Below are 113,784 nucleotides of genomic sequence, written 5' to 3' on the forward strand. Positions count from 1 at the left end.
GAGCGAGGTCGGCGCCCCGTACGAGTGCGCGTCGGCCCGCCTGGTCCTCGCCGGAGCTCACCGCCTCGCCGGCCGGGTCGACCGTGCAGCTCTGGAGGAGGAGACCGCCTGGGCGACGCTCGACCGGATCGGTGCTCGGACTGCCGGCCTCCCGCCGCGGGAGCCGCTGCCCGACGGCGGCCGGTGCGTCTTCCGCTTGGACGGCGACACGAGGACCGTCGTCTTCGGCGGCCGGGCGGTGCTGCTGCAGGACCTCAAGGGCATGCACCACCTGGCCCGGCTCCTGGCGGCCCCGGATCGCGAGTTCCACGTCCTGGACCTCGTCGTGGGCGAGGACGGCGAGGCCGCGCGTGCGGACGGCAACGACGCCGGGCCGGTGCTCGACGGGCAGGCGCGCGCTGCCTACAAGCGGCGTCTCGCCGAGATCGACGACGACCTGGACGAGGCAGCCGCCCGCGGCGACGCCGAGCGCGTGGCGCTGGCCCGGGCCGACCGCGACTACCTGGTCCGGGAGCTGGCCGGAGCCTTCGGACTCGGTGGTCGGCACCGGGTGATGGGCTCCCCGTCGGAGCGCGCACGAGCGAGCGTCACGCGCTCGCTGCGCTACTCGATCGTCCGGATCGCCCGGCACCATCCCGAGCTCGCCGATCACCTCACCCGGACCGTGCGCACGGGCACGTACTGCTGCTACGCGCCTGACCCTCGGATGGAGCTCCGGTGGGAGCTGTGACCGGTGCCGCGGGGCTGCGGCTCAGGTGGGGTCCAGCACGCCCAGGTGGGCCAGCAGCTGAGGACCGACGCCGTCCTGGCCGGCGACCGCGAGTTCGACGAGCTCGGTCAGCTGGGGGTCGCGATCGGCCGGGACGTCCTTGACCACAGCCGAACCGTCCTGCGGCCGGACGCCGCTGATGTGCACCACGCCGTTCTCGATCCGGACCTGGCCGTCGAAGCCGGGTTCCTGCACGTCCCACGTCCCGGTACCTGCCTGTGCGCTCATAGGCAGGTGCCTACCCGCGGAACGGGTCGTCGAGACCGCCCGTCGGGCGCGAGCTGCCCGGACGAGGAGAAGCGCGCCCGGCAGGATTCGAACCTGCGACCGTCGGATTAGAAGTCCGGTGCTCTATCCGCTGAGCTACGGGCGCTCGGTCGCCGATCATCGCATCGCCGGGTCACGCCGGGTTCGAGAGCGTGGCCGGCGTCGTCCACAGGGGTGGGACGGGTCCACAGATGCTCCTGACAGGGACCCGCCGGGCTGCTCGCCCCGCAGGGTCGGAGGACGCCGGCACCGCGCCGGTCGCGCCCTCCGGCGCAGCACATCCGAGGAGCACCGTGAACGACACCACCGTCACAGTCGTCGGCAACGTCGTCGACTCACCCCGACGCGTCAGCCTGGAGAACGGCGCCGTCACCAACTTCCGCATGGCCTCGACCGCCCGCCGCTACGACAGCGCCACCCAGCAGTACGTCGACTCCGGCACCCTCTGGGTCGACGTCGAGTGCTGGGGGTCGCTGAGCGGCAACGTCGCGGCCAGCATCAGCAAGGGCGACCCGGTCATCGTGCAGGGGGCGCTCACCACGCACAGCTGGGAGTCCGAGAGCGGGCCGCGCAGCAAGCCGCGCATCCGTGCGTTCGCGGTGGGGCCGAACCTGTCGCGGGGCACCGCCGAGTTCAGGCGGGACCGGTCCCGCCTGCCCGCCGAGACCGTCGACCGGACGACGGGGGAGATCGCCCCCGAGGCCGGCGAGCCGCAGGACGAGCGCTTCACCGGCGCGTCGGCGGAACCGAGGGCCGGGCGGGACTACTCCGGGGACGACGCGGCGTTGGACCGGGCGGACGCCGACGACTCCTCCCTGGTGCCCGCGCACGCATAGCGGTTGCCCGGGCTGGGAGGATCGGGGGTGAGAACGCATGGGGGCCGGGCCGGGGACGCCGGCCCGCCCCCCGCACGCGACACGACGGAAGGCTCCGAAGCCCAGTGGCTCAGTACATCTACACGATGGTCCGCGCGCGCAAGGCGCACGGCGACAAGGTGATCCTCGACAACGTCACCCTGTCGTTCCTGCCCGGCGCGAAGATCGGCGTCGTCGGCCCGAACGGCGCCGGCAAGTCGACGGTCCTGCAGATCATGGCCGGCATGCAGCAGCCCTCCAACGGTGAGGCGACGCTCGCGCCGGACGCGACGGTCGGCATCCTGCTGCAGGAGCCGCCGCTCAACGAGAACCTCGACGTGCGCGGCAACGTCGAGGAGGCCGTCAAGCCACTGCGCGACGCCCTGACCCGCTTCGAGGAGGTCAGCGCGGCGATGGGCGAGCCCGACGCCGACTTCGACGCGCTGATGGCCGAGCAGGGCGAGCTCATGGAGGTCATCGAGCAGAACGACGGCTGGGAGCTCGACGCCCGCATCGAGCAGGCCATGGACGCGCTGCGCTGCCCGCCCGGCGACGCCGACGTCACCGTCCTCTCCGGTGGTGAGCGCCGCCGGGTCGCGCTGTGCAGGCTGCTGCTCGAGGCGCCGGACCTGCTGCTGCTCGACGAGCCCACCAACCACCTGGACGCCGAGAGCGTCGCGTGGTTGGAGCAGCACCTGGAGAAGTACGCCGGCACCGTCGTCGCCGTCACCCACGACCGGTACTTCCTCGACAACGTCGCCGAGTGGATCCTCGAGCTCGACCGCGGTCGGGCCTACCCCTACGAGGGCAACTACTCCACCTACCTCGAGACCAAGGCCGCCCGCCTGCAGGTCGAGGGGGCCAAGGACGCGAAGCGCGCCAAGCGGCTCAAGGACGAGCTGGAGTGGGTGCGCTCGGGCGCCAAGGCCCGTCAGGCCAAGAGCAAGGCCCGGCTGGCCCGCTACGAGGAGATGGCCGCGGAGGCCGACAAGTTCCGCAAGTTGGACTTCGAGGAGATCCAGATCCCGCCGGGCCCGCGGCTGGGCAGCGTCGTCGTCGAGACGAGCAAGTTGACCAAGGGCTTCGGCGACCGCGTCCTCATCGACGGGCTGTCGTTCACCCTGCCGCGCAACGGCATCGTCGGCGTCGTCGGCCCCAACGGCGCCGGCAAGACCACACTGTTCAAGATGCTGGTCGGCGAGGAGAAGCCCGACGAGGGCGAGATCAAGGTCGGCGAGACGGTCAAGCTCTCCTACGTCGAGCAGAGCCGCGGCGGCATCGACCCGAAGAAGACGCTGTGGGAGGTCGTGTCCGACGGCCTGGACCACATCAAGGTGGGCAACGTCGAGATGCCCTCGCGGGCCTACATCGCGGCCTTCGGCTTCAAGGGCCACGACCAGCAGAAGCTGGCCGGCGTGCTGTCCGGTGGCGAGCGCAACCGTCTCAACCTCGCCTTGACCCTCAAGCAGGGTGGCAATCTGCTGCTGCTCGACGAGCCGACCAACGACCTCGACGTCGAGACCCTCACCAGCCTGGAGAGCGCGCTGCTGGACTTCCCGGGCTGCGCCGTCGTGGTCAGCCACGACCGGTGGTTCCTGGACCGTGTGGCGACGCACATCCTGGCCTACGAGGGCGACTCGAAGTGGTTCTGGTTCGAGGGCAACTTCGACGACTACGAGAAGAACAAGGTCGAGCGGCTCGGCCAGGAGGCCACCCGGCCGCACCGGGCGACCTACCGCAAGCTCTCCCGCGACTGAAGAAGGACCCCCTCGCCCCCCACCGCTCGCGAGCTCGCGGTGGGCCCCTGCGAGGGGGCCGGTTCCAGTACGTCACCGACGGCCGGCCGGAGCACCCGCTCCGCGCCGGCCGTCGCCGTCCGAGGAACCGGGTGCCCGGCAGCGGCGTGTCTGGTGGGGCCCGCCGAGGTCTCCTACGCTTCGGCCACCTCGTCGCGCGCCGCGCGACCGCGACGGCCGACGGAGGACGCATGAGCCTGATGGGCCTGGCGCGGGCGGAGCGGGAAGACCTGCGCGACCTCCTCACCGGACTCAGCGAGGAGCAGTGGCGCACCCCGTCTCTGTGCGCCGGGTGGTCCGTCCACGACGTGGTGGCGCACATGCTCAGCTACGAGGAACTGGGCGCACGGCAGCTCGCGGAGCGCTTCCTCCGCGGGCGGTTGAGCGTCGACCGCGTCAACGACATCGGACTGCGCGAGTACGCGACGCGCACGCCGGCCCAGCTGATCGAGCTCCTGGACGACCACCTCGACCCGGCCGGCCTCACCGCCGGCATGGGCGGGGCGATCGCCCTGACCGACGGGATGATCCACCAGCAGGACATCCGCCGGCCCCTGGCGCTGCCTCGGACCATCCCCGCGGAGCGGCTGGTGCCCGCGCTGCGCACCGCCCTGTTCGCACCCACCCTGCTGGGCGTGCTCCGCGTGCGGGACGTCCGGCTCGTGGCCACCGACATCGACTGGACCTTCGGTCGCGGCCCCGAGGTCCGAGGGACGGGCGAGGCGATCCTCATGACGGTGGCCGGCCGGCGGGCCGCCGTCGTCGACCTGTCCGGCCCCGGACAGGCGCGCATCGCCCAGCGCGTGGGCGGCTGAGGCCGCCTCAGCCGGTTCCGAACCGGAGCACGAAGCGGCGCTGCCATCGGGTCTCGACCGCCCGCGGCCGGTAGCGGCGGCGCACGAACGCCACGGCGTCCTCGGCGGGGACGCCGTCCAGCACGGCCAGGCAGGCCAGCGCCGTGCCGGTGCGGCCCGTGCCGCCGCGGCAGGCGATCTCCACGCGTTCCCCGTCGGCCCGCTCCCAGGCCTCGGTCAGCGCCCGCCGCAGCTCCCGGTCGTCGGCCGGCAGGCCGAAGTCGCGCCAGCGGACCCACTGCTGCTCCCAGCCGGGGTCTGCGGGCCGGCGCCCCAGCAGGTACACGCCGAACTCCGGGGGCGGCTCCGGTGGCGCGCTGCGCAGCCCGCGGCCCAACACCCGCCGCCCCGAGGGCAGGGTGACCACGCCCGGCAGGTCGGGTGGCCAGGGATCGCCCATCGGGCCACGGTAGGACGGCCGGCGAGGTCCGTGCGAGAGGTCGCGGCGCCGTACGGCATGGTGGCGGTGTGAGGCACACCGCTGCGGTCCCGATGCGCTGGTCGGACATGGACGCCTATCAGCACATCAACAACGTGGCCTTCCTCGGCTACTTCGAGATGGCCCGCATCAGCCTGTTTCGCGAGCAGCCCACGCACGACCTGCGGACCGGGAGGCAGCGCGGGCTGATCGTCGCCGCGCACGAGATCGCCTACAAGCGCCAGGTCGTCTACTCGTCGACGCCGCTACAGGTCGACGTGTGGATCACCGACGTCCGCGCGGCCACCTTCCTGTGCCGCTACGAGCTCTTCGACCACGGGAACCTCGCGGTCACCGGCAGCACGAAGATCGTGCCGTTCGACTTCGCCATCGCCCGGCCGCGCCGCCTCACGCCCGAGGAGAAGGAGTTCCTCGCCCGCTGGACCGACGAGCCGGCGGGCTGAGCGGCTCCGCAGGCCAACTGCGGCGAAAGTGGCCACTGGGGAGCGGCCCGCAACGCCATGTTCCCCGCAGTTGGCGAGGGCGAGCACCGCGCCGGCCCCGAGAACGCGACGACCCCCGGACACCGAGGTGTCCGGGGGTCGTGTGCGGCGGGGATCAGGCCTGGCGGGTCGCCTTCCACGCGGTGCCCAGCACCGCGGCGGCGACGCCGGCCTTCACGAGTCCACCGAGGATGAACGGGTAGAAGCCCGCGTCCAGTGCCTGGCTCGCCGACATGTCGGCCGAGACGGCCAGCCACGGAACGCCGACGGCGAAGATGACGGCCTGGCCGGCGATGAACAGCGGCACGGCCATGAGCGGGTTGCGGTCGGCGCCGTGGCGGGCGGCCATGCCGATGAGGACGGCGGCGGGGATGAAGCCGACGACGTAGCCACCGGTCGCACCGAAGACGACGTCGACGCCGCCGCTGGCCTCCGAGTAGAACGGCAGCCCGACCAGGGCGCAGGCCATGTAGGCCACCTGGACGGCGACGCCCCGCACCGGGCCCAGCGCGGCGGCGGTGAGCACGACCGCCAGCGTCTGGCCAGTGATCGGCACCGGCGAACCGGGAACCGGCACCGAGACCTGCGCCAGGGCGGCCGTGAGCAGCACACCGAGCGCCACGAGGACGACGTTGCGCGCGCGCACGGCGGGCACCAGGTCGGCGAGAACGAGCGGGCGCAACGGCTGCGCGGGCATCGAAGCGGTGGCCACGAATCCTCCTGAACGGCGGGCGAGCGTCGGCCGCACGGCCGGCGCTCCGGATCACGGGAGAGTCTGCACTACGGCCCTCCCGCCCGCGTCACCCACCGGCTGCCCTCCGGTTCAGGCCACCAGCCACGCCGCGGCGTCCGAGGGCAGCTCCCCGCCCTCGACGTCCGTGCTCGCCAGCAGCACGGTGCCCTCCGGCAGCGGCACCGCGGTCCCCGAGAGGTTCAGCAGGCACACGAGGCCACCGGGACGGCGGAACGCCAGGCATCCGTCGGGTGCCGGTAACCAGGTCAGCTCCTCGCCCCCGAACGCCGGCGAGGACGCGCGGAAGGCCAGCGCCGCGCGGTACAGCGACTGCATCGATGCAGGTCGGGCAGCCTGTGCTTCCGCCGTGAGGTCCGCCCAGCCCTCCGGCATGGGGAGCCAGGTGTCGGCACGCGAGGAGAACCCGTACGGCGGCTCGCTGCCCGACCAGGGCACCGGGATGCGGCAGGCGTCGCGCCCCCGCTCGGTGCCGCCGGAGCGGAACCAAATGGGGTCCTGCAGCGCCTCGTCGGGCAGGTCGACGTCGGGCATGCCGAGCTCGTCGCCGTTGTAGAGGTAGGCCGCCCCCGGCAGGGCGAGCTGCAGCAGCGCGGCCGCCCGCGCCCGGCGGGTGCCGAGCTCCCCGCCGCCGTACCGGGTCACGTGCCGCGGGCGGTCGTGGTTGGACAGCACCCAGCACGCCGGGGCGGGCGTGCCCTCGACCGCGGCCAGCGAGTGCACGATCGCGTCACGCAGGGCGGTCGGCGTCCACTCCGCCGTCAGCAGCTTGAAGTTGAACGCCAATTGCAGCTCGTCCGGACGCAGGTACTGGGCCAGCCGCTCGTCGTCGGAGACCCACACCTCGCCCACGGCCATCCGGCCGGGGTACTCCTCGAGCACCGAGCGGATCCGCCGGTGAACGACGTGGACGCCGTCCTGGTCGAACCGGTGGTCGCCGGGGCCGTGGTCGTCGAGCAGCCCGGTGTCCTCCATCGGCACCATGTCCGGGAGCCCCTCGGGCTTGGCCATGCCGTGCGCGACGTCGATGCGGAAGCCGTCGACCCCGCGGTCCAGCCAGAAGCGCATCGTCTCCTCGAGGTCGGCGACCACCTCGGGGTCCGCGAAGTTCAGGTCGGGCTGCTCGGGGGCGAAGATGTGCAGGTACCACTGGCCGTCGGGCACCCGCGTCCACGCGGGGCCGCCGAAGACCGACGGCCAGTTGTTGGGTGGTTCGCTCCCGTCCGGCCCGCGCCCGTCGCGGAACAGGTAGCGCGCCCGCTCGGGCGAGCCGGGGCCCGCGGCCAGGGCCGCCTGGAACCACTCGTGGTCGTGGGAGCTGTGGTTGGGGACCAGGTCGATGGTCACGCGGATGCCGAGGGCGTGGGCCTCGGCGAGCAGCGCGTCGAACTCCGCCAGGTCGCCGAAGACGGGCTCGACGTCGCGCGGGTCGGCCACGTCGTAGCCGTGGTCGGCCATCGGGGAGGGGTAGAACGGCGTGATCCACAGCGCGTCGACGCCGAGGTCGCGCAGGTAGGTCAGCCGTCCGCGCAGCCCGGCCAGGTCGCCGACGCCGTCGCCGTTCCCGTCCGCGAAGCTGCGGATGTAGACCTGGTAGAAGACGGCCTCCCGCCACCAGTCGGCGGGCAGGGTTGTCGGTTCCGGGGACACCGGACTCCTCGAGGTCGTGGGGCGTGCGGGTCGGACCGGAGCCCGGACCTCAGGGCGTGAGGTCGCTGCCCGCGTCGGCGGGGAAGCGGTTCTGCATGCTGCGTGCGGCCATCGCCAGGTAGCCCCACAGCGTCGCGTCCTGCTCGGGCGGCAGGTCCAGCGAGTCGACGGCGTCGCGCATGTGCCGCAGCCAGGCGTTGCGCTCGGCCGGGCCGATGGCGAAGGGCGCGTGCCGCATGCGCAGCCGCGGGTGCCCGCGCTCGTCGGAGTAGGTCGTGGGGCCGCCCCAGTACTGCTCGAGGAACCGGCGCAGGCGCGTCTCGGCGCCCTCCCAGTCGTCCTGCGGGTACAGCGGCGCGAGCACCGGGTCGGTGCGGACGGCGGCGTAGAACCGGGCCACGAGCCGCTCGAAGGTGGCGTGCCCGCCGACCTCGTCGTAGAAAGCGGTCCGCTCCGACGGCGACCGCCTCGACTCGCTCATGCCCCCGGTGCTCCTTCGGTGTCGATTCCGGCGGACGTCCCCTGCGTCCGCCGATAGGCAAGCAGCGCCGGGGCGACGGCGATCATTCCGACCCCACCGCACAGGGCCAGCACGCTGCTGGGCGCCACCCCCTCCGCGGCGAGCCCGGCGGCCAGCGCACCCAGCCCTTGGACGCCGTAGAGACCGCTGACCGCGACGCCGAACGCGCGCCCGCGGAAGGCCGCCGGAGTCGCCTGCACGAAGGAGATGTTCAGCGGGATGAGCCAGGAGGAGCCCAGCCCCGACAGGAACAGCAGCGCGAGCAGCGTCGAGAACGACGACCAGCTCCCGCCCACCAGCGAGACCACCAGCCCGCCGGCCAGCAGCGGGACCAGGGAGAGGAGCACCAGCGGGGCGACGAGCCGCTCGCGGCGATCCCGTGGCACCAGCCGGCCCAGCAGCAGCCCGCCGACGACCACGCCGGCGGGGTTGGCCGCCAGCAGCACCCCGACCGCCATGCTGCCTCCGCCCAGCTGCGCGGCCAGCGGGACGGCGACGCCCTCCCAGGCGTTGCCGAAGAGGGCGGCCACCCAGAGGACGGCGATGATCGCCAGCATCCGGCGGGTGCCCCGGATGAAGCGCAGGCCCTCGGCCGTGTCCCGCCACAGCGAGCCGGTGGTCTGCCCCGGAGCGGGACGGCGCTCGAGGCGTGCCGACAGCCACAGCGCCGAGATGGCGAAGGTGGCCGCGTCGATGCCCAGCGCCAGCGAGGGGTCGACGGCGACCAGCGCCCCGCCGACGAGGAACCCCGCGACCTGGGCCACCTGCAGCGTGACCGTCGTCAGCGACGTGGCGAGGGCGTAGCGCTCGCCGTCGAGCACATCGGCCATGAGCGCCGAGCGGGCCGACTCGAACGGGGGCGCGCACAGCGAGACCAGCAGCAGCAGGCCCAGCAGCACCGGCAGGGGCATCCCCGGGACGGCCATGAGCGCCAGGAGCGCGGCGCGGGCCGTGTCGGTGGCGATGAGCACCCGGTGCCGGGGCAGCCGGTCGGCCAGCGTGGACAGCAGCGGACCGCCGATCAGCCACGGGAAGTGGCTGATGGCGAAGGTCAGCGCGGACAGCAGCGGGGAGTTGGTGCGCTGGTAGACGAGCACGGTCAGGGCGACGCGGGCCAGCTCGTCGCCCGCCGTCGACAGCAGGAACGTGCCGAACAGGGGCCGGAACTCCGGCACGGCGAAGACCTCGCGGTACGTGGCCGGGCGGGAGAAGCCGGTGGGGTCGGTGTCCGACGCGGTGGCGGTCACCGGCACCACGACCCGCGGGCCGACGGCCCGGACGGGGCAGCCGGGCGAGCGTCCATGCGCCCTCCGCATCCCTCGGCGCGAGCCGCCGAGCGTTCCTCGGCCACGGTTAGTGACCTGTCCATCACCGAAATACTCTCAGGCGTCGGCCGCGATGTCAGCGAGGGGCGCCGGACGCGTCCCCCCGGGGGAGCAGACCGGTGTGTCGAGCGAGGAACGCGAGCTGATCGGCGGCCAGCCCCACCGTCCGGCTGACCGCCCGGGCCCCGTGGCCCACCGAGACCTCGCGCCGCAGCACGATCGGGGCCTCGGCGCTGGTCGCGTGCTGCAGCGCGGCGGCCAGCTTGCGGCCGTGCAGGGGGTGGACGCGGGTGTCGGACTCGAACGTCGTGATGAGCACCGCCGGGTACGCCGTCCCCTCGCGGACCGCGTGGTACGGCGAGTAGCCCAGCAGCCAGCCCAGCTCCGTGGGGTCCTCGGCGGTGCCGTACTCGTCGTTCCAGGTGCGGCCGAGCCCGAACAGCTCGTACCGCACCATGTCCAGCAGGGGCGCGCTGCAGACGACGGCGGCGGCGAGGTCGGGCCGCTGGGTCAGGGTCGCCCCGACCAGCAGTCCGCCGTTCGAGCCGCCGAAGATCCCGAGCTGCTCGTGGGTCGTCCAGCCCTGGGCGACCAGGTGCTCACCCGCGGCGGCGAAGTCGTCGAAGACGTTCTGCTTGCGTTCCCGCATGCCGGCCCGGTGCCACTCCTCGCCGTGCTCGGACCCGCCGCGGAGGTTGGCGACGGCCCAGACGCCGCCGGCGGCGACCCAGGACAGCGCCTGCGCGCTGTAGGCGGGCGTGAGGGAGACGTTGAAGCCGCCGTACCCGTAGAGCACCGACGGCCGCGGGGTGTCCGGGGTGCCGGTGCCGGAGAGCACGAACATGTGCACCGGCGTCCCGTCGGCCGAGGTCGCGTGCGTCTCGACGACGGTCAGCTCCGGGACGGCGCCGGCCACGGCCGCCCGCTCCCAGTCCTCCAGCCCCGCCCCGGAAGCGGCGTCCCAGCGCAGCACCGACGGCGGAGTGGCGTAGTCGGTGTAGCCGATCCACGCCTCGGATCCGCCCTCGGGCCGGGAGACGACGCCGGAGATGCTGCCGCTGCCGGGGGCGGGCACCTCGCCGATCCGGCCCGAACCGTCCGCCGCCCAGACCGAGAGCCGGTCGGTGGCGTCCACCGCGTGCACGGCCAGCACCTGCAGCGCGCCGTCGGGGCCGTCCACCAGGGTGACGTCGGACAGCACCGCGCCGTCCTGCTGCGGGACGACGTCGCGCCACGCCTCGGGTGCCCAGGTGGCGGGGTCGGCGGGGTCGGCGACGGCGAGCCTCCAGCGCGGTGTGCCCCGGTCCGACATCAGCCACAGCCGGCCGTCACGGGCCACCCACGCCGAGGTCTGCGCGTCCACGCCGACCTGCAGCTCGCGCAGGGCGCCGTCACCGGTGAGGTCGGCCAGCCACACGTCGTCCCGCGGGGCGGTGCCCACCGATCGGGAGACGACCAGCCAGCGGCCGTCGCGGCTGGTGTGCACGCCGAAGTAGCTGGCCGGGTCGCTGCCCTCGCCGTGCACCAGGACGTCGTCGCCGGGGTCGGACCCCACGCGGTGGCGCCACACGCGGCGGTGGAACTGCTCCTCGCCGGCGGGCACCTGGTCGGGAGCGAGCCGGCGGACGTAGAACAGCTCCTCGCCGCCGGGGAGCCAGCCCACGGGGGAGTAGCGGCAGCGGTCGACCGGGCCGTCGAGGATCTCGCCGGTGGCGACGTCGAGGACGTACAGCCGCGACTCCTCGTCGCCGCCGGTGGAGAGCTGGTAGGCCAGCCGGTCGCCCTCGATCGACGGCGACCACGCGTCCAGCGTCGTGGTGCCGGCGGGGTCCAGGGCCATGGGGTCCACCAGCACGCGGACCGACCCGTCGGCCTCGGTCACCCGCAGGACGCCGTGCTCCTGGCCGGGGTCGCGGCGGGTGGAGAACGCCCGCGCACCCCGCCAGACCGGCAGCCCCACCGACCCGGCGTGGACGAGCTCCTCCATGCGGGCGGCGAAGGCGGCGCGCTGCGGCAGCCCGCCCAGCACCTCCGCGGCCAGCGCGTCCTGGGCCTCGCTCCACGCGACGGTGCGCGGGTCCTCGGCGTCCTCCAGCCAGCGGTAGGGATCGGCGACGGGGTGTCCGTGCAGGTCCTCGACGAGGTCGAGCCGCGGGGCCTCGGGGTAGCGCATCGATCCCACGGTAGCGGCGGACCGGAGCGCCGCTACCGGATCGTCGCGAAATCCAGCAGCGCCGATCGGCCGTTCTCGGGTCAGAATGGGGCAGCCCGCGGGTCTCGGAGCCACCGGCGGTCCGCGGCGACCGGAGGTGATCCGTGCTGCGCGCCGCGTCCGGGTCGACGACGGAGGGTCACCCAGGCCCGCGCCGCGACCCCTCCCGTCCATCGGTCCTGCCCGTGCCCTCGCCCGGGACGACCAGCGCCACGCTGCTGCTCAACGCCACGTTCGAGCCGCTGTGCGTCGTGTCCAGCCGCCGGGCCATCGTCCTGGTCCTCGCCGACAAGGCGGTGCCCGTCGACTCGGCGTCCGACGTCGTGCACGCCGCGACCGTCAGCCTGGCGGTGCCCGTGGTCGTCCGGCTGACCCGCTACGTGCGGGTGCCCTACCCCTCGTCGGTCCCGCTGTCGCGGCGCGCGGTCTTCACCCGTGACGGGCAGACCTGCGTCTACTGCGGCGGCTCGGCCACGAGCATCGACCACGTCGTCCCGCGCAGCCGGGGCGGCACGCACACCTGGGACAACGTCGTCGCCGCCTGCCGCCGGTGCAACCACACCAAGGCCGACCGTTCGCTGGCCGAGCTCGGCTGGTCGCTGCCGCAGCCGCCGCGCACGCCCACCGGTGCCGCGTGGCGGCTGCTCGGGCACCGCACGGTCGACCCGCGCTGGCGCGAGTGGCTCGGCATGCCCGAGAGCGTGAGCGCATGACTTCACCGGGGACCGCGCGGCTGCTGTGGAGCCTCGCCGAGCCGTTCCACGCGCTCACGTACTTCGCCGACGAGGCCGCTGCCGCCTTCGCGTCTGCCGGGCTGCGCGGCTTCTGGTCGGGCTACTTCGCCGGCCGGGCGGCGCCCTTGGGCGCCGTCGGTCCGGAGGTGGTCACCGCGACCTTCGTGAACTTCGCGCCGGACTTCGTGGCCCGCCGGGTGCCGGCGGTGTGGGAGTCGGTGACCCCGGCGGCCGCGCTCGAGGCCCGGCTGGCCGGGGTGGACGGCGCGATCCGCCGGGTGCTCGGCGACGAGTGGACGGCGTCGGACCCGACCGTCGAGGCGATGGAGCTGGCCGCGACCGCGGCGGCCGCCGTCGACGCACCCGGCCGCCCGCTGGCCGCCGCCAACACCGCGGTGGTCGTCCCCGGTGAGCCGCACCTGGTGCTGTGGCAGGCGCTGACCACCCTGCGCGAGCACCGCGGCGACGGCCACACCGTCGCGCTGGTGACCCGGGAAATCGACGGCGTCCAGGCGCACGTGCTCGCAGCGGCGGCCGGCCGGTCCGCCCGCGCGTGGCTGCAGAAGGCGCGCGGCTGGGACGACGCCGCCTGGGACGACGCCGAGCAGCGGCTGGTCGACCGCGGCTGGCTGGCCGGCGGTGAGCTGACCGCGCAGGGTTTGGCCATGGTCACCGCGATCGAGGCCGACACCGACCGGCTGGCCCTCGGGCCGTGGCAGGCGCTGGGCGCCCAGGGCTGCGACCGGCTGGCCGAGCTGCTGCGGCCGGTGCGCCGCGCCGTCGTCACCGCTGGGCTGTGGCCGGCGGGCAATCCCATCGGCGTTCCGGAGCCCGACTGACCCGCTCCCCGCGGCGACCCGACGGCTGGCAACTCCTGCGCAGAACCGCGGGTTGTGCCCGCTCGAGTCGTCACATGTGTGTCACTTCACGTTGTACGCGTGTCGCGGCGTCGGCGAGATGTGACCCGGGCGCTAGCTTCCGCATCGATCAGTGCCGACGGGGTGCTGCGCTCGCCGGAAGGCACTGTCATGTCCACCAGCACCGGGTCGCGCCGGCGGCGCGCCCAGCTCCTCGCATGCGCCGGCGTGGGCGCTCTCACGGCCCTCGTCGGCACCGCGTCCCCGGCCGTCGCCGCTGACGGCATCACCGTCCCGCTCGAGCCGGAGGACATCATGGTCTCCGCCGTCCCGGTGGAGAACTACGGCGGCGATCTCGACTCGATGCGGGACCCGTTCGCCGAGCCCGTCGAGGAGCCGGAACTCGTACGGGTGCCGGTGCGGTACAGCGGGACGATCACGGTGGACCTGCCGGCCGAGTTCGACGGCTCCGCGGCCACCGCCGAGCTCGTCTTCGACGACAACGAGGACGGAATCCCGGAGGCGACGTACTCCTCCCGCTTCGCAGCGGCCAACCCGAACCGGCTCCTCATCGCCCCGTCGGCGGGGACCGTGACGGTCACCCTGCCGGCCGACGACCCGATCGCCGGCGACGCCGCCCGGCTGAGCGTCTCGAAGCTCACCTCGACGTTGGGCCCGGCCTTCGGCGATGTCTACGACGTCATCGACTACGAACTCGGGTTCGACCCCGCCGCGCCCACGACGCGGACGGTGGAGCCCCTGCTGGACGCCACGTCGCAGGTGCCGTGCGGCCTCTACGAATTCAGCAACTGCCCGATCCCCACCCCGGCGGCCCCCGGGTCACCGGTCACGCTCGTGCTCACCCCGGGCTCCGCGCTGCGCGAGCTGGGCCTCAGCGACCTCACCGGTGTCCGGGTCGCCATGGCGCAGTTCGACGAGGAGGACTACGACGTCGGGCCGATCGTCGAGATGGACGTGGCGGTCACCGGGTCGACGGCCCGCTTCGTGCTCCCCGCGGACACCGAGCCGGGCGCGCACCACCTGGTCGTGGTGCAGGAGACCCCGACGGGCGGGTACTCGACGGTCCTCGCCGAGCTGACCGTCGAGGCCCGTGCCGTCGAGCCCGTCGTCGAACCCGCCGCCGGGCCCGCGGCCGAGCCGGCCGCCCCCGCGTCCAATGCCGGACTGCGGTCGAACACCGGCGTGCACCTGCCGGAGGCCGGCGGGTCCGACGGGATCGCCGTCGCGGCCGGTGCCGGGATCCTGCTGATGGCCGGTGTCGGCGCCGCCGTCGCCCGCGGCCGGCGCCGGCCCGCGGCCGAGGGTGGCACGTGCGAGGTCTGACCGGGCCGTCCCGCCGGTCGGTCGTGGGCGCGGGGCTCGTCGCGCTCGCGGTGACCGGCGGGGCGGTGCTGGCGATCGGGCTGCAGGGCAGCGAGCCCGCGGCCGCTGCGCCGCCGTCCGCCGCCTCCTCCCGGTCGGCCGACCCCGCCCCGAGCGCTACCTCCACCGCGCCCGCGCCACCCGCCGAGGACGCGCAGCCCGCGCTGCCCACCGCGGGTGCGGCGCTGCCCACGCCGTCCTCGGACGTGCACGTCGTCGTGCCGACCCTGGGGCTGGACCTGCCGGTGCTGCCCCTGACTCCGCGCGACGGCGCCATCAACCCGCCCACGCTCACCGCGGCTTACTGGATCGAGCCCTACGGCGACCCGGTCGGCGCCGCCGACGAGGCGGACAACACCCTCTACCTGGCCGCCCACTCCACGAACACGGGGCGGTACGGCTTCGACCCGCTGCTCGACGACGACGGCGACAGCACGCTGGGCGCCGGCGACGTCGTCGAGGTGAGCACGCCGGGCGGCACCGTCGCCTACACCGTCGAGCGCACGGAGCGCTACGACAAGGACGAGCTGCCGGACGCCGCGGAGGTGTGGGCGGCCGTCCCGGGCCGCCTGGTGCTCATCACCTGCACGCAGGAGGACGGCGGACGCTCGACGGAGAACCTGGTGGTCGTCGCGCGGTCCTGATCCCGCCGGCCGCCCGTCGTCAGGTGACGCGGGCGCGCTCGGCGGGGTAGGCCTCGTACGAGCGGTCGGCGAGCAGCGCGCGGAACCGGTCCATGGCGTCCCAGACGTCGACGAACCGGGTGTACAGCGGTGCCGGGCCCAGGCGCACGCGGTCGGGGGTGCGGAAGTCCGGCACCACCTGGCGGTCGACCAGTGCCTGGGTGAGCTGCCACGCCTGCGGGTGGGCGAAGGTCACGTGCGAGCCCCGGCGCACCGCCTCCCGCGGCGAGGCCAGCGCCACGCCTGCGGGCAGGAGCCACTCGTCGCCGAGGGCGACGATGAGGTCGGTCATCGCCCGGCCCTTGGTGGACAGCTCCCCGATGCCGGCCTCGGCGACGAGGCCTGCGCCGACCTCCACCGCGGCCATGCCGATCACCGGCGGCGTCCCCACCCCGAAGCGCTCGATGCCGTCGGCCGGCTCGTAGGCCGGTCCCATGGCGAACTGGTCGCGCTGGCCGAACCAGCCCTGGATGGGGGAGCGCAGCTCCTCCTGCAGGTCGCGCCGCACGTACAGGAACGCCGGCGCCCCCGGCCCGCCGTTGAGGTACTTGTAGGCGCAGCCCACGGCCAGGTCGGCGCCGATCGCGTCCAGGTCCACGGGCACCGCCCCGACGGCGTGGGAGAGGTCCCACAGCAGCAGCGCGCCGGACTCGTGCACCAGCCGGGTCACCTCCGCGACGTCGGCCAGCGCACCGGAGCGGTAGGCCACCAGCGACAGGACGACGACGGCGACGCGCTCGTCCAGGGCCGCGGCGAGGTCCGCCAGGTCCAGGCCGGTGTCCACGTGCGCGTCGATCTCGCGGACCGTCATGCCACGGGCCCCGGCCACACCCGCCACGACGTACCGGTCGGTCGGGAAGTCGTCCTTCGTGCAGACCAGGACGTCGCGCCCCGGGCGGGCCGTGGCCCCGGCGACCAGCAGCTTGTAGAGGTTCACCGTGGTCGAGTCGCTCACCAGCACCTGACCCGGACCGGCACCCAGCACGCCGGCGCCCAGGTCGTCGCCGAGCCGGGTGGCCGCGCCGATCCACTGCGACCAGGAGCCGACCAGCCCGCGCGCCCACTCCTGCTCGACGACGCGGCTCACGGCGGCGGGGGTGGCCAGCGGCATGCGGCCCAGGGAGTTGCCGTCCAGGTACAGCAGCCTGTCGGGGCCGTCCTCGTCGGCGCCGGCGAATCGCGATCGGAAGCCGGCGAGGGGATCGGCCGCGTCGAGGGCCTCCGCGGCGGCACGGGAGAGGTCCATGCCCCCTTGTGTACGTCACCGCCGGGCCGGACGTGCGCGCGGGCGCGACTAGCCTCGCCGCCCGTGACCCAGCTGCACGACCTGACCGCGCTCGAGCAGGCCGCCGCCGTGCGCTCGGGCGAGGTGAGCCCGACCGAGCTTGTGACCCACGCACTGCGCCGGATCCAGGCCCTCGACGCCGGCCTCGGCGCCTTCATCACCGTCACGCCGGAGCGGGCCCTGGCCGCCGCGGCCGCCGCCGAGCGACGGCTGCGCGACGGGGGCGAGCTGCCGCCGCTGCTGGGGGTGCCGACGGCCATCAAGGACCTCACCAGCACCGCCGGGGTGCCGACGACGTTCGGCTCCCGGGTCACCGCCGATCACGTGCCCACCGTGGACGACGCCGTCGTCACCCGGCTGGCCGCGGCGGGGACCGTCAGCGTCGGCAAGACCAACACGCCGGAGTTCGGCTTCCCCGGCTACACCGACAACGACCTCGTCGGCCCGGCTCGCTGCCCGTGGGACCCGACCCTGCTGGCCGGTGGTTCCAGCGGGGGAGCGGCGGTCGCGGTCGCGGCCGGCTTCGTGCCCTTCGCGCAGGGCAGCGACGGCGGGGGGTCGATCCGCATCCCGGCCAGCGTCAACGGGCTGGTCGGCCTCAAGCCGGCGCGCGGGCGGGTCAGCAACGCACCGCTGGGCAGCGAGGTGACCGGCCTGGTGACCCACGGTCCGCTGGCCCGGACCGTCCGGGACGCGGCCGCGATGCTCGACGCGATGGCCGGCCCGGAGGTCGGTGACCCGACCTGGGCGCCGCCGCTGCCGCCGGGGGAGACCTTCCTGGCGGCGGCCGACCGCGCACCGGGCCGCCTGCGGATCGCCGTGTTCACCGAGTCGCCCATGCCGGACGCCGCGCTCGAGCCAGAGATCGCCGCCGCCCTGGACGGCGCCGCGCGATTGCTGGCCGACCTCGGTCACGACGTCGAGGAGGCGCCGGCCGGGCTGCTGGGCCCCGACGTGCTGCCGGCCTTCGAGCGGGTGTGGGCCCTCTCCGGGGCCACGTTGCAGGTCCCGCCCGAGCGGGTCGGCGAGCTGCGACCCCTCACCCGCGAGCTGCGGGCCCGTGGGCTGGCGCTGTCGGCCCGCGACGCCCTGGAGTCATTGGCCACCCTGCGGTCCTTCGCCCGCGGCTTCCTGCGGGCGACCGGCGACTACGACGTCCTGCTGGCCCCGGTCACCACCATGACGGCACGGCCGGTCGGCTGGTTCGACGCCGACGGGGACGGCGCCGCGGACTTCGAGCGCAACGAGCGCTACGCCGCGTTCCCGGCCCTGTCCAACGTGACCGGCCAGCCGGCCGTGAGCCTGCCCCTGCACTGGACCGCCGGCGGCCTCCCGGTCGGCACCATGCTGGCCGGCCGCCCCGCCGACGAGGCCACGCTGATCTCGCTGTCGGCGCAGCTGGAGGAGGCCCGCCCCTGGGCCGCCCGACACCCCGCGGCCTGGGGAGCGCGGCGGGCTGAGCGACAGGGGTGCCGGTAAGTTGGGACCCGTGACCGTCGCCGAGACCATCCTCGTCTTCGCCGGGGCCCCGCTGGCCGTCGTCCTGCTGCTGGCCCTGCTGACCATCGGGCCCGCCGCGCGCAACCGGCGCCCCCGCTACAAGCCGGGACAGCCGTGGAGCCACGAGCCCATCTGGTACGAGCCGCACCCGGAGGGCACCGGCCACGGCAGTGACCACGGGGACGGCGAGACCACCGCGATCGGCTCCTCGCTCTACGGCGAGCGGCACGGCGCCGACGCCGCCGCCACCCACGCCGTCAGCGGCGGTTCGTCCTCCGCCGGCGGCGCCTCCGCGGCGCGCGCACCCCGGCCGGCAGGTCCCCTCGGCGGCGCCCGGGGCACGTGGTGACCCCGATGCCCACTGCACTCCCGACGACCCTCGCCGCACCGGCGATCGACCTGGCCGGAGGCCCGCGATGACCAGCGCTCTCGAAGTCGAGTCCCACGACACCGCGACCTCCCAGACGGCGGCGGCGCGCACGGACGAGGGCATCGACCAGATCTTCAGCTTCCGCGAGCTGGCCCGCATCGACGAGGCGCTGACCATGTCCTCGCGGGAGACCGGCCTTCGCTTCACCCTCTACGTGGGCGACCTGGGCACGCCGACCCGCGCCCGCGCGGAGGAGCTGCACGCGTACTCCGGCGGGAACACCGCCGAGGCGGTGCTGATCGCCGTCTCGCCCGGGCAGCGCGTGGTCGAGGTCGTCACCGGGTCCGCGGCGGCCCGGCGGCTCCCGGACCGCGCCTGCGCACTGGCGGTGCTGTCCATGACGACGGCGTTCGCCGGGGGCGACCTCGTCGGCGGCATCGTGAACGGCCTGCGCCAGCTGTCCGACCAGGCCGGCCGCCCGTCCGTCCGACACGGGCACTAGCGCACCGCGGTCCACCGATCGCACGAACACGAAGGCCCCGCCTCCCTCATGGGGGGCGGGGCCTTCGTGCTCCGTGGATTAGAGGCCGGCTTCGGCGTCCCGTTCGCGGGCGCGGAGCGCCCGGGCGATGCCGTCGCGGCCCTCGAACACCAGCCGCCGCAGCGCGGCCGGCTGGGTCGCGTCGGCCAGCCAGGCGTCGGCAGCGACGATGGTGCGCGGCTCCACCACCGACGGGAAGAGGTACTGGACGGCGTTCTTCGCGATCTCGCCCGGACGCCGGTCCCAGATCGGCCGGATGTCGGTGAAGTACCGGTCCACGTACTCGGCGGTCAGCTCGCGCTGGGCCGGGTGCCAGAAGCCGGCCACGATCGCCTCGTGCACCGCGTTGGGCACCTCGTCGTCGTGGAACGCCTGCCGCCAGGTCTCGTCCTTGGACTCCGCGGTGGGCCGGAGGGCGCGGGCGGTGGCCGCCCGACGGACGCCGGTGGCGGTCGCGTCGCGCTCGGCCTCCGCGTCGATCTCCGCGTCGCCGGCCGCACCGATGGCGACCAGCCCGTGCAGGAAGGACCACCGCGCATCGGTGTCGACCACGAGTCCTTCGACGGTGCGCGAGCCGTCGAGCAGCCCGCGCAGCGCCGCGACGTGCTCGTCGGTGCGGGCGGCGCTGGCCAGCGTGCGAGACCACATCAGCTGCTGGTCGCTGCCCGCCGACGCCGACTGCAGCGCGGCGAGCGCGTGGTCGCCCAGCAGCGTCCAGCCGGTGGGCGCCCACGTGGGGTCGGCGAAGCTGTTCAGCGCCGACTGCACCCGGGCGAGCAGTGACTGGACGACGCTGATCTCGGTCTCGGCACCGATGCCGGCCAGCACCAGCTCAACCCACTCGCGGGCGGGCAGCTCGGCGTCGCGGGTCATGTCCCACGCCGCGGACCAGCACAGCGCCCGGGCCAGCGGGTCGGTCATCGCCGCGATCCGGGCGCGCAGCGTGGCCAGCGAGCGCTCGTCGAGCCGCAGCTTGGCGTAGGTCAGGTCGTCGTCGTTGACCAGCACGAGGTCCGCAGCCGGGTGGCCCACCAGGTCGGGCACCTCGGTGCGCGCCCCGGCGACGTCCAGCTCGACGCGGTGGCTGCGGGTCAGCCCGTCGGGGCCCTCGCTGTAGAGCCCGACGGCCAGCCGGTGGTTGCGCAGCACCGGGTGCTCGGTGACGGCGGTCTGCTCGATGGTGAAGCTGCTGTACCGGCCGTCCTCGGTGACCTCGAAGACCGGCCGCAGCGTGTTGACCTGGCTGGTGCGCAGCCACTGGTCGGCCCACTCCCTGAGGTCGCGGCCGGAGCTCTCCGACAGCGGGCCGAGCAGGTCCGCGAGCGCGGTGTTGCCGTACTCGTGCTTGCGGAAGTAGCGGCGCACCCCGGCGAGGAACTCGTCCCGGCCGACGTAGGCGACCAGCTGCTTGAGCACCGAGGCACCCTTGGCGTAGGTGATGCCGTCGAAGTTCACCTCGACGGCGGCGACGTCGGGGATGTCCGCGGCGATGGGGTGGGTCGAGGGCAGCTGGTCCTGCGCGTAGGCCCAGGCCTTCTCCGTGTTGGCGAAGGTCGTCCACGCGGTCGTGTACTCGGTGGCCTCGGCCTGGCACAGCGTGCTGATGTAGGTCGCGAAGGACTCGTTGAGCCAGAGGTCGTCCCACCAGCGCATGGTCACCAGGTCGCCGAACCACATGTGGCCCAGTTCGTGCAGCACCGTCTCGGCGCGGCGCTCGTAGCGGGCGCGGCTCACCTTGGAGCGGAAGACGTAGTCCTCCAGGAAGGTGACCGCGCCGGCGTTCTCCATGGCCCCGGCGTTGAACTCGGGCACGAAGAGCTGGTCGTACTTGTCGAACGGGTACGGGTAGTCGAACACCCGGTGGTAGAAGTCGAAGCCCTGCTTGGTGACCCGGAACAGCTCCTCGGGATCGAGGTACTGGGCCAGGCTCGCGCGGCAGTACAGACCCAGCGGGATGCCGTCGTGGGAGTCGGTGACCTTGGCGTAGGGCCCCGCGATCAGCGCGACCAGGTAGGTCGAGAGGCGCTTGGTGGGCGCGAAGTGCACGAGCTGCGCGCCGTTGGCGCCGGCCTCGATGATCCGGTCGCCGCTGTTGGAGACCACCTGCCAGTCGAAGGGCGCCGTCACGTGCAGCGTGAACGTCGCCTTGAGGTCGGGCTGGTCGAAGCAGGCGAACATCCGCTTGGCGTCGGCCGGCTCGAACTGCGTGTAGAGGTAGACCTGCCCGTCCTCGGGGTCGAGGAAGCGGTGCAGTCCCTCGCCGCTGTTGGAGTAGCGGCAGTCGGCGGTGACGACCAGCGTGTTCTGCTCGGCGAGGTCGGGCAGCGGGAGGCCGACGTCCTCGGTCCAGGTGGCCACGTCCAGCTCGACGCCGTTGAGGACGGCCGACCGGATCCCGTCGGCGACCAGGTCGATGAACGTCGAGGCGCCGGGCTCCCGGCAGCCGAACACGACGGTCGCCGTCGACTCGAAGGTTCGCTCGCCGGGATGACCGGCCCCGTCGGTGACGTCGAGCTGGAGGTCGTAGCTCTCGACGGACAGCAGATCGGCGCGCGCTGCGGCGTTGGTGCGGGTCAGGTTGGGTGCGGCCACGTCCCGCAGCTTCCCACGCGGGGACGACGGCATTCGCGGCCGCGGTGGGACCCCGGGCACATGCGACGACCCGGCCTGCGGGGGAACAAGCCGGCGGCGATCCTGATTGGCACCCGACGAGAGCCCCGGTGAGGACACCCGGGACCACCGACCGCGAGGAGAACCCCCATGACCGAGGCAGTGCAGAGCGCGCCCGTGAAGGCCCGCGTCGACTTCTGGTTCGACCCGCTGTGCCCGTGGGCCTGGCTCACCAGCCGCTGGGTGCTCGAGGCTGCCAAGGTCCGCGAGATCGACCTCCACTGGCACGTCATGTCGCTGGCCGTGCTCAACCGCGGTCGCGACCTGCCGGAGGAGTACCAGGAGATGATGAAGAAGGCGATCGGCCCGGTGCGGGTCGCGATCGCCGCCGCCCAGCAGCACGGCGACGAGGTCCTCGGCGACCTCTACACCGCGATGGGCACCCTGCGGCACCACGAGAAGGCCGAGCTCGACGAGCTGATCGCCCCCGCGCTGGAGCGCGCCGGCCTGCCGGCCTCCCTCGCCGAGGCCGCGACCTCCACCGAGTACGACGAGGCGCTCGAGAAGAGCCACCACGAGGGCATGGACCCGGTCGGTGACGACGTCGGCACGCCGGTCATGCACATCGACGGCGTCGCCTTCTTCGGCCCGGTCATCAGCAAGGTCCCCACCGGTGAGGACGCCGGCAAGGCCTTCGACGGCGCCGTTCTGCTGGCCAACCTCCCCGACTTCTGGGAGCTCAAGCGCACCCGCAGCACCGGCCCGGACATGGACAGCGTCCCCGCCGAGACCCTGGAGATCACCCGCTCCTGATCCGCTTATCCGCGGAAAAGCAGACCGCTTATCCGCGGAAAAGCAGACCGCTTTTCCGCGGAAAAGCAGGGTGGGAGGGGCTGCGGCATCCTGGTGCGATGCCGCACCCCCTCCGCCAGCGGATCTTCATCTCCGGCGCCAGCGCGGGCCTCGGCCAGGGCATGGCCCGCCGGTTCGCCGCCATGGGCCGCGACCTCGCGCTGACCGCCCGCCGGCTCGACCGGCTCGAGGCGCTGCGCGACGAGCTGCTCGCCGCGCACCCCGGCATCCGCGTGGTGGTGGCCGCCATGGACGTCGACGACCCTGGGTCGGTCGCCGCGGTGATGCCCCGGCTCGCCGACGAGCTGGGCGGGTTCGACCGGGTGATCGTCAACGCGGGCATCGGCAAGGGCGGTTCGGTGGGCACCGGTGAGGCCGCCGCCAACCGCGCCGTCCTGGTGACCAACGTGCTCGGCTCGCACGCGCAGTGCGAGGCGGCGATGGAGTTGTTCCGCAGGCAGGGCGCCGGTCACCTCGTGATCGTCTCGTCGGTCGCCTCGGTCCGTGGCATGCCCGGCACCCGCACGGCCTACGGCGCGAGCAAGGCGGCGCTCAACTCGCTCGCCGAAGGCATCCGCTCGGACGTCTACGGCTCGCAGATCGTCGTCTCCACGGTCCTGCCCGGGTACATCGCGACCGACATCAACGAGGGACGGCGTGGGCCGCTGACCGTCGGCCTGGACAAGGGCGTGGACGCGCTGGTCGACGTCGTCGAGCGGGAGCCGGTGCGCGGCTACGTGCCGGAGTGGCCGTGGCGCCCGGTCGCCGGCCTGCTGCGCGCGCTGCCGCTGTCCGTCGTCCGCCGCCTCACCGGTTCCTGAGCCCGTCATCGAGTCCGCCGCGAGGGTGACCGTCAGGCAGGTCCAGTCGGGTGACCTGCCACGCCTGCTGGTCGGCGCCGGCCCGCGGGACCGGTTCCACCACGTCGAGCGGGCAGGCATGCAGGAGCGCGGTGAGGCGACGTACCTGGTGGCCTGGGACGGCGACCTGCCCTGTGGTCGGGGAACCATGTTCCACCGCTCGAAGTACGAGCGCGTCCGTGACCTCCTGGGCGACTTTCCGGAGCTGAACGGGCTGGAGGCCGTCCCACGAGGCAGGGGGATCGGCACGCGGCTCGTCGCGGCGGCGGAGGCCCGGGCGACGACGCTGGGAGCTGCGCGGATCGGTCTCGCGGTCGAGCACGGGAACGTCGACGCCCGACGTCTCTACGAGCGGCTCGGCTACGTCGAGTGGGAGCACGGCGACGTCGTCGACCGGTGGTTCGAGCGGGACGGCAGCGGCACGGCCGTCCGCGAGCACGCCGACCCGTGCAGCTACCTGGTCAAGAACCTGACCGGCCGCTGACCCCTGCTCGGGACTTCCGGTACAGGAAGTCCGAGGGTGGTCCGGACTTTCTGCACCGAAAGTCCCTGGGAGGTCACCAGCAGATGCGCATGGGGCGGCCGCGGCTGTCGGTCGTGCCGTCGCCGACGCACTCGCCACGCCTGTCGCTGAGGCGCTGGGCCGACCACGCCGCCGCGCAAGCGTCCAGCGCGTCGACCATCGGCACGAGCCGGGGCGCGTCGGTCAGCGCCTGCTCGACATCCATCACCGCGGACAGCGCGGTGAGCCGCTGCATGGTGCCGCGTGCGGTGACCTTCGGGTCGGTGACCCGGCGGTCGAGCGCCCGGAAGGCCAGCTCCGGATGCACCTCCACCACGCGTTCGGACGGCGGATCGCCCAGGGCGTCGTCGAGCTGGCGGATCGCCTTGACCAGCTGGAACGCCTGCGCCGACGGAGCGCGCGGGGGAGTCGTGTGCAGCCGGGACAGCCGTCGCGCCTCGGCGTAGTCGTCGGTCTGCAGCACGACTCGAACGGGCGCCGGGAAGACGGAGCTCCCGGCGGGCCCCAGCAGCTTCTTGGCCGCCACGTCGCAGGCGCGCGCGCCGTCGTGGGACAGGCCGATCGGCATGTCGATGGCGATCAGCTCCACGTCGGGGACGGCCAGCGCGGCGGCGACGTCGTCCAGGACCAGCAGTTCGACCGTGCGGCCGGTGAGCAGCGCGCCGACCCAGCGACCCCGCCAGCCGTCGACCCCGAGAACCGCCACGCGGGCACCCTGTCAAACTTCACCCCATGCGCGTCTTCGTCGGTACCGACCACGCCGGCCTCGAGTTCAAGGAGCACCTGAAGAAGGTCCTCACCGAGGCCGGGCACGAGCCCGTCGACTGCGGGGCGTTCGAGTACGACGCCCAGGACGACTACCCGCCCTTCTGCTTCGAGGTGGGGGAGCGGACGGTCACCGAGCCCGGCTCGCTCGGCGTCGTCATCGGGGGCTCGGGCAACGGCGAGCAGATCGCGGCCAACAAGGTGCCCGGCGTCCGCGCCGCCCTGGTCTGGAACACCGCGACCGCGCAGCTCGCCCGCGAGCACAACGACGCCAACGTCGTCTCCATCGGCGCCCGGCAGCACAGCGTCGAGGAGGCCTCCGAGCTGGTGCTGGAGTTTCTGCGCACCCCGTTCAGCGGCGACGAGCGGCACGTCCGGCGGATCGGCCTGATGAGCGACTACGAGCGCGACCGGCACCGCCCCGCCGGCGGTCAGCCCACCGGCACGCAGCAGCACCCCTGATTAAAACTCGTCGGGGCACCACGGCGTGACCGGCCAGCCGAAGCCGGTCGACGCCTGGACCACGGCGCCCGGGCTCACCTCGTGCACCCGGCCCGCGCCCTGCAGCGAGGCCAGGGACACCCCGCCCAGGTAGGCCGCGGACAGCTCCTCGATGCCGAGCACGATGTCGGGGTCGCGGTCGGTGCGGTCGCAGAAGGCGCCGGCCGGGTGCCCCCACAGGTGCCAGCGGCCGGTGTTCTCCGGGCAGAACTCGTCGCGCACCTCGAACACCATGTCCAGCGGCGCGGGGTAGCGGCGGGCCGACAGCGCGCGGCCGACGTCGACCACGCGGATCCACAGCGCGTCGACCGGGTGGGCGTGCAGCGCACGCACGTCGGCGATGAGGTGGCGCAACGGGTCGTCGTCGGAGCCGAGGGGCGACCGCACCGTGCGCACCAGGTCGATGGAGAGCAGGTACTGCCACAGGGCGGCGTAGGCGGCCGGTGTCGCGGCGCGCACCTCGTCCACCGTGATCTCGCCCTCGGGTTCGCTCGAGTCGCTCCAGCTCGCCTTGCGTCGGTAGGTGGCGTAACCGGTCGCCGAGCCGTCGGCCTCGGTGTGCAGCAGCAACTGCTTGGCCGGCCGGCCCTTGCGCTCCTCCGGCTCGTCGAGCATGAAGCGGTCCCACCAGCGCTCGTCGCGCGCCAGGTTGCCGGGCACCCAGCGGCGCAGCTGATCGTGCAGGGGCACGGCCGCGCCCCGGAATTCCGCGGGCTCCGCCGGGCGGACCGACCCCGTGCCGGTGTCGGCGCCGGGCCGCAGGCGCATCCCCTGGGTGCGCCCGATCCAGCCGCCGCGTCGGGTCGCCGGGGCGTAGCCGAACCGGCCGTAGATCGATGCCTCCGCTGCCCACAGGGCAGCGACCGGTTCCCGCTCGGCGGCCCGGATGTCGTCGAGCTGGCGGCGCATGATCGCGGTGAGGACGCCGCGCCGCCGGTGGGTGGGGGCGACGGTGATCCAGGTGACGCCCGCACACGGCACGACAGCGCCGGGCACGGTGAGCCGGCGGCTGTAGATCCCCGCCGTCGCCACCACGCGGCCTGCGTCCCACAGCGACAGCGACCGGTCGAGCTCGGCCCACGGCGACGGCGTGTCGAGGAAGCGCCCACTGGGCTCGTCGCCGAACACCTCGTACATCGCCCGGATGAAGGGCGGCCACTCCTCGGCGGTGATCGGACGGAGCTGGTCGGCGAGGTCGTGGGGCACGCACTGTGTCTACCGGTCGGGACGGGCGGGGCGCCAACGGGTTGTCGGGGAGCGATCCGGCTGCACAGGATGCGCGGATGGACGTCGAGCGGCCGATCGGCTGGTGGGTCAAACGCCTGGACACCCTCCTCGAGGAGGCGCTCGACTCCGTCGTCGCCGGGGAGGGGCTGACCCGCCGGCACTGGCAGGTGCTGCACTCGCTGGCCGGCGGCATGGACCGGGAGTCCGACGTCGTAGCCGCCCTGGCGGACTTCTCCGGCGACGCGGGCGCGATCGTCGGCGACCTGGCCGGGCGGGGCTGGGTGGACCGGACCGAGGGCGGTGCCCTGCACCTGACGGCCGAGGGCACGGCCGCGCACGACCGGGTCTCGCGAGCGGTCGGTCGGGTGCGCCGGCACACCGCCGACGGGCTGTCCCGCCAGGAGTACGAGCGCACGGTCCTCGTGCTCACCCGGATGGTCGAGAACGTGGAGCGGGCGCTGGGCCGGGAGTGACTCAGCCGCGCAGATAGGCCAGCGTCGCCATCACCCGCCGGTGCTGGTCACCGTCCTGGGCCAACCCGAGCTTGGCGAAGATGTGCTGGGTGTGCTTCTCCACCGCCCCCGCGGTGACCACCAGGATGCGGGCGATCGCGGTGTTCGAGTGGCCCTCGGCTATCAGCCCGAGCACCTCCCGCTCGCGCGGGGTCAGCCGCCGCACCGGGTCGTCGGCCCGGCGTCGCGCGAACAGCTGGGCCACCACCTGCGGGTCGAGGACGGTGCCCCCGGAGACGACGTCCTCGAGCGCGGCGAGGAACGTGTCGACGTCGGCCACCCGATCCTTGAGCAGGTAGCCCACCCCGCCGCGCCCGTCGGCCAGCAGCTCGTCGGCGTAGGCCACCTCGACGTACTGGGACAGCACCAGCATCGCCGTCCCCGGCACCAGGCGGCGCGCCTCGACGGCGGCCCGCAGCCCCTCGTCGGTGTGCGTGGGCGGCATGCGGACGTCGACCACGGCGACGTCCGGGCGGTGCTCGACCACCGCGCGCACCAGCGACGGGCCGTCGGCGACCGCGGCGAGCACCTCGGTGCCCGCCTCCTCGAGCAGCCGGACCAGGCCCTCCCGCAGGAGGACCGAGTCGTCGGCCAGCACTACGCGCACGGGAGTTCCGCAGTCATCCGGGTCGGACCGCCGCGGGGGCTGTCCACGGTCAGGACGCCGTCGACCGCCTGCAACCGGTCGGTGAGCCCGGCCAGACCGTGACCGGGGGCGAGGACGGCGCCACCGATGCCGTCGTCCTCGACGACGACCCGCATCCGCAGCCCGTCGGAAGCCAGTGCCACCCGGCAGGTGCTCGCGTCGCTGTGCTTGGCCGCGTTTGCCAGCGCCTCGCTGACCACGAAGTAGGCGGTGTTCTCGGTGACCGGAGCCAGCCGCTCGGTGGGCAGGTCGACGGCGAGCTCGACCGGCACGGGGGAGCGGGCGGCCAGCGCGGCCAGGGCGGCGGCGAGGCCGCGGTCGGCGAGCACCGGCGGGGCGATGCCGCGGGAGAGGGCGCGCAGTTCCTCCAGCGTCTCGCGGGCCAGGTCGGCGGCCTCGGTCAGCGTGGTGCGCGCGGCGCCCGGGTCGCGGTCGAGCTGCCGCTGGGCGCGCGAGAGGTCCATCGACAGCCGCACCAGCCGCTGCTGGGGGCCGTCGTGGATGTCCCGCTCCAGGCGGCGCAGCGCCACGGCCTCGGCGGCGACCGCGGCCTCCCGGCCCTCGGCCAGGCGGCCGATCTCCGCCTGCGTGGCCGCCCGTGAGGTCAGCATGATGCGGCTCAGCTGCGCCTGCAGGAGCGCCACGGCGCGGACGGCGAAGGGCAGGATCACGGCGGCCACGAGACCGATGGCCGTGTAGAGGAGGATCCGCCGGCCGGCGGTGCTCTCGTGGCCGAGGACCTCGAGCAGGTCCTGGTTGTCGGGGTCGGTGGAGGAGTTCGGCAGCGTCCAGTCGTAGGCGCCGTAGGTGAGGCCGGTGAGCGCGATCGACCAGAAGACGACCGTCACCACGAAGCCGAGGATCGCCAGCGGGAACCGGATCAGCGCGTGCAGCGCGTCCAGCCAGGTCTGCGGATCGCGCAGGGGGGTGAGCAGCTTGCGGACCACCCCGCCCTCTGGGACCAGGTAGGCCGGGGTCGGGACCGGCCTGCCGAGGACAGCGGGCAACCAGGCGCGCTCGACCGCGGCGAACCCTCGGGCGGCGACCAGCGTGGCGGCGAGGACCGCCAGGCCGACCGTGATCACGAGCAGCCCGGCGCTGACCGACAGGCCGGTGACCACGATGACGAAGGCGGCGACCGCAACCGGGAAGTTGGTCAGCGTGTAGCCGCTGTCCACCGCGAGCTGGCGCAGGACGCCCGGCCGGCGGCGGGCTTCCGGAGCGGGCGCAGCGGTCATCACCGGGAGGACGGCGGTGTCGGTGTTCATGCCGTCGAGCCTGGCCGCGGGCGGGTCCGGGACCCATCCCGCTGACTGGCCGATCGGGGGTCGGGCCGGCCCGACCGTGCGCTGTTCATGTCGGGCTGGATGCTCCCGGCACCGGTGGCCGGGTGTCCAGCGGCCGCTCCCCGTCCGGGTGGTGGGCCGTAGGGTCGGAGGCCAGTACCGGTGTCCGTCGCGCCGTCCGCCCGGGGGCGCCGTCCCGGGTCGAAGGAGGATCGTGCGCTCTCGCGCGGCAGCCGTGCCTGCAGCCCTCCTCCTGCTGGTGGCCGGCTGCACCGACTCCGGATCCGGGTCGTCGTCCTCCGACGACGACCCGACCTCGTCCGGCAGCGCGTCGTCCCCGGTCGCCGCGGAGCCCGGCACCGGCCTGACCGTGGTCGCCGACGAGGACCCGGTCGCGCAGGCGGTGAGCACCAGCCGTGCGTTGTTCGAGAGCTCCCCGGTCGCGGTGCTGGTCCGCGCCGACGACCGCGCGGGGCAGCTCCTGGGTGCGTCGGCAGCCGTCGGCCTGGGGGTCCCGCTGCTGGTCGAGCCGGACGGCGGTGGGGGAGACCAACCGGCGGAGGAGCTGGGCCGCCTGGGTGCCGACGTCGTCCTGACCGTCGGCGAGGCCGAGGGGCCGGAGGACGGTCCCGAGGTGCGGTCGGTGCCGGCCGACGTGGAGGCGGTGGCCGCGGCCACCGGACTGTCCCTGGACGAGGAGCAGACCGTCCCGTCGGACGGCGATCTCGCAGCGGTGGCCGACCTGGATCCCGACGGCCCGGTCGCCCTGCGGCCCGAGGACGACGAGACAGCCGCGGACGACGTCGACGCCGACGAGCTGCCCGAGTTCGACCGCGCCGACCCGGTCGAGGGGGTGGTCGTGCTCGCCGGCGACGACGCCTCGCCCGCCGCGGTCGCGACCGCCCGCGCCGCCGGGGCGCGCGTGGTGCCCATGGCGGGAAGCACCGACCCCCGGGCATCGGCCGACGTCGTCGAGGCCCTGTCCGACGAGGGCGCGGAGACCGTGGTCGCCGTGGGCGCCGGGCTCGGTGCGGAGCCGGGGCTCGACTGGAAGGTGGCGACGGCGGCCACCGGCACCGAGCTGCCCGGCGGGGGACAGCTGCTCTTCCCGGGCCGGATGATGGTGGCGCTGTACGGATTCCCGGGCAGCGGCGCGCTGGGCGTGCTGGGGGAGCAGCCGCTGGACGCGGCGATCCAGCGGGCGCGGGACACCGCCGCCCCGTACGACCCGCTCGTCGAGACCCCCGTCGTCCCCGCCTTCGAGGTCATCGTGACGGTCGCCTCGGAGTTCGCGGGTCCGGACGGCAACTACTCCACCGAGAGCGCCGTCGAGACGGTGCGGCCCTGGGTGGAAGCCGCCGGCGCGGCCGGGCTCTACGTGATCCTCGACCTGCAGCCCGGCCGCACCGACTTCGTCGCACAGGCCGAGCTGTACCGGCCGCTGCTGGAGCTGCCGCACGTCGGGCTGGCCCTGGACCCGGAGTGGCGGCTGGCGCCGGACGAGGTGCACCTGACCCAGATCGGCTCGGTGGGCATCGAGGAGGTCAACCGGGTGGTCACCTGGCTCGCCGACCTGACCCAGGCGAAGGCGCTGCCGCAGAAGCTGCTCGTGCTGCACCAGTTCCGGCTGGACATGCTGCCCGGGCGCGAGTTCCTCGATCTGTCCCGCGACGAGCTGACGATCATGATCCACGCCGACGGGCAGGGGCCGCAGGGCAGCAAGCAGGCCACCTGGAGCGCCCTGCGCCAGGGAGCGCCCGAGGGGCTGGCGTGGGGCTGGAAGAACTTCTACGACGAGGACGCCCCGATGCTGACCCCCGAGCAGACGATCCAGCAGGTGCTGCCGACGCCGGAGCTGGTCACCTACCAGTAGTTCGCCGTGCGGTGAAAGCGTCCGCGGACCCTCCCGAACTGTCGGTCGGCTGTGGTGTGCTGACTCCACCCCGACCGGAGGAGTGGTTCCCAGGTGACCAGCGTGGCCCTCGGCCCGACCGATCAGCTCGACCCGCGGCTCCTCGAGCACCGTCGCGAGCTCACCGGCTACTGCTACCGCATGCTCGGCTCGTCGTTCGACGCCGAGGACGCGGTGCAGGAGACGATGGTGCGCGCGTGGCGCTCCCTGGACGGCTTCGAGGGCCGTTCGGCGTTGCGATCGTGGCTGTACCGCATCGCCACCAACGTGTGTCTGGACTCGCTCAACGGCCGGAACCGACGGGCCCTGCCGATGGACCTGGCGGGGGACCCGTATCCGCCGGTGCCCGCGTCGCTGGCGGGTCGCCGTCCGCCGACGGCGTGGATCGAGCCGGTGCTCGACCGCCAGGTGCTGCCCGAGGACGCCGACCCGGCCGAGCAGGCGGTCGCCCGGGAGTCGATCCGGCTGGCGTTCGTGGCGGCCCTGCAGCACCTGCCGCCGCGGCAGCGGGCGGTGCTGATCCTGCGCGAGGTGCTGCGCTGGAAGGCCGACGAGGTCGCCGGGCTGCTCGACACGACCGTGGCCTCGGTGAACAGCGCGCTCCAGCGGGCCCGCTCGACGCTCGCCGACCTGGACGCCCGCCCGGCTCCGCGCTCCCTGGACTCCGACGACCGCGAGCTGCTCGCCAAGTACCTGGACGCGTTCGAGCGCTACGACATCGAGGCCTTCGTGCAGCTGCTGCACGAGGACGCCACCCAGCACATGCCCCCTTTCGAGATGTGGCTCCGCGGAGCAGCGGACATCGGCACCTGGATGCGGGGCCCGGGCAGCGAGTGCGCGAACTCGCGGGTGCTCCCGGTGTGGGCGAACGGCTCGCCGGCGGTGGCGCAGTACCGGCCCCGCGCGGGTGGTGGCCACGAGCCGTGGGGGCTGCACGTCCTGGAGATCGAGGACGGCAAGGTCGCCCACATCTCCAGCTTCCTCGACCTCGACAGCGGACTGTTCGTGAAGCTCGGCCTGCCGGCGGCCTTCGACTGACCGCCCCCGTGCCGCACCGTTGAACCACGGAGGCCCGTTCCCCGACTGGGAACGGGCCTCTGCGGTTCAACGCTCGGGGCGGGATGGTCCTGCGTGCTCCGCCAGCCAGGCAGTTCGCCGCCTGGCCGATGCCTGGGCGAGCCAGGCGTCCTGCACCAGTTCGGCGAGCTCCTGCCGGCTGAGCTCGCCGAGCCGGCTCGCCTGCACGAGGACCGAGTTGTGGCCGTCGAAGTGCGGGGTGGTGAAGAACGGCGTCGTCGGGTCCTGCACGAGCGACTGCTTGTCCGCCTCGGACTCGACCCAGAACATGATCACGTCGGGCAGCTTCCGGCCCGCGCTGTCGACGGCGTCCGGCCGTGGGGTGCGGAAGAAGACGAAGGACTTGCCGCCCACCTGGTAGACCGCGTTGCCCTTCGATCCGTGGACGACGCTCACGTGCGGCATCGCCTGGGCGAGCTCGTGCACGTCCTCGACCCGCGCCGGCCGGTCAGCGGTCACGCCCGGCAGCGTAGTGAGGAGATGTACCTGTGACGGTGTCAGTCGGCCGGCGGCGCGTACAGCTGCAGGTCGTTGCCCTCGCTGTCCTTGAAGGCGGCGATCCGGCCCCAGTCGAAGCTTGCAATGTCACCGGCGAACTGGACGCCGGCGTCCTTGAGCCGCTGCACCTCCTCCTCGATGCCCGAGTCGGGGGTGAAGCTGATGACCGCTCCGCCGTCGGCGTGCGCGGAGGTGCCCTCCCGGGCGTTGAGGCCGATGGTCAGCCCGCCCGCGTCGATCTCCGACCAGTCGTCCATGGTGTTCTTCGCGGTCAGACCCAGCACGTCGGTGTAGAAGCGCACCGCCCTGTCCATGTCGTCCACGGGTACCCAGACCGTCGCCACACCGCTTGCCATGGTCTCTCCTCGACGCAGATGTCGGAGCGCTCTCGCTCCGCTGCGGCGCGGCTACCCCGTGCGTAAGCACGGACAAACCGCCCGCCCACTCCGTTCACCGGGATGTCGGCCACGGCGCGCCCGGCCCACGCCTGAGCTGTACGGCTGCGGGTAGGGGGCCCGGATGTCCGACTTCGAGATCACCGCCCTGGTCCTGGCCGAGCACGAGATCTTCCGGCGGGACTTCGCCGCGCTCGACGACCTGTCCGGCGAAGATCTCGCCGCTGCCTGGGAGGCGCTGCACGCCAGGCTGGAGGTGCACGCCGTCGCCGAGGAGCAGCTCTTCTACCCGCTGCTGGCGCAAGAGGCCGACGGAGAGGAGGAGACCGCGGAGGGCGTGCACGACCACAACGAGATCCGGCACGCCGCGGCCGCCGTCGGTGAACAGGAGCTGGGCAGCGACGCCTGGTGGGAGGCGGTACGCAACGCGCGGCAGGTCAACGCCGACCACATGGCCGAGGAGGAGACGGACTTCTTCCCGCCCTTCAAGGACGCCGTCGACGACGAGCAGCGCGAGGCCCTCGGGATGCGCTGGCTGGCCTTCCACGACGAGCACGAGGAGGCCGAAGGGCTGTCAGGCGCCGACGCGAAGGTGGCCGAGGTGGTCGCGATCGAGGTGCCGGAGGGCGACCCGACCGTCTGAGGACGCCGCCTCAGTCCCGGGCGGTCGCCAGGTAGACGGTGTTGGTGGCAGGGCGGCCCTGGAGCGGGTTGGGGAAGGAGACCACCTGCGCGTCCACGTCGGCGAAGACCTCGGACAGCGCGGCCAGGTACGTCGCGTCGGGCGGGTCGTTCGACCACAGCGAGAAGACGCCGCCGGGCCGGATCGACGCCGCCAGCCGGCGGATGCCAGTGGAGCCGTAGAAAGGAGCGTTCCCCTCGTCCAAGAGGTCGGCGGGGGAGTGGTCGATGTCCACGACGACGGCGTCGAAGCGCCGTCCGGGGGCAGCCGGATCCAGGCGGGCGTCCGCGGACATCGCGAAGAAGTCGCCGCCCACGAGTCGGCATCGCGGATCCGACGAGACGGCCTCGCCCAGGGGCAGCAGGCCCCGCCGGTGCCACTCGATGACCGGCTCGAGGAGATCGATCACCACGAGCTCGCGGACCCGCGGGTCGTCGAGCACCGCCTGCGCTGTGTAGCCCAGCCCGAGCCCCCCGACCGCGACGTCCAGCTCGTCGCCCTCCACCCGCGCGAGGGCCAGCCGGGCGACCTCGATCTCGGCGACGGTGAACATCGAGGACATCAGGAACTCGTCGCCCAGCTTGACCTCGTACACGTCGTCGCCGGTCCGGGGATCGCGTCGGCGGCGGAGACTGATCTCGCCGATGGGGGAGGCGCTGTAGGCGAGTTCCTCGAACCGGATGCTCACGCAGCCCACGTCACCGTCATCCGGCGATCGTAGGTCGAGCGATGCCGGGCTCTGCTCGGTCCGTGGAGCGGGTGACCGGGATCGAACCGGCATGGCCAGCTTGGAAGGCTGGGGCTCTACCATTGAGCTACACCCGCGAGACCTGCGAGAGGTCCGCGAAGAGCCTAGCGCGGCGGCCCCGTGTGGCTCAGCAGGGCCGCCGCAGAGGTCAGGACAGCGGCTCGATCGCCTCCACGGCCGGCAGGAAGATCTGCTCCCGGTGCACGTCCGCGCGGCTCGGGCTCGTGGTCAGCTGGACCAGCATCAGGCCGTCCGGACCGTCGGCCAGTGCCATGTCGACGCTCTGCCCGAGCTCCACGATCCGGTAGAGCTGCCAGGTCGCAGCCTCCGTGGTCAACTCGCCGACCGGCACGAGCGGCTCCTCCGTGCCGAGCTGCTCCGCGACCGTCGTGAGTACCTCGTCAGCGGTCACGCCGGGCACTACCTGCTGGATGAGCGACGACAGGAACGACTCCTGCCACATCCCGGGGATCGCCTCGACCCACCCCTCCGGACGCAGGCCCGCGAGTTCGAGCTCGTCGCTCTCGAAGGGCGTCATCCCGACCTGGATGCCCTCCGGGGTGAAGGCAGGTGCCGCGATGTCGTCGACGCAGCCCGTCGCCGGCTCCTGGCCCGGCTCGTCCAGGAAGTCCTCGGCGATGCCCACCGCGCACTCGTGGCTGGGCAGGGCCCCGTGCCCGGTGAAGGGGAACTGCACGTAGAAGGCCTCGGACAGGTCCTCGGCGACCTGCTCGCCCCACCGCGGCGGCGTGATCGGGTCCAGGTCGCCGGCCAGCACCAGCGTGGGGATGTCGCTGCTCACCTTCTCGTTCGCCTCGGAGCCGGCCTCGCCGGCGTCCCACGAGTCGCACACGTCGAAGATGCCCGAGCCCGAACTCGGGCCGCTCTCGAAGTAGCCCTCGACCAGCGGGTGGTCCGCGGCGGCCGCGGCGACGTCCTCGCGGGAGCCGAACGACACCTCCTCGTGGCACTGCACGGCCAGCTGCTGGCCGATGGCCTGGAAGTCCAGCGACTGGGTCTGGGTGCCCAGCAGCAGGCCGATCGAGCCGAACTCGCCGGCGGACGCGGCGGTGATGACCTCGGGCAGGTGAGGCACCAGCTCGGTCGAGTAGAGCGAGTCGAAGAGGAAGCCCACGAGGGCGTCCCCGTCGAGCTCGTCGTCCACCCGTTCCCCGCTGCTCGCATCGACGACGGTGATCGGCGCCGGCGCGGCGTTCAGCTTCGCGACCAGATCCTGGAACGTGCGGCTCAGGTCCGGGTACGCGGTCGCGCAGGCGGGGTCGTCGGCGCAGGTGGCGAACAGCGCATCCATGGCCCGCTCGGCGTTGCCGGGCATCTCCTCGTACAGGTCGGCGTCGGCCGGGTACGCGGAGTCCAGCACCACCGACCGGATGCCGTCGGGGTGGTCGCGCATGGCCTGCTGCGCCAGCCGCGTGCCGTAGGAGATTCCGTAGAGGTTCCACTCGTCGTAGTCGAGGGCGACCCGCAGGTCCTCCAGGTCGGCAGCGGAGGCGGCACTGTTGTAGTCGGCGAAGTCGACGCCGTCGTCGGCGAGGCGCTCGTGGCACTCGTCGAGCGCGTCGAAGGCGCCGGCCTCCAGCTCCTCGTCCGACAGGCCGGAGCCCAGGGAGCCCAGCGCCCACTCCGTGTACTCGTCGCACGCCAGCGACGGCTCGCTCAGCCCGGTGCCCCGCTGGTCCAGCAGCACGAGGTCGCGGTTGGCCGTGAGCGGCTCGTACAGCTGCGCGAACCCCTGCGGCACCAGCTCCAGCGTGCTCTGGCCCGGCCCGCCCGACAGGTAGACGACGGGGTCGGCGGCCAGGTCGGGCGCGTCGCTCCGGACGATGCCGAAGGCAAGCTCGATCTCCCCGCCGTCCGGGTCCTCCCGGTCGGCCGGGACCTCGAGCGTGCCGCACTGCATGTCCACGCCCGCCGGCACGTCGAAGTCGCAGTCGTCGAAGTCCACGCTGCTCTTCGGGTCCTTCTCGGCGGCGTCGCCGTGGTCCTCCTCGTCTGATCCCGAGCAGGCGCCCAGGAACAGCAGCGGAACCATCAGGAGTGCTGCGCGACGACCGGTCATGGCCCCTCTTCACCCGTCGGAGGACGGCGGCAGGGGCCGCCGAACGGAACGACGGGGCGCCACCGACGCGTCGTCACTCCGGGCGCACCGTAAGCCACGCCGTCCCGCCCGCACGCCGGTGACACGAGGCCGTGACCAGCGCGCCCGCCGGCGCTAGCGTGCGGACGCATGACCGACACCACCTGGTTGGACGCCACCGCGCAGGCCGAGCTGGTGCGGTCCGGCGAGGCGAGCCCCGCCGAGCTCGTCGAGGCCGCGATCGAGCGCATCGAGCGGGTGGACCCGCAGCTGGACGCCGTCATCCGCGACCGCTTCGACCAGGCCCGTGAGGAGGCGGCCGGCGAGCTCCCCGACGGCCCGTTCCGCGGCGTTCCGATGCTCCTGAAGGACCTCGGCTGCCACGTCGCCGGGGAGGCCACGAACTACGGGACGTCCTACCTGCGCGACGCCGGCGTGACCTGGCCGACCGACAGCGATCTCGCCCGCCAGTTCCGCGCCGCCGGCTTCCTGTTCCTCGGCCGCACCAACGTGCCCGAGTTCGGCACCACGATCACCACCGAGCCGGCCGCCCACCGCCCGACGCGCAACCCCTGGAACCCCGCGCACTCCGCCGGCGGCTCCAGCGGCGGCTCGGCCGCGGCCGTCGCCGCGGGCATGGTGCCGATCGCCCACGCCAGCGACGGCGGAGGATCGATCCGCATCCCGTCGTCCGAGTGCGCGCTGGTCGGGCTCAAGCCCACCCGCGCCCGCGTCAGCCACGGCCCCGACGTGGGCGAGAGCTGGGCCGGTGCCACGACCGACGGCGTGGTCACCCGTACCGTCCGCGATGCCGCGGCCGTCCTCGACCTGATCAGCGCCCCCATGCCCGGTGACCCCTACGTCGCCCCGCCGCTGCCCCGGCCGTTGAGCCAGGAGGTGGGCGCCCCGGTCGGCCGGCTGCGCGTCGGCCTCCTGGACACCGAGCCGGGGGAGCCGTCCCCGGACTGCCGCACCGCCGTCGACCGCGCCGGGCAGCTGCTCGAGCAGGTCGGCTGCAGCGTCGAGCCCGCCACCCCGGACGGCATGTTCGACGAGCAGTTCATGCGTTCCTTCGGCGCCACCATCGCCGCGGACATCGCACTGGAGCTGGCCGACCACGAGCGCCTGCTCGGCCGCCCCGTGCGCGACGACGAGCTGGAACCCCGCAACGCGGCCTACCGGGCGATGGGGCAGCGGATGTCGTCCGCCGACTACCTCGCGGCACGGGCCCGGCTGGGCGCGTGGGCGCGCCGGATGGCCGCGTTCTGGACGCCGGCGGCGCAGGACGGCCGGGGGTTCGACCTGCTGGTCACCCCGACGGTGGGTGCGCCGCCACCGGAGCTGGGCTGGTTCGCCGCGGCCGGCCCGGAGCAGGAAGGTCGCCGGGTCGGGGGCTTCATGCCCTACACGGCCCAGTTCAACGTGACCGGTCAGCCGGCGATCAGCCTGCCGCTGCACTGGACGGCGGACGGGCTGCCGGTCGGCGTCCAGCTCGTCGCCGCCTTCGGTCGCGAGGACGTGCTCGTGCGCGTCGCCGCGGCCCTGGAGCAGGCGGCGCCCTGGGCCGATCGCCGGCCGCCGGTCTCCGCCTGACACGTCACCGGTCCGGGCACGCGCGAGCGGGCCCTAGACTCGGCCCGGCCACGGGGTGTGGCGCAGCTTGGTAGCGCACCTGCTTTGGGAGCAGGGGGCCGCAGGTTCAAATCCTGTCACCCCGACCAGGCTCCGGTTCCCGGGGCCGCGAGGTGCGCATCCCGCCCCCGCGTCCCTGCCCCCGACGCCCGTAGACTCGGGGGTCGACGCGGCGCCGTCGACCCCGAGCGCCCCCACCAGTTGTCTTACCGAGGAGCACTGCCGCTGTGAAGAGCACCATCGAGGAACTCGGCCCCACACGGGTCCGGATGGCGATCGAGGTGGCTTGGGGGGACCTGGACCACGCCTTCGGTGAGGTCTACAAGGAGCTGGGCAAGCAGGTCCGCGTCCCCGGCTTCCGCCCGGGCAAGGTCCCCAACCGCGTGCTCGACCAGCGCATCGGCCGCCCCGTCGTCCTGGAGCAGGTCGTCCAGCACGCCATCCCGGAGGTCTACTCCGAGGTCGTGCGCGAGAACCAGGTCCGCGTGCTCGGCCAGCCCGACATCGAGGTGACCAAGCTCGAGGACAACGACACCCTCGAGTTCACCGCCGAGGTCGACGTCGCCCCGCAGCTCGAGCTCCCCGCGCTCGACGAGCTCGCCGTCACCGTCGACGACGTCGAGGTCACCGACGAGGAGATCGACCAGCAGATCACCGTCATGCGCGAGCGCTTCGGCATGCTCCAGGCCGTCGAGCGCCCCGCCCAGGACGGCGACTTCGTCTCCATCGACCTCGAGGCCAAGCTCGGCGACGAGGTGCTGGAGGACGGGTCGACGACGGGCATGTCCTACGAGGTCGGCTCGGGCAACCTCATGGAGGGCCTCGACGACGCCGTCCGCGGGCTGTCCGCCGACGAGAGCGCCACCTTCCAGACCGCGCTGCTCTCCGGCCCGAACTCCGGCGAGACCGCCGACGTCACCGTCACCGTCCGCTCGGTGAAGGAGAAGGAGCTCCCGGAGCTCGACGACGACTTCGCCTCCACCGCCAGCGAGTTCGACACCCTGGCCGAGCTGCGCGAGGACGTCCGCACCCGCCTGGGCCGCACCAAGGTGATCCAGCAGGGCGCGCAGGCCCGCGACAAGCTGGTCGAGCACCTGCTCGAGGCCGTCGAGGTGCCCATGCCCGAGAACCTGGTCGAGCGCGAGATCGAGTGGCGCAACCAGGCCTTCGAGCAGGAGCTCAAGGGCGCCGGCATGGACTGGGACACCTTCCTCTCGATGTCCGGCGTCGAGAGCAAGGAGGCCTACGACGCCGACCAGCGCAAGAACGTCGAGGAGGCGGTCCGGACGCAGTTCATCCTGGACGCCATCGCCGACGCCCGTGAGGTCACCGTCGACAACGACGACCTCTCGGCGCAGATCATGGCGCAGGCGCAGCGCAACCGGATGAGCCCGGAGCAGTACGCGCAGCAGCTGCAGCAGGGCGGCAACATCGCCGAGTTCGTCGCCGACGTGCGCCGGACCAAGACCCTGGCCCAGCTGCTCGAGCAGACGACGATCACCGACGCCTCGGGCAACGTCGTCGACCTCGAGGCCCTGCGCCCGAAGACGGTGCAGGCCCCGGCCGCCGACGAGTCGGACACCGACGAGGACGACGACATCGCCGTCGAGGCCCTCGCCTCCGAGGCTGCCGAGGGCGCGACCGAGGACACCGAGGACGTCACCAAGGCCTGATCACCCGCAGCTCCGCCGGACGCCGCTCCGCCCCTTCCCGGGGTGGGGCGGCGTCCGTCGTTCGGGGGCGACCGCTGCGCCGACGGCGAACACTCCCCGTCGCGGGCATCGACCGTCGGAGGTGCGCGTTAGGGTCGACAGGACTCAGGCGAATCGCCGGGGGGCACCGTTCCCCGGAGGGCCGTCGAGGCCCGCACGACCGCCCGCACTCCGTCGCCCGACCCGCCCCACCACCCCGGCCGCACGGTCCACCGCGACCGTCGACCGGACAGTCCTACGGAGGTCACCGCACCTGTGAGCACCACCGACCCGAACCTCGCGAGCGCACCCGTGATGCGTGGCGCCAGCGGAATGATGAACCTCGGAGACTCCGTCTACGAGCGCCTCCTCCGCGAGCGCATCATCTTCCTGGGCACCCAGGTGGACGACGTGATCGCCAACCAGCTCGCCGCCCAGATGCTGCTGCTCTCGGCCGAGGACCCCAAGAGCGACATCCACCTCTACATCAACTCGCCCGGTGGCTCCGTCAGCGCCGGCATGGCGATCTACGACACGATGCAGTTCATCGACTGCGACGTCGCCACCTACGGGATGGGCCTGGCCGCATCGATGGGCCAGTTCCTGCTCACCGCCGGCACCGCGGGCAAGCGCTACGCCCTGCCGCACGCGCGGATCATGATGCACCAGCCCTCGGCCGGCGTCGGCGGCACCGCGGCCGACATCGCCATCCAGGCCGACCTCTTCCGCCGGACGAAGAAGGAGCTCAACGAGCTGCAGTCCTTCCACACCGGCCAGAGCGTCGAGCAGATCGAGAAGGACTCCGACCGCGACCGGTGGTTCACCGCGGCCGAGGCCCTCGAGTACGGCTTCGTCGATCACGTGGTGAGCAAGGCCGCCATGACCGACAGCACCAACCCGGTCACCGACAACTGAGTCCGGAGGGACTGACATGAGCTTCCAGATGCCCTCCAGCCGTTACATCCTGCCCTCCTTCGTGGAGCGCACGAGCTACGGCATGAAGGAGTCCAACCCCTACAACAAGCTCTTCGAGGAGCGCATCATCTTCCTCGGGGTGCAGATCGACGACGCCTCGGCCAACGACGTCATGGCCCAGCTGATCACGCTGGAGTCCACCGACCCGGACCGCGACATCACGATCTACATCAACTCGCCCGGTGGCTCGTTCACCTCGCTCATGGCGATCTACGACACCATGATGTTCGTCCGCCCCGACATCCAGACCGTGTGCATGGGCCAGGCGGCCTCGGCTGCCGCCGTCCTGCTCGCGGCCGGGACGCCGGGCAAGCGGCTGGCCCTGCCGTACTCCCGCGTGCTGATCCACCAGCCCTCGGGCGAGGCGGGCGGTCAGGTCTCCGACCTCGAGATCCACGCCGCGGAGATCCAGCGGGTGCGGGCGCAGATGGAGGAGATCCTGGCGCGGCACACCGGTCGGACGGCCGAGCAGGTCCGCACCGACATCGACCGCGACAAGATCCTCACCGCCCAGGAGGCGAAGGACTACGGCATCGTCGACCAGGTGATCCAGAGCCGGAAGCTGAACGCGCTCCCGGCGGTCTGAGCCCTCGCCGGCACGGGTCGGGGATGCGCGTGTCGCGTCCCCGACCCGTACCGTCGGAGGGGTCCAGCGGGTCGGGAGGGCACTTCCGGGCCGGGGACGATGCGGAGAGACGAGCGAGACGGATGTGGGACCCACCGACGCGAACCCGGGTGAGTCATTGCCCGGCGACGTCGGTGGCGGCAGGTACGTTCTGCGGACGCCCGACCCCCGACCTGAGCGCCGGGACGAGAGCTCCGCGGCACGGAGCCTGCCGAGGCGGTAGAGCAGCAACGATGACGACGCAGACGCCTGGCTCCAGGGCTGCGAATCCGAACCGGAGGTCAGCAGGTGGCACGAATCGGTGAGAGCGGTGACCTGCTCAAGTGCTCCTTCTGCGGGAAGAGCCAGAAGCAGGTCAAGAAGCTCATCGCGGGCCCCGGGGTCTACATCTGCGACGAGTGCATCGACCTCTGCAACGAGATCATCGAGGAAGAGCTCTCGGAGTCCTCGGACCTGAAGTTCGACGAGCTGCCCAAGCCCAAGGAGATCCACGATTTCCTGGAGCAGTACGTCATCGGTCAGGACCAGGCCAAGCGCACGCTCTCGGTGGCCGTCTACAACCACTACAAGCGCATCCAGGCCGGCGGTGACCGCGCCTCCCGCGAGGACAGCGTCGAGCTGGCCAAGTCCAACATCCTGCTGATGGGCCCGACCGGGTGCGGCAAGACCCACCTGGCGCAGACCCTCGCTCGGATGCTCAACGTCCCGTTCGCGATCGCCGATGCCACGGCGCTGACCGAGGCCGGCTACGTCGGCGAGGATGTCGAGAACATCCTGCTCAAGCTGATCCAGGCCGCCGACTACGACGTGAAGCGCGCCGAGACCGGCATCATCTACATCGACGAGGTCGACAAGATCGCCCGCAAGAGCGAGAACCCGTCGATCACCCGCGACGTCTCCGGTGAGGGCGTGCAGCAGGCGCTGCTGAAGATCCTCGAGGGGACGACGGCGTCGGTGCCCCCGCAGGGCGGCCGCAAGCACCCGCACCAGGAGTTCATCCAGATCGACACGACGAACGTGCTGTTCATCGTGGGTGGCGCGTTCGCCGGCCTGGACAAGGTCATCGAGGCGCGGACCAGCAAGCAGGGCATCGGCTTCGGCGCCGAGGTCCGCGGCAAGGCCGAGATCGCCGAGGCCAACGCCTTCGCCGAGGTCATGCCCGAGGACCTGCTGAAGTTCGGCATGATCCCCGAGTTCATCGGGCGTCTGCCGGTCATCACGAGCGTGCAGAAGCTCGACCGGGAGGCCCTGATCAACATCCTCACCGAGCCGAAGAACGCCCTGGTGCGCCAGTACCGGAAGCTGTTCGAGCTCGACGGAGTCGAGCTGGAGTTCACCGACGACGCGCTCGAGGCGATCGCCGACCAGGCCATCCTCCGTGGCACCGGCGCCCGCGGGCTCCGCGCGATCATGGAGGAGGTGCTCCAGTCGGTCATGTACGACATCCCCAGCCGTGAGGACGTCGCCTCCGTGGTGATCACCAAGGAGGTCGTGCTGGAGCACGTGAACCCGACCATCGTGCCGCGCAAGCCCACCCGCGAGCGTCGCGAGAAGTCCGCCTGAAAAACACCCACTGCCCCCCGCCACTCGCACGCTCGCGGCGGGACCCTGCAGGGGGCCCGACGGCCCGTCCCCACCCGGGGGCGGGCCGTTCGCGTGCCGGCCCCATCCGCACTGTTGAACCCGCACGGCCCGGACCGGCCGCCTTCTCGGGTTGCCCGGGTTCACCGGTCGGTGAGCCGATGGCGGACGACGGCCTCGATCTCGCGCCGGCACTCCGCCGGCTCGCTGATGAGCCGGTCGTAGCTGAACCGCAGCACCACCCAGCCCACCGCGGCCAGCGCGCTGTCGCGGCGCAGGTCGCGCTCGCGGGCCTCGCGGCTGCCGTGGAAGGCGGCGCCGTCGAGTTCCACGGCCACCTGGGCATCGGGCCACGCCACGTCCAGCTCGGCGTAGCGGCTGTCCGGCAGGGCGATCCGGTGCTGCTGGATGTAGGCAGGCACCGCGGGTGGGGCCGGGAGCACGTGGAGCACGCCGAAGACCTCCAGCTCGCTCTGGCACACGCGCTCCACGAGCTCCAGCAGGGCGGCGAGTTCTGAGCGTCCGGCGTGGCGCGCGGCCCGGCGCGACTCACGCCGGACCGCCGACGCCCGGACCGCCCGTGTCCGCACCGCCTCGATGACCGCCTGACGCACGAGGGGCCGCTCGGAGCGGGCGCGCGCGTTGCGGACCGGTGACCAGGCCCACGACCACGCATCCACCAGACTCCGCGCTGGCTCGATGATCTCGAGGCCGTCGCAGCGGATCGTCTCGAGCTGCCGCCCGGAGCGGTGGACCATCACGTCCTGACCGTCGCGCAGACAGCGCTCGAGGCCCACCGTCACGTGCAGGGCCCCGCGGTAGGGCGCACGAGCCCGGCAGCCGTGAGCGCGGACAGGTGGCTGAGCGGGGCGTCCGCGTACAGCGTCGCCGCCCGCGCGCGATCCACCCACCGCGCGACACGGTCTGGCAGCGCCACCACGCCGGGCGCCACCACCTGCAGGTCGCCACGGGCCAGCCAGCGACCCACGGTGCTGGTGCTGGTGGCCGCGACTACGTCCGCGCGACGCGCGACGCCGTGCGGGTGGAGGACGTCGACCGGGCGGAGCACGCGCACAGGCTCGCCGATCGGGGGCACGAACCGCAGACGGCCTGTGGACGGCGCGGACCGTTGGACCCGGGTGGCCCAGAGCAAGCGCGATTGTGGGCCGTCCAGGTTCAGCGGTCGGAGGTCGGTCGCCTCACGAGGCGTGGTGTCGTCCAGTCGGTGTTGTCGACGACGAGGTCGGCGCGCTCCCACGGCGCGCAGGCGGCGAAGTAGAGCAGCTGCCCACCCACGTAGCGCCGCATCGCCGGGTGGCCCGGGTGCGCGGGGGAGCCGTCGCGGAGCGCCATCCGCGCCGCGGTGACCGCGAAGGGCACGTCCAGCCAGACCGAGAGGCCCCACCGGCCGGCCAGCTCGTCCCGGTGCAGGAAGATTCCGTCGATCACGACGACCGCGCGGGGTGGCGTGGGGGCCGGCGGTTCGTCGACATGACGGTCGGCGGCCAGGTCGTGCCAGCGCAGGCGGACGGGCGCACCGTCACGGAGCGGGTCGAGCAGCTCCCGGCCCAGGGCGGCGTAGTCGTAGGAGTCCAGCCAGAAGCCCTCCGGCGAGGTGCGGCCGCGGCGGTAGCGCTCCGCCCGCGCGTGGTGGAAGTCGTCCACGCTCGCCCGGATCACCGGTCGGCCGGTCGCGTCGATCGCGGCGGCGAGCTGATCGGCGAAGACTGTCTTGCCTGAGCCGTCCACCCCGTCGACTGCGACCACCACGCGGGCGTCACGGCGGTCGGGAACCCGCCCGGCCAGATCCGCGAACAACGCAGCGCTGACTGCGGAGCGTTGAACCCCGGCGGCCCACGGAGTGGCCGGGAGTGGGTCGCCGGGGTGCAACGGTCAGGTCAGGCGTCGGCGGGGGGTGCGAGGACGACGTCGACGGTCAGTTCGCCGTCGCCGGGCTCGACGACCAGCGTCGCGATGCGGCCCGCGTCGACCAGGTCGCCCCGCCCCGCCTCGATCAGCGGCACCTGCGCCGCGGGTGCGGTCACCGTCGCGGTCTCGACGTCGGCGCGCATGGAGACCTTGGCGTCGGACTTGGCCTTGCGCACCCCGGCCAGCGCGGCGGCGGTCGCCGTCACCACGGCCGGGTCACCGGTCGCGGGCAGGTCGGAGGCGACCGGCCACGCGGCACGGTGCACCGAGCCGGCCTGCCACCAGGACCAGACCTCCTCGGTGACGAACGGCAGCACCGGCGCGAACAGCCGCAACTGCACCTCGAGCGCCACCGCCAGCGCCGCCTGCGCCGAGGCGGCCTCGGGCCCGGAGCCGTAGGCGCGCGACTTCACCAGCTCCACGTAGTCGTCGCAGAACGACCAGAAGAACGTCTCGCTGACCTCGAGCGCGCGGGTGTAGTTGTAGGCCTCCATGGCCGCCGTCGCCTCGTCGACCACCCGGGCGAGCGCGGTAAGCAGCGCGAGGTCGATCGGCTCGGTCACCTGCTCGGCGGTGGAGGACGCCGAGGCGCCCAGCCCCAGCACGAACTTCCCGACGTTGAGGATCTTCATCGCCAGCCGCCGGCCGACCTTCATCTGCGTCTCGTCGAACGGCGAGTCCGCACCGGGGCGCGCACCGGCGGCCCGCCAGCGCACGGCGTCCGTGCCGTAGCGCTCGAGGACGTCGATCGGCGTCGTCGCGTTGCCCTTGGACTTCGACATCTTCTTGCGGTCGGGGTCGACGACGAACCCGGAGATCGCCGCGTGCGACCACGGCACCGCGCCGAACTCGTAGTGCGAGCGGACCACGGTGGAGAACAGCCAGGTCCGGATGATGTCGTGCGCCTGCGGCCGCAGGTCCATGGGGAAGACCGCGCCGAAGAGCTCCGGGTCGGTGCCCCAGCCCGACGCCACCTGCGGCGACAGCGACGACGTCGCCCAGGTGTCCATGACGTCGGGGTCGGCCATGAAGCCGCCGGGCACGCCGCGCTGGTCCTCGGTGAACCCCGGCGGGACGTCGGAGGACGGGTCGACCGGCAGCGACTCCTCGGGCGCCAGCAGCGGCGCGGAGTAGTCGGGCTCGCCGGCCTCGTCGAGCCGGTACCAGACCGGGAACGGGACGCCGAAGAAGCGCTGGCGGCTGATCAACCAGTCGCCGTTGAGGCCCTCGACCCAGTTGTCGTAGCGGTGCCGCATGTGCTCGGGCACCCACTGGATCTCCCGGCCGCGGGCGACGAGGGCCTCGCGCAGGTCGGCGTCCCGACCGCCGTTGCGGATGTACCACTGGCGCGTGGTGACGATCTCCAGCGGGCGCTCGCCCTTCTCGAAGAACTTCACCGGGTGGGTGATCGGCTTCGGGTCGCCCTCCAGGTCACCGGACTCCCGGAGCAGCTCGACGATGCGCTGCTGGGCGCTGAACACGGTTTTGCCGGCCAGCTCCGCGTACGGCTCGGCGGGGACGCCGGCGGGCGCGTCGGGGAGCAGTCGGCCGTCCCAGCCCACGATGGCGCGGGTGGGCAGCTGCAGCTCTCGCCACCACGTGACGTCATTCAGGTCGCCGAAGGTGCAGATCATCGCGATGCCGGAGCCCTTGGTGGGCTCCGCCAGGCGGTGGGCCACGACCGGCACCTCGACGCCGAACAGCGGCGTCGTCACCGTCTTCCCGAACAGCGGCTGGTAGCGCTCGTCGTCCGGGTGCGCCACCAGGGCGACGCAGGCCGGCAGCAGTTCGGGACGGGTGGTCTCGATGAAGACCGGGCCGTCCGCCGAGGAGAACGAGATGCGGTGGTAGGCGCCGGGGCGCTCCCGGTCCTCCAGCTCGGCCTGCGCGACGGCGGTGCGGAAGGTGACGTCCCAGAGGGTCGGGGCCTCCTGCGCGTAGGCCTCGCCGCGGGCCAGGTTGTTGAGGAACATCTTCTGCGCGGTCGCGCGGGAGACCTCGGAGATCGTCCGGTAGACGTTGGACCAGTCCACCGAGAGCCCGACCCGGCGCCACAGCTTCTCGAACTCGGCCTCGTCCTCCTCGGTCAGCTGCATGCACAGCTCGACGAAGTTGCGGCGGGAGATGGGCAGCTGGTCCTTGCCCGGCTTCGCGGGCGGCTCGAACGAGGGGTCGTAGGGGAGCGAGGGGTCGCACCGGACGCCGTAGTAGTTCTGCACCCGGCGCTCGGTGGGCAGGCCGTTGTCGTCCCAGCCCATCGGGTAGAAGACGTGCTTGCCGCGCATGCGCTGGAAGCGGGCGACGAAGTCGGTGTGGGTGTAGCTGAACACGTGCCCGACGTGCAGGGAGCCCGAGGCCGTCGGCGGGGGGGTGTCGATCGAGTAGATCTGCTCGCGCGGCGCCTGGAGCGCGGACGCGCGGTCGAACGCGTAGGTGTCCTCGGCGGCCCAGCGCTGGACCCACTTGTCCTCGAGCCCGTCGATCGTCGGCTTCTCGGGTACGTCGACGGTCGCAGCCGGGGCAGGAGTGGCCGGGGTCGCGATGTCGGGAACCATGTGCCTCAGTCTAGGAACCTGTCGACTGGCATCCTGAGCAGGATGAGCAGCAGCAGCACCGGTGAGCTTGCCCGGGTCGAGCGAGAGCTGCTGGCCCGCTGGCCGGAGAGCCGGCTCGAGCCCTCCCTGACCCGCATCAGCGCGCTGGTCGACCTCCTCGGCTCCCCGCACCGGGCGATGCCGGTGATCCAGGTGGCCGGCACCAACGGCAAGACGACGACGGCGCGGATGATCGACGAGCTGCTCCGCGGGTTCGGGCTGCGCGTCGGCCGCTTCACCAGCCCGCACCTGGAGTCGATGCGGGAGCGGATCGTCCTCGACGGCGAGCCGGTGGGCGCGGAGCGCTTCGTCGAGACCTACGACGACATCGCGCCCTACGTGCAGATGGTGGATGCCGCGGGCGAGCACCCGATGAGCTTCTTCGAGGTGATGGTCGGCATGGCGTACGCGCTGTTCGCCGACGCGCCGGTCGACGTCGCCGTCATCGAGGTGGGCATGGGTGGCACGTGGGACGCCACCACTGTCGCGGACGCGCGGGTCGCCGTCGTCACCCCTGTGGCGATGGACCACGCCGAGTACCTCGGGAACGACGTCGCCACGATCGCGGGGGAGAAGGCCGGGATCATCAAGGCCGACTCGATCGCGGTGCTCGCCCACCAGCAGCCTGGTGCCCTCGACGCGCTGATCCGCCGGGCCGTCGAGGTGGACGTCGTCGTCGCCCGGGAGGGCACCGAGTTCGGCGTCCTGGAGCGCCGGGTCGCCCTCGGCGGCCAGCAGGTGCGCCTGCAGGGCCTGGGTGGCGAGTACGACGAGGTCTACCTGCCGCTGTTCGGCGCCCATCAGGCGCAGAACGCGGCGACCGCGCTGGCCGCCGTCGAGGCGTTCCTGGGCGCGGGGGCGGCCACCGGGCCGATCGAGCAGGAGACGGTCCGGGCCGCGTTCGGCGCCGTCCGCTCACCTGGCCGCCTCGAGAAGGTGCGCACGAGCCCCACGGTGCTCATCGACGCCGCGCACAACCCGGCCGGCATGACGGCGACGGTCGAGGCGATCCGCGAGTCCTTCGACTTCACCCGCCTGGTCGGGGTGGTCGGCGCGGTCCGTGGCAAGGACGTCGCCGGGATGCTCGCTGCGCTGGAGGAGATCTGCGCCGAGCTGGTGGTCACGCAGAACTCCTCGGAGCGCGCGCTGCCCGCCGACGAGCTGGGCGCGCTGGCCGTCGACGTCTTCGGCGCCGACCGGGTGAGCGTCTCGCCGCGGCTCGGCGAGGCGATCTCCGAGGCCATCGAGCTGGCCGAGGCGGGTCCGGACAACGCGCTCGGCGGCTCGGGCGTCCTGGTCACCGGCAGCGTGATCACCGCCGGGGAGGCTCGCACGCTCCTGTCGGGACGCCGTCCGTGAGGGCCACCGACCCGGTCCGCGCCGGCCGGGCCCTGGGCGGGGCGGCTGCCGCAATCCTCGTGCTGGAGGGCATCGCCGTCCTCTTCGTGCCCCGCGGCATCGCCCCGACCGAGGGGCTCGGCGCGTTCCGGCTGACCGTCCTGCTCGTGCTGGCGCTGCTGCTGGTCCTGGCCAGCGGCATCCAGCGCCGCGAGCGCGGCCTGGTCATCGGCACCGCGCTCCAGGTGCCGCTGCTCGCGACCGGCCTGATGACCGGTGCGATGTGGTTCGTCGGCGGGGCCTTCGTCCTGATCTGGCTGTACCTGCTGCAGATCCGCAAGGAGCTGCTCGGTTCGATGTTCGGCCCGGTCACGGTGCCGGGTCCGGACGACGCCGACGGGGCGGCCACCACTTAGGTGGCCGCCCTGCCGGCGGTCAGCGCGTGCGCACCACCGGGCTGGTCGCCGAGGGCGCCCCGAGGCCGGCGACGTTCTTCGCGACCACGCGGAACGTGTAGCGCTTGTCGGACGCCAGCCCGGGGACCGTCACCGACGTCGCCGAGGCCGAGACGCTGACGCTCTTGACCAGTTTCCCGCCCGAGTACGCCCGGACGACGTAGCCGGTGACGGGCGCGCCGCCGGTGCTGGCCGGCCTGGCCCAGCGGACCGCGACGGCCTTCACCTGGGCGGTGACCGAGGTGATCCTCGGTGCGCCCGGCGTGGTCCGGGGCGTGGCCGTGACCGTTGCGGACGCGGGGCCGGAGCCGGCCGCGTTCACGGCCGTGACAGCGATCCGGTAGGCGGTGCCGTTCGTCAGGCCGGTGACCGTGACGGCCGTTGCCGAGCCGCCGGCGGTGACGCTTCTGACCAGCGTCCTGCCGGCGTAGGCGCGGACGACGTAACCGGTGACGGGCGCGCCTCCCGTGCTCGCAGGCCTGGCCCAGCGGACGTCGACGGCCTTCGACCGGGCGGTGATGGAGGCGATCCTCGGTGCGCTCGGCGTGGTGCGGGGTGTCGCGGTGACCGGCGTCGACGACGGGCTGGGGCCGGCCGTGTTGTATGCCGTGACGACGAACCGGTAGGCGGTCCCGTTGGCCAGGCCGGTGACCGTCACGGTGGTCGTCGAGCCGTCGACGTCCAGGGACGTGACCAGGGTCGTGCCGCGATAGGCGGACACCCGGTACATGGCGATCGGGGCCCCGCCGTCGTCCGCGGGTGCCGCCCAGGACAACCGCACAGCCGTGGACAGCGCCGTCGGCGTGCCGACCAGGGGGGCCGACGGCGGACCGGCACGGTCGGCCGCGACCGGGGTGACCGGGGCGCTCAGCGCTGAGGCGGCGCCCTCGCCGGCGCTGGTGCGCGCGGTCACGGTGAAGGTGTGCTGCTGCCCGTTCGTCAGGCCGGTGACCGTGCGGCTGGAGGCGTCCCCCGGCGCGCTGACGGTCTGCACGAGAGCGTCGTCGCGGTAGGCGCGCACGGTGTAGCCGAGGACCGGTGCGCCGCCGTCGCTGGTCGGCGGCGTCCACCGGACCGTGGCGGATGCGTCGCCCGCGGTGGCTGTGCCGATCACCGGTGCGCTGGGCAGGACGACGGGACCTGCCAGTCGGGTGTTCGCGGCCGGGCCGGTCTGCCCCCATGCGTCCACGGCCGAGACCGAGTAGGTGTGGGCTGCACCGGGCGGCGGGGCGGACGCGATCGCGCCGGCGGTCACGGGGGTGGCCACGGTGGTCCCGTCGACGCTCAGCCGGTAGCTGTAGGCGGTGCCGAGGTCGTCCCAGGTGAGGCGGACCTGGTCGCCGTCCAGCTGACCGGTCAGCCCGGTGACCGCGGACGGCGGGGCTGGTCGACCGGAGCCCGTGTTCAGCACGTTGGATGCCGCGGACGACCGGCCGTAGTCGTACACAGCGCGGACGGACCACCGCGTCTCGAGCGTGGGCATCGCGCCGATCCCGATGCTCTTCGCGGTCGCCGTCCCGAACGGGAAGGCGACCTGCCCGATCGAGATGCCGTCGCGGAGGATGCTGATCCGGCCGGTGCCGGAGCCGGGGACGGTCGCCGACAGGTCGAGGACGGCGGACGACGCGGTCCCTCGGAGGCTCACCGAGTGGAGGACGGGCGTTCCGGCCACCGGGGCTCCGACGCTGGCGAGGACCGGTCGGCTCCGCGGGCCGTCGTCCGGCTGGACGTCGACGGCCACCTGGTTGCCGTCGGTCAGACCCGCGATCGTGGTCGTCGTGCCGGTGACGACCGCCCGGACTGCTCCGTCGACGCGCACGGTGTAGTGGGTGGCTCCGGGCGCCGCCGGCCAGCTGACGGCGATCTGCTGGGGGCCGGGCGTCACGACGACGTCCACCGGCGCCCGGTCAGCGGCCTCCATGGCCGCGGGCACGACGAGCCGGCCCGCGCCGTACGCGCGGTTCCAGTTGCCGTTCTCGGCTCCCGCCTGGAGGGCGGCCTGGACGTCCTCGGTGCCGATGCCCGGGTGCGCTGCGCGGAGCAGGGCCACGGCGCCGGCGACCGCGGGACCGGAGAACGACGTCCCGCTCCCGACGGCGTACCCGCCTCCGGGGTGGGTGAGCAGGACGCTGTCGCCGACGGTGGAGACGTCGACCTGCCAACCGTGCACCGCCCAGTCCGAGGGGGCGCCCCCTGGATCGGTCGAGGAGACCGCGATGACGCCGCTGTCGGCTGCCGGGTACATGACCGGGTTGCCGTTGAGGCCGTCGTTGCCCGAGGAGGCGACGACGGAGATGTTCTTGTCGAGCGCGTACCGGATCGCCGCGGCGGTCACGTCGGAGGAGCCGGCCCCGGCCAGGGACATGTTGATGACGTCGGCGCCGCGGTCGGCCGCCCACAGGATGCCGCGCGCCACCGAGGCGGATTCGCACCCGGAGGATCCGCAGACGCGGACCGGCAGGATCCTGGACCCGGGTGCCATCCCGGCAGAGCCGATGCCGTTGTCGGCACGTGCGGCGACGATGCCGGCCACGCCGTACCCGTGCCACGGGTCCTCGGCTCCGGTGGCCAGGTCGATGCCCGGCAACGCTGCGCCCACGAGATCCGGGTGGTCGATCGCGGATGCGGTGTCGAGCACAGCGACGATCTGCCCCTCGCCGCGGGTGCGGGGCCAGACGTCCTTGACCGCGCTCGTGGCCTGCGGGTCCGTGGTGTCCCAGAAGGGGTCGTAGCCCGCCTCTACCTGGTAGGTGACCGACGGGCTCGCCGCCACGACCTCGGGAGTCGCCTCGAGCTGGTCGGCGGTCGCCTCGGCGGTCACCGCCGGGACCGTGACGGTCTCCACGACGTACTCGCCGTCGACCTGCTTGAGGACGTCGATGGTCGTCCGGGGCTCGTCCGCCACAGCCGGGGCCATGGGCAGGACGACGAGCGCGGCGAGGACTGCGCCGCTCAGGACGCTTGCGGTACGCATCGGGATCACACGCTCGTATCGGCTCGGAGCACGGCTGTCTGAAGGGCAGCCGCCCGGCCGAGTGACGTAGCGTCCGGGCCTGCCTGGGACGACGCCGACGGGGCGGCCGCCGGATGGGCGGCCGCCCCGTCGGCGGGAACCGTCAGCGCGCGCGCACGACCGCGCTGGCGGCGGAGGTGCCACCGGTGCCGGCGGCGTTCTTCGCCAGCACGCGGAACGTGTAGCTCCTGCCCGATGCCAGCCCCGAGACGCTCACGGACGTCGCCGTGGCCGAGGCGTTGACGGTCCTCACCAGCTTCCCGCCCGAGTACGCCCGGACGAGGTAGCCGGTGACCGGTGCGCCGCCTGTGCTGGCCGGCTTGGCCCAGCGCACCGCGACGGCCTTCACCTGGGCCGCCACCGAGGTGATCCTCGGAGCGCCCGGGGTGGTGCGGGGGGTGGCGGAGACCTGCGCCGACGAGGGGCCGGTGCCCGCGGAGTTCGCGGCCGTGACGGCGAACCGGTAGGCGGTCCCGTTGGTGAGGCCGGTGACGGTGGCCGTGGTCGTCCGGCCGCTGACCACGACGGACTTCACCGGTACGGTGCCGCGGTAGGCGGTCACCCGGTAGCTGGCGATCGCCGCCCCACCGTTGTCCGCGGGCGCGGACCAGGACAGCCGCACCCCGGCCGCAAGGGCGGTCGGCGTGCCGACCCGCGGCGCCGAGGGCTTGCGCACGACCGGTCCGGCGACCGAGACCGTCACGGATCCGACGGCGGTGCCGCCGCGCCCGTCGCTCACCGTGTAGGTGACGGTGTCGACGAAGGGCCCGGACCGCGTCGGGGTGTAGGTAAGCGACGTGGCGGTGGTCCCGACCTGGCCCTTGGCACCCTGGGTGGCGGAGACGATCCGCAGCGGGTCGCCGTCGGCGTCGGTGTCGTTCGCCGTGACCGCGAGCGTGCGGGTGCCCGGGTCGGCGGGCAGCGAGAACGAATCGGCACCGGCGACCGGGGCCCGGTTGGCCGGCCCGGCCAGCGCCTTCGCACCGCGGACCGCTCGGACGGCGTCGACCTGCCCGTGGCCGAACACGTCGTCCCGACCAGCGGCTCCGAGGTCGGTGGCCGACGCGGTGAGCGCCTGCTCGACCTGGTCCGGCGTGATCGCCGGGGCTGCCGCCTCCATCAACGCCACCACGCCGGCCACGTGCGGGGCGGCCATGGAGGTGCCGCTCATGTAGACGTACCCGTACTCGGGAGACGTGGAGAGGATGAACTCACCCGGGGCGGAGACGTCGACGTAGCTGCCGTAGTTCGAGAACCAGGCCTTCTCGGCGAACTCGTCGGTGGCGGCCACGCCGATGACGCCGGGTGCGGCCGCCGGCATGAAGGTCGCCGACGTGTTGTCGTTGCCCGCGGCGGCCACCACGGTGGCGCCCTTCGAACGGGCGTAGGAGATCGCCTGGTTGTAGACGGTCGAGCTGTGCTGGCCGCCGAGGGACATGTTGATGACGTCCGCGCCCTGGTCGGCGGCCCAGATGATGCCGCCGCTGATCCACGCGGACGAGCCGGAGCCCCCGTCGGCGAGGACCTTGACCGGGAGCACCTTGGCGCCCACCGCGACGCCTTCGACCTTCGAGCCGGCGTCCGCGGCGACGGTCCCGGCGACGTGGGTGCCGTGACCGTGGCGGTCGTCGGTGGCCCCGCCGGGGGAGTCGGTGAAGTTCTTGCCGGGGAGGAGGGAGCCGGCCAGCTCCTCGTGCGGCGCCACCCCCGTGTCCAGCACGGCGACGACGACGTCGGCCAGCGCGCCCCTGGGGACCTCGGCCCGGGCCGCGTCCGACCGGATGGCGACGTTGCCCCACTGCTCGAACTCACCCGCCGTGGCCCGCGCCACGACGCTCAGGTCCGCCGCCTCGACCGAGGCCTGTCGCTCGAGGAGCTGCACGGCGGCCGTGGCGTCGGAACGTCCGCCGGCCTCGAGGGTGACGATCTCCGGACCGTCGGGCGTCGCCACGAACGCCTCCAGCTGGACGCCCTCTCCCTCGGTCAGGTCGGTGAGGGTCTGCTGCTCGGCCGGCGCGAGCTCGTCCACGAGCACGGCAGGGAGGTCGGTCACCTCGTCGCTCACGGGCTCCTCGGCCGTCGCAGGGCCGGCGGAGCACACGAGGACGAGGGAGGCAGCAGAGACGGTCAGTAGCCGTCGGGATCCGGTTCGCACGGGTTCTCATCGGGCGGAACCACCTCCGGCTGGATCCCCCGCACGGGGGACACCCTGCCGGGACGCGGGACCCCACCCCGGGACACGTAAGCTCCGCAGCCGTGTCCGCACCCACGCCCGAACGCACCCTCGTCCTCGTCAAGCCCGATGGCGTCGCCCGTGGCCTCGTCGGCGAGGTGATCACGCGGCTCGAGCGCAAGGGGCTACGCCTCGTCGCCGCCGAGCTCCGCACGCTGACGGCCGAGACCGCCGAGACGCACTACGCCGAGCACCGCGAGCGGCCGTTCTTCGGCTCGCTGGTCGAGTTCATCACCAGCGGCCCGCTGATGGCACTGGTGGTCGAGGGGCCGCGGGCCATCGAGGCGTTCCGGGCCCTCGCCGGCGCCACCGACCCGGTGAAGGCCGGCCCCGGCACGATCCGCGGCGACTTCGCCCTCGAGGTGCAGAACAACATCGTGCACGGCTCGGACTCGCCGGAGTCCGCCGCCCGCGAGATCGGCCTGTTCTTCCCCGACCTCGGCTGACCGAGGCATGAGAAGCGATACACCCGTCCGGGCGCCCGGCGCAGGTGTATCGGCTCCCATGCCAGGGCGGGTCAGGCGTCGAGATCCGCGGGCTCCTCGGGCGACGTCCAGGCCAGGTGCCAGTAGGTCAGCAAGCCGCTGGTGAACCACAGCAGGAACCCGAGGCAGAGCGCCAGCGGGACGTGCTCGGTGAGGGCGACGACGGCGACCGCACCGGCGACCGCCGCGAAGGTGAGCGCCGCGGCCGGCCAGCTCATAGCGCTGTGCGACCGCTCGCCCAGTCGCCGCTGGTGCTCGTCCAGCGATCGCTTGTCACGGTCGAGGACGCCGCGAATGCCGAGGTTGAGCAGCGAGTGCAGCGGGATGAACCCGAGCATCCCCACCGTCCAGGCGACGAAGAACCACGTCGACCACCCCTCGTCGGTGGAGCCGGCCACGAGGGTGGCAGTGATCAGGGCCACCAGGAGCGCGGCCTCGGCAACCACGGCGCGCCGGCGTACTCGCGGGTGCCGGGCCCACGCGTAGCGCTCGTCGTCGAAGGTGCGGGCCAGGTAGGTCTGGGTCGGCGTCGTGCTCATGGCGTCCTCCTGAGGAGCTCGGAGCTGAGTGAGGGCAGCGGGTCGAGGGAGAAGATCGCCTCGATCGGCAGGTCGAAGAAGCGGGCGATGCGCAGGGCCAGCGCGAGGGATGGGGCGTACTCGCCGCGCTCCAGGTAGCCGATGGTCTGCGGGTGGACGCCCACGGCGTCGGCCAGTTCCCGGCGGCTCACCCCGCGGTCGGCCCGCAGCACGGCGATGCGGTCGTGCACGCGGTCCGCCTCGGACTTCGGCTGTCGTCCCATGCGATCGAACGTAGCATTGGTACTACGAACGATGTCAAACGACGACGAGTCTGCCGTCGGGGCACCCCGGGCCGCCCGACCCGGCGGCTACCCTGGACCGGTCATGACTGCAGAGCTCCGCACGACCGCCGGCGAGTCGCTCTACCCGCGACTCGAGCCGCTGCTGGCCCAGATCCAGAAGCCCATCCAGTACGTGGGCGGTGAGCTCAACGCCCAGGTGAAGCCCTGGGACGCGGCCGCCGTCCACTGGGCGCTGATGTACCCGGACGCCTACGAGGTCGGGCTGCCCAACCAGGGCCTGATGATCCTCTACGAGGTGCTCAACGAGCGGGCCGACGCCCTCGCCGAGCGCACGTACGCGGTGTGGCCCGACCTCGCGGCCCTCATGCGCGCCAACGGGGTGCCGCAGTTCACCGTCGACGGCCACCGCGCGGTCACCGACTTCGACGTCCTCGGCGTCAGCTTCGCCACCGAGCTCGGGTACACGAACCTGCTCGAGGCGCTGGACCTGGCCGGCATCCCGCTGCACGCCATCGCCCGCGACGAGAGCCACCCCGTGGTCGTCGCCGGTGGGCACGCCGCCTTCAACCCCGAGCCGGTCGCCGACTTCGTCGACTGCGCGGTGCTGGGCGACGGCGAGCAGGCCGTCGGCGACATCACCGACGTCGTGAAGGCGTGGAAGGCCCAGGGCCGCCCCGGTGGCCGCGAGGAGCTGCTGGCCCGGCTGGCGCGGGTCGACGGCGTCTACGTGCCGCGCTTCTACGCGGTCTCCTACGCCGACGACGGCGCAATCGCGAGCGTCGCCCCCACCCGGGACGACGTCCCGGCGAAGGTCGGCAAGCGCACCGTCATGGACCTCGACGAGTGGCCCTACCCGAAGCAGCCCCTGGTCCCGCTGGCCGAGAGCGTGCACGAGCGGATGAGCGTGGAGATCTTCCGCGGCTGCACACGGGGCTGCCGCTTCTGCCAGGCCGGGATGATCACCCGCCCGGTGCGCGAGCGGACGATCACCGGGATCGGCTCGATGGTCGAGCAGGGCCTCAAGGCGACCGGCTACGAGGAGGTCGGCCTGCTGAGCCTCTCCAGCGCCGACCACTCCGAGATCGGCCAGTTGGCCAAGGAGCTCGCCGACCGCTACGAGGGCACCAACACCGGCCTGAGCCTGCCCAGCACCCGCGTCGACGCCTTCAACGTCACGCTGGCCAACGAGCTGTCCCGCAACGGTCGGCGGTCGGGGCTCACCTTCGCCCCCGAGGGCGGCAGCGAGCGGATCCGCCGGGTCATCAACAAGACGGTGTCCAAGGAGGACCTCGTCCGCACGGTGACCACCGCGTACGCCAACGGCTGGACCCAGGTGAAGCTCTACTTCATGTGCGGTCTGCCCACGGAGACCGACGAGGACGTCCTCGAGATCGCCGACCTGGCGGTCGAGGTCATCCGCGCCGGCCGCGAGGCCAGCGGCCGCAAGGACATCCGCTGCACCGTCTCCATCGGTGGGTTCGTGCCCAAGCCGCACACCCCGTTCCAATGGGCCGCCCAGGCCAGCGCCGAGACGATCGACCACCGGCTGCGGGTGCTCCGGACGAAGATCAACGAGGACCGGCGCATCGGCCGCTCCATCGGCCTGCGCTACCACGACGGCAAGCCCGGCGTGATCGAAGGCCTGCTCTCCCGAGGCGACCGCCGCGTCGGCCGGGTCATCGAGCGCGTGTGGCGCGAGGGCGGCAAGTTCGACGGCTGGAGCGAGCACTTCTCCTACGACCGCTGGGTGGCCGCCGCGACCGAGGAGCTGGCGCCCTTCGGCGTCGGCCTCGACTGGTACACGACCCGCGAGCGCACCGAGCACGAGATCCTGCCCTGGGACCACCTGGACTCCGGGCTGGACAAGGAGTGGCTCTGGGACGACTGGCAGGACGCCCTGTCCGAGGAGGAGGTCGCCGACTGCCGGTGGACCCCCTGCTACGACTGCGGGGTGTGCCCGACCATGGGCACCGAGATTCAGATCGGCCCCACCGGCCGCAGCCTGCTCCCGCTCACCGTCGTCTGATGGCCCGCCAGCCCGACGGGCCGCCCCCGCCGCCGACGGTCCAAAAGCTGCGCATCCGGTACGCGAAGCGCGGCCGCCTGCGCTTCGCCTCGCACCGGGACCTCGCCCGCGCGCTGGAGCGTGCGCTGCGCCGCGCCCAGGTGCCGATGGCGTTCTCGGCCGGCTTCAGCCCCCACCCGAAGATCTCCTACCTCGGCGCCGCCCCCACAGGTGCGGCCAGCGAGGCGGAGTACGTCGAGATCGGCCTATCGGTCCGGTGCGACCCGGAGGCCGTCCGCGCGGCTCTGGACGCCGCCCTGCCCGAGGACGTCGCCGTCCTGGAGTGCGTGGAGGCGGGGGAGGGGACTGGTTCCCTGGCCGACCGGATCGACACCTCGGTCTGGCGCGTGGAGCTCCCCGGGATGACGCTGGAGGAGCTCCGGCCGGCGGTCGAGGAGCTGCTGGGGCGGGACGTCGTGGTCGTCGCCAAGCGCACCAAGAACGGCCTCAAGGACATCGATGCGCGCCCCTCGGTGGTCAGCGCGTCGGCGTCCGCAGGGGCAGGTTGTGCCATACTGCACGTGGTCGTCCGGCAGGGAACGCCCGCCGTTCGACCGGACGACGTGTTGGCCGCCCTGGCTGCCGTCGCCGACCTGCACCCGCCGTTGCCCCCCCGGGCCGTGCGTGAGGCGCAGGGCCGGCTCGACGACACCGGGACCGTGGCCGATCCGCTCGATCCGGACCGCACCGCGGGAGCCCCCGACCAGGAGGCGCACGCGACGGTCTGACCGGCGGAGGCCCACGGGGCTCGCACACCGTCGCCCGCGACACGGCTGCCAGACGTGCCGCACACCGAGACCACCGCACGACCCGCACCACCGCATCCAGCCCCACCGGGTGCGCGCACCACAGCAGTCCGGCTCCCCGCCGCGGCAACCGTCGCGCGGGAGTCGCCCCAGACTTCGCAGGACGAGCCGGTCGCCGTACCCCGTGCGACCGCCCGCCCCGCCCCAACCGTGCTCCTGTGCGGCCGCCAGTCATCCGATCGGCGCCCGGGAGCACATGAGGAGACGAGACTTCTCGTGGCCGATACCGACAACAGCACCCCCACCGCCGACGAGACCCCCACCGGTCCCCGGCCCGACGACACGGTGACCGAGGTTCCCGCGGTGTCCGAGGACTCCTCGGTCCCGGAGGACCCGGACGAGGAGGCGGACGACGCCACGGCGGGGGAGCCCCCTGCCGAGCCGCAGCCCGAGCCCGAGGCGCCGACGGACGCCGAGCCCGAGCCGGTCGGCTCGCGCTTCGGCGCCCAGTTCAGCTCCCCGGAGCCGACCGCGGTGGTCGCCCGTCCCCGCCGCCGCGCCACCCGGCCGGCCGCGGCCCCCGACCCCGACGCGGTGGAGCCGGTGACCCCGGCGGCGCCCGCCGCAGCGGTTCCCGCCTTCGTCAGCTTCATGGCCCCGCCCGTCGACGCGCCGCCGGCCCCGCGCCGCCGCAGCCGCCGCCCGGCGGAGTCGCCCGAGATCGAGCCGGACGAGGCCGAGGCGCCCGAGGTGCCCGCCGAGGAGGCCGAGCCGGCGCGTGGCCGCCAGCGCTCGCGCCGCCGTCCCGCCGCAGCACCCGTCGAGGACGTCGAGCCCATCGAGGACGAGGACACCGACGACGAGACCGGTGCCGTCGACGACGACGGGGACTCCGGCGACGGCACGGGCAGCCGCCGCCGTCGCCGCGGGCGCCGGGGCCGTGGCCGTGGCCGCACCGGTGAGGACGCCGGCGACGCCGAGGACGAGAACGGCGAGCAGTCGCCGGTCGCCGACACCGAGACCGACGACGACTCCGCCGACGGGGACGACGACGAGACCGACGGTGACTCCGACGAGGCCTCCGGCGGGTCGAGCACCCGCCGTCGCCGCCGTCGCCGCCGTCGCAGCGGCAGTGCCGGTGAGGACGCTTCCGACGACACCGACGACGACGACCGCCCGGAGCGGGCCGGCCGCAACGGCCGCACGACCAGCGACGACGACGTCCGCGGGGTCGCCGGGTCCACCCGCCTGGAGGCCAAGCGCCAGCGTCGTCGCGACGGCCGCGACACCGGCCGCCGGCGCGCGCCGATCCTCACCGAGAGCGAGTTCCTCGCCCGGCGCGAGGCGGTCGACCGCAAGATGGTCATCCGCCAGCGGGGCGAGCGCACGCAGATCGCCGTCCTCGAGGACGACGTGCTCGTCGAGCACTACGTGACCCAGGCGCAGGCCACCTCGTTCGCCGGCAACGTGTACCTCGGCCGCGTGCAGAACGTGCTGCCGAGCATGGAGGCCGCCTTCATCGACATCGGCAAGGGGCGCAACGCCGTCCTCTACGCCGGTGAGGTGAACTGGGACGCCGCGGGCCTGTCGGGCAAGCAGCGCTCCATCGAGACCGCGATGAAGTCCGGCGACAAGGTGCTGGTGCAGGTCACCAAGGACCCGATCGGCCACAAGGGCGCCCGGCTCACCCAGCAGATCAACCTGCCCGGCCGCTTCCTGGTCTACGTGCCCGGCGGCTCGATGACCGGGATCAGCCGCAAGCTGCCCGACACCGAGCGCCAGCGGCTCAAGGACATCCTCAAGCGGATCGTCCCCGAGGACGCCGGCGTGATCATCCGGACGGCAGCGGAGGGCGCCTCGGAGGAGGAGCTCACCCGCGACGTCAACCGGCTCAAGGCGCAGTGGGAGGTCATCTCGCAGAAGGCGGAGTCGACCTCGAACGCGCCGACGCTGCTCTACGGCGAGCCGGACCTCGCCATCCGCGTGATCCGCGACGTCTTCAACGAGGACTTCAAGGACCTCGTCGTCCAGGGCGACGACGCGTGGGACACCGTCGAGGCCTACGTCGGGCACGTGTCGCCGGAGCTCAGCTCGCGGCTGTCGCGCTACACCGGTCAGGGCGACGTCTTCCACGACCTGCGCATCGACGAGCAGCTGGCCAAGGCGCTGGACCGCAAGGTGTGGCTGCCCTCCGGCGGCTCGCTGGTCATCGACCGCACCGAGGCCATGACCGTGGTCGACGTGAACACCGGCAAGTTCGTCGGCTCCGGGGGCAACCTCGAGCAGACCGTCACGCGCAACAACATGGAGGCGGCGGAGGAGATCGTCCGCCAGCTCCGGCTGCGCGACATCGGCGGCATCATCGTCATCGACTTCATCGACATGGTGCTCGAGAGCAACCGCGACCTCGTGCTGCGGCGGCTCACCGAGTGCCTGGGCCGGGATCGCACCAAGCACCAGGTCGCCGAGGTCACCTCGCTGGGCCTGGTCCAGATGACCCGCAAGCGGGTCGGCCAGGGCCTGCTCGAGGTGTTCTCCGAGACCTGCGAGCACTGCCGCGGCCGCGGTGTCCTCATCAGCACCGATCCGGTGGACGAGAAGCGTCGCAGCGGGAACGGCTCCGGTGGCGGCAACTCCGGTGGCGGCAACTCCGGTGGTGGCAACTCCGGCGGTGGCAACTCCGGCGGTGGCAACTCCGGCGGTGGCCGCCGGGACCGCTCCGGCAAGGGCGACGGCGGCGGCCGGGACGACTCCGCCACGGAGCAGCCGGCCACGATCGAGAGCGCGCCCGCCGAGCCGGCCGCCGAGGCCGACGGCGAGACGCCCGAGGGCACCCGCAGCGGCGGACGGCGCAACCGCGGCCGGCGCAACCGGGGGCAGTCGGGCGAGGAGCGTGCCGCCGCGGACGCCGCCGTCCTGGCGGGCACCGGCGGCGACGACGCCGAGGCCGCCGACGTCGTGCCGGTCGAGGACGTCGCCCCAGTGAACGCGGACGCCGAGGCGGGCCCCGCCACGCCGCCGCGCGAGTCCACGGACGTCGTGGTCGTGCCGCCGCTCGCGGTGGCCGAGCCGGCCGTCGAGCAGGCGCCGGAGCCCGCCGCCGAGGACGTCGCGACCGACGAGGTCCCGATCGAGGAGCCGGAGATCGAGGCCGGCCCGGAGATCGCGGCAGTGGAGGTGGCCGCCGTCGAGGCGGCTGCCGCCGAGAGCGCACCGACCGAGCCGGCCGCACCGGCTGCTCCGGCGGGGCGTCCGCGCCGTCGCCGGGCGGCGAGCCGGCCGGCCGGACCGCCCGTCGTCTGAGGAACGGCCCCGTCGCCCCCCACCGTTCGCAAGCTCACGGTGGGACCCTGCGACGGGGCCGTCAGGCTCAGGTACGCTGGTCGGGTTGCATCGCCACCGCGCGGGCGCCCTCGGGTGCCGCCGGGTCAGGCGTCCGCAACCCGTCCAGCTCCGGCGCCCGCTCGGTCGTGCGCGCCGGACCGACAGCTGGACACAAGCGAGCTAACGAGGAGTCAGTGGTGTACGCAGTGGTGAAGGCCGGTGGCAGCCAGCACAAGGTGGCCGTGGGCGACACGTTCACGATCAACCGCCTGGCGGGTGCGGCCGGCGACACCGTCGCCCTGCCGGCGATCCTGCTGGTCGACGGCGACGCCGTCACCAGCGACGCCGCGGCCCTGGCCAAGGTGACCGTGACCGGCGAGATCGTCGAGCACGGCAAGGGCCCGAAGATCCGCATCCACAAGTTCAAGAACAAGACCGGCTACCACAAGCGGCAGGGGCACCGTCAGCCCCTGACCAGCGTCGTGGTCCGCGACATCTCGAAGGGCTGACCTCGACATGGCACACAAGAAGGGCGCATCGTCGTCCCGCAACGGTCGCGACTCGAACGCCCAGCGCCTCGGCGTGAAGCGCTTCGGCGGCCAGGTCGTCAAGGCCGGCGAGATCATCGTGCGCCAGCGCGGCACCCACTTCCACCCGGGCCTGGGCGTCGGCCGCGGCAGCGACGACACGCTGTTCGCGCTCGCTCCCGGTGCGGTCACCTTCGGCATGCGCCGTGGGCGGAAGACGATCTCGATCTCGGCCGTCGACGCCTGAAGCTCTTCCCCCTGCTCCGGTAGGGGAGCGATCCTCCGGGGTCGCAGCACATTCGTGTCGCCACGAGCGCACGGGCGACCTGCCCGTGCGCTCGTGGCGCTCAGCAGGTAGGAGGCGACCAGGGTTGGCCGCTTTCATCGATCGCGTGGTCGTGCACGTGGCAGCCGGCAACGGTGGCCACGGCGTCTCCTCGATCCATCGCGAGAAGTTCAAGCCCCTCGGCGGCCCCGACGGCGGCAACGGTGGCGACGGCGGTGACGTCGTCCTCGAGGTCGACCCCAGCGTGCACACGCTGCTCGACTTCCACCACCGGCCGCACCAGAAGGCCGGGAACGGCCGCCCCGGCGAGGGCAGCAACCGCCACGGCGGCAAGGGCGAGGACAAGGTCCTCAGGGTCCCGGCCGGCACCGTCGTCAGCACGCCCGACGGCCGGGTCATCGCCGACCTCGTCGGCGCCGGCACCCGGGTGGTGCTGGCCCAGGGCGGCCGGGGTGGCCTGGGCAACGCGGCGCTGGCCAACGCCCGCCGCAAGGCGCCCGGGTTCGCGCTGCTGGGCGAGCCGGGCGAGGCCTTCGACGCGGTCATCGAGCTCAAGAGCATCGCCGACGTCGGCCTGGTCGGGTTCCCCTCAGCGGGCAAGTCGTCGCTGATCGCGGCGATGTCCTCGGCACGCCCGAAGATCGCCGACTACCCCTTCACCACGCTGGTCCCGAACCTGGGCGTGATCCGCTCGGGCGACGCCGTCTACACGATGGCCGACGTGCCCGGGCTCATCCCCGGCGCGTCCACCGGCAAGGGCCTGGGCGTGCAGTTCCTGCGCCACGTCGAGCGCTGCGCGGTCCTCGTGCACGTCGTCGACATGGCCACGATGGAGCCCGGGCGCGACCCGGAGAGCGACATCGAGGCCCTCGAGCACGAGCTGGCTGAGTACGGAGGCGACGAGCTCGACCTCGTCGGCCGGCTGCGGATCGCCGTCCTCAACAAGATCGACGTCCCGGACGCCCGGGAACTGGTCGACCTGGTGCGCGCAACCCTCGAGCAGCGCGGCCTGGCCGTCTACCCGGTGAGCGCCGCGACCGGGGAAGGCCTGCGGGAGTTCGGGTTCGCCCTGGCCGCGGCCGTCGAGGAGCACCGCGCGAGCCTCCCGGCGATGGAGCCCGCCCGCGTCACGGTCACCCCCCGGGCGGTCGACGACACCGGCTTCACCGTGGAGCGCGACACCGAGTTCGACACCGGCGGCTTCATCGTCCACGGCGTCCGCCCCGAGCGCTGGGTCCGCCAGACCGACTTCAGCAACGACGAGGCGGTCGGCTTCCTCGCCGACCGGCTCAACCGGCTCGGCGTCGAGGAGGCGCTGGCCAAGGCCGGCGCGGTCACCGGCGATGCGGTCACCATCGGCGGCGTCACCTTCGACTGGGTGCCCTCGCTGCCGGCCGGCACGCTCACCGCCGAGGAGTCCGCGGGCCTGGGCGGCCGCGGCACCGACAGCCGGATCGACGCGCCGCACCGGCTGCGGGCCGAGGAGCGCCTGGCTGCCAAGCGCGCCCGCCGCGTGCCCTACGAGCTCAGCGAGCCGGGGTGGACCGAGGCCGACCTGCCGGAGGAGCTGCAGTGACCGCCCGGCCCGAGATCGCGGACGCCCGACGGGTCGTGGTCAAGGTCGGCTCCTCCTCCCTGACCACCCTGCCCGGTGGGCTGGACACGGAGCGGCTCACCGCGCTGGTCGACGTCCTGGGCACGGCCCGCACGGCCGGCCGGGAGGTCGTGCTGGTCTCCTCGGGTGCCATCGCGGCCGGCCTGGCCCCACTCGGGCTCGCGGGCCGGCCCCGCGACCTGGCTACGGCGCAGGCCGCGGCCAGCGTCGGCCAGCTGCGGCTGGTGCAGACCTACGCGGACGCCTTTGCCCGCCACGGGGTGACCGTCGGACAGGTACTCCTGACCGCCGACGACCTGACCCGCCGCGGGCACTACCGCAACGCGCACCGGACCGTGGAGCGGCTGCTCACCCTCGGGGCGCTGCCGATCGTCAACGAGAACGACACGGTGGCCACCGAGGAGATCCGCTTCGGCGACAACGACCGGCTCGCCGCGCTCGTCGCCCACGTCGCGCAGGCCGACGCCCTGGTCCTGCTCTCCGACGTCGACGGCGTCTACGACGGGGACCCGCGCTCGGGCCCGGCCTCCCTGGTCGACACCGTCCGCGAGCCCGGCGACCTGGCCGCGGTCACCCTCGGCTCGGCCAGCCGCAACGGCGTCGGCACCGGGGGCATGGCGACCAAGGTGGAGGCGGCCTTCATCGCCGCGCACGCAGGGGTCCCCGTCGTCGTCACCTCGACGGCGCAGGCGGCCGCGGCCCTGGCCGGCGAGCAGGTCGGCACGCTGTTCCAGCCCATGGGCCGGCGGCCCAGCGCCCGCCAGTTCTGGCTGCGCTACGCCAGCCGCCCGCGCGGCCGGCTGACCCTGGACGACGGCGCGGTCGAGGCTGTCCGCGACCGGCACGCCTCGCTGCTCGCCGCCGGCATCACCGCGGTCTCGGGCGAGTTCGTCGCCGACGACCCGGTGGAGCTGGTGGGCCTCGACGGCACCGTGGTCGCCCGCGGGCTGGTCGCTTACGACGCCACCGAGCTGCCCCGGCTGCTGGGGCACAAGACCGGCGACCTGCCGCCGGAGTACCGCCGCGAGGTCGTGCACCGCGACGAGATGGTCCTCGTCCGCCGCCGTCCCTGAGCGCCTGCGGGGAGGGTCGGGCAGGGCCGCGGAGCCCGGCTGAGAGACTGGACGGGTGACGATCCGCCCCATCCGCGAGCTCGGCGACCCGGTCCTGCGCACCCCCTCCGACGAGGTGACGACGTTCGACGGCTGGCTGGCCGCGCTGGTGCGCGACCTCGAGGAGACCGTCGACAACCCCGGCCGCGCCGGCGTCGCCGCTCCGCAGATCGGGGTGGGCGCGCGGGTCTTCTCCTACAACATCGACGGCGTCATCGGGCACATGGTGAACCCGCTGATCGTCGAGCGTTCCGAGGAGACTCAGGACGGCGACGAGGGCTGCCTGTCCGTCCCCGGCATCTGGGCGCCCACGGTGCGGGCGATGCACTGCGTCGCCGAGGGCTTCGACGTGGACGGCAAGCCGCTGCGGCTCGAGGGCGAGGGCCTGATGGCCCGCTGCCTGCAGCACGAGGTCGACCACCTCGACGGCAAGCTCTTCCTCGACCGGCTCACGGGCGAGGCTCGGAAGTCCGCCCTCCGGGCGCTGCGCGACCGCTGACGGCCGCAGCTCAGGGGCGGGCCGCGGCGCAGTCGGCGCAGGTCCCGAACACCTCGACCTGGTGCTGCACGTCGGCGAAGCCGTGCTCCGCCGCCACCCGGGCTGCCCAGCGCTCGACCGGCGGGTCGGCCACCTCGACCGTCCGTCCGCAGGAACGGCAGACGAGATGGTGGTGGTGGCTGGGCGAGCATCGCCGGTAGCCCGCCTCGCCCTCCGGGCTGCGCAGCACGTCCAGCTGCCCGTCGTCCACCATCGCCTGGAGGGCCCGGTAGACCGTCGCCAGCCCGACGGAGTCGCCGCGCTCGCGCAGCAGGGCGTGCAGGTCCTGCGCGCTGCGGAAGCCGTCCAGCTCGTCCAGCAGGGCGAGCAGGGCGCTGCGCTGCCGGGTGGTCCGCCGGCCGGCCACCTCCGGTGTCGCGGGCCGGCCGGTGCCCGTGCCGCTCACCGGTTCGGGGGAGCGGCCACCGGGTGCCCGCCGTGCTCGTCGTAGTGCACGCCCCGGCCCGTGTGGTGCGGCGCGTGGAGGTGTCCGTCGTGGTCGTAGTCGACGTGGTCGCCGTGCGGCACCGGCGGGTGACCACAGGCGGTGCCGTGCTCGTGGGGGTGCGCGTCATGGACGTCGACCCGACGCCGGTGCCGCCGCCGCGCGGTGCTCTCGCGCAGGGTCACCGCCGAGGTCACCAGCAGGAACAGGGCGATGGCCAGCAGCACGATCGTCCCTCCCGACGGCGTCCCGGTGTAGAAGGACGTCGCCGTCCCCGAGACGCTGACCAGCACCCCGATGAGGCAGGCCAGCAGGACGGTCTCCCGGAAGCTGCGCGCGAGCAGCTGGGCGATGGCGCTGGGGAGGATCATCAGCGCGCTGATCAGCAGCAGCCCGACGACCCGCATCGACAGGACGACGGTGGAGGCGACGAGCGCCGCCAGGACGACGTTGAGGCCGAGCACCGGGAGGCCGACCGCACGGGCGTACTCCTCGTCGTCGCTCACGGCGTAGAGCCGCTGGCCCAGCAGTGCCACGCTGAGCAGCACGACCACCGAGATGCCGGCGAAGACCGCGACGTCCTGCGGACTGGTCGTCGTGATCGCGCCGAACAGGTAGGAGTCGAGGTTCGTGGCCTGTCCGCGCGGCGCGAGGCTGAGCAGCACCACGCCGCCGGCGATGCCCCCGTAGAAGAGGACGGCGAGGGCGACGTCCCCGCTGGTCCGGCCGCGCGCGCGGACCAGTTCGATGAGCACCGCCCCCAGGATCGCGGCGACCAGCGCCGTCCACACCGGGCTCGTGGCGGTCAGCACGCCGACGGCGACGCCGGTGAGGGCGACGTGGCCGAGCCCGTCACCGAGCAGGGAGAGCCGGCGCTGGACCAGGAAGACGCCCACCGCCGGCGCGACGAGCCCGACCATCAGCGAGGCCAGGAGGGCGCGCTGCATGAAGTCGTAGTCGAGGAGTCCCACGTCAGCGCTCCCTGTCGGCGGTGGTCCGGGGACCGGAGGTCACCGTGGGCTGGTCCATCCGGTAGCCGGCCGGCTGGCGCTCCGGCGGGTGGTGGTGCAGGTGCTCGTCGTGGTGGGCGGCCCCGCTCAGCGGGCCGTCGTAGGCGATCCGCCCGTGGTCGACCACGACCGCCCGGGTGAGGACGCCGGCCAGCGGTGCGCTCTCGTGGGTGACGACGACGAGGGTCGTGCCGCTCGCGGAGATGGCGGCGAGGGTGTCCGCGAGGGCCTCCTGGCTGGCCGCGTCGACCCCCGCGGTGGGCTCGTCCATGATCAGCAGCTCCGGCTCGGCGGCCAGTGCGCGGGCGACGAGCACCCGGCGCTGCTGACCGCCGGACAGCGCGGCCACGGGGTCGTCCAGGCGATCGGCGAGGCCCACCGCGGCGACCGCGTCGACGACCGCGCGGCGGTCGGTGGCCCCGAGGCGGCGGAAGAGGCCGAGCCGGGCCAGCCGTCCCACGCCGGCGACCTCGCGCACCGTCGCCGGCACCGCGCCGCTGATCGAGTGCCGCTGGGGGACGTAGCCCACCCGTCCGCGCTCGCGCAGCCGGCCGACCGGGGCGCCGAGCACCTGCACCTCGCCGTCGAGCACGGTGGCCAGGCCCAGCAGTCCGCGGGACAGCGTCGTCTTGCCCGACCCGTTGGAGCCGAGGACGGCGACCGCCTCACCGGATCCGACCGTCAGGTCGACGTCACGGACGATCGGCACGTCGCCGTAACCGATCGTGGCGCCGCGCAGGCGGATGGCCGGGGGGCGCTCGCTCATGAGCAGGCCTGGCCCTCCTGCAGCGTCGCGAGGTTGGCCCGCATGACGGCGAGGTAGTCGTCGCCGGCCGACTCGTCGGTCAGGCCTTCGAGCGGGTCGAGGACCGCGGTCTCGACGCCGGCCTCGGCGGCCACGGTCTCGGCGACGGCGGGGTCGACCAGGGTCTCGGTGTAGACGGTGGTGACCCCGCGTTCGGCGACGAGGTCGGCGATCTCGGCGACCTGGTCCGCCGACGGCTCGGAGTTCGGGCTCAGCCCCGTCACACCGATCACCTCGAGACCGTAGCGGTCGGCGAGGTAGCCGAACGCGTCGTGACTCGTGACGAGCGTGTCCACGCGGCATCCGGTCAGCCCGTCGGTCATCTCCCGGTCCAGCGTCTCGAGCTCCTCCCGGAGCGTGGCGGCGTTCTGCTCGAAGGTCTCCGCTCCGTCCGGGTCGAGCTCGGTCAGCTGCTCGGCCAGTGCGTCGCCCACGGCGGCCAGGCGGGTCGGGTCCAGCCAGAAGTGCGGGTCCGTGGACTCCTCGCCCTCGGCGTGGTCTTCGTCCTCCGCGTGCTCCTCGCCCTCTTCTTCCCCGTGCCCGTGCTCCTCCGCGGTCAGCGACAGGTCGGCGGCCTCGGCGGCGTCCCAGGCGTGGTCGCCGGCCTGCGACTCGGCGGCCTCGTCCACCGCGGCCTGGAAGCCACCGAGGTAGACCAGCAGGTCGGCGTCCGCGACACCGGCGACGTCGCGCGGCGTGAGCTCCAGATCGTGCGGCTCGGCGCCGGGAGCGGTGAGCGAGGTGACCGACACCCGGTCGCCCCCGATGCGCTCGGCGGCCCACTCAAGCGGGTAGAAGCCGGCGACGACGGTGAGCCCGTCGGCCGCAGTGCCGCCGTCGCCGCCGTCGCCGTCGTCACCACCGCACCCGGCGAGGAGGAGCAGGGCGGCGGTGGCCACGACGGTCGCGGGCCGACGCCCGACCGAGATGTTCATGAGAACCATTCTCTCACAGGCGTCCGGTGCGGAGTCCTGACCGACCGTCCGCGTAACCTGAGGACGTGTTCGACGTCACGGAGCTGCCGCTGATCGGCGGTGCCGCCCTGCGTGCGCGCTCGGCCGCCCGGGTGCTGCGGACCCTGCCCACCGACGCCAAGGACGGCGCCCTGGTAGCCATGGCCGAGGCGCTGGTCGAGCGGACCGACGAGATCCTGGCCGCCAACGCCTCCGACGTGGAGGCCGCGCGGGCCGATGGGACGCCGGAGTCGGTGCTCGACCGCCTCCGCCTCGACGCCGGCCGCATCGAGGGCGTGGCCGCTGCCCTGCGCCAGCTCGTCGCGCTGCCCGACCCCGTGGGCGACGTCGTCCGTGGCTCGCGGCTGCCCAACGGCCTGGAGCTGCGGCAGGTCCGGGTGCCCCTCGGCGTGGTCGGCATCATCTACGAAGCGCGGCCCAACGTGACCGTCGACGCCGCCGGGCTCTGCCTCAAGAGCGGGAACGCCGCCCTGCTGCGCGGGTCGGCATCCGCATTCGGGACCAACACCGCGCTGATCGCCGTCCTCACCGATGCGGGGGAGAAGGCCGGGCTGCCGGCCGGGTTCGTGGAGCTGCTGCCGGCCGACCGCGCCTCGGTGGGCGAGCTGCTCGGTGCCCGCGGCCTGGTCGACGTGGTCATCCCGCGCGGCGGGGCCTCGCTCATCCAGCGCGTCGTGCGCGAGTCGCGGGTGCCGGTCATCGAGACCGGTGAGGGCAACTGCCACGTGTACGTCGACGCCTCGGCCGACCCGGCGATCGCCGAGTCCGTGGTGCTGAACTCCAAGACGCACCGGGTGAGCGTCTGCAACTCCGCCGAGACGCTGCTCGTGCACCGCGACTACCCCCACCTGCCGCGGCTGCTGGCGGCGCTGGCGGGGTCGGGAGTGGCGCTGCACGGTGACGACGCTTCCCGGGCGGCACACGACGACGTCGTCCCGGCGACCGACGAGGACTGGGCGACCGAGTACCTGTCGATGGACATGGCGGTGCGGGTGGTCGACGACCTGCCGCAGGCGCTGGACCACATCGCACGCTGGACCACCGGTCACACGGAGGCGATCGTCGCCGACTCGGCCACCGCGATCGCGGCCTTCACCGCGGGCGTGGACGCCGCCGCCGTGCTGGTGAACGCCTCGACCCGGTTCACCGACGGCGGCGAGTTCGGCTTCGGCGCGGAGATCGGCATCTCCACCCAGAAGCTGCACGCGCGTGGCCCGCTCGGGCTCCCCGAGCTGACCTCCACCACCTATGTCGTGACCGGCCGCGGTCACGTCCGCTGAGCGGTCCTCCCGGCCCGCCCTGTCCCTTGGAGCTGTCTTGCCCCGTCCGCCGTCGCAGTCCCCGCACTTCTCCTCGGTCGCCGACGTCAGCAAGCGGCTGAGCACCGCGGGCTACCTGCCCGACGCCCAGATCGCGACGACGGTGTTCCTGGCAGACCGGCTCGGCAAGCCACTCCTCGTCGAGGGCCCCGCCGGCACCGGCAAGACCGAGCTGGCCAAGGCGCTGTCCGCCGCGACGGACTCCGAGCTCATCCGGCTCCAGTGCTACGAGGGTCTCGACGAGGCCCGGGCGCTGTACGAGTGGAACTACAAGAAGCAGCTGCTGCGCATCCAGGCCTCCCAGGCCGGCGACGGCGCCGACTGGGACTCCGTCCACGACGACATCTTCGGCGACGAGTTCCTGCTCTCCCGGCCGCTGCTCACCGCGATCCGGCGCACCGACCCCACCGTGCTGCTCATCGACGAGACCGACAAGGCCGACGTCGAGGTCGAGGGCCTGCTGCTGGAGGTGCTCTCCGACTTCCAGGTGACGATCCCCGAGCTCGGCACCATCACCGCCACCCGGCGGCCGATGGTGATCCTGACGTCCAACGCCACCCGCGAGCTGTCCGAGGCCCTCAAGCGGCGCTGCCTCTACCTGGCGCTGGACTACCCCTCGGCCGACCGCGAGCGCGAGATCGTGCTGTCCCGGGTGCCGGACCTCGCCCCCGGCCTGGCCGACCAGCTGGTGAAGACGGTGCGCGCGCTCCGGGCGATGGAGCTGAAGAAGTCGCCGTCGATCTCCGAGACGCTCGACTGGGCGCAGACGCTGCTGGAGCTGGGCCTGGACACCCTCGACGAAGGGGCGATGTCCTCGACCCTCGGCGTGGTGCTCAAGCACGCCAGCGACCAGCAGCGTGCCGCCGCCGAGCTCCGGCTGAACTGATGAGCGCGCCGGTGAGCCGCTCGCAGGAGCTCGGGGGGCTGGCGGGGCACCTGGACGGGTTCGTGCGCGCCGTGCGCGAGGCCGGCATCCCGGTGGGCATCAGCCAGGCGGTCGACGCCGCCGAGATCCTCACGGTGATCGACCTGCTCGAGCGCGAGCAGCTGCGGCACGGGCTGGCGGCGGTGCTGCTCCAGCGCGGCGCCCAGCGGCCGGCGTACGACGTGCTGTTCGATCTCTGGTGGCCGCTGTCGGACCGGCCCACGGCCACCGACGACTCCGGTGACCCGACCGACGGCGGTCAGGACGGCGAGCCGCAGCAGCGCGGCCCGAACCCGGACGACACCGCGCTCGCCAAGGCCATGCGGGACGAGCTCTTCCAGCTGCTGCTCGAGGGCGACGAGGACGAGATCGGCCGGTTCGCCCGCCGCGCGGTGGACCGGCTCGGCAGCGGTCAGCCCAGCCCGACCGGGCAGTCCTACTTCAGCTACCGCGTGATGCGGGCGCTCTCGCCGGACACGCTGGTCGCCCAGCTGCTGGCGGGTCTGCTCGCCGAGGGTGACCGCGGCGGGTTCAACGAGCAGGTCGCCCGGCAGACGGTCCGGGAACGGGTGGAGGCGTTCAAGAACGCCGTCGAGACCGAGGTGCGCCGGCGGACCGCCAACGAGAAGGGGCGGGAGCGGGTCGCGAAGAACGCCGTCCGCCCGCTGGCCGACCAGATCGACTTCCTCCGCGCCCAGTCCACCGACCTCGCGGAGCTGCGTCGCACGGTGGCGCCGCTGGCCCGTCGGCTGGCCGTGCGGCTGTCCGCGCGGCGGAAGATCGGGCGCCAGGGCCGGCTGGACTTCCGCAAGACCGTCCGCGCCTCGCTGGGCACCGGCGGCGTCCCGGTCGTCACCCACCACCGGCCGCGCAAGGTGCACAAGCCCGAGCTCGTCGTGCTGTGCGACGTCAGCGGCTCGGTGGCCGGCTTCAGCCATTTCACCCTGATGCTCACCCAGGCGCTGCGCGAGCACTTCACCGGCGTGCGGGCCTTCGCGTTCGTCGACTCGACCGACGAGGTGACCCGCTTCTTCCGGCCGGGTGCCGACGTCGCGGACGCGGTCACCCGGATCGGGCGCGAGGCGCAGGTCGTGGCCTTCGACGGGCACAGCGACTACGGCACCGCCTTCGAGGTGTTCGCGGACAAGTACGCCTCCGCGATCGGGCCGAAGACCTCGCTGCTCGTGCTGGGCGACGGCCGGACGAACTACCGGCCCGCGGCCGTCCCGCTGCTGGCCAGCATGGTCCGGCGGTCCCGCTCGGCGCACTGGCTGAACCCGGAGCCGCGGCGTCAGTGGGGGAGCGGTGACTCCGCCGCGGACCGGTACGGCGAGGTCATCGACATGGTGGAGTGCCGCAACGCCTCTCAACTGGCGGACTTCATCACCACCCTCTGAGGCCCCCGCCTCGGCGACGCGTGGGCCCGCAGCGTGCCCCTGCAGGAGGCGGCCGACGTGTCGAGGTGTCGACACGTCGGCTCCTCGACTCGTCGACGGGTCGATGTCCCGACATGTCGGGACGCCGGCACCGGGGGTGGACGGCCCGCCGCAGGGGGCGGGCGGCAGCCGGTGTGGGCACGACCACACAGCATTCCGGTACTGGTGCGTAACCCCAGCGCCGTGGAGCCGTTGGTCAGCGCGGTGGCGATGCTCTCGGGCATCGGCGCCGTCCGACCGCCGCGAGGCGGGCACGCCTGCGACCGGCTGCACGGGGGAGCCGGTCGCCGCGGGCCGGACGCCTCGCCCCACCGGGCAGGCGCCGGGTCCGTAGCACCGGAGCCGGTCCGGCCAGGGCCGGCTCCGGTGGGCACGGATACGCTCGGTCCGTGACGGGCGGGCGGATCGGCGTGATGGGCGGGACGTTCGACCCCATCCACCACGGGCACCTCGTGGCCGCGAGCGAGGTTGCCGGGCTCTTCGGGCTGGATGAGGTCGTCTTCGTGCCCACCGGACAGCCCTGGCAGAAGAGCGACCGCCAGGTCAGCCCGGCGGAGGACCGCTACCTCATGACGGTCGTCGCGACGGCGTCCAACCCCCGGTTCTCGGTCAGCCGCGTCGACATCGACCGCGGTGGCCCGACGTACACGATCGACACCCTGGTCGACCTGCGCGCGCAGCGGCCGGACGCCGAACTGTTCTTCATCACCGGAGCAGACGCGCTCGCGCAGATCATGACCTGGCGCGACGGCGATCGGTGCTTCGACCTGGCCCACTTCATCGGGGTGACCCGCCCCGGGTACACACTGGCCGACTCCGACCTGCCCGCGGGGCGCGTCAGCCTGGTGGAGATCCCCGCGCTGGCGATCAGCTCCAGCGACTGCCGCGGTCGCGTGGCCCGTGGCATGCCGGTCTGGTACCTGGTGCCCGACGGCGTGGTGCAGTACATCGAGAAGCGTGGCCTCTACCGGGAGGGCCTGCGCCGCCGGGCGCCGGCGGCCGTCAGCGGCGGCGAGGACCCCGGTCCGGCACCAGAATCCGACAGTCCATCCGCAATCCAGGAGGTACCCCGATGACCGCCTCGGCCGAGGCGCGGGACACCGCGCTGCTCGCCGCTCAGGCGGCCGCCGACAAGCTCGCCACCGACGTCTCGATCGTCGACGTCAGCGAGCGGCTCGCCATCACCGACGCCTTCGTCCTCGCCTCGGCGCCCAACGAGCGCCAGGTGCAGGCGATCGTGGACGCCGTCGAGGAACGCCTGCGCGAGCACGGCATCAAGCCGGTGCGCCGGGAGGGCATGACCGAGAACCGCTGGGTGCTCCTGGACTTCGTCGACGTCGTCGTCCACGTCCAGCACGCCGAGGAGCGGGCCTACTACGCGCTCGAGCGGCTGTGGAAGGACTGCCCCACGATCCCGTTCGTCGACAGCGCACTGCCGGCGCAGCAGGCGGCCGAGCCCTCCACGCCGGAGGACGCGGACCCGGCCGAGGACGTGGAGCCGGCGCAGGACACCCTCGACCGGTGAGCTCCGACGCGGCGCTCGGCCTGCCCGTCCAGCGGCTGATCCTCTGGCGGCACGGCCGGACCGAGTGGAACGCCGTCGGCCGGTTCCAGGGCCGGATGGATCCACCCCTGGACGAGGTGGGACGCCGGCAGGCCGTCGACGCGGCGCCGCACATGATCGACTCCGCCGCGCTCGACGCCGACACGGTGGTCGTCTCCAGCGACCTGGAGCGCGCCGCGGACACCGCCGCTGCGCTCACCCGGCTCCTCGGCGCGCAGCTCCTCCTCGACCCGCGGCTGCGCGAGCACGGCATGGGCACCTGGGAAGGGCTCTCCCGCGACGAGGTGGCCGACCGGTACCCGGACCAGTACGCCGACTGGCTCGCCGGTCGACCGGTGCGCGGGCGCGGGGGAGAGGAGCCCGAGGAGGTCGCCGAGCGGGCCCTCGCTGCAGTGGCCGACCTGCCACCGGCTCCCGTCGCGGTGATCGTCACGCACGGCGGCACCAGCGGGCGGCTCATCGAACGACTGCTGGGGCTCGGTCCCGAGCAGCGCCGGCTGTTCGGCCCCCTGGGCAACTGCTCGTGGAGCGAGCTCCGGGAGCAGTCGGGTACGTGGCGGCTCATGCGACACAACGTGGCCGCGCCGAAGGCGCCCGCGTCAGACGGCAACGGTGCTGTCGACCGCGCACCGGCGGCCGGCCCGGACGTCCCGGTGCGGGCGGGCGCGAACCCGGAGGAGGGCGGCGCCGGCCCCCTCGCGGACGCCGACGCCGTCGTCTGACCACCGGCATCCCGGCCCGGCAGCTCCCCGACGCGGAGCCGACGGTGCCTACGAGTACCGGGACACGATCCCGGGCCAGCTAATCTCGCCGCGTGCCCGTTGCCGTCGTGACCGATTCGACGGCCTACCTGCCGCCGGACGTCCTCGAGCGCTACGGCATCGACGTGGTCCCGCTGTACGTGGTGCTGGCCGGCCACTCCGGGACCGAGGGCGAGTCCATCGGCCCCGCCGACGTCGCGCGGGTGCTGGGGACCCGCGGCGGGCGCGTCTCCACCTCCCGCCCCACGCCCGGCGACTTCGTGGCGGCCTACCGGCGCCTGCTCGACGCGGGGGCGGACCGGCTGGTGTCCATCCATCTCTCCGCGGAGCTGTCGGGGACCTGGGACGCCGCGCGCCTGGCCGCCTCGCAGGTCGGCGAGCACATCGTCACCGTGGTCGACTCCCGCTCCGCGGCGATGGGCAACGGCTTCGCGGTGCTGGCCGCCGCCCGGGCTGCTTCTGCGGGTGCGGATGCCGCCGCGGTCGCCGAAGCGGCCCGGCGCACGGCCGCCGCCACCCGGACGTTCTTCGTCGTCGACACGCTGGAGCACCTGCGCCGGGGCGGTCGGATCGGACCGGCGGCCGCGCTCCTGGGTTCGGCGCTCGCGGTGAAGCCCGTGCTGCACGTGCTCGACGGCCGCGTGGTGCCACTGGAGAAGGTGCGGACGTCGGCGCGCGCCCTCAACCGCCTGGTGCAGCGGGTCGTCGACGAGGTCGGCGGTGCGCCGGTGTCCCTCGCGGTGCACCACCTCGCCGCTCCGGAGAAGGCGGAGCGCCTGGCCGCCGAACTCCGTGACAAGGTGCCCTCCCTCGTGGAGATGCACGTGAGCGAGTTGGGTGCCGCCATCGGGGCGCACGTCGGACCGGGCGCGGTCGGCGTGGTCGTCGCCCCGGCGCCGGACACCCGGGAGGCGCCCGAGCCCGGTGAGGAAACCACTCCGAAGCCATGATCGGCTCCGCCAGTCCCGGACTGCGGCGATGAGAGGCGGCATGGCAGGACCATGACGGCTCCGGCCGACTGATCGGCGGGAGCGTCCACAGGCGGGGCTCCCGTCCACAGATGAGTGCGGCCGCCGCCGGGTGGTGCGGGGTCTTCCTAGCGTCCGCGGGGTGCGCCACACCCCTCGCCGTTCCGCCGACGACTCCGACGTCATCCGTGCCCGGTTGCGGGCGCTGCTCGACGAGGGTGCCCGCGGCGGCTGGGTGCCCGGCGAGGAGGACCTCGCTCCCGCACGCGACGCGGGCGGCGAGGACGTCGATGACCGCGTCGACGGCGCCGGCGACCGGCCCGAAGGAATGGGGCGGCATCGTGCTCCCGGGCAGGAAGTCCGGTGGGACCCGGGGCGCCGGGGCGCCCGGGCGCTCTGGATCGCCGGTCCGCTCGCCGCCCTGGTCCTGGTCGCGTGGACCTGGCTCGACCGGCCACGGGTCGAGCCCGTGCCGGCACCGCCGTCCGGGAGCGCCGCGCCGGCCACGCCGACGGACTCTCCCGCGGTAGGGGAGGCGGCCGGTACGGCCACCCCCGTGGTGGTCGCCGTGGTGGGGCTGGTCGCGCGCCCGGGACTGGTCACGGTGCCCATCGGCTCACGGGTGGCCGATGCCGTCGAGGCGGCCGGCGGACTGCTGCCGGGAACCGATCCGGCCTCGGTCAACCTGGCCGCGCTCGTCACCGACGGCCAGCAGATCGCCGTCGGGGTGCCCGGCGTGGGCGGGAGCTCTCCGGTGCCATCGGCCGGCGCCACCGCAGGTGGCGGCGGGGTGGTCGACCTGAACAGCGCGACGGTGCAGGAGCTCGACGCCCTGCCGGGCATCGGACCGGTCCTCGCTCAGCGGATCGTCGCCCATCGCGACGAGCAGGGCCCCTTTCGCAACGTCGACCAGCTCGACGACGTCCCCGGCATCGGCCCCACGATCTTCGCGGAGCTGGCCGAGCTGGTGACCGTGTGAGGTCGGACGACCGGACGGCGTCCCCGGACGGTCGTTGGCAGTGGCTGGACCTCCGGCTGGTCCCGGCGGCGGGCGCCGTGTGGGCGGTCAGCCTGACGGCTCCCTTCCTCGCACCGTGGCTGCTGGCCGCCGGAGCGGTGGCGGCCCTCTGCGCGGCGGCGTGCCTGCGTCGCCGGCGCACGGTCGCGGCGACGGTGCTCCTCGCCGTGCTCGCCGCCGTGGCGGTCACGTGCGGTACGTCGGCCGTCCGGGGCGCGGCACGGGAGGCATCCCCGCTGAGGGGACCGGCCGACGCGCACCGGGCGGTCGAGGTGGACCTGCGGCTGGACGGCGACCCGCACCTCCTCACCGGCAGCGGGCGGCCCAGGATCGTCGCGGACGCCACCGTGACCGCCCTGCACGAGGAGGAGCACGTCCGGCGCCTGGACGCGGCGGTGCTGCTCTTCGCGCCCGAAGAAGGGTGGCGCCGGCTCCTGCCCGGCCAGCCGGTGCGGGCGCGGGTCGTCGCCGCGCCACCCCGGTCCGGCGACGACGTGGTGGCGGTGCTCTCGGCGCGCGGGCCGCCATCCGTCGTGGGGCGCCCCGACGCCTGGCAGCGGATCGCCGGCGGGCTGCGCGATGGCCTGGCCGAGGCAGCTGCCCGGAGGCTCGATGAGCGTCCGGCCGGGCTACTGCCGGGGCTCGTGGTCGGCGACACGCGAGGCATGGACCCCGTGCTCGTGGAGGACTTCCGGCGGGCCGGGCTGTCCCACCTGACGGCGGTGTCCGGCGCCAACGTCGCGATCGTTATCGCTGCGGTCCTCTGGCCGTTGCGCCGACGGGCGGTCGACCGGCGCGTCCAGGCGGCCGTCGCCGCGCTCGCGCTCGTCTGCTTCGTCGTCCTCGCCCGCCCCGAGCCCAGCGTCCTGAGGGCGGCGGCCATGGGTGCGGTGACCCTGCTGGCACTGGCGTCGGGTCGGGCGCGGGTGGCGGTGCCGGCCCTGGCCACGGCCGTGTGCGTCCTGCTGCACCTCGACCCGGGGCTGGCCTGGGATCCCGGTTTCGCGCTCTCGGTGATCGCCACCGCGGCCATCGTCCTGCTCGCGCCGACGTGGTCGCGCCGGTTGCGGGAGCGCGGCTGGCCGCCGCTGGTGGCGGATGCCCTCGCGGTGAGCGCGGCCGCGGGCCTGGCGACGGCGCCCCTGGTCGCGGCGCTCTCGGCAACGGTCAGCCTCGTGTCACTGCCGGCCAATCTGCTCGCCGCCCCGGCGGTGGCACCGGCGACGGTCCTCGGCCTCCTGGCCACGATCGCGGGCTCGGTGTCCACGCCGGCGGGCGACCTTCTGGTGTGGTGCGCCGGCTGGCCGACGCGCTGGTTGGTCCTGGTCGCCGAGCGCGCGGCACGGCTACCCGACGCCGCCCCCGGCTGGCCCGCGGGCCCGCTGGGCGCTGCCCTCCTGGCGCTCCTCCTGACCACGGCCGGGTGGGTGCTCTGGCGCTTCCGGCGGCTCCGCCCGTTGGCGGTGGCCGCGCTGACGGGGTTGGTGCTGATCGGCTGGCCGGTGCGCCAGGCGGTGCGTGGCTGGCCGCTCCCGGACACCGTGGTCGTCGCCTGCGACGTGGGACAGGGGGACGCCCTGGTGCTGCCCACGGGAACCGCGGGGGAAGCCGTGCTCGTGGACGCCGGCCCCGACGTAGCGGCCGTCGACCGCTGCCTGGAGGCGCTGGGGATCGAGCGCCTCCCGCTGGTGCTCCTGTCGCACCTGGACGCCGACCACGTCGGCGGGCTGATCGGGGCGCTCGACGGACGCGTGGTCGGGACGGTCGCCACCGGGGCACTGTCACCGGCCGACGACCGCCTGCCCACCGTCGACGCCCTCATCCGGCGGGCGGGTGCAGAGCGCATCCGGCTGCTCCCGGGGGACAGGAGGGAGGCGGGCGCGGTGGTGCTCGAGGTCCTCGCGCCCGAGCCGGAGCGAGCCACGGCCGGCGCGGAGGCCAACGACCTGTCGCTGGTCGTGCGGGCCACCGTCCGGGGCGTGCGGGTCCTCCTGACCGGTGACCTCGGGGCCGAGGCGGAGGCGCGCCTGCGGACCAGCGGAGTCGATCTGCGGGCGGACGTCCTCAAGGTCCCGCACCACGGCAGCGCGGACGCCGACCCAGGCTTCCTCACGGTCACCGGTGCCCGCGCCGCGCTGATCTCCGTGGGCGGGGACAACACCTACGGGCACCCGGCCCACACGCTGCTGGAGACGTTGGCCCGGGCGGGCATGCGCGTCCACCGGACCGACCAGCAGGGCGACCTGGCCGTCGTGGGCTCGGCGGACGAGTGGGGTGTGGCCGCCCGTGGCCCTGGTCCGTGACGCCGAGGCCGGTCGTACCCGCGTGGCACCATGCAGACGTGCCAGCCGCCGATCCCGTGCCACCGACCTCGCGGCTGCGGGTGGTGACCGGCGAGGAGGAGCTCCTGCGGTCCCGTGCGGTCTCCGCCGTGCGGGCCGCAGTGGTCGAGCGCCACCCCGACGCCGAACTGCACGAGCTGGCCGCGCAGGGCCTCCCGCCCGGCCACCTGGCCGACGTCCTCGCACCGTCGCTGTTCGGCGGGCACCGCCTGGTCGTCGTCACCGGGGTGCACGAGTCAGCCGGGGCCCTGGCCGACGCGCTCGTCGCCTACGCCAAGGACCCCGACCCGGAGATCACGCTGGTGATCGTCCACTCCGGCGGCAAGCGGAACGAGGCTTTGGTCAAGGCGTTCGTGGCCGCCGGCGCCGCCGTCGACGAGTGCCCGAAGATCAGCTCCGTCGGCGACCGCGCGGCCTTCGTCCGCAACGAGGTGCGCACCTTCGGCGGCCGGATCACCGCCGATGCCCTCACCGCCCTGGTCGACGCCGTCGGCAACGACCTGCGGGCGCTCTCTGCGGCGGCCAGCCAGCTGGTGTCGGACTTCGGCGGGACCATCGACGGCGACGCCGTCGCGAGGTTCCACCGCGGGCAGGCCGAGGTCACCGGCTTCACCGTCGCCGAGCGGGTCCTGGTCGGCGACCGGCAGGGCTCGATCGAGATGCTGCGCTGGGCGCTGCAGCGCGGGGTCGCCCACGTCCTCATCGCGGACGCGATCGCCGACGGGGTGCGCACCGCCGCGCGGGTGGCGTCGCTGAGCTCCACCAACCCGGGCGAGCTCGCCCGCACCCTGAAGATGCCGCCGTGGAAGGTCAAGAAGGCGCAGGCGCAGTCGCGCGGCTGGAGCATCGACGGACTCCAGCAGGCGATCGCGGTGACCGCGGAGCTGAACGCCGACGTCAAGGGAGTCGCGGCCAGCGCGGACTACGCGCTCGAGCGGGCGGTGCGCCGGATCGTCGACATCCGCGCCACGACCGGCCGCGGCCGGGTGCCCGCCGGCCGCTGAGCTGGGGCCGTCACCGGCCCCGGAGCGCGAACGAGCCCCGTCCCGCGGGGGAGGGGCTCGTGCACGTGCGCGCCACGACGGCGGGGGCTGCCGGATCAGGCGCGGCAACTACCCCGCGGGCCCGGCGCCGAGGCGTGCGGAAGGAGTGGCGGCCCGGCCACTTCGGCTGAGAAGGGGCAACAGGCTCCGAAGCCGTAGGTACTGACCTTGTGCTGTAGATCACAGATCGCTACCGTCCCGTCACCGCGCCTCACTCAACGGAAAGAAGAGTCGATGTCGAGCATTGGTCAACTGCGCTCGAGAGGCGGGGTGACTACCGGGGTGGGGCCACGTGGTCGCTTCACGCCTCGAAGATTCTGGCTGGTCTCCGTCATCGTGATGCTCTCCATGGCCGCGATTCCATCCGCTCGGGCGGACGAGTACGGAACAGGGGCCGGGGATTACGTCGGCGTGCGGCCGGACAATCACACGCATACTTGGTGCTGGGTCAACGCCTGGCCGGAAGTTGAATTCTGGGGCGCTGTGCACGGTATCCACAATCTCGATGACCAGAGCGCCTTCACGCAGGTTCATGCCCCGACGTGCGAGTCCATTACGGACGTTCGCTTCACATATTTCAGCGACTCGGGTCAACAGATTCTTGGCGACAACATCTGTCTCGGAAGGAACAGCGCGAACGAGTGCGAGAGCTCACGCACGCGATTGAATGGGTCGAAGATCACCTTCGACTACGATGCGCGCAAGACAGCCTGTCACGAGGTGGGCCACTCCGCCGGCTTGCGGCATCACGTCAGGGACACGCAGCCCAGAAGCTGCATGACGAGCGGCGCACAAGATGCTGATTGGTATTGGAACTACTATTACCAGCACCACGTTGACCACCTGAACAATTGCGGATGTGTCGGATGATCCGCGGCGGGGGCTACAGAGGTCGAGCTGCTGTGGCGAGCTTGGGTGCGCTTGTCGCCGGGGCGCTCGTGGCTTGTCAGGCCGAGTCCGGCGCTGAGGAGAGCGCTTCGTCATCGCGTTCGCTCGAGGATTTTGCTCAGCTGTTCGAGACGATCAGTACGGACTACAACCCGATGCCCAGCCCGCAGGCTCTTGCCGAGTACTCCCAGCTCGTTGTGACGGGACGGATCACCGGCGTCATTCCGGGCAGGGATGTTGGTGGCCTCAGAACGGTCACGTTCGTGGTGAGGGTGGACGACGAGGTGACCGAAGCGGCCAAGCCGGCCGTTGTCCACGTCGAGATGGACATTCCGTTCAACCTTCCCGCGAATGAGGTTGCCCGCCATGTTCCACGCGACATGCAGGTGGCGTACTTCCTCGTGGAAGCGCCGACCGCCGACGAGATTCCGATCGTCGACGAGCGGGCAGGGCGGCCGCCGGGGATGCCCTTGTACATCCCGGTGAGCCCGCAAGGATTTTGGATCGGGGAGCCTGGGCGAGTGCTGCAACCACTGGAGCATGGGCAGGCCTTCCCGGATTCTGACATCCAGGACGTTCTCCCCCCGAGTAAGCGGTTCCCGCTGGAAAAGGTCTCGCCCGGTGACGGTGGGACCACCGACTGACCAGACGGTGTCGAACCGTTCCCGAGCGATGGCGGCCTCAGCGGGTGTTCCACCCGTGGACGTCACTCGGCTCACATCTCACTGTGACCACCTCTGCGCGGCGGGGTGAGCGAGGTAGGCGGCGGCATTGCTTGACGCACAAGATCGGTCCGGGGCTTCGGCTCCGGGCTGTTCTTGTGCGCACTCACCGCTGGGAGGCGACGACCTCGGCCGGCTCGTCGACGGTCGACCGGGGTGAGTGGCGGTGGGTCATCCAGTGGCAGTTGCTGCTCAGGAGCGCCAAGTCGGAGACGCGAGTCGCGGCCAGCGCGGACTACGCGCTCGAGCGGGCGGTGCGCCGGATCGTCGACATCCGCGCCACGACCGGCCGCGGCCGGGTGCCCGCCGGCCGCTGAGCTGCAGCCGTCACCTGACCCGGAACGCGAACGAGCCCCGTCCCGCGAGGGAGGGGCTCGTGCACGTCCGCGTCACGAGGACGCGGGACGCCGGATCAGAGACCGGCGGTGAGCTTCGCCAGACCCGACTTGCGGTTGGCGGCCTGGTTCTTGTGGATGACGCCCTTGCTGGCGGCCTTGTCGAGCGCCTTCGTGGCGGTCGCGAGCGCGGTCGCCGCGGCGGCGGCGTCGCCGGAGTCGGCGGCCGTGCGGACGCGCCGGACAGCCGTCTTCAGGGCGGACTTGACCGCGACGTTGCGCTGACGCGCCTTCTCGTTGGTCTTGATCCGCTTGAGCTGGGACTTGATGTTCGCCACGCGTGAGCCTCGGAAATCTAAGGGGATTCGACAGTGCGTCCGGGGCACGACGAAGCGCCCAGCGGACCGGCCTCACAAGATACCAGTCCGGCACCGTCCACCCAACCGGTGGCGGTCACACCAGGCCGGCGGCCACTCGTCGCATGCTCCAGGCGAGCGCGGTGTCGTGGAAGGCCCGCTGGAACGACCGAAGGGTGGGCAGTCCCGGAGGTGGCGGTCGTCGCATGCTGCGCGCCCACATGCCGGTCATGGCGACCACGAGGTCGGTCACCTGGCGGGGCTCTGCCGCGGCCACGAGCGGTGAGCGGCCGACCAGCCACTCGGGGTCGACGCCGCCCTGTGTCGCGGCGTCGAGGGCGAACAGCACCGTGTCGACCCAGTCGGCGCCACGCACCGCCCATGCCCAGTCGACGAAGGCCACCGAAGCATCGGCCCCGAACAGCAGGTTGTCGGCCCGGAGGTCACCGTGCACGAGGGTGTCCCCGCCCAGCCAGCCGCCTGCGGCCAGCCGGTCGGGCACCGCGCCCAGCCACTCGAGGCTCTCGGCCTCCCACGGGTGCAGGTCGGACGGGGGCTCGGCGGCCAGCTCCGCCCACGCCGAGAGCGGCCCGTCCACCCGCTCACCGAGCGTCGGCAGATCCGGCACCGGACAAGGGGTCGCCGCCCGCGCCAGCTCGGTGAGGCCGTCCACCACGGCTGCGGCGGCCTGCGGCGTCCACGGCAGCGGCGCGGAGTCGCCGTCGAAGGCCTCGAACGCGAGCGCGACCCACTCATCGGGGCCGTCGGCCCACTCGACGTGCGCCCGCAGCGGGGGGACCGGCAGCGACGCCGGCAGGCCGGCCATGACGAGCGCCTCCGCGCGCAGCAGTCGCGGGGTGTCGGGGTTCAGCGGGGTCCCGACCGCTTTGACGAAGGCTCGCCGGCCGTCTGCGCTGGTCACCACGGCCGCCGGGCCGGGGGAGAAGCCGCCGGTCCGGGCCGACACCGCGACGACCGGCGACCCCAGGACGGCGTCGATCGCCGCGCGCAAGCCGGCGGGCAGACGGTCGTAGGGCAGACGGGGACTGCCGGGTAGGGACACCCGTGCAGGGTGTGGGACGCACGTCCTTCCGGGCAATCGCAATACCCGGCCGGGCGGCGTGGGACGATGGCAGCACTGTGACGACTCCTGCTGCCACCGACCCGGCCCTCATCCGGAACTTCTGCATCATCGCCCACATCGACCATGGCAAGTCGACGCTGGCCGACCGGATGCTCGAGGTGACCGGACTCGTCGAGGGCCGTCACATGCGCGCCCAGTACCTCGACCGCATGGACATCGAGCGCGAGCGCGGCATCACCATCAAGGCGCAGAACGTCCGCCTGCCGTGGACGCCGCGCTCCGGCGCGCACACGGGCACCGAGTACGTGCTCGACATGATCGACACCCCGGGCCACGTGGACTTCACCTACGAGGTGTCCCGCTCGCTGGCTGCCTGCGAGGGCGCGGTGCTGCTGGTCGACGCCGCCCAGGGCATCGAGGCGCAGACGCTGGCCAACCTGTACCTGGCGCTGGAGAACGACCTCACGATCATCCCGGTGCTCAACAAGATCGACCTCCCCGCCGCCCAGCCGGAGCGGTACGCCGCGGAGATCGCGCACATCATCGGTTGCGAGCCCGACGACGTGCTGCGGGTCAGCGGCAAGACCGGCGTCGGCGTCCCCGAGCTGCTCGACCTCATCGTCGAGCGCATCCCGGCCCCGGTCGGTCAGGCCGACGGCGCGGCCCGCGCGATGATCTTCGACTCGGTCTACGACATCTACCGCGGCGTCATCACCTACGTGCGCGTGGTGGACGGCCGGATCTCCTCCCGCGACAAGATCAAGATGATGTCGACGGGCGCCACGCACGAGCTGCTCGAGATCGGCGTGATCTCCCCGGAGCCCAAGCCGGTCGAGAGCCTGGGCGTCGGCGAGGTCGGCTACTTCATCACCGGTGTGAAGGACGTCCGGCAGTCGCGCGTCGGTGACACCGTCACCCTCCAGCACAAGCCGGCCGCGGAGTCGATCGGCGGCTACCGCGACCCGAAGCCGATGGTGTACTCCGGGCTCTACCCGATCGACGGCAGCGACTACCCGCTGCTGCGCGAGGCCCTGGACAAGCTGCTGCTCAACGACGCGGCGCTGACCTACGAGCCCGAGACGTCGGCGGCGCTGGGCTTCGGCTTCCGCGTCGGCTTCCTGGGCCTGCTGCACCTGGAGATCGTCCGCGAGCGCCTCGAGCGCGAGGCCGGCATCAGCCTGATCTCCACCGCGCCCAACGTCGTCTACCGCGTGATCATGGAGGACCGCTCCGAGATCACGGTGACCAACCCGAGCGACTGGCCCGAGGGCAAGATCGACTCCGTCTACGAGCCGATCGTCAACGCCACGATCATCGCCCCGAGCGACTACACCGGCGCGATCATGGAGCTCTGCCAGGGGCGCCGCGGCCAGCTCGGCGGCATGGACTACCTGAGCGAGTCCCGCGTCGAACTGCGCTACACGCTGCCGCTGGGCGAGATCATCTTCGATTTCTTCGACGCGCTGAAGTCCAAGACGCGCGGCTACGCGAGCCTGGACTACCAGGAGGCCGGCGAGCAGGAGTCCTCGCTGGTGAAGGTGGACATCCTGCTGCAGGGCGAGGCGGTCGACGCGTTCAGCGCGATCGTGCACAAGGACAAGGCCTACAGCTACGGCGTGATGATGGCCGGCAAGCTGCGCGAGCTCATCCCGCGCCAGCAGTTCGAGGTGCCCATCCAGGCCGCCGTCGGCTCGCGGGTGATCGCCCGCGAGACGGTCCGCGCCATCCGCAAGGACGTCCTCGCCAAGTGCTACGGCGGTGACATCACCCGCAAGCGGAAGCTGCTGGAGAAGCAGAAGGAGGGCAAGAAGCGGATGAAGATGGTCGGCCGCGTCGAGGTCCCCCAGGAGGCCTTCGTGGCCGCGCTCTCCACCAACGAGTCCACCGCTTCGAAGAAGTGACCGGCCGGGTCGAGGCGGTCTGCGTCTCGGGCGCGGACCTGCTGCCACTGCCCGACAAGCGGCCCAACCGCAGCGGGATTCGCAAGTTGCCGGTCGCCGGCCGGGTCGCCGTCCACGAACTCGGTCTGGACGGCGACGTCCAGGTCAACAAGAAGCACCACGGCGGCGAGGGCCAGGCGGTCTACGCCTACGCCCAGGAGGACGCCGAGTTCTGGATCGCCGAGCTCGGCCGAGAGCTCCCGCCCGGACGCTTCGGCGAGAACCTGCGCACCTCCGGCGTCGATCTGCGCAATGCCGTCCTGGGGGACCGCTGGCGGGTGGGGACGGCGCTGCTCGAGGTGACGGCGTGGCGTACGCCGTGCGCCAACTTCGCCCGCTTCTGGGACGTCCCTGACCTGGTCAAGCGCTTCGCCGCACACGGCGCGACGGGTGCCTACCTGCGGGTGCTGGAGACCGGCGACGTCGGCGCCGGCGACGAGGTGGAGCTCGTGTCCCGCCCCGACCACGGGATCACCGTCGAGACGGCCTTCCGGATCGTGATGACGCAGAAGTCGCGGCTGCCCGAGCTGGCGCCCGCCGTCCAGTACCTGCCGGTGAAGGACCAGCCGAAGATGGCCGCCAAGATCGCCGCCCGCAGCGCCGCAGCTTCCTGAGGCCGGCAGTCCTCAGGAGTTCAGCGCGAGGGTGACCTCGTCGCGCAGGGCCGGGAGGTCGACGCCGCGGTCGTGCAGCACCTTGGCCGCGAGGCCCTCGCCCTCGCGGATGAGCCCGAGCAGCAGGTGGCCGTCGCTGATGCTGCGCGACTTGAGCGCGATCGCCTCGCGCAGCGACAGCTCGAGCACCTTCTTCGCGCGAGGCGTGAAGGGGATGTGCCCGGTGCGCCTGCGTCGGTCGCCCTGGTCGTCCAGCGCGCCGGGGCCGAACGTGGCCTCGACCGAGGTGCGGACGGCGTCCAGGTCGATGCCGATCGAGGTCAGTGCCGAGGCGTCTAGCTCGGTGCCGGTGAAGCGGGCCACGTCGGTGGCCACCGCAGAGCGCGTGAGGCCGTGCCGGCCGAGCACGGCGGAGGACGTCGTCCCCTGCCGGGTCAGCAGGGCGAGCAGCAGGTGCTCGGTGCCGATCCGGTCGTGCCGCAGGGCGCGGGCCTCCTGCTGGGCGCCCTCGACCACCTGCCGGGCCTCCGGCGTGAAGCGTTCGAACATCGTCAGTCCCTCCGTCGGAGCGGCGCCCTGCTGGTCGAGGACCTGCCGCGTGAGTGCTTCTTGTGGACGGCCTGCCTGCTGACGCCGAGCCGCTCGGCGATCTGCTCCCACGTCCAGCCCTGGTTGCGGGCGTTGCCGACCTGGAGCTCCTCCAGGCGCTCGACGAGAACGCGCATCGAGCGGACCGCCGCCAGGCCGACGGCCGGGTCCTTGCTGCTGGCCGCGGAGGCCACCTGCGCTGTGTCCGCCATGGCTGTCAACCTAGGTTGCGCTGACCAGACTGTCAACCTCGGTTGACGACCCCTGCGTGAGAAGGTGGAGAGGAGCCCGACCCGGCTCCCGGACGAGCGGTGCCGTACCCGGTGTGCGACAAGACGGCGCCAGAGGAGTTCTCGATGGCGTGGGCCGTGCTCGTCGTGTCCGGGATGCTCGAAGCGGTGTGGGCGACCGCACTGGGGCGGTCGGCCGGGTTCACCCGGCTCGTCCCGTCGATCGTCTTCGCCGTCGCAGTCGTGCTCAGCATGGTGGGGCTGGCGTACGCGATGCGTGACCTGCCCGTGGGCACCGCCTACGCGGTGTGGGTCGGCATCGGGGCCTCGCTCACCGTCGTGTATGCGATGGCGACCGGTACCGAGCCGGTGTCGCTGGCGAAGATCCTGCTGATCATGGGGCTCATCGGCTGCGTCGTCGGCCTCAAGCTCGTGCACTGACGGAAGGACCCCGTCCCCCTCGCCGCTCGCAAGCTCGCGCGAGCCTCCGGACGGGGCCGTACGGCAGCCGCGGGCTCACAGCGTGAAGACGATCTTCCCGTTGGTGCGGCCCTCGGACATGCGCGCGAAGCCCTCGCGGGCCTCGGTGAGGGGCAGTTCGACGTCGATGATCGGGCGGACGCCGGTGACGGCGCACATGCGGATGAGCGCCTCGAGCTCGTCCTTGGTGCCCATCGTCGAGCCGATGACCGACAGCTGGGTGAAGAAGACCCGGTTGAGCTCCGCGCCGGGGTCGTACCCGGTCGTGGCGCCCGAGGTGACGATGACGCCGCCGGGCCTGAGGGACTTGATGCTGTGGCTCCAGGTCGCCTTGCCGACGGTCTCCATGACGCCGTCCACCCGCTCGGGCAGCCGGGCGCCGCTCTCGAACGCCTGCTCGGCGCCGAGGGCGAGGGCGGCGGCCCGCTTCTCCTCGCTGCGGCCGGTCACCCAGATGCGATAGCCGGCCGCGCGGCCCAGCACGATCAGCGCCGTCGCGACACCACCGCTGGCGCCCTGGACCAGCACCGTCTGCCCGGGGCGCAGGCCGGACCGGACGAAGAGCATCCGGTAGGCGGTCAGCCACGCGGTGGGCAGGCAGGCGGCCTCGGCGAAGGACAGGTCGGCCGGCTTGGGCAGCAGGTTCCGGCGGGGGACGGCGACCCGCTCGGCCATCGAGCCCTGGTGCACCTCGGACAGCAGTGACCGCTTGGGGTCCAGCGTCTCGTCGCCCATCCAGCCCGGGCTGGCGATGACGCCGTGCACGACGACCTCGTTGCCGTCCTCGTCGATACCGGCGGCGTCGGTGCCCAGGATCATCGGCATGCGCTCCGCCGGCAGGCCGATGCCCTGGAGGCTGAACAGGTCGTGGTGGTTCAGGGAGACGGCCTTGACCTGGATGGTCGTCCAGCCGTCGGGCACCACCGGCTCCGGGCGCTCACCGACCTCGAGGACGGAGAGCGGGTCCTTCGGGGCGGGCGTCGAGACGAAGGCAGCGAGCATGACCGGACGCTAACCGAGACGCCGCGGCCCAGCGACGCGGGTGGTTGACCGCACCCCTAGCCTGGCGCTGATCCCACCCGGTCGACGCAAGGAGCCCCCTCGATGGCGACACGTGCACTCGTTCTCGGAGGCGGCGGTGTCGCCGGTATCGCCTGGGAGCTCGGACTGCTGAGCGGCTGGGCCGCCGAGGGCGTCGACGTCACGTCCGCCGACCTGATCGTCGGGACGTCGGCCGGCTCCGTCGTGGGTGCGCAGCTGCGGCTCAGCGGCGACCTGCAGGGCCTCTACGAGCGCCAGCTCCTCCCGCCCGTCGGGGAGCTGAAGGTCGAGTTCGACGGCGTCTCCGCCATGGCAGCCTTCGCCGAGGCGATGAAGGGCAACACCGGCGAGCAGGACGCGCGGGCCCGCCTCGGTGCGCTCGCCCTCACCGTGGACGCCGTCCCCGAGGCCCAGCGCCGCGCCATCATCGAGGGCCGCATCGGCGACCCGGAGTGGCCGATCGCACGGCTGATCATCACCGCCGTCGACACGGCGGACGGGGAGTTCCTGCCGTTCGACGCGTCCTCGGGCGTGCGCCTGCTCGACGCCGTGACCGCCAGCTGCGCCGTCCCCGGCGTCTGGCCGCCGGTCACCGTGAACGGCCGGCGGCTGATGGACGGCGGCATGCGCTCGGTCACCAACGCCGACCTGGCCGCGGGCTGCGAGAAGGTCCTCGTGGTGACGCCGACGCGCGGCATGCCCGGTGGGCTGCTCGGCCCCGGCCTGGACCGGGAGATCGAGATCCTGGAGAAGGAGGCCGAGGTGCACGTGGTCACCGCGGACGAGGCGGCGCTCGCGGCCTTCGGCAGCAACGTGCTCGACCCGGCCACCCGCGAGCCCTCGGCGCGCGCCGGCCGGGCGCAGGCCGCCGCCACCCTCGAGGCCGCCCGCGCCTTCTGGGGCTGACCCTCAGGACGGAGGGTCACCGGCGAGCCGGCCGACCAGCTCCACCACCAGCTCGTCGACCGGGCGCCGCGCGTCGACCCGCAGGCATTCGCCCTCGGCCCACGGCGCGTACGCCGCTGCGCGCGCCATGACCTCGTTCCACGACGGCTCGGGTACGTGCGCCAGGTCCCGGAGCCGGGTCTCCAGCCGCCGACGGTGTTCGACCGGGTCGTCGAGCGTCAGCACCACGAACACGAGGTCGCTGTCCGTGGCGGCTGCCCCGGCCCGCCAGGTGCCCCGGGCCGGCTCGCTGTCGTTCACCGCGTCCACCACGACGGTCAGCCCGAGCGCGAGGTTCTGCTCAGCGACGGCCCGCGCTGCCTCGTAGGCGGCCACCCCGGTCCGCCACCCGGGCGGGAGTCCGGATCCGAGGAGGGCGTCCTCGACCGTGTCGATGGACAGGTGGACGGCTCCGGAGCGGGCGGCGAGTCCGGCGGCGACCGCAGACTTCCCGGTGCCGGGCAGGCCCGACACGACGACGAGCACGTCAGCGGACGACGACGACGTGCTCCCCGCGGGGCACGAACTCGCCGATGACCGGGGCACCGGGCACCTCGCCGCCGAGCAGCAGCCCGCCGGAGGTCTGCGCATCGGCCAGCAGCAGCGCCTCGTCCTCGGACACGGCCGACAGGTCGGTGTGCGCGCGCACCCAGTCCAGGTTGCGCCGGGTGCCGCCGGAGACGAACCCCGCCGCCAGTGCCTCGCGGGCGCCGGTGAGGTACGGGACGGCGGCGGCGTCGACCACCGCCGTCACGCCGCTGGCCCGCGCCATCTTGTAGAGGTGGCCGAGCAGGCCGAATCCCGTGACGTCGGTGCCGGCGCGGATGCCCGCGGCCACCGCGGCCTGCCCCGCCTCGCGGTTGAGCGCGGTCATCGAGGCGACGGCCTCCTCCGAGACCTCGCCGGTCGCCTTCATCCGGCTGTTCAGCACCCCGACGCCCAGCGGCTTGGTGAGGCTCAGCGGGGTGCCGGCCACGGCGCCGGAGTTGGTGATGATCCGGTCGACGTCGACCACTCCGGTGACGGCCATGCCGTACTTGGGCTCGGGGTCGTCGATCGAGTGCCCACCGCCGACGTGGCAACCCGCCTCGTGCGCCACCTCCAGGCCGCCGCGCAGCACCTCCGCGGCGAGTTCGGCCGGCAGCACGTCGCGCGGCCAGCCCAGCAGGTTCACCGCGACCACGGGGGTGCCGCCCATCGCGTAGACGTCGGACAGCGCGTTGGCCGCGGCGATCCGGCCGAAGGTGTACGCGTCGTCGACCACCGGGGTGAAGAAGTCGGTCGTCAGCACCAGGCCCTGCCCGCCGGCGATGCGGACGACCGCCGCGTCGTCGCCGTCGTCCAGACCGATGACCAGTTCGGCAGCGGGGTCGGCCGGTCCGCGCGCGGTCAGGCCCGAGACGACGGCCTCCAGCTCGCCGGGCGGGATCTTGCAGGCGCAGCCCCCGCCGTGGGCGTACTGCGTCAGCCGGACCGGAGGGGCAGTCGTCGTCACGGTTCCGACGCTAGTTCGCCTGGGCGCAGGGTGCCCGACAGCACGGGAGCGGGGCGGACAGCATGGAGCCCGGTCAGGCCCGGCCTCCGGGGAGCAGGACCAGCCGGGGCGGCTGGACGGCGTCCGGCTCGGGACGGCGTGCCCGGCCCGCGGGGTGCCGCGACCGGGAACCGGGCTCGCTGGCGGAGCGACGCAACTGGGCGCTGGTCCGCCGGCCCGCGTCGCGGAGCTCGGCCCGCGCGTGCGGGTCGGGTTCGAGCACCGCGAGCACCTTCTCCAGCGCCAGGCGACCGGCGTCGGCGAACGGGCCGTCGGGCTGGGCGGCCAGCGCCACGGCGACGGCGGCGGCCTCCTCGGGCGTGAGGGTGACCGGCGGCAGGAGCGCGGGGGAGCGGGACTCGGTGCGGTTCACGAGGGGGATGCTGGCAGCGACCTCCGACAGTTTTCGTCGCGCCGGCACGTAGGCTGCCCGACGGAGGCGTCAGGGTGTCTGGTGGCCCCCGCGGCCTCTAAAGCCGACGTGGCCGAGTACCTCGGTCAGGCGGGTTCGATTCCCGTCCGCCTCCGCCACCTCCTCCGCCCGCCTACGCTGCGGTGCGATGCCCGACCAGCCCCGCAGCCAGGACCCGCGACGCTCGGTGCCGCGGACCGACGCCCTGCTCGCCGAGCCGCCGGTGCGGGCGGCGGAGCAACGGCTGGGCCGTGCGCTGGTCAAGTCGGCCGTCACCGGGGTCCAGGACCGGATCCGCGCCGGGGAGCTCACGCCCGACGACGCGCTGACCGCCGTCCTCGACGCGCTGCCGCCGACGGCGAGCAGTCTGCGGCCGGTGCTCAACGCCACCGGCGTGCTGGTGCACACCAACCTGGGCCGGGCGCCGCTGTCACCGGCCGCGGTCGAGGCGATCATCGCGGCCGCCGGCACCACCGATGTCGAGATCGACCTGGCCACGGGGCGGCGCGGGCCGCGCGGCGAGGCGGCGATCGGCGCCCTGCTCGACGCCGTCCCCGCCGCCGAGGCGGCCATCGTGGTGAACAACTGCGCCGCCGCCCTGAGCCTCGTCGCCACCGCGTTCGGGCAGGGCCGCGAGCTCGTGCTGGCCCGCGGCGAGCTGGTCGAGATCGGTGACGGTTTTCGCATCCCCGAGCTGCTGGAGTCCACCGGCGCCCGGCTGCGCGAGGTGGGCACGACCAACCGCGTCACGGCCGAGGACTACCGCCGCGCGCTGGGGCCCGACACCGGCGCGGTGCTCAAGGTGCACCCCTCGAACTTCGTCGTCCGCGGGTTCACCCGGGCGGTCGAGGTGGACGAGCTGGCCGGGGCGCTCGCCGGCACCGGAGTCCCGCTGGTGGCAGACGTCGGCTCGGGACTCATCCGCGCCCACCCGCTGCTGCCCGAGGAGCCCGACCTGCAGTCGACCCTCGCCATGGGCGCCGACCTCGTCCTCTCCAGCGGCGACAAGCTGCTGGGCGGTCCGCAGGCGGGGCTGGTGCTCGGCCGCGCGGACCTGGTCCAGCGGCTGCGCCGGCACCCGCTCTACCGGGCCCTGCGCGTGGACAAGACGACGCTCGCGGCCCTGGAGGCGACGCTGCGCGGGCCGCTGCCTCCGGTGCAGCAGATGCTGGCGGCGGAGCCCTCAGGGCTGCGGGCCCGCGCCGACGCCGTGGCCGGGCGGCTCACCGCGGCGGGCATCGACGCCCACGTCGTCGACGCACCGGCGCGCGTCGGTGGGGGTGGAGCGCCCGAGCACCCGCTGGCCGGCGTCGCGATCTCCCTGCCCGCCGGGTTCGCCGAACCGTTGCGGCGGGGCGCGCGGCCGGTCGTCGGCTACCTGGAGGACGGCCGCACCCTGCTCAACATGCGCAGCCTGGCACCTGCGGACGACGACGCCCTGGCCGACGCGGTGCTGGAGGTTGGCCGCCGGTGGACGTGATCGCCACCGCGGGACACGTCGACCACGGCAAGTCGGCGCTGGTGCGGGCGCTCACCGGCATGGAGCCCGACCGCTGGGCCGAGGAGCGGCGCCGCGGGCTCACCATCGACCTCGGGTTCGCCTGGACCGAGCTGCCGTCGGGGCGCACGGTCGCCGTCGTCGACGTCCCTGGCCACGAGCGGTTCATCGGCAACATGCTCGCCGGCATCGGGTCGGTGCCGGCCGCGCTCCTGGTGGTCGCCGCCGACGACGGGTGGTCCGCGCAGACGGCCGAGCACGTCGCCGTCCTGGACGCCCTCGGCGTGCGGCACGCGTTGCTCGCCGTCACCAAGTCCGACCTCGCCGATCCCGCACCCGTGCTCGCCGACGTGCGGGAGCGGCTGGCCGGTACGTCGATGGGGGAGCTCCCGGCGGTCGCCGTCAGCGCCCTGACCGGAGCAGGTATCCCCGAGTTCGCCGCCGCGCTGGAGAGGCTGCTGGCGGACCTTCCCGCGCCCGATCCGACCGCGCCCGTGCGGCTGTGGATCGACCGGGCGTTCACCATCAAGGGCGCGGGGACAGTCGTGACCGGGACGCTCGCCGCGGGTTCGATCGCGCCGGAGGACCGGCTGCGGCTGGGGGACCGGGACGTGGTCGTGCGGGGCGTGCAGTCCCTGGGCCGGCCGGTCGAGCGGGCGCAGGCGACCGCCCGCGTCGCGCTCAACCTGCGGGGCGTCGCGGTCGAGGAGCTCTCCCGCGGCGACGCGCTGCTGACACCGGGGGCTTTCCGCAGCACCGCGGAGCTGGACGTGTCGCTGGTCGGCGCGGGTGAGGACCGGCTGCCCGGCGAGGCGGTCGTGCACGTGGGGTCGGCCACCGTCGGTGCCCGGCTGCGCCCGCTCGACGGCGCCGTCGTCCGCCTCCGGCTCGAGACAGCGCTGCCGCTGCGCGTCGGCGATCGGCTGCTGGTGCGCGAGCCGGGCACGCGCCGGGTGCTCGGCGCGGACGTCCGGGACGTCGACCCGCCCGAGCTGCGCCGCCGGGGTGCCGCCCGACAGCGGGGCGCGGAGCTCGCCGCCCAGGGCGACGCCACCGAGGCGGCATCCGCGGACCTGGCCCGGCGGCGGATCGTGCGCACCGCCGAGTTCACCGCCATGGGATGGACGGTTCCCGACGACGCCGACGAGCAGGGACCGTGGCTGCTCGCCCCAGGCCTGGCCGACGCACTCGCCGCGCGGGTGCCCGACATCGTGGCCCGCTACCGCACACTCCGCCCGCTCGAGCCCGGTCCGCCCGTCGAGATCGTCCGCCGGGCACTGGAGCTGCCCGACGCCGACCTGGTCCGGGCGCTCGTCCGGCAGCCGCTGGCGCTCCGCGACGGCCGCGTGGTGGACGCCGCGGCCGAGCTGCCTCCGGAGGTCCAGCACGCGGTCGACGCCGTCCGCAGGCGGCTGGCCGAGGATCCCTTCGCCGCACCGGCGACGCCGGACCTCGCGGCCGCCGGTCTCGGACCGCGCGAGCTGGCCGCCGCGGTGCGCAGCGGTCAGCTGGTGCGGGTCGCCGAGGCCGTCTACCTGGCCCCGGGCATCGCCGAGGTGGCCCGCGCGCGGCTGGCCGGCCTGCCGCAGCCGTTCTCCGTCAGCCAGGCGCGGCAGGCGTGGGGCACCAGCCGCCGCGTCGCCGTCCCGCTCATGGAGTGGCTGGACGCACACGGCATCACCGCGCGACAGCCGGACAACACCCGTCGCCTGCGCTGACCCCTCGACGGCCGGCGCGAAGGCGACGAGCATCCGCGGCATGGACGACGCCTCGCGCACGGAGCTGCCCCTGCTCCCGGTGGCCTGCACGCTCGGGGTGACAGACGGTGCGGCCCAGCTGCAGCGCTGGCGGCAGCTCGGCGAGCGGTCGCTCACCCACCGCGTCCGGCAGGACCAGGAACTGCTGCTGGTCTACCGCAGCGACGACGCGACGAGGGCAGAGCTCGAGTACCTGGTGGAGGTCGAGAGGACGTGCTGCGCGTTCCTGGACTGGCAGATCGAGGAGGACGACGGCCTCCGGCTGCACATCCGGGGTTCGGCGGCCGAGCTGGACACGCTCGACCTCCGTTGACGTCGGCTCAGTCCGACGTCGGCACCCAGCGGGCCGGGCGCTTCTCGCGGAAGCTCGCGATGCCCTCCTGGCCCTCCTCGCCGGCGAAGAAGCGGGCGGACAGGGCCAGCAGGTCGCCGAACTCGAGGTCCGGCTGCCGCGAGCGCAGCAGCCGCTTCGTCTCCGCCAGCGCGGTGGGGGCGCCGGCCGCGAGCGCGGTGAGCTGACCGGCGACGACGGCGTCGAGCTCCTCGGGATCCGCGACCAGGTCGACCAGCCCCCCCGCGGCGGCGGTCGCGGCGTCGAACACCTCGCCGGTCAGCATCAGCCGGTGCGCCACGTGCGTCCTCATCCGGGGCAGCACCACCGCGGAGATGACCGCCGGCACCAGGCCCAGGCGCACCTCGGAGAAGGCGAAGCTGGCCGACGACGCGGCGACGACGACGTCGCACGCGGCGGCCAGGCCCATGCCACCGGCCCGCGCCGGCCCGCGGACGACGGCGACCACGGGCTTGGGCGAGGACCAGAGCAGTTGCAGCAGCTCGGGGAACTCGCGGACCCCCTGGTCGTCGGACGATCCACCGGCCGCCTCGGCGAGGTCCATGCCCGAGCAGAACACCCGGCCGGTGTGGTCCAGCACGACCACCCGCACGGCGTCGTCGGCCAGCGCGTCGGTGAGCGCGGTCCGCAGCTGCGCGCGCAGCGCGGCCGACAGCGCGTTGCGGTTCGCCGGGGAGTCGAGGGTGAGCGTCGCGACGCCGGCGGACACGCTCACCTGGATCACTCGGTCGTGGGTCACAGCCGCATCCTGCCGCTCCCGGGCGCGGGCGCGGCACACTGGGAGCAGATGAACACCGTCCTGCCCCTGGTGGAGCGCGCCGTCCCGCCGCTCGAGCTTCCGGAGTCCGCTCGCGACGGCCTCACGAGCACTCCGTTCGGCCTCTACGTGCACGTGCCCTTCTGCGCGACCCGCTGCGGCTACTGCGACTTCAACACCTACACCTCCGACGAGCTCGGGCCGGGCGCCAACCGCGCCGAGTACGCGGGGACGGCGATCGACGAGCTCCGCCGGGCCGCCCGGGTCCTCGGCCCGGACCTGCCCACGGTCTCCACGGTGTTCGTCGGCGGCGGCACGCCCACGCTCCTGCCGGCCGGCGACCTGGCGGCGGTGCTGGCCGAGGTGCGCCGGCTCTTCCCGGTGGCCGACGACGTCGAGGTCACCACCGAGGCCAACCCCGAGACCGTCGACCGCCCGTACCTGGAGCGACTGCGGGAGGCCGGCTTCACGCGGGTGAGCCTCGGCATGCAGTCCGCCGCGGAGCACGTCCTCGCCGTCCTAGACCGGCGGCACACACCGGGCCGGGCGGTGCAGGCCGCGCACGACGCGCGGGCCGCCGGCTTCGAGCACGTCAACCTCGACCTCATCTACGGCACGCCGGGGGAGACCGACGCCGACTGGGCCGCCTCGCTGGACGCCGTCCTCGCCTCACCCGTCGACCACGTGAGCGCCTACGCCCTCATCGTCGAGGACGGCACCCGGCTGGCCCGGCGGATCAGCCGCGGCGAGCTGCCGATGCCCGACGACGACGTCCTCGCCGACCGCTACGAGCAGGCCGACACGACGCTGCGCCGGGCCGGGTTCGACTGGTACGAGGTGTCGAACTGGGCCACCTCGGACGCCGCCCGCTGCCGGCACAACGAGCTCTACTGGGCCAACGCCAACTGGTGGGGCGTCGGCCCGGGCGCGCACAGCCACGTCGGTGGGCTGCGCTGGTGGAACGTCAAGCACCCGGCTGCCTACGCCGACCGGCTGGCCGCAGGTCTCAGCCCGCACGCCGACGCCGAGCTGCTCGACGACGACGACCGCGCGCTGGAGACCGTCATGCTCGGGCTCCGGTTGCGCGAGGGGCTGCCGCTGGACCTGCTGTCGGAGCTGGGCCGCCGCCGCGCCGCGGACGCCGTCGCCCGGGGACTGCTCGACGGGGCGGCGCACGCGGGAGGGCGCGCCGTCCTCACCGATCCCGGTCGGCTGCTGGCCGACGCACTGGTCCGCGACCTCACCGACTAGCCGAAAAGCCCGGGCCGGGGGCCGGTTCCTGGGCTAGGGTCTCCTCTCTCCGGCAACGGTGCCGGGCGGGTGAGAGGTGGTCGGCGGTGGACGTGCACACGTTCCGCGCGGCCCCGACGTCCCCGCCGGGGGTGGCCGTCGCCGGTGCCCCCGCGCTGACGGGCGGCATGCTGCTGGCCCTGGCGATGAACCGCCGGGCCCGAGGGCTGCGAGGACTCGACGTACTCCGTCGCAGCCAGGACAGGGCCCCGCCGCAGTTCGCCTGACTCGTTCCCGAGTCCCGCAGCACCCTTTCCTGACGCGCACCCCCCGGGTGATCGCGTCCTTTCGCATACCTCCCGAGGACACGACATGACCACCACGCTCGACAACACGGACCTGCCCGCCGGCGACTCCCGGTGGGACGCCTTCCGCACCCTGCTCGACGAGCAGCGCGCCGACTGCGTCCGCCAGCGGGAGGAAGCCCTCCTCGAGTGCGCCCAGTCGGTGCCCGACCCGGTCGCGCTCCGCCGAAGTGCCTCGTTGCAGGAGACGATCACCGCGATCGACCAGGCCCTCGAGCGGATCACCGCCGGCACCTACGGCGCGTGCGTCCACTGCGGCGCCGTGATCCCCGAGGAGCGCCTGGAGCTGCGCCCCTACGCCGGGTCCTGCGTGGCCTGCACCGACCGGCGCTGACCGGCGCTCACCGGCCGGCCCTCCGCCCGCGCGCCGGGCGGGGGGCCCGGCCGCCGGTTCAGCTGGAACGCGGACCGGGGACCGGGGGCTGGGCGGGGATCGCGGCCGTGGCCGGACCGGACGAGCTCTGCACCGGGCTGAGTGCGTCGAGGTCGAGCACCCGCACGTGGATGACGTTGCGCTGCTGCAGCGCGGCCCGCAGGGCGCGGTGCAGGCCGTCCTCCAGGTACAGCTCGCCGTGCCACTGGACGGCGTGCGGGAACAGGTCGCCGTAGAAGGTCGAGTCGTCGGCCAGCAGGGCGTCCAACGCCAGCTGCCGCTTCGTCGTCGTCAGGGTGTCCATGCGGACCTGCCGCGGCGGGATCATCGCCCAGTCGCGGGGGGACAGACCGTGGTCGGGGTACGGGCGCCCTTCTCGAACCGCCTTGAAGATCAGGGGACCGTCTCCGCTCTCTGTCCGCCGGGGCGCCGACGGCGTCCACCCTATCGGCCGGGGAGGGCGGCCGTCAGGGCCGCGGGCACCGCGAGCCACGCGACGACGGAGCGCGGCGGTCGTATGCTGGGCTGGCACTCCGACCGTGCGAGTGCCAGCAGGTGTCGGTCCCCGGCCGCAGCCTCGGGGACGGCGCCATGGGTACCGCGCGGCAGGTCGACCGGTACGGGGAGGTGTCTCGTGGCGCACGACGAACGCCGCCTGGAGGTTCTCCGGGCAATCGTCCAGGACTACGTCTCCACCAACGACCCGGTGGGCAGCAAGGCGCTGGCCGACCGGCACGACCTGGGCGTCTCCCCGGCCACCATCCGCAACGACATGGCGGTGCTCGAGGAGCAGGGCTACATCACGCAGCCGCACACCAGCGCCGGTCGGGTGCCCACCGACAAGGGCTACCGGCTCTTCGTCGACCGGCTCTCGGCGGTCAAGCCGCTGTCGGTGGCCGAGCGGCGGGCCATCGAGCGGTTCCTCGACGGCGCGGTCGACCTGCACGACGTCCTGGGCCGCACCGTGCGCCTGCTGGCCCAGTTGACCCGCCAGGTGGCGGTGGTGCAGTACCCGACGCTCTCGCGCAGCGCCGTCCGCCACCTCGAGGTGGTGCAGGTGTCGGCCGCCCGGCTCATGCTGGTGCTCATCACCGACACCGGCCGCGTCGAGCAGCGCGTCGTCGACTGCCCGGCCGACATCGACGCCGGCGCGGTCGCCGAGCTCCGCACGCTGCTCAACTCCGCCTTCACCGGGGTGAAGCTGACCGAGGCCGGCGACAAGGTGCCCGACCTGCTGGAGACGGCACCGGCGCACCTGCGCGGTCTGGTCGCCACGGTCAGCTCCACGCTGCTGGAGACCCTCGTCGAGCCCAGCGAGGACCGGCTGGTCATCGGCGGGACGGCGAACCTGGCCCGCGGCAACGCGCTGGACTTCCAGGGCACCGTCAGCCCCCTGCTGGAGGCGCTGGAGGAGCAGGTCGTCGTCCTCCGGCTGATCAGCGAGGTCGATGCGGGCACCGTGCTGGTCCGCATCGGCGAGGAGAACGCGCACGAGGCCCTGACCGGCGCATCGCTGGTCACCGTCGGCTACGGCTCCGCGGACCGCGCGCTCGGCGGCCTCGGCATCGTCGGGCCGACCCGCATGGACTACCCCACGAACATGGCCGCGGTCCGCGCCGTGGCCCGCTACGTCGGCCAGATCCTGGCCGAGAGCTGAGGACGAACAACTTCATGGCAACCGACTACTTCGGCGTCCTGGGCCTGGCCCGCGAGGCCAGCGACTCCGACATCAAGCGCGCCTACCGGCGGCTGGCGAGGGATCTGCACCCCGACGTCAACCCCGACCCCGAGGCCAAGGAGCGCTTCCAGGAGGTCACCCGCGCCTACGAGGCGCTGACGGACCCCGAGAAGCGCCGGATCGTCGACCTGGGCGGCGACCCGTTCGAGACCGGCGGCGGTGCCGGCGGGAACGGCTTCGGCGGCGCCGGCTTCGGCGGGCTGGGCGACATCATGGACGCCTTCTTCGGCGGCGCCACCACCCGCGGCCCCCGGGGCCGCACCCGGGCCGGCCGCGACGCGCTCATCCCGCTCGAGCTCGAGCTCGACGAGGCCGTGTTCGGCACCGTCAAGGAACTCACCGTCGACACCGCCGTCCTCTGCGACGTCTGCGCAGGCGCCGGGACGGCCCCCGGAACGCACGTCACCACCTGCACGACCTGCTCCGGGCGCGGTGAGGTGCAGAGCGTCCAGCGCAGCTTCCTCGGCCAGGTGGTGTCCAGCCGCACGTGCCCGACCTGCTCGGGCACCGGGACGGTCATCCCCGAGCCCTGCGGCAAGTGCGCCGGCGACGGCCGCGTGCGCGCCCGCCGGAACATCTCGGTGAAGGTGCCCGCCGGCGTCGAGGACGGCATGCGGATCCGGCTCACCGGCCAGGGCGAGGTCGGCCCCGGTGGGGGTCCGGCCGGCGACCTCTACGTCGAGGTGCACGAGCGCCCGCACGACGTCTTCACCCGGGACGGCGAGGACCTGCACTGCCGGGTCACCCTGCCCATGACCGCCGCGGCGCTGGGCACCACGCTCAACCTCAAGACCCTCGACGGCGAGGAGGAGCTGGACATCGCTCCGGGCACCCAGTCGGGCAGCGTGCTCACCCTCCGGGCCCACGGCGCCCCCCGGCTGCGCGCCACCGGCCGGGGCAACCTCGTCGTGCACGTGGACGTCGTCACCCCGACCAGGCTCGACGCCGAGCAGGAGAAGCTGATGCGCGAGCTGGCGGCGCTGCGGGGCGAGGACCAGCCGGAGTCCAACCGCGAGGCCCAGGGCGGGCTCTTCTCCCGGGTGCGCGACGCCTTCCACGGGCGCTGATCGGCCGTGACCACCGACGTCGGTGTCCCCGAGCTCGACGGCGCACCGCTGTTCCTGCTCGATGACCTGCCGGAGACCCCGGAGCTGCTGGTCGACGGCGCCGAGGGCCGGCACGCCGTGGACGTGCTGCGCCTGGAGCCGGGGGAGCGGGTCCGGGTCGGCGACGGCCAGGGCACGGTCGCCGAGGGCGAGGTCGTGTCGGCCGGACCGCAGGGGCTGCGCGTGGCGGTGAGCGCCCGCTTCGAGGTGCCCGCCCCGCGGCCGGAGTTCGTGCTGGTGCAGGCCCTGCCCAAGGGCGACCGCGGGCCGCTGGCGGTGGACCTCGCCACCGAGCTGGGCGTCGACCGCATCGTGCCGTGGACGGCGTCGCGGTGCGTGACCCGCTGGCGGGACGACCGGGTGGCCAAGGGCGTGGCCAAGTGGCGCGCCGCCGCGCGGGCGGCCAGCAAGCAGTCCCGCCGTCCGCGGGTGCCCGAGGTGACCGAGCCGATGTCGACCCGCGAGGTGTGCGGGCTGCTCGGGGACGCCGACCTCGCCGTGGTCCTGCACGAGCAGGCGCGCCGCCCGATGGCCGGGCTGACCGTGCCCGACAGTGGGACCGTCGCCGTCGTCGTCGGCCCCGAGGGCGGGCTCACCGACGGCGAGGTCGTCGCCTTCCGCGCCGCCGGTGCCGAGCCGGTGCGGCTGGGCCCGGAGGTGCTGCGCACGTCGACCGCGGGCGCCGCTGCGCTGGCCGCGTTGTCCGCCCGCACCCGCTGGACGTAGTCAGCAGCAGCGGCTGATGGGGTTCGCCTCCAGGGCGTCGGAGCGTCGGCGCTCGTACTCGCGCCGGGTCATCGGCTCGTGGCCGTGCTCCGCGCAGTGCTCAAGGTAGCGGTCCCAGCGCGCCTCGCCGGTGAACTCGCGCAGGTACCAGCGCACGCCCTGCCAGGCCCGGACGACGGCGGCGGTCACTTCTCCTCCGCCTCGGTCCGCCCGGCTCCGGCGCCCACGAGCCGCTGGTGCTCGGCGAGGGCCTCCTTCTCCTCGGGCGTCGCCCAGAAGCCGGCCGGCTCCACCAGCCGCGACGGCGTCGGCGGCTCCTCGGTCGTCGGCAGCCGGCCGACCATGATCGCCTTCGCGATGACCACCACCGCGTTGACCACCACGACCAGCACGAGCACGGCGAACAGCGCCTGCAGGACGCCGTTGAGCGTGGAGTTGAAGACGACCTGGTCCATCTCCGACATGTCGGTCGCAGGGGCCAGCACCTCCCCGGCGTCCCGGGCGTCGGCGTACACCTGCCGCTGCTGGAAGTAGCCCACGCGCGGATCGGAGGAGAAGACCTTCTGGTAGCTGGCCGTCATCGTCACCACGAGATCCCAGACGAGGGGGATGCCGGACACCCATGCGTAGCGCAACTTGCCGTGCTTGATGAGCAGCACCGTGACCAGTGTCAGCGCGATGGCGGCGAGCAGCTGGTTGGCGATGCCGAACAGCGGGAAGAGCTGGTTCACGCCACCCAGCGGATCGGTCACACCGATGTAGAGCACCGAACCCCAGAGGCCGACGACGACCGCGCTGGCGATGATGTTGCCCGGCCGCCACGACAGGTCGCCGAACTTCTTCCAGACGTTGCCGATCGTGTCCTGCAGCATGAACCGGCCCACGCGGGTGCCGGCGTCGACGGCGGTGAGGATGAACAGCGCCTCGAACATGATCGCGAAGTGGTACCAGAAGGCCTGGCCGCCGCCGCCGAACGCGTCGCTGAAGATCTGCGAGATGCCGACGGCGAGCGTCGGGGCGCCACCGGTGCGCGAGATGAGCGTGTCCTCCTGGACCGCGGCGGCCGCGGCGCCCAGGGTCTGCGCCGTCGTGTCGAAGCCGAGGCCGTTGATGAACGCGGCGGCGCTCTCCGCGGTACCGCCGGTGGCACCGGCCGGGCTGTTCATCGCGAAGTAGAGGCCCTGGTCGATGACGCAGGCGGCGATGAGCGCGCTGATCGCGACGAAGGACTCCATCAGCATGCCGCCGTAGCCGATGAGGCGGACCTGGCTCTCCTTGGCCACCATCTTCGGCGTCGTCCCCGACGCGATGAGCGCGTGGAAGCCCGAGAGCGCACCGCAGGCGATGGTGATGAAGACGAAGGGGAACAGCGACCCGGCGAACACCGGGCCGGTGCCCTCCCGGGCGAAGTCGGTGACCGCCTCGGCCTGGAGCACGGGGCGCGCGATCAGCAGGCTGATCGCCAGCAGGACGATCACGCCGATCTTCATGAAGGTCGACAGGTAGTCGCGAGGGGTCAGCAGCAGCCAGACCGGAAGCACCGAGGCGACGAACCCGTAGACGACCAGGGCGAGGACCAGCCACTCCTTGGACAGGGTCAGCGCGTCGCCCAGGCCGGTGTCCTCGATCAGGCCGCCGCCGACGATCGCCAGCAGCAGCAGGGCCACGCCGATGCCGGTGGCCTCGAGCACCCTCCCGGGCCGCAGCCGGCGCAGGTAGACGCCCATGAACAGCGCGATGGGGATGGTCAGCGCGATGGAGAAGACGCCCCACGGGGACTCCGCCAGCGCGTTGACCACGATGAGCGCCAGCACCGCCAGGATGATGATCATGATGGCGAAGACGGCGATGAGCGCGGCGATCCCGCCGACGACGCCGATCTCCTCGCGCACCATCTGACCGAGGCTCTTGCCGTTGCGGCGCATGGAGAAGAACAGGACGGTGAGGTCCTGGACGGCGCCGGCGAAGATGACGCCGACGACGATCCAGATCGTGCCGGGTAGGTAGCCCATCTGGGCGGCCAGCACCGGACCCACCAGCGGGCCGGCCCCGGCGATGGCGGCGAAGTGGTGGCCGAAGAGCACCCGCCGGTCGGTGACGTCGAAGTCGATGCCGTTGTCCATGCGCTCGGCCGGCGTCGCCCGCCGGTCGTCGACCTGCAGCACCCGGTAGGTGATGAACCGGGCGTAGAAGCGGTAGGCGATCGCGTAGGAGCACAGGGCGGCGAACAGCACCCACAGCGCGGAGACGGTCTCTCCCCGGGCCAGCGCGAGCACCGTCCAGCAGACCGCGCCCACCGCGGCGACGAGGCCCCAGATCGCGATCGACCGCGGCGTCAGGCGCCCGCCGGCCGGTGGGGCGGGCGCGTCGTCGTTCGCCGGGCTGCCCGTGGTGACAGAGCTGGACATGACGCCCTCCGTCCCGACGCCGGCCCCGTTGCCGGCCCTGTCGGCTACCGGAGAGCATAAGGAGCCGGGCGCGTTGCGGCTCCCCGGAACCGGTGTCTCCACGGGCCCTGCTTTTCCGCGGAGAAGCGGCCTGCTTTTCCGCGGAAAAGCAGGAGATCGAAGCCGGCTCTAGGGTGCGGGGCGTGTCCGACTGCCTGTTCTGCCGCATGGTCGACGGGGAGATCCCCGCCGACGTCGTCCTCCGGACCGATCGGGTCCTCGCCTTCCGCGACATCAACCCGCAGGCGCCCACGCACGTGCTGGTCATCCCGCAGGCGCACCACGCCACCATCGGTGCGCTCGCGGAGGCCGACCCGGCGCTGCTCGGCGACGTCGTCGCGGGCGCGCACGCGGTCGCCCGGCAGGAGGGGCTGGTCACCGGTGACGGCGCCGAGCCCGGCTACCGGCTGGTGGCCAACACCGGACCTCAGGCCGGGCAGACGGTGCACCACGTGCACCTGCACGTCCTGGGTGGCCGCGGCCTGGGCTGGCCCCCCGGCTGACCGCGTCTCCTGCGAGGATCGGCCCGTGACCGAGCAGAGTGCCCCGCCCGTCCGCGTCGAGCGGGACGGCGACGTCGCCGTCGTCGTCCTCGACAACCCGCCGCTGAACTTGTTCACCCCGGCGGTGTTCCGGGCCTTGGACGCCGCCGTCGCCCAGCTGGTCGCGCTCACCGATCCGCAGCGGCCCGACCGGGCGCGGGCGGTGCTCTTCGAGGCACGGGGCAGGGTCGTGTCCGGGGGCGTCGACGTGACCTTCTTCCGCGACATCGCCGAGGGGCCCGAGCCGATCGTCCGCGGCGGCGAGCTGTGGGCCCAGCTGCTCCGCGTCGCCCAGGCCGTCGAGGACCTGCCGGTGCCCACGGTCTTCGCCGCGCACGGGCTCACCCTCACCGCGGCCTTCGAGCTGAGCCTGTGCTGCGACATCCTCCTGGCCGCCGAGCGCGCGAGCTTCGGGCTGGTCGAGATCGTCGTCGGCCTGACCCCGTCGATGGGCGGGCCCCAGCGGCTGGCCGAGCGGGCCGGCCCGGCACGGGCACGAGAGTTGATCTTCACCGGCGAGCGCTACCCGGCCGCCGTGCTCGAGCGGTGGAACGTCGTCAACCGCGTCCTGCCCGACGAGGGGTTCGCCGAGGCGGCCCGCGCCTACGCCCACCAGGTGGCCGCCGGCCCCACGGTCGCGCACGCCGCGACCAAGCAGCTCGTGGCCACGGCCGTCCGGCAGGGCGCCCGGGCCGCCGACGCCCTCGTGCCCGAGGTCTCGGGGGCGCTGTTCGCGAGCGAGGACCTGCGCGGCGCGGTGCGGTCGTTCCTCACCGACGGTCCGGGGAAGGCGACCTACGTGGGGCGGTGACCTCCGACCGGCGTTCCACGATTCGGGTCGCCGGACGCGGGTAGCATCGAGCGGTCCGCCACTCCCAGCCAGGAAGGCAGGGTCGAGGGTTCTTGCCCGACACCTCCCCGAACGTCCCCGTCGAGGGTGCCCCCACGTCCCGTGAGGCATCGGCGCAGGCCGCCGCCGTGGACGGGTCCGCAGGTGGCCCGCCCGCCGCGGGTACCGGCCCGGCCGCCGTCCGCGCCACCATCTCCGTGCCCGAGTCGGTCCCGATGGTCGCGCTGCTCGGTTCCGCCGACGAGCTGCTGCGCCTGGTCGAGGCCGAGGTCGATGCCGACGTGCACGTGCGCGGCAACGAGATCACCGTGACCGGGCAGCCGGCCGACAACGCCTTCGCCGTCCGCGTCTTCGACGAGCTCATCGCGCTCATCGGCACCGGCCAGCAGCTGCGCCCGGACTCCGTGCGCCGCGTCGTCGCGATGCTGAAGAGCGGCGGGTCCGAGCGGCCGGCCGACGTGCTGAGCCTGGACATCATCAGTCGCCGCGGGCGCACGATCCGGCCCAAGACGCTGAACCAGAAGCGCTACGTCGACGCGATCGACGAGCACACCATCGTCTTCGGCATCGGCCCGGCCGGTACCGGCAAGACCTACCTCGCCATGGCCAAGGCCGTGCAGGCGCTGCAGACGAAGCAGGTCAACCGGATCATCCTGACCCGTCCCGCGGTCGAGGCCGGCGAGCGCCTCGGGTACCTGCCCGGGACGCTGAGCGAGAAGATCGACCCCTACCTGCGGCCGCTCTACGACGCGCTGCACGACATGGTCGACCCGGAGTCGATCCCGCGGTTGATGGCCTCGGGGACGATCGAGGTCGCGCCGCTGGCCTACATGCGTGGCCGCACGCTCAACGACGCGTTCGTGATCCTCGACGAGGCGCAGAACACCACCGCCGAGCAGATGAAGATGTTCCTCACCCGGCTGGGCTTCGGGTCGAAGATCGTCGTCACCGGTGACGTGACGCAGGTCGACCTGCCCGGTGGCGCGCAGAGCGGGCTGAAGATCGTCCGCGAGATCCTGGACGGCGTCGACGACGTGCACTTCTCCACGCTCACCAGCACCGACGTCGTCCGGCACCGGCTGGTCGGCGACATCGTCGACGCCTACGAGCGCTTCGACGCCGCACGCCAGCCCGCCCGGGCGACCACCACCCCACCCGCACCCGCACGACCGGCCCGGCCGCGCCGGCAGGGGAGCTGAGCCAGATGCCCGTCGAGGTCTCCAACGAGTCCGAGATCGCCGTCGACGAGGCGGAGCTGGCCGGGATCTGCCGCTTCGTGCTCGGTGAGATGGACGTCAATCCGATGGCCGAGCTGTCCGTCCTCTGCGTCGACGTCGAGTACATGAGCAGCCTGCACGAGCGCTGGATGGGGGAGAAGGGGCCGACCGACGTGCTCGCCTTTCCCATGGACGAGCTCGACACCGCCCGTCCCGACGACCCCGACCCGGGTCCGGCGCTGCTGGGCGACGTCGTCCTCTGCCCGGCCGTGGCCGTCCGCCAGGCGCGGGCCGCCGGGCACACCATGGACGACGAGCTGGTCCTGCTGGCCACGCACGGCGTGCTCCACCTGCTCGGCTACGACCACATGGAGCCCGAGGAGGAGAAGGAGATGTTCGGTCTCCAGTCCCAGCTCCTCGAGAGCTGGCGGTCCGCCCCGCGCGAGCCGGTCACGGGCCAGGAGCAGACGCCGCGATGAGCTCCGGCGCGATCGTCCTCCTGGTGATCGCCTGCTGCCTCGTCCCGCTCGCCGGGCTCTTCGGGGCCATGGACGCCGCGCTGCAGCGGGTCTCCAAGGCCCGCGTCGAGGAGCTCCGCCGGGAGGGCGCCAAGCGCGCCGGGGCGCTCGAGGAGGTCGTGCTCGAGCGCGCCCGCCATGTCTCGCTGCTGCTCCTGCTCCGCATCGCCTGCGAGATGGTCGCCGCGGTTCTGGGCACCGTGCTGCTCTACGACGCCTGGGGCGGCGGCTGGCGCACGGTCCTCACCGCGGCCGCGATCATGACCGTCGTCAGCTACGTGCTCATCGGCGTCGGGCCGCGCACCCTCGGCCGGCAGCACGCCTACTCGGTGGCGCTGGCCACCGCCGGCGTGGTGAAGCTGCTCGGCCGCGTCCTCGGGCCGGTCGCCACGCTGCTCATCCTGGTCGGCAACATGATCACGCCCGGCCGCGGCTTCCGCGACGGCCCGTTCTCCTCCGAGGTGGAGCTGCGCGAGCTGGTCGACATGGCCGAGGAACGCGGCGTGGTCGAGTCCGGCGAGCGCCAGATGATCCACTCGGTGTTCGAGCTCGGCGACACCATCGCGCGCGAGGTCATGGTCCCGCGGACCGACGTCGTCTGGATCGAGCGCACCAAGACCGTGCGCCAGGCGCTCGCGCTCGCCCTGCGCAGCGGGTTCAGCCGCATCCCGGTCATCGGCGAGAACGTCGACGACGTCGTCGGCGTGGTCTACCTCAAGGACCTGGTCCGCCGCTCGCAGAACTCGCAGGAGCGGGGCGGCCCGCGGGTCGAGGAGCTGATGCGCAAGCCCACGTTCGTCCCGGAGTCCAAGCCGGTCGACGAACTGCTGCGCGACATGCAGGCGCAGCGGATCCACATCGCGATCGTGGTGGACGAGTACGGCGGCTTCGCCGGCCTGGTCACCATCGAGGACATCCTCGAGGAGATCGTCGGGGAGATCGCCGACGAGCACGACGCCTTCCAGCGCCCGCCGGTGGAGGAGCTGCCCGACGGCTCGATGCGGGTGACCGCGCGGCTACCGGTCGAGGACCTCGCCGAGCTGTTCGGCGTCGAGCTGCCCGAGGACGACGACGTCGAGACCGTGGGCGGCCTGCTGGCCCGGGAGCTCGGGTTGGTGCCCATCGAGGGCGCGTCGGCCGAGATCGGCGGGCTGCGGCTGGTCGCCGAGAGCACCGGCGGACGCCGTAACCGCGTGGACACCCTGCTGGTGTGCCGGGTGGAGCAGCCGTCCGAGGACGCCGCCGAGGAGACGGCCGCACCGTCGGGCAGGGGGGCCACCCGCTACGAGGAGCCGGCCCCGGTGGAAAGCTGATCCGGTGCCCGAACTCCAGCCCGAGGACGCCAAGCTCGTCACGCTCGCCCGTTCCGCCCGCGCCCGCACCGGCGCGGCCGAGGGGGCGGCGGTCCGGGACACCGACGGCCGCACCTATGTCGCGGCGAGCGTGGGCCTGCCTTCGTTGAAGCTCTCGGCGCTGCAGGCCGCGGTGGCCGCCGCCGTCTCCAGCGGGGTCGAGGGGCTCGAGGCCGCCGCGATCGTCTCCGAGGGTGACGCCGTGGAGACCGACGGCCTGGCCGCCGTCCGCGACCTCACGCCGTCGGCACCCGTGCACCTCGCCGGCCCCGACGGGACCCTGCGCACCACCGTCTGACTCCGTTGGCCGCTGACGTCGGTGGTCGGTGGGAGACTGTCGGCGTGAGCAGCCCCGAGCAGACGCCGCACCGCAGCGGCTTCGTCGCCCTGGTGGGCCGCCCGAACGCCGGCAAGACGACGCTGACCAACGCGCTGGTCGGCGAGAAGGTCGGCATCGTCAGCAACCGGCCGCAGACCACCCGGCACGCCATCCGCGGGGTCGTGCACAAGCCGGAGGGCCAGATCGTGCTGGTCGACACCCCGGGTCTGCACAAGCCCAAAAGCCTGCTGGGCAAGCGGCTCAACGACGTCGTCCGCGACACGCTGTCCGACGTCGACGTGGTGGTCTTCTGCGTCCCGGCCGACCAGCCCGTGGGCACCGGTGACAAGTTCATCGCCCGCCAGCTGCGCGAGATCAGGGCACCCATCGTCGTCGTGGTGACCAAGACCGACGCCGCGAACAAGCAGCAGGTGGCCGAGCAGCTCATGGCGGCCAGCCAGCTCGTCGAGGCCGCCGAGGTCGTGCCGGTCAGCGCGGTGAAGGGCGACCAGGTCGAGCTGCTCGAGAACCTGCTGATCAAGCTGCTGCCCGAGGGCCCGCCGCTGTACCCGGAGGAGCAGACCACCGACGAGGACGTCGAGCGCCAGCTGGCCGAGCTGGTGCGCGAGGCGGCGCTGGAGAAGGTGTTCCAGGAGGTGCCGCACTCGCTGGCGGTCACCATCGAGGAGATCAACCGCCGGCCCGACCGCGACCTGGTCGAGATCCACGCCCTGCTGCACGTCGAGCGCAACAGCCAGAAGCCAATGCTGCTGGGCAAGGGCGGGTCGATCATCAAGGCGATCGGCAGCGAGGCCCGCGTGGGCATGGAGACGCTGCTGGGCGCGCGCGTCCACCTCGACCTGCACGTCACCGTGCTCGGCGAGTGGCAGGACGACCCGAAGAAGCTCAACCGGCTGGGCTACTGATGAGCGCGCACACCCCGAAGGCCCTGTACCGGGACGAGGGCATCGTGCTGCGCACCCAGAAGCTGGGCGAGGCCGACCGGATCATCACGGTGCTCACCCGCCGGACGGGCAAGGTGCGCGCCGTCGCCAAGGGCGTGCGCCGCACCAAGAGCAAGTTCGGCGCCCGGCTGGAGCCCTTCACCCACGTCGACCTGCAGCTCTACACCGGGCGCAACCTCGACATCGTCAGCCAGGTGGAGTCGATCCGGTCCTACGGTCAGGAGATCGTGGCCGACTACCCGGCCTACACCGCCGGCACCGCGGTGCTGGAGACCGCCGACCGGCTGACCGCCGAGGAGAAGGAGCCGTCGCTGCGGATGTTCCTGCTCGTCGTCGGTGCGCTCCGGACCCTCGGCGAGCGGACCCACCAGCCCGGCCTGGTGCTCGACGCGTTCCTGCTGCGGGCGATGTCGGTGGCCGGCTGGGAGCCGGCGCTGGGTGAGTGCGCCCGCTGCGGGGAGGCCGGTCCGCATCGGCACTTCTCCGTGCCGGCCGGCGGCACCGTGTGCCCGTCCTGCCGGCCCACGGGCTCCGCGATGCCGAGCCCCGTCACCCTCGAGCTCATGGAATCACTGCTGACCGGCGACTGGGCGCGGGCCGACGCCAGCCAGGGCATCAACCGCCGCGAGAGCAGCGGGCTGGTGGCCGCCATGCTGCAGTGGCACCTCGAGCGCGGGTTGCGCTCGCTGCCCCTGGTCGACCGCTCCGACGCCCGGCCGGCCGTCCTGCAGCCGGCCGAGCCGCTGATCGTCGGGACGGGCGCGTGAAGCGCGAGGTCAAGGCGCCCAACCCGCACCCGTCGGGCGCGCGCCCGCCCGAGCTGCCCGCCGACAAGATCCCGGGGCACGTCGCGATCGTCATGGACGGCAACGGCCGCTGGGCCAAGGAGCGCGGGCTGCCGCGCACGGCCGGGCACGAGGCGGGGGAGTCCTCGCTGTTCGACTGCGTCGAGGGCGCCATCGAGCTGGGCATCACCGCGATCAGCGCCTACGCCTTCTCCACCGAGAACTGGCGACGCAGCCCCGACGAGGTCCGCTTCCTCATGGGCTTCAACCGCGACGTGATCCGCCGCCGCCGCGACGAGATGCACGAACTCGGCGTGCGGGTGCGCTGGGCGGGACGGCGTCCCCGGCTGTGGCGCTCGGTGATCAGGGAGCTGGAGGTCGCCGAGGAGCTCACCCGCGACAACGACGTCCTCACGCTGACCATGTGCGTGAACTACGGCGGCCGGGCCGAGATCGCCGACGCCGCCGCGGCCATCGGCCGCGAGGTGGCCGCCGGCAGGCTCAATCCGGACAAGATCGACGAGAAGACGATCGCCCGGTTCCTCGACGAGCCCGACATGCCCGACGTCGACCTGTTCGTGCGCAGCTCGGGGGAGAACCGCACCAGCAACTTCCTGCTGTGGCAGTCGGCCTACGCGGAGTTCGTCTTCCTGGACACGCTCTGGCCGGACTTCGACCGTCGGCACCTGTGGGCCGCCTGCGAGGAGTACGCCTCCCGCCAGCGCCGCTTCGGCTCCGCCTGAGGGCCGGCGGCTCGCTGCCTAGTCGTAGCTGTAGCCGCCCTCCGCGGCGCTGTCCAGGACGAAGCCGGGCCCGCCGAACTCCTGTTCCACCTGGTCGAGCAGTTCCTGTGGCGTGTCCGTCAGCATCGTGAGCCGGACGGCGTTGTTCTGCTCTTCGAGGTACAGCCCCGCGAGGTGCACTCGCAGCGAGGGGTCCGAGAGGACCGCGTCGTTGAGCCGCTCCAGGAGGGACTCCAGCTCGGCCAGGCTCACCGCGACCTCCTCGAGGACGAGCTGCTGGCCGGCGGGCACGAGGGACCGCAGGCGCTGGATCGTCTCCTCCGACCAGCTCCCCGCCACGCCGAGATGGATGACACCGCCCGCTGCCTGGTCGATCCAGATGCCGCCATAGCCGTCGAGGTCCTGCGCCGCCGCCCCGAGGACGCGGACCGTCGAGCTCCGGGCCTCGATGTCCGCGGACTCCTCCGGTGTCAACGGGATCCCGAGCCGGTCGGTGGTCGAGCGCGGGTCGGCGTCGACGGTCCGCACGTAGGGCAGGTCGGATCGCAGACCGAACTGCGAGCGGAGCTGGATCTCGTGGCTCTCCGCGTCGGTCGGAGGCGGCGCCGTCGGGCGGCTCACGTCGTCGACTCGCGGCCGGCGGCGCCGCTCGCGACCAGATCATCGATCTCCGCGTCGCTGTAGCCGAACTCGGACAGGACGGCGGCGGTGTGCTCCCCGAGCGCGGGCACGTCGCCCATCGCCAGCTCCACGTCGGTGAAGGTCATCGGCGGCAGGATGGCCCGCACCGGCCCGACCGGGCTGCCGACCTCGCGCCACCGGTCGCGGGCGCTGAGCTGCGGGTGGTCGATCAGGCCGCGCATGTCATTGAGCTGCGCCGCCGGCACCCCCGCCTCGGCCAGTCGGGCGTCGAGCTCCGCCGTCGTCCAGGTGCGGGTCTCGGTCGCGACGACCGCGTCGCACTCCTCCCGGTTCTCCACCCGCAGCACGTTGGTGCGCAGCCGCGGGTGGTCGGCGAGGTCCGGGCGGTCGAACACCTTGGTGACGAGGTCCTGCCAGCCGCGGTCGTTCTGCACGCCGATCAGCACCTGCCCGTCGCTGGTCGGGTAGGCGTCGTAGGGGGCGATGGCGGCATGACTCAGTCCCATCCGCGGGACCTGCCGGCCGGCGTACATCTGCATGTACATCTGGTGGCCCAGCCACTCGGCGGTCGCGTCGAACATCGACACCTCGACCGTCGCGCCCTCGCCGGTGCGCTCGCGGCGGAACAGCGCCGCCAGCACCGAGTTCGTGGCGTACAGCCCCGCGGCGATGTCGGAGGCGGGGACGCCGGTCTTGGTGGCCGTCTCCGGGGTACCGGTGACCGACACCAGCCCGGTCTCGGCCTGGATCAGCATGTCGTAGGCCTTGCGGTCCCGACGCGGCCCGCTGGCGCCGTAGCCGGACATGTTGACGACGACGAGGCGCGGGTCGGCGGCCCGCAGCGTCTCGCCGTCCAGCCCCAGCCGGGCGACCGCGCCGGGCGCGAAGTTCTGCAGGAAGACGTCGGCACCCGCCACGAGCGCCCGCACCACCGCCACGCCGTCGGGAGACTTCAGGTCGAGGGCCACCGACTCCTTGCCCCGGTTGAGCCAGACGAAGTGCGAGGCCATGCCGTGGACGGCGCCGTCGTAGTGGCGGGCGAAGTCGCCCTCGCCCACCCGCTCGATCTTGATCACCCGGGCGCCCAGGTCGGCGAGGTGCCGGGTGGCCAGCGGAGCGGCGACGGCCTGCTCGAGCGCCACCACGGTGATCCCGGCCAGGGGGAGGGACGGGGGTGTGGCGGTCGTCATAGCCGCACAACATAGTGTCCGCGCCATGAGCAGCCTGACGCCCGACGAGCAGGAGATGGTGGGCCTGGTCGCCCGGTTCGTCGACGAACGGGTCGCACCGCGCGTGCGGGAGTTCGAGTCGGTCGACGAGTACCCGCAAGCGTTCATCGACGAGATGAAGGAGCTCGGCTTCTTCGGCCTCCTGGTCCCCGCCGAGCACGGCGGGGCCGACGTCAGCGCCGCCTGCTTCGCCCGCGTCACCGAGGAGCTCGCCCGCGGCTGGATGAGCCTGGCCGGCGCCATCGGGGGCCACTCGGTCATCAGCTACCTGATCCGCACGTTCGGCACCGAGGCGCAGCAGCGGACCTACCTGCCGGCGATGGCCGAGGGCCGGGTGCGGGCGACGATGGCGCTCACCGAGCCGTCGGGCGGCAGCGACCTGCAGGGCATGCGCACCTACGCCCAGGCCGACGGCGACGAACTGGTCATCACCGGCTCCAAGA

At 73.4% G+C, this 113,784-nt stretch carries 115 protein-coding genes, 4 tRNA genes and 1 riboswitch (2 of these 120 running past the window's edge); of the genes, 74 read left to right on the plus strand and 45 right to left on the minus strand.

Annotated elements, in window-relative coordinates; translation table 11 throughout:
• On the plus strand, positions 1–730 hold the end of the coding sequence (locus BLS70_RS08985) for a transcriptional regulator (protein ID WP_176946347.1). It extends 1,292 nt beyond the left edge of the window; only the last 730 of its 2,022 coding nucleotides appear in the window; its start codon lies beyond the left edge, outside the window; the stop codon is at positions 728–730.
• Positions 731–751: 21 nt separating this feature from the next.
• Here the strand turns inward: BLS70_RS08985 and BLS70_RS08990 are convergent, their stop codons facing one another.
• Together BLS70_RS08990 and BLS70_RS08995 are read right to left on the minus strand one after the other, a co-directional pair.
• Positions 752–997, minus strand: coding sequence for a hypothetical protein (locus BLS70_RS08990; protein ID WP_143030375.1), 246 nt, complete (start codon positions 995–997; stop codon positions 752–754).
• Between the two features lie 72 nt (positions 998–1,069).
• Positions 1,070–1,142, minus strand: a tRNA-Arg gene (locus BLS70_RS08995).
• A gap of 187 nt (positions 1,143–1,329) precedes the next feature.
• Between BLS70_RS08995 and BLS70_RS09000 the strand changes: the two genes are divergently transcribed.
• From BLS70_RS09000 to BLS70_RS09010, 3 genes are all read left to right on the plus strand, one after another.
• Positions 1,330–1,872 (plus strand): single-stranded DNA-binding protein, encoded by a 543-nt coding sequence (locus BLS70_RS09000; RefSeq protein ID WP_091766250.1) that lies wholly within the window; start codon positions 1,330–1,332, stop codon positions 1,870–1,872.
• A gap of 104 nt (positions 1,873–1,976) precedes the next feature.
• Positions 1,977–3,647 (plus strand): energy-dependent translational throttle protein EttA, encoded by a 1,671-nt coding sequence (gene ettA / locus BLS70_RS09005; protein ID WP_091766254.1) that lies wholly within the window; start codon positions 1,977–1,979, stop codon positions 3,645–3,647.
• A 230-nt stretch (positions 3,648–3,877) separates the two neighbouring features.
• The gene (locus BLS70_RS09010; RefSeq protein WP_091766257.1) at positions 3,878–4,501 is read left to right on the plus strand and encodes a maleylpyruvate isomerase family mycothiol-dependent enzyme; all 624 of its coding nucleotides are present in this window, start codon (positions 3,878–3,880) and stop codon (positions 4,499–4,501) included.
• Positions 4,502–4,508: 7 nt separating this feature from the next.
• Here BLS70_RS09010 and BLS70_RS09015 read toward each other — a convergent pair whose 3' ends face one another.
• Positions 4,509–4,940, minus strand: coding sequence for a protein-tyrosine phosphatase family protein (locus BLS70_RS09015; protein ID WP_091766260.1), 432 nt, complete (start codon positions 4,938–4,940; stop codon positions 4,509–4,511).
• 68 nt (positions 4,941–5,008) lie between these two features.
• On the opposite strand from BLS70_RS09015, the gene BLS70_RS09020 reads away from it, so the two are divergent.
• Positions 5,009–5,422, plus strand: a complete 414-nt coding sequence (locus BLS70_RS09020) for an acyl-CoA thioesterase (RefSeq protein WP_091766263.1) — start codon at positions 5,009–5,011, stop codon at positions 5,420–5,422.
• A gap of 154 nt (positions 5,423–5,576) precedes the next feature.
• Here BLS70_RS09020 and BLS70_RS09025 read toward each other — a convergent pair whose 3' ends face one another.
• From BLS70_RS09025 to BLS70_RS09045, 5 genes are all read right to left on the minus strand, one after another.
• A complete protein-coding gene (locus BLS70_RS09025) occupies positions 5,577–6,173 on the minus strand; it encodes a biotin transporter BioY (protein ID WP_218122350.1) in 597 nt (198 codons plus the stop codon).
• A 111-nt stretch (positions 6,174–6,284) separates the two neighbouring features.
• Entirely contained in the window at positions 6,285–7,862 is a 1,578-nt protein-coding gene (locus tag BLS70_RS09030; protein ID WP_091766265.1) for a glycoside hydrolase family 13 protein, read from the minus strand.
• Positions 7,863–7,911: 49 nt separating this feature from the next.
• Positions 7,912–8,343, minus strand: a complete 432-nt coding sequence (locus tag BLS70_RS09035; RefSeq protein ID WP_091766267.1) for a globin — start codon at positions 8,341–8,343, stop codon at positions 7,912–7,914.
• Entirely contained in the window at positions 8,340–9,629 is a 1,290-nt protein-coding gene (locus tag BLS70_RS09040; protein ID WP_255362343.1) for an MFS transporter, read from the minus strand. The genes BLS70_RS09035 and BLS70_RS09040 overlap by 4 nt, the downstream gene beginning before the upstream one ends.
• 154 nt (positions 9,630–9,783) lie before the next feature.
• Positions 9,784–11,880: a prolyl oligopeptidase family serine peptidase gene (locus BLS70_RS09045; protein ID WP_091767157.1), complete on the minus strand. Its 2,097-nt coding sequence runs from the start codon at positions 11,878–11,880 to the stop codon at positions 9,784–9,786.
• Positions 11,881–12,104: 224 nt separating this feature from the next.
• Between BLS70_RS09045 and BLS70_RS09050 the strand changes: the two genes are divergently transcribed.
• From BLS70_RS09050 to BLS70_RS09065, 4 genes are all read left to right on the plus strand, one after another.
• Positions 12,105–12,632, plus strand: coding sequence for an HNH endonuclease (locus BLS70_RS09050; protein ID WP_091766273.1), 528 nt, complete (start codon positions 12,105–12,107; stop codon positions 12,630–12,632).
• A complete protein-coding gene (locus BLS70_RS09055; RefSeq protein WP_091766275.1) occupies positions 12,629–13,492 on the plus strand; it encodes an SCO6745 family protein in 864 nt (287 codons plus the stop codon). The genes BLS70_RS09050 and BLS70_RS09055 overlap by 4 nt, the downstream gene beginning before the upstream one ends.
• Before the next feature lie 189 nt (positions 13,493–13,681).
• Positions 13,682–14,854, plus strand: coding sequence for a hypothetical protein (locus BLS70_RS09060; RefSeq protein ID WP_091766278.1), 1,173 nt, complete (start codon positions 13,682–13,684; stop codon positions 14,852–14,854).
• Positions 14,842–15,537, plus strand: a complete 696-nt coding sequence (locus BLS70_RS09065) for a class F sortase (protein ID WP_091766281.1) — start codon at positions 14,842–14,844, stop codon at positions 15,535–15,537. The genes BLS70_RS09060 and BLS70_RS09065 overlap by 13 nt, the downstream gene beginning before the upstream one ends.
• A 19-nt stretch (positions 15,538–15,556) precedes the next feature.
• On the opposite strand, the gene kynU is transcribed toward BLS70_RS09065, so the two are convergent.
• Positions 15,557–16,822, minus strand: coding sequence for a kynureninase (kynU, locus tag BLS70_RS09070; RefSeq protein ID WP_091766284.1), 1,266 nt, complete (start codon positions 16,820–16,822; stop codon positions 15,557–15,559).
• Between the two features lie 63 nt (positions 16,823–16,885).
• Here kynU and BLS70_RS09075 point away from each other — a divergent pair, with 63 nt between their 5' ends.
• From BLS70_RS09075 to BLS70_RS09085, 3 genes are all read left to right on the plus strand, one after another.
• Entirely contained in the window at positions 16,886–18,340 is a 1,455-nt protein-coding gene (locus BLS70_RS09075) for an amidase (protein ID WP_091766287.1), read from the plus strand.
• Positions 18,341–18,350: 10 nt separating this feature from the next.
• Positions 18,351–18,710 (plus strand): aa3-type cytochrome oxidase subunit CtaJ, encoded by a 360-nt coding sequence (gene ctaJ / locus BLS70_RS09080; protein ID WP_091766290.1) that lies wholly within the window; start codon positions 18,351–18,353, stop codon positions 18,708–18,710.
• 67 nt (positions 18,711–18,777) lie between these two features.
• Positions 18,778–19,233, plus strand: coding sequence for a DUF5130 family protein (locus BLS70_RS09085; protein ID WP_091766293.1), 456 nt, complete (start codon positions 18,778–18,780; stop codon positions 19,231–19,233).
• Between the two features lie 78 nt (positions 19,234–19,311).
• Here the strand turns inward: BLS70_RS09085 and pepN are convergent, their stop codons facing one another.
• Complete coding sequence (gene pepN, locus BLS70_RS09090; RefSeq protein WP_091767159.1) at positions 19,312–21,864, minus strand: aminopeptidase N; 2,553 nt, start codon at positions 21,862–21,864, stop codon at positions 19,312–19,314.
• Positions 21,865–22,032: 168 nt separating this feature from the next.
• Between pepN and BLS70_RS09095 the strand changes: the two genes are divergently transcribed.
• From BLS70_RS09095 to BLS70_RS09105, 3 genes are all read left to right on the plus strand, one after another.
• A complete protein-coding gene (locus BLS70_RS09095; RefSeq protein ID WP_091766296.1) occupies positions 22,033–22,695 on the plus strand; it encodes a mycothiol-dependent nitroreductase Rv2466c family protein in 663 nt (220 codons plus the stop codon).
• 98 nt (positions 22,696–22,793) lie between these two features.
• Positions 22,794–23,555 (plus strand): SDR family oxidoreductase, encoded by a 762-nt coding sequence (locus BLS70_RS09100; RefSeq protein WP_091766299.1) that lies wholly within the window; start codon positions 22,794–22,796, stop codon positions 23,553–23,555.
• 25 nt (positions 23,556–23,580) lie between these two features.
• Positions 23,581–24,078, plus strand: coding sequence for a GNAT family N-acetyltransferase (locus BLS70_RS09105; RefSeq protein ID WP_091766302.1), 498 nt, complete (start codon positions 23,581–23,583; stop codon positions 24,076–24,078).
• Positions 24,079–24,151: 73 nt separating this feature from the next.
• On the opposite strand, the gene BLS70_RS09110 is transcribed toward BLS70_RS09105, so the two are convergent.
• Positions 24,152–24,823, minus strand: a complete 672-nt coding sequence (locus BLS70_RS09110) for a DUF429 domain-containing protein (RefSeq protein WP_091766305.1) — start codon at positions 24,821–24,823, stop codon at positions 24,152–24,154.
• 26 nt (positions 24,824–24,849) lie between these two features.
• Between BLS70_RS09110 and BLS70_RS09115 the strand changes: the two genes are divergently transcribed.
• The gene (locus BLS70_RS09115) at positions 24,850–25,344 is read left to right on the plus strand and encodes a ribose-5-phosphate isomerase (RefSeq protein WP_091766308.1); all 495 of its coding nucleotides are present in this window, start codon (positions 24,850–24,852) and stop codon (positions 25,342–25,344) included.
• On the opposite strand, the gene BLS70_RS09120 is transcribed toward BLS70_RS09115, so the two are convergent.
• Complete coding sequence (locus BLS70_RS09120) at positions 25,345–26,589, minus strand: GNAT family N-acetyltransferase (RefSeq protein ID WP_091766311.1); 1,245 nt, start codon at positions 26,587–26,589, stop codon at positions 25,345–25,347.
• A gap of 77 nt (positions 26,590–26,666) precedes the next feature.
• On the opposite strand from BLS70_RS09120, the gene BLS70_RS09125 reads away from it, so the two are divergent.
• Positions 26,667–27,083, plus strand: a complete 417-nt coding sequence (locus BLS70_RS09125) for a winged helix DNA-binding protein (RefSeq protein ID WP_091766314.1) — start codon at positions 26,667–26,669, stop codon at positions 27,081–27,083.
• Position 27,084: 1 nt separating this feature from the next.
• On the opposite strand, the gene BLS70_RS09130 is transcribed toward BLS70_RS09125, so the two are convergent.
• Both BLS70_RS09130 and BLS70_RS09135 read right to left on the minus strand, forming a co-directional pair.
• The gene (locus tag BLS70_RS09130; RefSeq protein ID WP_091766317.1) at positions 27,085–27,729 is read right to left on the minus strand and encodes a response regulator; all 645 of its coding nucleotides are present in this window, start codon (positions 27,727–27,729) and stop codon (positions 27,085–27,087) included.
• Positions 27,720–29,036, minus strand: coding sequence for a sensor histidine kinase (locus BLS70_RS09135; RefSeq protein ID WP_218122351.1), 1,317 nt, complete (start codon positions 29,034–29,036; stop codon positions 27,720–27,722). The genes BLS70_RS09130 and BLS70_RS09135 overlap by 10 nt, the downstream gene beginning before the upstream one ends.
• A 232-nt stretch (positions 29,037–29,268) precedes the next feature.
• Here BLS70_RS09135 and BLS70_RS09140 point away from each other — a divergent pair, with 232 nt between their 5' ends.
• Positions 29,269–30,927, plus strand: a complete 1,659-nt coding sequence (locus BLS70_RS09140; RefSeq protein ID WP_255362345.1) for a hypothetical protein — start codon at positions 29,269–29,271, stop codon at positions 30,925–30,927.
• Positions 30,928–31,020: 93 nt separating this feature from the next.
• Entirely contained in the window at positions 31,021–32,004 is a 984-nt protein-coding gene (locus tag BLS70_RS09145) for a sigma-70 family RNA polymerase sigma factor (RefSeq protein WP_091766322.1), read from the plus strand.
• A gap of 66 nt (positions 32,005–32,070) precedes the next feature.
• Here BLS70_RS09145 and BLS70_RS09150 read toward each other — a convergent pair whose 3' ends face one another.
• Both BLS70_RS09150 and BLS70_RS09155 read right to left on the minus strand, forming a co-directional pair.
• The gene (locus BLS70_RS09150; protein ID WP_218122352.1) at positions 32,071–32,502 is read right to left on the minus strand and encodes an MmcQ/YjbR family DNA-binding protein; all 432 of its coding nucleotides are present in this window, start codon (positions 32,500–32,502) and stop codon (positions 32,071–32,073) included.
• A gap of 38 nt (positions 32,503–32,540) precedes the next feature.
• Entirely contained in the window at positions 32,541–32,897 is a 357-nt protein-coding gene (locus tag BLS70_RS09155; RefSeq protein ID WP_091766325.1) for a VOC family protein, read from the minus strand.
• 163 nt (positions 32,898–33,060) lie between these two features.
• Between BLS70_RS09155 and BLS70_RS09160 the strand changes: the two genes are divergently transcribed.
• Positions 33,061–33,579, plus strand: coding sequence for a hemerythrin domain-containing protein (locus BLS70_RS09160; protein ID WP_091766328.1), 519 nt, complete (start codon positions 33,061–33,063; stop codon positions 33,577–33,579).
• 10 nt (positions 33,580–33,589) lie between these two features.
• Here the strand turns inward: BLS70_RS09160 and BLS70_RS09165 are convergent, their stop codons facing one another.
• From BLS70_RS09165 to BLS70_RS09175, 3 genes are all read right to left on the minus strand, one after another.
• On the minus strand, positions 33,590–34,306 hold the full coding sequence (locus BLS70_RS09165; RefSeq protein WP_091767165.1) for a polyamine aminopropyltransferase: 717 nt from the start codon (positions 34,304–34,306) through the stop codon (positions 33,590–33,592).
• 63 nt (positions 34,307–34,369) lie between these two features.
• A tRNA-Gly gene (locus BLS70_RS09170) sits at positions 34,370–34,443 on the minus strand.
• Between the two features lie 71 nt (positions 34,444–34,514).
• Positions 34,515–36,446 carry an alpha/beta hydrolase gene (locus tag BLS70_RS09175; RefSeq protein ID WP_091766331.1) on the minus strand — a complete coding sequence of 644 codons (1,932 nt, stop codon included), beginning with the start codon at positions 36,444–36,446 and terminating at the stop codon, positions 34,515–34,517.
• 168 nt (positions 36,447–36,614) lie between these two features.
• On the opposite strand from BLS70_RS09175, the gene BLS70_RS09180 reads away from it, so the two are divergent.
• From BLS70_RS09180 to clpX, 6 genes are all read left to right on the plus strand, one after another.
• Positions 36,615–38,057, plus strand: coding sequence for an amidase (locus BLS70_RS09180; RefSeq protein ID WP_091766334.1), 1,443 nt, complete (start codon positions 36,615–36,617; stop codon positions 38,055–38,057).
• A 51-nt stretch (positions 38,058–38,108) separates the two neighbouring features.
• Positions 38,109–38,185 (plus strand) — tRNA-Pro (locus BLS70_RS09185).
• A gap of 138 nt (positions 38,186–38,323) precedes the next feature.
• Positions 38,324–39,769: a trigger factor gene (gene tig / locus BLS70_RS09190; RefSeq protein WP_091766337.1), complete on the plus strand. Its 1,446-nt coding sequence runs from the start codon at positions 38,324–38,326 to the stop codon at positions 39,767–39,769.
• 294 nt (positions 39,770–40,063) lie between these two features.
• Positions 40,064–40,702, plus strand: a complete 639-nt coding sequence (locus BLS70_RS09195; protein ID WP_439645385.1) for an ATP-dependent Clp protease proteolytic subunit — start codon at positions 40,064–40,066, stop codon at positions 40,700–40,702.
• 16 nt (positions 40,703–40,718) lie between these two features.
• Positions 40,719–41,348, plus strand: a complete 630-nt coding sequence (locus tag BLS70_RS09200; RefSeq protein ID WP_091766340.1) for an ATP-dependent Clp protease proteolytic subunit — start codon at positions 40,719–40,721, stop codon at positions 41,346–41,348.
• Between the two features lie 327 nt (positions 41,349–41,675).
• A complete protein-coding gene (clpX, locus tag BLS70_RS09205; RefSeq protein WP_040336989.1) occupies positions 41,676–42,950 on the plus strand; it encodes an ATP-dependent Clp protease ATP-binding subunit ClpX in 1,275 nt (424 codons plus the stop codon).
• A 161-nt stretch (positions 42,951–43,111) separates the two neighbouring features.
• Here clpX and BLS70_RS09210 read toward each other — a convergent pair whose 3' ends face one another.
• From BLS70_RS09210 to valS, 4 genes are all read right to left on the minus strand, one after another.
• The gene (locus tag BLS70_RS09210) at positions 43,112–43,726 is read right to left on the minus strand and encodes an endonuclease domain-containing protein (protein WP_255362388.1); all 615 of its coding nucleotides are present in this window, start codon (positions 43,724–43,726) and stop codon (positions 43,112–43,114) included.
• Between the two features lie 41 nt (positions 43,727–43,767).
• Complete coding sequence (locus BLS70_RS09215) at positions 43,768–44,037, minus strand: hypothetical protein (RefSeq protein WP_143030377.1); 270 nt, start codon at positions 44,035–44,037, stop codon at positions 43,768–43,770.
• 107 nt (positions 44,038–44,144) lie between these two features.
• Complete coding sequence (locus tag BLS70_RS09220; RefSeq protein WP_143030378.1) at positions 44,145–44,735, minus strand: nucleoside/nucleotide kinase family protein; 591 nt, start codon at positions 44,733–44,735, stop codon at positions 44,145–44,147.
• A 131-nt stretch (positions 44,736–44,866) separates the two neighbouring features.
• Positions 44,867–47,452 carry a valine--tRNA ligase gene (valS, locus tag BLS70_RS09225; RefSeq protein ID WP_091766353.1) on the minus strand — a complete coding sequence of 862 codons (2,586 nt, stop codon included), beginning with the start codon at positions 47,450–47,452 and terminating at the stop codon, positions 44,867–44,869.
• 42 nt (positions 47,453–47,494) lie between these two features.
• Between valS and BLS70_RS09230 the strand changes: the two genes are divergently transcribed.
• Positions 47,495–48,850, plus strand: a complete 1,356-nt coding sequence (locus BLS70_RS09230) for a bifunctional folylpolyglutamate synthase/dihydrofolate synthase (RefSeq protein ID WP_091766356.1) — start codon at positions 47,495–47,497, stop codon at positions 48,848–48,850.
• Entirely contained in the window at positions 48,847–49,245 is a 399-nt protein-coding gene (locus tag BLS70_RS09235) for a DUF4233 domain-containing protein (RefSeq protein WP_091766359.1), read from the plus strand. Before BLS70_RS09230 ends, BLS70_RS09235 begins: the two co-directional genes overlap by 4 nt.
• Before the next feature lie 19 nt (positions 49,246–49,264).
• Here BLS70_RS09235 and BLS70_RS09240 read toward each other — a convergent pair whose 3' ends face one another.
• Positions 49,265–52,258, minus strand: coding sequence for a fibronectin type III domain-containing protein (locus BLS70_RS09240; protein ID WP_143030379.1), 2,994 nt, complete (start codon positions 52,256–52,258; stop codon positions 49,265–49,267).
• A 142-nt stretch (positions 52,259–52,400) separates the two neighbouring features.
• Positions 52,401–54,362 (minus strand): S8 family serine peptidase, encoded by a 1,962-nt coding sequence (locus tag BLS70_RS09245; protein ID WP_176946348.1) that lies wholly within the window; start codon positions 54,360–54,362, stop codon positions 52,401–52,403.
• Positions 54,363–54,553: 191 nt separating this feature from the next.
• Here BLS70_RS09245 and ndk point away from each other — a divergent pair, with 191 nt between their 5' ends.
• Complete coding sequence (gene ndk / locus BLS70_RS09250; RefSeq protein WP_091766368.1) at positions 54,554–54,976, plus strand: nucleoside-diphosphate kinase; 423 nt, start codon at positions 54,554–54,556, stop codon at positions 54,974–54,976.
• A 71-nt stretch (positions 54,977–55,047) separates the two neighbouring features.
• Here ndk and BLS70_RS09255 read toward each other — a convergent pair whose 3' ends face one another.
• Together BLS70_RS09255 and BLS70_RS09260 are read right to left on the minus strand one after the other, a co-directional pair.
• Positions 55,048–55,554 carry a hypothetical protein gene (locus BLS70_RS09255; protein WP_091766371.1) on the minus strand — a complete coding sequence of 169 codons (507 nt, stop codon included), beginning with the start codon at positions 55,552–55,554 and terminating at the stop codon, positions 55,048–55,050.
• Positions 55,551–55,817, minus strand: coding sequence for a helix-turn-helix transcriptional regulator (locus tag BLS70_RS09260; RefSeq protein ID WP_091766374.1), 267 nt, complete (start codon positions 55,815–55,817; stop codon positions 55,551–55,553). Before BLS70_RS09260 ends, BLS70_RS09255 begins: the two co-directional genes overlap by 4 nt.
• Positions 55,818–55,920: 103 nt before the next feature.
• On the opposite strand from BLS70_RS09260, the gene BLS70_RS09265 reads away from it, so the two are divergent.
• The 8 genes from BLS70_RS09265 (at position 55,921) to def (ending at position 66,012) form a co-directional block, all read left to right on the plus strand.
• A complete protein-coding gene (locus BLS70_RS09265) occupies positions 55,921–57,864 on the plus strand; it encodes a TIGR03960 family B12-binding radical SAM protein (RefSeq protein WP_091766377.1) in 1,944 nt (647 codons plus the stop codon).
• The gene (locus BLS70_RS09270; protein ID WP_091766380.1) at positions 57,864–58,631 is read left to right on the plus strand and encodes a TIGR03936 family radical SAM-associated protein; all 768 of its coding nucleotides are present in this window, start codon (positions 57,864–57,866) and stop codon (positions 58,629–58,631) included. Before BLS70_RS09265 ends, BLS70_RS09270 begins: the two co-directional genes overlap by 1 nt.
• 294 nt (positions 58,632–58,925) lie before the next feature.
• Positions 58,926–61,952, plus strand: coding sequence for an Rne/Rng family ribonuclease (locus tag BLS70_RS09275; RefSeq protein ID WP_218122353.1), 3,027 nt, complete (start codon positions 58,926–58,928; stop codon positions 61,950–61,952).
• 218 nt (positions 61,953–62,170) lie between these two features.
• Positions 62,171–62,482 carry a 50S ribosomal protein L21 gene (rplU, locus tag BLS70_RS09280; RefSeq protein ID WP_091766384.1) on the plus strand — a complete coding sequence of 104 codons (312 nt, stop codon included), beginning with the start codon at positions 62,171–62,173 and terminating at the stop codon, positions 62,480–62,482.
• A gap of 7 nt (positions 62,483–62,489) precedes the next feature.
• On the plus strand, positions 62,490–62,747 hold the full coding sequence (rpmA, locus tag BLS70_RS09285) for a 50S ribosomal protein L27 (RefSeq protein ID WP_091766387.1): 258 nt from the start codon (positions 62,490–62,492) through the stop codon (positions 62,745–62,747).
• A gap of 85 nt (positions 62,748–62,832) precedes the next feature.
• Positions 62,833–64,362: a GTPase ObgE gene (gene obgE, locus BLS70_RS09290; protein ID WP_255362346.1), complete on the plus strand. Its 1,530-nt coding sequence runs from the start codon at positions 62,833–62,835 to the stop codon at positions 64,360–64,362.
• On the plus strand, positions 64,359–65,474 hold the full coding sequence (proB, locus tag BLS70_RS09295; protein WP_091766394.1) for a glutamate 5-kinase: 1,116 nt from the start codon (positions 64,359–64,361) through the stop codon (positions 65,472–65,474). Before obgE ends, proB begins: the two co-directional genes overlap by 4 nt.
• Before the next feature lie 55 nt (positions 65,475–65,529).
• Entirely contained in the window at positions 65,530–66,012 is a 483-nt protein-coding gene (gene def / locus BLS70_RS09300) for a peptide deformylase (protein WP_091766397.1), read from the plus strand.
• Between the two features lie 10 nt (positions 66,013–66,022).
• Here the strand turns inward: def and BLS70_RS09305 are convergent, their stop codons facing one another.
• Genes BLS70_RS09305 through BLS70_RS09320 form a run of 4 tightly spaced genes read right to left on the minus strand, consistent with a single transcriptional unit; the run spans position 66,023 to position 69,246 of the window.
• Positions 66,023–66,457 carry a Fur family transcriptional regulator gene (locus BLS70_RS09305; protein WP_091766400.1) on the minus strand — a complete coding sequence of 145 codons (435 nt, stop codon included), beginning with the start codon at positions 66,455–66,457 and terminating at the stop codon, positions 66,023–66,025.
• A complete protein-coding gene (locus BLS70_RS09310; protein ID WP_091766402.1) occupies positions 66,454–67,467 on the minus strand; it encodes a metal ABC transporter permease in 1,014 nt (337 codons plus the stop codon). The genes BLS70_RS09305 and BLS70_RS09310 overlap by 4 nt, the downstream gene beginning before the upstream one ends.
• A 1-nt stretch (position 67,468) precedes the next feature.
• The gene (locus tag BLS70_RS09315; RefSeq protein ID WP_091766405.1) at positions 67,469–68,272 is read right to left on the minus strand and encodes a metal ABC transporter ATP-binding protein; all 804 of its coding nucleotides are present in this window, start codon (positions 68,270–68,272) and stop codon (positions 67,469–67,471) included.
• A complete protein-coding gene (locus BLS70_RS09320) occupies positions 68,269–69,246 on the minus strand; it encodes a metal ABC transporter substrate-binding protein (RefSeq protein WP_091766408.1) in 978 nt (325 codons plus the stop codon). The genes BLS70_RS09315 and BLS70_RS09320 overlap by 4 nt, the downstream gene beginning before the upstream one ends.
• Positions 69,247–69,311: 65 nt before the next feature.
• Here BLS70_RS09320 and BLS70_RS09325 point away from each other — a divergent pair, with 65 nt between their 5' ends.
• The 13 genes from BLS70_RS09325 (at position 69,312) to BLS70_RS09375 (ending at position 82,588) form a co-directional block, all read left to right on the plus strand.
• Complete coding sequence (locus BLS70_RS09325) at positions 69,312–70,565, plus strand: glutamate-5-semialdehyde dehydrogenase (RefSeq protein WP_091766411.1); 1,254 nt, start codon at positions 69,312–69,314, stop codon at positions 70,563–70,565.
• Positions 70,566–70,602: 37 nt separating this feature from the next.
• Entirely contained in the window at positions 70,603–71,490 is an 888-nt protein-coding gene (locus BLS70_RS09330; RefSeq protein WP_091766414.1) for an AAA family ATPase, read from the plus strand.
• An 11-nt stretch (positions 71,491–71,501) separates the two neighbouring features.
• The gene (locus BLS70_RS09335) at positions 71,502–72,926 is read left to right on the plus strand and encodes a vWA domain-containing protein (RefSeq protein WP_255362347.1); all 1,425 of its coding nucleotides are present in this window, start codon (positions 71,502–71,504) and stop codon (positions 72,924–72,926) included.
• A gap of 428 nt (positions 72,927–73,354) precedes the next feature.
• Positions 73,355–74,041, plus strand: coding sequence for a nicotinate-nucleotide adenylyltransferase (gene nadD / locus BLS70_RS09340; protein WP_255362348.1), 687 nt, complete (start codon positions 73,355–73,357; stop codon positions 74,039–74,041).
• Positions 74,038–74,490 (plus strand): ribosome silencing factor, encoded by a 453-nt coding sequence (gene rsfS / locus BLS70_RS09345; protein ID WP_091766419.1) that lies wholly within the window; start codon positions 74,038–74,040, stop codon positions 74,488–74,490. The genes nadD and rsfS overlap by 4 nt, the downstream gene beginning before the upstream one ends.
• Complete coding sequence (locus tag BLS70_RS09350) at positions 74,487–75,251, plus strand: histidine phosphatase family protein (RefSeq protein WP_091766422.1); 765 nt, start codon at positions 74,487–74,489, stop codon at positions 75,249–75,251. The genes rsfS and BLS70_RS09350 overlap by 4 nt, the downstream gene beginning before the upstream one ends.
• A 92-nt stretch (positions 75,252–75,343) precedes the next feature.
• Complete coding sequence (locus tag BLS70_RS09355; RefSeq protein WP_091766426.1) at positions 75,344–76,240, plus strand: DegV family protein; 897 nt, start codon at positions 75,344–75,346, stop codon at positions 76,238–76,240.
• Positions 76,241–76,400: 160 nt separating this feature from the next.
• Entirely contained in the window at positions 76,401–77,237 is an 837-nt protein-coding gene (locus BLS70_RS09360) for a ComEA family DNA-binding protein (RefSeq protein WP_091766429.1), read from the plus strand.
• Positions 77,234–79,579 carry a ComEC/Rec2 family competence protein gene (locus BLS70_RS09365; protein WP_255362349.1) on the plus strand — a complete coding sequence of 782 codons (2,346 nt, stop codon included), beginning with the start codon at positions 77,234–77,236 and terminating at the stop codon, positions 79,577–79,579. The genes BLS70_RS09360 and BLS70_RS09365 overlap by 4 nt, the downstream gene beginning before the upstream one ends.
• Positions 79,580–79,617: 38 nt before the next feature.
• On the plus strand, positions 79,618–80,622 hold the full coding sequence (gene holA / locus BLS70_RS21270) for a DNA polymerase III subunit delta (protein WP_255362350.1): 1,005 nt from the start codon (positions 79,618–79,620) through the stop codon (positions 80,620–80,622).
• Positions 80,623–80,895: 273 nt separating this feature from the next.
• Positions 80,896–81,531, plus strand: a complete 636-nt coding sequence (locus tag BLS70_RS20450; RefSeq protein ID WP_143030380.1) for a hypothetical protein — start codon at positions 80,896–80,898, stop codon at positions 81,529–81,531.
• A gap of 32 nt (positions 81,532–81,563) precedes the next feature.
• Entirely contained in the window at positions 81,564–82,193 is a 630-nt protein-coding gene (locus BLS70_RS09370; RefSeq protein WP_091766432.1) for a hypothetical protein, read from the plus strand.
• Between the two features lie 176 nt (positions 82,194–82,369).
• Positions 82,370–82,588, plus strand: a complete 219-nt coding sequence (locus tag BLS70_RS09375) for a hypothetical protein (protein WP_091766435.1) — start codon at positions 82,370–82,372, stop codon at positions 82,586–82,588.
• 95 nt (positions 82,589–82,683) lie between these two features.
• On the opposite strand, the gene rpsT is transcribed toward BLS70_RS09375, so the two are convergent.
• Positions 82,684–82,944, minus strand: coding sequence for a 30S ribosomal protein S20 (gene rpsT, locus BLS70_RS09380; protein WP_091766438.1), 261 nt, complete (start codon positions 82,942–82,944; stop codon positions 82,684–82,686).
• Between the two features lie 115 nt (positions 82,945–83,059).
• Complete coding sequence (locus tag BLS70_RS09385) at positions 83,060–84,025, minus strand: phosphotransferase (RefSeq protein WP_091766442.1); 966 nt, start codon at positions 84,023–84,025, stop codon at positions 83,060–83,062.
• A 77-nt stretch (positions 84,026–84,102) separates the two neighbouring features.
• On the opposite strand from BLS70_RS09385, the gene lepA reads away from it, so the two are divergent.
• Entirely contained in the window at positions 84,103–85,947 is a 1,845-nt protein-coding gene (gene lepA, locus BLS70_RS09390; RefSeq protein WP_091766445.1) for a translation elongation factor 4, read from the plus strand.
• Positions 85,944–86,600, plus strand: coding sequence for an MOSC domain-containing protein (locus BLS70_RS09395; protein WP_091766448.1), 657 nt, complete (start codon positions 85,944–85,946; stop codon positions 86,598–86,600). The genes lepA and BLS70_RS09395 overlap by 4 nt, the downstream gene beginning before the upstream one ends.
• Positions 86,601–86,612: 12 nt before the next feature.
• Here BLS70_RS09395 and BLS70_RS09400 read toward each other — a convergent pair whose 3' ends face one another.
• On the minus strand, positions 86,613–87,149 hold the full coding sequence (locus tag BLS70_RS09400) for a Clp protease N-terminal domain-containing protein (RefSeq protein WP_091766451.1): 537 nt from the start codon (positions 87,147–87,149) through the stop codon (positions 86,613–86,615).
• A gap of 2 nt (positions 87,150–87,151) precedes the next feature.
• A complete protein-coding gene (locus BLS70_RS09405; protein ID WP_091766454.1) occupies positions 87,152–87,400 on the minus strand; it encodes a sigma factor-like helix-turn-helix DNA-binding protein in 249 nt (82 codons plus the stop codon).
• A 69-nt stretch (positions 87,401–87,469) separates the two neighbouring features.
• Positions 87,470–87,533: riboswitch (guanidine-III (ykkC-III) riboswitch) on the plus strand.
• A gap of 11 nt (positions 87,534–87,544) precedes the next feature.
• Here BLS70_RS09405 and BLS70_RS09410 point away from each other — a divergent pair.
• Complete coding sequence (locus tag BLS70_RS09410; protein ID WP_091767180.1) at positions 87,545–87,859, plus strand: DMT family transporter; 315 nt, start codon at positions 87,545–87,547, stop codon at positions 87,857–87,859.
• Positions 87,860–87,934: 75 nt separating this feature from the next.
• On the opposite strand, the gene BLS70_RS09415 is transcribed toward BLS70_RS09410, so the two are convergent.
• A complete protein-coding gene (locus BLS70_RS09415; RefSeq protein WP_091766457.1) occupies positions 87,935–88,900 on the minus strand; it encodes a zinc-binding dehydrogenase in 966 nt (321 codons plus the stop codon).
• A gap of 102 nt (positions 88,901–89,002) precedes the next feature.
• Between BLS70_RS09415 and BLS70_RS09420 the strand changes: the two genes are divergently transcribed.
• On the plus strand, positions 89,003–89,845 hold the full coding sequence (locus BLS70_RS09420) for a patatin-like phospholipase family protein (protein ID WP_091766460.1): 843 nt from the start codon (positions 89,003–89,005) through the stop codon (positions 89,843–89,845).
• Between the two features lie 3 nt (positions 89,846–89,848).
• Here the strand turns inward: BLS70_RS09420 and BLS70_RS09425 are convergent, their stop codons facing one another.
• The 3 genes from BLS70_RS09425 to BLS70_RS09435 form a co-directional block, all read right to left on the minus strand.
• On the minus strand, positions 89,849–90,370 hold the full coding sequence (locus tag BLS70_RS09425; RefSeq protein WP_176946349.1) for a P-loop nucleotide/nucleoside kinase family protein: 522 nt from the start codon (positions 90,368–90,370) through the stop codon (positions 89,849–89,851).
• A gap of 1 nt (position 90,371) precedes the next feature.
• Positions 90,372–91,379, minus strand: coding sequence for a selenide, water dikinase SelD (gene selD, locus BLS70_RS09430; protein WP_091766466.1), 1,008 nt, complete (start codon positions 91,377–91,379; stop codon positions 90,372–90,374).
• 73 nt (positions 91,380–91,452) lie between these two features.
• A complete protein-coding gene (locus tag BLS70_RS09435; protein ID WP_091766469.1) occupies positions 91,453–91,791 on the minus strand; it encodes a hypothetical protein in 339 nt (112 codons plus the stop codon).
• 62 nt (positions 91,792–91,853) lie between these two features.
• Between BLS70_RS09435 and BLS70_RS20755 the strand changes: the two genes are divergently transcribed.
• From BLS70_RS20755 to BLS70_RS09450, 4 genes are all read left to right on the plus strand, one after another.
• Positions 91,854–91,949: transfer RNA gene (locus tag BLS70_RS20755), tRNA-OTHER, on the plus strand.
• A 29-nt stretch (positions 91,950–91,978) separates the two neighbouring features.
• Positions 91,979–93,310 carry an L-seryl-tRNA(Sec) selenium transferase gene (gene selA, locus BLS70_RS09440; RefSeq protein ID WP_091766472.1) on the plus strand — a complete coding sequence of 444 codons (1,332 nt, stop codon included), beginning with the start codon at positions 91,979–91,981 and terminating at the stop codon, positions 93,308–93,310.
• Positions 93,301–95,046 (plus strand): selenocysteine-specific translation elongation factor, encoded by a 1,746-nt coding sequence (gene selB, locus BLS70_RS09445; RefSeq protein WP_091766475.1) that lies wholly within the window; start codon positions 93,301–93,303, stop codon positions 95,044–95,046. Before selA ends, selB begins: the two co-directional genes overlap by 10 nt.
• 40 nt (positions 95,047–95,086) lie before the next feature.
• Complete coding sequence (locus BLS70_RS09450) at positions 95,087–95,398, plus strand: hypothetical protein (RefSeq protein WP_091766478.1); 312 nt, start codon at positions 95,087–95,089, stop codon at positions 95,396–95,398.
• Positions 95,399–95,405: 7 nt separating this feature from the next.
• On the opposite strand, the gene BLS70_RS09455 is transcribed toward BLS70_RS09450, so the two are convergent.
• Positions 95,406–96,176: an enoyl-CoA hydratase-related protein gene (locus BLS70_RS09455; RefSeq protein ID WP_091766482.1), complete on the minus strand. Its 771-nt coding sequence runs from the start codon at positions 96,174–96,176 to the stop codon at positions 95,406–95,408.
• 48 nt (positions 96,177–96,224) lie between these two features.
• On the opposite strand from BLS70_RS09455, the gene hemW reads away from it, so the two are divergent.
• The 3 genes from hemW to BLS70_RS09470 all read left to right on the plus strand — a co-directional run bounded on the left by hemW (position 96,225) and on the right by BLS70_RS09470 (position 98,123).
• Positions 96,225–97,445, plus strand: a complete 1,221-nt coding sequence (gene hemW, locus BLS70_RS09460) for a radical SAM family heme chaperone HemW (protein WP_091766485.1) — start codon at positions 96,225–96,227, stop codon at positions 97,443–97,445.
• Between the two features lie 86 nt (positions 97,446–97,531).
• Positions 97,532–97,711, plus strand: coding sequence for a hypothetical protein (locus tag BLS70_RS09465; protein WP_091766488.1), 180 nt, complete (start codon positions 97,532–97,534; stop codon positions 97,709–97,711).
• Between the two features lie 85 nt (positions 97,712–97,796).
• Positions 97,797–98,123: a TraR/DksA family transcriptional regulator gene (locus tag BLS70_RS09470; protein ID WP_091766491.1), complete on the plus strand. Its 327-nt coding sequence runs from the start codon at positions 97,797–97,799 to the stop codon at positions 98,121–98,123.
• A 58-nt stretch (positions 98,124–98,181) separates the two neighbouring features.
• Here BLS70_RS09470 and BLS70_RS21710 read toward each other — a convergent pair whose 3' ends face one another.
• Entirely contained in the window at positions 98,182–98,898 is a 717-nt protein-coding gene (locus BLS70_RS21710) for a type II toxin-antitoxin system VapB family antitoxin (RefSeq protein ID WP_439645386.1), read from the minus strand.
• Between BLS70_RS21710 and hrcA the strand changes: the two genes are divergently transcribed.
• From hrcA to BLS70_RS09490, 3 genes are read left to right on the plus strand one after another with little or no spacing between them, the layout of a single operon-like run.
• On the plus strand, positions 98,797–99,819 hold the full coding sequence (gene hrcA, locus BLS70_RS09480; protein ID WP_218122354.1) for a heat-inducible transcriptional repressor HrcA: 1,023 nt from the start codon (positions 98,797–98,799) through the stop codon (positions 99,817–99,819). The genes BLS70_RS21710 and hrcA overlap by 102 nt on opposite strands.
• A gap of 14 nt (positions 99,820–99,833) precedes the next feature.
• Entirely contained in the window at positions 99,834–100,967 is a 1,134-nt protein-coding gene (gene dnaJ, locus BLS70_RS09485; protein ID WP_091766497.1) for a molecular chaperone DnaJ, read from the plus strand.
• 6 nt (positions 100,968–100,973) lie between these two features.
• The gene (locus tag BLS70_RS09490; protein ID WP_091766500.1) at positions 100,974–101,732 is read left to right on the plus strand and encodes a 16S rRNA (uracil(1498)-N(3))-methyltransferase; all 759 of its coding nucleotides are present in this window, start codon (positions 100,974–100,976) and stop codon (positions 101,730–101,732) included.
• On the opposite strand, the gene BLS70_RS09495 is transcribed toward BLS70_RS09490, so the two are convergent.
• Entirely contained in the window at positions 101,733–101,921 is a 189-nt protein-coding gene (locus tag BLS70_RS09495; RefSeq protein ID WP_091766503.1) for a YbdD/YjiX family protein, read from the minus strand.
• Positions 101,918–104,140, minus strand: coding sequence for a carbon starvation CstA family protein (locus BLS70_RS09500; protein WP_091766506.1), 2,223 nt, complete (start codon positions 104,138–104,140; stop codon positions 101,918–101,920). Before BLS70_RS09500 ends, BLS70_RS09495 begins: the two co-directional genes overlap by 4 nt.
• Positions 104,141–104,322: 182 nt before the next feature.
• On the opposite strand from BLS70_RS09500, the gene BLS70_RS09505 reads away from it, so the two are divergent.
• From BLS70_RS09505 to BLS70_RS09545, 9 genes are all read left to right on the plus strand, one after another.
• A complete protein-coding gene (locus BLS70_RS09505) occupies positions 104,323–104,682 on the plus strand; it encodes a histidine triad nucleotide-binding protein (protein ID WP_218122355.1) in 360 nt (119 codons plus the stop codon).
• A 25-nt stretch (positions 104,683–104,707) separates the two neighbouring features.
• Positions 104,708–105,532, plus strand: a complete 825-nt coding sequence (locus tag BLS70_RS09510) for an enoyl-CoA hydratase/isomerase family protein (protein WP_091766509.1) — start codon at positions 104,708–104,710, stop codon at positions 105,530–105,532.
• A 92-nt stretch (positions 105,533–105,624) separates the two neighbouring features.
• Complete coding sequence (locus BLS70_RS09515) at positions 105,625–106,770, plus strand: PhoH family protein (protein WP_255362351.1); 1,146 nt, start codon at positions 105,625–105,627, stop codon at positions 106,768–106,770.
• A gap of 5 nt (positions 106,771–106,775) precedes the next feature.
• The gene (ybeY, locus tag BLS70_RS09520) at positions 106,776–107,267 is read left to right on the plus strand and encodes an rRNA maturation RNase YbeY (RefSeq protein ID WP_091766512.1); all 492 of its coding nucleotides are present in this window, start codon (positions 106,776–106,778) and stop codon (positions 107,265–107,267) included.
• On the plus strand, positions 107,264–108,619 hold the full coding sequence (locus BLS70_RS09525; RefSeq protein WP_091766515.1) for a hemolysin family protein: 1,356 nt from the start codon (positions 107,264–107,266) through the stop codon (positions 108,617–108,619). Before ybeY ends, BLS70_RS09525 begins: the two co-directional genes overlap by 4 nt.
• Positions 108,620–108,623: 4 nt before the next feature.
• Entirely contained in the window at positions 108,624–108,956 is a 333-nt protein-coding gene (locus tag BLS70_RS09530; RefSeq protein WP_091766518.1) for a cytidine deaminase-like protein, read from the plus strand.
• A gap of 44 nt (positions 108,957–109,000) precedes the next feature.
• Complete coding sequence (gene era, locus BLS70_RS09535; protein ID WP_091766521.1) at positions 109,001–109,903, plus strand: GTPase Era; 903 nt, start codon at positions 109,001–109,003, stop codon at positions 109,901–109,903.
• A complete protein-coding gene (gene recO, locus BLS70_RS09540) occupies positions 109,903–110,709 on the plus strand; it encodes a DNA repair protein RecO (protein ID WP_091766524.1) in 807 nt (268 codons plus the stop codon). The genes era and recO overlap by 1 nt, the downstream gene beginning before the upstream one ends.
• Positions 110,706–111,470, plus strand: a complete 765-nt coding sequence (locus tag BLS70_RS09545; RefSeq protein WP_091766527.1) for an isoprenyl transferase — start codon at positions 110,706–110,708, stop codon at positions 111,468–111,470. Before recO ends, BLS70_RS09545 begins: the two co-directional genes overlap by 4 nt.
• 18 nt (positions 111,471–111,488) lie before the next feature.
• Here the strand turns inward: BLS70_RS09545 and BLS70_RS09550 are convergent, their stop codons facing one another.
• Positions 111,489–112,091, minus strand: a complete 603-nt coding sequence (locus tag BLS70_RS09550; protein ID WP_091766530.1) for a hypothetical protein — start codon at positions 112,089–112,091, stop codon at positions 111,489–111,491.
• Positions 112,088–113,302 carry a CaiB/BaiF CoA transferase family protein gene (locus BLS70_RS09555; RefSeq protein WP_091766533.1) on the minus strand — a complete coding sequence of 405 codons (1,215 nt, stop codon included), beginning with the start codon at positions 113,300–113,302 and terminating at the stop codon, positions 112,088–112,090. The genes BLS70_RS09550 and BLS70_RS09555 overlap by 4 nt, the downstream gene beginning before the upstream one ends.
• Positions 113,303–113,327: 25 nt before the next feature.
• On the opposite strand from BLS70_RS09555, the gene BLS70_RS09560 reads away from it, so the two are divergent.
• On the plus strand, positions 113,328–113,784 hold the beginning of the coding sequence (locus BLS70_RS09560) for an acyl-CoA dehydrogenase family protein (RefSeq protein WP_091766536.1). It continues 707 nt past the right edge of the window; the window shows 457 of its 1,164 coding nt (coding positions 1–457); it begins with the start codon at positions 113,328–113,330; its stop codon lies beyond the right edge, outside the window.

This window comes from Blastococcus aurantiacus (assembly GCF_900102425.1).
In the GTDB taxonomy this organism is placed as follows: Bacteria; Actinomycetota; Actinomycetes; order Mycobacteriales; family Geodermatophilaceae; genus Blastococcus; species Blastococcus aurantiacus.

Excerpts from the sequence above, each read along its gene's own strand:
- BLS70_RS09180 (WP_091766334.1), top strand. The coding sequence starts at position 36,615 with ATGACCGACACCACCTGGTTGGACGCCACCGCGCAGGCCGAGCTGGTG.
- BLS70_RS09410 (WP_091767180.1), top strand. The coding sequence starts at position 87,545 with ATGGCGTGGGCCGTGCTCGTCGTGTCCGGGATGCTCGAAGCGGTGTGG.
- BLS70_RS09200 (WP_091766340.1), top strand. The coding sequence starts at position 40,719 with ATGAGCTTCCAGATGCCCTCCAGCCGTTACATCCTGCCCTCCTTCGTG.
- BLS70_RS09015 (WP_091766260.1), bottom strand. The coding sequence starts at position 4,940 with ATGGGCGATCCCTGGCCACCCGACCTGCCGGGCGTGGTCACCCTGCCC.
- BLS70_RS09555 (WP_091766533.1), bottom strand. The coding sequence starts at position 113,302 with ATGACGACCGCCACACCCCCGTCCCTCCCCCTGGCCGGGATCACCGTG.
- BLS70_RS09255 (WP_091766371.1), bottom strand. The coding sequence starts at position 55,554 with ATGAGCACGACGCCGACCCAGACCTACCTGGCCCGCACCTTCGACGAC.
- recO (WP_091766524.1), top strand. The coding sequence starts at position 109,903 with ATGAGCGCGCACACCCCGAAGGCCCTGTACCGGGACGAGGGCATCGTG.
- BLS70_RS09175 (WP_091766331.1), bottom strand. The coding sequence starts at position 36,446 with ATGACCGGTCGTCGCGCAGCACTCCTGATGGTTCCGCTGCTGTTCCTG.
- BLS70_RS09240 (WP_143030379.1), bottom strand. The coding sequence starts at position 52,258 with ATGCGTACCGCAAGCGTCCTGAGCGGCGCAGTCCTCGCCGCGCTCGTC.
- BLS70_RS09230 (WP_091766356.1), top strand. The coding sequence starts at position 47,495 with ATGAGCAGCAGCAGCACCGGTGAGCTTGCCCGGGTCGAGCGAGAGCTG.
- valS (WP_091766353.1), bottom strand. The coding sequence starts at position 47,452 with ATGGTTCCCGACATCGCGACCCCGGCCACTCCTGCCCCGGCTGCGACC.
- BLS70_RS09010 (WP_091766257.1), top strand. The coding sequence starts at position 3,878 with ATGAGCCTGATGGGCCTGGCGCGGGCGGAGCGGGAAGACCTGCGCGAC.
- BLS70_RS09450 (WP_091766478.1), top strand. The coding sequence starts at position 95,087 with ATGGACGACGCCTCGCGCACGGAGCTGCCCCTGCTCCCGGTGGCCTGC.
- kynU (WP_091766284.1), bottom strand. The coding sequence starts at position 16,822 with ATGGACCTCTCCCGTGCCGCCGCGGAGGCCCTCGACGCGGCCGATCCC.
- BLS70_RS09125 (WP_091766314.1), top strand. The coding sequence starts at position 26,667 with ATGGACGTCGAGCGGCCGATCGGCTGGTGGGTCAAACGCCTGGACACC.
- BLS70_RS09045 (WP_091767157.1), bottom strand. The coding sequence starts at position 11,880 with ATGCGCTACCCCGAGGCCCCGCGGCTCGACCTCGTCGAGGACCTGCAC.
- rpmA (WP_091766387.1), top strand. The coding sequence starts at position 62,490 with ATGGCACACAAGAAGGGCGCATCGTCGTCCCGCAACGGTCGCGACTCG.
- BLS70_RS09035 (WP_091766267.1), bottom strand. The coding sequence starts at position 8,343 with ATGAGCGAGTCGAGGCGGTCGCCGTCGGAGCGGACCGCTTTCTACGAC.
- BLS70_RS09320 (WP_091766408.1), bottom strand. The coding sequence starts at position 69,246 with ATGAACATCTCGGTCGGGCGTCGGCCCGCGACCGTCGTGGCCACCGCC.
- BLS70_RS09405 (WP_091766454.1), bottom strand. The coding sequence starts at position 87,400 with ATGGCGGACACAGCGCAGGTGGCCTCCGCGGCCAGCAGCAAGGACCCG.
- BLS70_RS09525 (WP_091766515.1), top strand. The coding sequence starts at position 107,264 with ATGAGCTCCGGCGCGATCGTCCTCCTGGTGATCGCCTGCTGCCTCGTC.
- BLS70_RS09095 (WP_091766296.1), top strand. The coding sequence starts at position 22,033 with ATGACCGAGGCAGTGCAGAGCGCGCCCGTGAAGGCCCGCGTCGACTTC.
- BLS70_RS09270 (WP_091766380.1), top strand. The coding sequence starts at position 57,864 with ATGGCCCGCCAGCCCGACGGGCCGCCCCCGCCGCCGACGGTCCAAAAG.
- ybeY (WP_091766512.1), top strand. The coding sequence starts at position 106,776 with ATGCCCGTCGAGGTCTCCAACGAGTCCGAGATCGCCGTCGACGAGGCG.
- BLS70_RS09085 (WP_091766293.1), top strand. The coding sequence starts at position 18,778 with ATGACCAGCGCTCTCGAAGTCGAGTCCCACGACACCGCGACCTCCCAG.
- BLS70_RS09315 (WP_091766405.1), bottom strand. The coding sequence starts at position 68,272 with ATGAGCGAGCGCCCCCCGGCCATCCGCCTGCGCGGCGCCACGATCGGT.
- BLS70_RS09265 (WP_091766377.1), top strand. The coding sequence starts at position 55,921 with ATGACTGCAGAGCTCCGCACGACCGCCGGCGAGTCGCTCTACCCGCGA.
- BLS70_RS09415 (WP_091766457.1), bottom strand. The coding sequence starts at position 88,900 with ATGCTCGCTGCCTTCGTCTCGACGCCCGCCCCGAAGGACCCGCTCTCC.
- BLS70_RS09470 (WP_091766491.1), top strand. The coding sequence starts at position 97,797 with ATGACCACCACGCTCGACAACACGGACCTGCCCGCCGGCGACTCCCGG.
- BLS70_RS09160 (WP_091766328.1), top strand. The coding sequence starts at position 33,061 with ATGTCCGACTTCGAGATCACCGCCCTGGTCCTGGCCGAGCACGAGATC.
- BLS70_RS09055 (WP_091766275.1), top strand. The coding sequence starts at position 12,629 with ATGACTTCACCGGGGACCGCGCGGCTGCTGTGGAGCCTCGCCGAGCCG.
- BLS70_RS20450 (WP_143030380.1), top strand. The coding sequence starts at position 80,896 with ATGTCGAGCATTGGTCAACTGCGCTCGAGAGGCGGGGTGACTACCGGG.
- BLS70_RS09210 (WP_255362388.1), bottom strand. The coding sequence starts at position 43,726 with ATGGTCCACCGCTCCGGGCGGCAGCTCGAGACGATCCGCTGCGACGGC.
- hemW (WP_091766485.1), top strand. The coding sequence starts at position 96,225 with ATGAACACCGTCCTGCCCCTGGTGGAGCGCGCCGTCCCGCCGCTCGAG.
- BLS70_RS09260 (WP_091766374.1), bottom strand. The coding sequence starts at position 55,817 with ATGGGACGACAGCCGAAGTCCGAGGCGGACCGCGTGCACGACCGCATC.
- selA (WP_091766472.1), top strand. The coding sequence starts at position 91,979 with ATGCCCGACCAGCCCCGCAGCCAGGACCCGCGACGCTCGGTGCCGCGG.
- rsfS (WP_091766419.1), top strand. The coding sequence starts at position 74,038 with ATGACCGCCTCGGCCGAGGCGCGGGACACCGCGCTGCTCGCCGCTCAG.
- BLS70_RS09060 (WP_091766278.1), top strand. The coding sequence starts at position 13,682 with ATGTCCACCAGCACCGGGTCGCGCCGGCGGCGCGCCCAGCTCCTCGCA.
- BLS70_RS09115 (WP_091766308.1), top strand. The coding sequence starts at position 24,850 with ATGCGCGTCTTCGTCGGTACCGACCACGCCGGCCTCGAGTTCAAGGAG.
- BLS70_RS09400 (WP_091766451.1), bottom strand. The coding sequence starts at position 87,149 with ATGTTCGAACGCTTCACGCCGGAGGCCCGGCAGGTGGTCGAGGGCGCC.
- BLS70_RS09500 (WP_091766506.1), bottom strand. The coding sequence starts at position 104,140 with ATGTCCAGCTCTGTCACCACGGGCAGCCCGGCGAACGACGACGCGCCC.
- BLS70_RS09100 (WP_091766299.1), top strand. The coding sequence starts at position 22,794 with ATGCCGCACCCCCTCCGCCAGCGGATCTTCATCTCCGGCGCCAGCGCG.
- BLS70_RS08990 (WP_143030375.1), bottom strand. The coding sequence starts at position 997 with ATGAGCGCACAGGCAGGTACCGGGACGTGGGACGTGCAGGAACCCGGC.
- BLS70_RS09155 (WP_091766325.1), bottom strand. The coding sequence starts at position 32,897 with ATGGCAAGCGGTGTGGCGACGGTCTGGGTACCCGTGGACGACATGGAC.
- BLS70_RS09135 (WP_218122351.1), bottom strand. The coding sequence starts at position 29,036 with ATGAACACCGACACCGCCGTCCTCCCGGTGATGACCGCTGCGCCCGCT.
- BLS70_RS09420 (WP_091766460.1), top strand. The coding sequence starts at position 89,003 with ATGGCGACACGTGCACTCGTTCTCGGAGGCGGCGGTGTCGCCGGTATC.
- dnaJ (WP_091766497.1), top strand. The coding sequence starts at position 99,834 with ATGGCAACCGACTACTTCGGCGTCCTGGGCCTGGCCCGCGAGGCCAGC.